At 33.6% G+C, this 115,343-nt stretch carries 101 protein-coding genes, 2 tRNA genes and 1 riboswitch (1 of these 104 running past the window's edge); of the genes, 42 read left to right on the forward strand and 61 right to left on the reverse strand.

Going from position 1 to position 115,343, the window contains the following annotated elements; all coding sequences use genetic code 11:
* Nucleotides 1-65 precede the first annotated feature (65 nt).
* Nucleotides 66-140, reverse strand: a tRNA-Pro gene (locus BM289_RS20805).
* Nucleotides 141-317: 177 nt separating this feature from the next.
* On the opposite strand from BM289_RS20805, the gene trxB reads away from it, so the two are divergent.
* A complete protein-coding gene (gene trxB, locus BM289_RS20810; protein WP_091497147.1) occupies nucleotides 318-1,265 on the forward strand; it encodes a thioredoxin-disulfide reductase in 948 nt (315 codons plus the stop codon).
* 147 nt (nucleotides 1,266-1,412) lie between these two features.
* On the opposite strand, the gene BM289_RS20815 is transcribed toward trxB, so the two are convergent.
* From BM289_RS20815 to BM289_RS20835, 5 genes are all read right to left on the reverse strand, one after another.
* On the reverse strand, nucleotides 1,413-2,246 hold the full coding sequence (locus tag BM289_RS20815; protein ID WP_244165430.1) for a GIN domain-containing protein: 834 nt from the start codon (nucleotides 2,244-2,246) through the stop codon (nucleotides 1,413-1,415).
* A gap of 85 nt (nucleotides 2,247-2,331) precedes the next feature.
* Nucleotides 2,332-3,066: a head GIN domain-containing protein gene (locus BM289_RS20820; protein WP_091497153.1), complete on the reverse strand. Its 735-nt coding sequence runs from the start codon at nucleotides 3,064-3,066 to the stop codon at nucleotides 2,332-2,334.
* A gap of 3 nt (nucleotides 3,067-3,069) precedes the next feature.
* Nucleotides 3,070-4,803: a PspC domain-containing protein gene (locus tag BM289_RS20825; protein ID WP_091497155.1), complete on the reverse strand. Its 1,734-nt coding sequence runs from the start codon at nucleotides 4,801-4,803 to the stop codon at nucleotides 3,070-3,072.
* 3 nt (nucleotides 4,804-4,806) lie between these two features.
* On the reverse strand, nucleotides 4,807-5,139 hold the full coding sequence (locus BM289_RS20830; RefSeq protein ID WP_008464689.1) for a PadR family transcriptional regulator: 333 nt from the start codon (nucleotides 5,137-5,139) through the stop codon (nucleotides 4,807-4,809).
* Nucleotides 5,140-5,230: 91 nt separating this feature from the next.
* Entirely contained in the window at nucleotides 5,231-5,686 is a 456-nt protein-coding gene (locus BM289_RS20835; RefSeq protein ID WP_091497158.1) for a DUF4870 domain-containing protein, read from the reverse strand.
* Nucleotides 5,687-5,941: 255 nt separating this feature from the next.
* On the opposite strand from BM289_RS20835, the gene BM289_RS20840 reads away from it, so the two are divergent.
* Nucleotides 5,942-6,394 carry a DUF4442 domain-containing protein gene (locus BM289_RS20840; RefSeq protein WP_091497161.1) on the forward strand — a complete coding sequence of 151 codons (453 nt, stop codon included), beginning with the start codon at nucleotides 5,942-5,944 and terminating at the stop codon, nucleotides 6,392-6,394.
* 138 nt (nucleotides 6,395-6,532) lie between these two features.
* Here BM289_RS20840 and BM289_RS25505 read toward each other — a convergent pair whose 3' ends face one another.
* The 9 genes from BM289_RS25505 to BM289_RS20880 form a co-directional block, all read right to left on the reverse strand.
* Nucleotides 6,533-6,691 (reverse strand): hypothetical protein, encoded by a 159-nt coding sequence (locus tag BM289_RS25505; protein ID WP_167365473.1) that lies wholly within the window; start codon nucleotides 6,689-6,691, stop codon nucleotides 6,533-6,535.
* Nucleotides 6,692-6,798: 107 nt separating this feature from the next.
* The gene (locus tag BM289_RS20845) at nucleotides 6,799-7,485 is read right to left on the reverse strand and encodes a hypothetical protein (RefSeq protein WP_091497163.1); all 687 of its coding nucleotides are present in this window, start codon (nucleotides 7,483-7,485) and stop codon (nucleotides 6,799-6,801) included.
* Entirely contained in the window at nucleotides 7,482-7,802 is a 321-nt protein-coding gene (locus tag BM289_RS20850; protein ID WP_091497166.1) for a hypothetical protein, read from the reverse strand. The genes BM289_RS20845 and BM289_RS20850 overlap by 4 nt, the downstream gene beginning before the upstream one ends.
* Nucleotides 7,803-7,864: 62 nt before the next feature.
* On the reverse strand, nucleotides 7,865-10,108 hold the full coding sequence (locus tag BM289_RS20855; protein ID WP_244165431.1) for a multicopper oxidase family protein: 2,244 nt from the start codon (nucleotides 10,106-10,108) through the stop codon (nucleotides 7,865-7,867).
* A 203-nt stretch (nucleotides 10,109-10,311) separates the two neighbouring features.
* Nucleotides 10,312-12,852 (reverse strand): heavy metal translocating P-type ATPase, encoded by a 2,541-nt coding sequence (locus BM289_RS20860; protein ID WP_091497168.1) that lies wholly within the window; start codon nucleotides 12,850-12,852, stop codon nucleotides 10,312-10,314.
* 434 nt (nucleotides 12,853-13,286) lie between these two features.
* Nucleotides 13,287-13,847 (reverse strand): helix-turn-helix domain-containing protein, encoded by a 561-nt coding sequence (locus BM289_RS20865; RefSeq protein ID WP_091497170.1) that lies wholly within the window; start codon nucleotides 13,845-13,847, stop codon nucleotides 13,287-13,289.
* Between the two features lie 2 nt (nucleotides 13,848-13,849).
* Complete coding sequence (locus BM289_RS20870) at nucleotides 13,850-14,377, reverse strand: DUF3347 domain-containing protein (protein ID WP_091497172.1); 528 nt, start codon at nucleotides 14,375-14,377, stop codon at nucleotides 13,850-13,852.
* 98 nt (nucleotides 14,378-14,475) lie between these two features.
* Complete coding sequence (locus BM289_RS20875) at nucleotides 14,476-14,832, reverse strand: hypothetical protein (protein WP_244165432.1); 357 nt, start codon at nucleotides 14,830-14,832, stop codon at nucleotides 14,476-14,478.
* 70 nt (nucleotides 14,833-14,902) lie between these two features.
* Nucleotides 14,903-15,736 (reverse strand): AraC family transcriptional regulator, encoded by an 834-nt coding sequence (locus tag BM289_RS20880; RefSeq protein WP_091497178.1) that lies wholly within the window; start codon nucleotides 15,734-15,736, stop codon nucleotides 14,903-14,905.
* A gap of 103 nt (nucleotides 15,737-15,839) precedes the next feature.
* Between BM289_RS20880 and BM289_RS20885 the strand changes: the two genes are divergently transcribed.
* The 4 genes from BM289_RS20885 (at nucleotide 15,840) to BM289_RS20900 (ending at nucleotide 24,307) form a co-directional block, all read left to right on the forward strand.
* Nucleotides 15,840-17,006, forward strand: a complete 1,167-nt coding sequence (locus BM289_RS20885) for an MFS transporter (protein WP_091497181.1) — start codon at nucleotides 15,840-15,842, stop codon at nucleotides 17,004-17,006.
* Nucleotides 17,007-17,620: 614 nt separating this feature from the next.
* A complete protein-coding gene (locus BM289_RS20890) occupies nucleotides 17,621-20,863 on the forward strand; it encodes a SusC/RagA family TonB-linked outer membrane protein (protein ID WP_091497184.1) in 3,243 nt (1,080 codons plus the stop codon).
* Between the two features lie 17 nt (nucleotides 20,864-20,880).
* Nucleotides 20,881-22,695 (forward strand): RagB/SusD family nutrient uptake outer membrane protein, encoded by a 1,815-nt coding sequence (locus tag BM289_RS20895; protein ID WP_091497186.1) that lies wholly within the window; start codon nucleotides 20,881-20,883, stop codon nucleotides 22,693-22,695.
* Between the two features lie 34 nt (nucleotides 22,696-22,729).
* A complete protein-coding gene (locus tag BM289_RS20900) occupies nucleotides 22,730-24,307 on the forward strand; it encodes a DUF4957 domain-containing protein (protein WP_091497189.1) in 1,578 nt (525 codons plus the stop codon).
* A gap of 226 nt (nucleotides 24,308-24,533) precedes the next feature.
* Here the strand turns inward: BM289_RS20900 and BM289_RS20905 are convergent, their stop codons facing one another.
* The 4 genes from BM289_RS20905 to BM289_RS20920 all read right to left on the reverse strand — a co-directional run bounded on the left by BM289_RS20905 (nucleotide 24,534) and on the right by BM289_RS20920 (nucleotide 26,893).
* Nucleotides 24,534-25,106 carry a pentapeptide repeat-containing protein gene (locus tag BM289_RS20905; protein ID WP_091497191.1) on the reverse strand — a complete coding sequence of 191 codons (573 nt, stop codon included), beginning with the start codon at nucleotides 25,104-25,106 and terminating at the stop codon, nucleotides 24,534-24,536.
* Nucleotides 25,107-25,134: 28 nt separating this feature from the next.
* Complete coding sequence (locus tag BM289_RS20910) at nucleotides 25,135-25,344, reverse strand: hypothetical protein (RefSeq protein WP_091497195.1); 210 nt, start codon at nucleotides 25,342-25,344, stop codon at nucleotides 25,135-25,137.
* 63 nt (nucleotides 25,345-25,407) lie between these two features.
* Nucleotides 25,408-26,328: an AraC family transcriptional regulator gene (locus BM289_RS20915; RefSeq protein WP_244165433.1), complete on the reverse strand. Its 921-nt coding sequence runs from the start codon at nucleotides 26,326-26,328 to the stop codon at nucleotides 25,408-25,410.
* A 1-nt stretch (nucleotide 26,329) separates the two neighbouring features.
* Nucleotides 26,330-26,893: a DUF6642 family protein gene (locus tag BM289_RS20920; protein ID WP_091497201.1), complete on the reverse strand. Its 564-nt coding sequence runs from the start codon at nucleotides 26,891-26,893 to the stop codon at nucleotides 26,330-26,332.
* A gap of 173 nt (nucleotides 26,894-27,066) precedes the next feature.
* Between BM289_RS20920 and BM289_RS20925 the strand changes: the two genes are divergently transcribed.
* The gene (locus tag BM289_RS20925; protein ID WP_091497202.1) at nucleotides 27,067-27,672 is read left to right on the forward strand and encodes a 5'-methylthioadenosine/S-adenosylhomocysteine nucleosidase family protein; all 606 of its coding nucleotides are present in this window, start codon (nucleotides 27,067-27,069) and stop codon (nucleotides 27,670-27,672) included.
* A gap of 25 nt (nucleotides 27,673-27,697) precedes the next feature.
* Here the strand turns inward: BM289_RS20925 and BM289_RS20930 are convergent, their stop codons facing one another.
* A complete protein-coding gene (locus tag BM289_RS20930; protein ID WP_091497205.1) occupies nucleotides 27,698-27,922 on the reverse strand; it encodes a hypothetical protein in 225 nt (74 codons plus the stop codon).
* A gap of 9 nt (nucleotides 27,923-27,931) precedes the next feature.
* Nucleotides 27,932-28,759, reverse strand: a complete 828-nt coding sequence (locus tag BM289_RS20935) for an SIR2 family NAD-dependent protein deacylase (protein WP_091497208.1) — start codon at nucleotides 28,757-28,759, stop codon at nucleotides 27,932-27,934.
* Between the two features lie 371 nt (nucleotides 28,760-29,130).
* Here BM289_RS20935 and BM289_RS20940 point away from each other — a divergent pair, with 371 nt between their 5' ends.
* From BM289_RS20940 to BM289_RS20995, 11 genes are all read left to right on the forward strand, one after another.
* Nucleotides 29,131-33,264 (forward strand): hybrid sensor histidine kinase/response regulator transcription factor, encoded by a 4,134-nt coding sequence (locus BM289_RS20940; protein WP_091497210.1) that lies wholly within the window; start codon nucleotides 29,131-29,133, stop codon nucleotides 33,262-33,264.
* A 623-nt stretch (nucleotides 33,265-33,887) separates the two neighbouring features.
* Nucleotides 33,888-36,914, forward strand: coding sequence for a SusC/RagA family TonB-linked outer membrane protein (locus BM289_RS20950; protein ID WP_091497216.1), 3,027 nt, complete (start codon nucleotides 33,888-33,890; stop codon nucleotides 36,912-36,914).
* A gap of 44 nt (nucleotides 36,915-36,958) precedes the next feature.
* Complete coding sequence (locus BM289_RS20955; protein ID WP_091497219.1) at nucleotides 36,959-38,551, forward strand: RagB/SusD family nutrient uptake outer membrane protein; 1,593 nt, start codon at nucleotides 36,959-36,961, stop codon at nucleotides 38,549-38,551.
* Nucleotides 38,552-38,763: 212 nt separating this feature from the next.
* Nucleotides 38,764-39,858, forward strand: coding sequence for an endo-1,4-beta-xylanase (locus tag BM289_RS20960; protein ID WP_091497222.1), 1,095 nt, complete (start codon nucleotides 38,764-38,766; stop codon nucleotides 39,856-39,858).
* 207 nt (nucleotides 39,859-40,065) lie between these two features.
* Complete coding sequence (locus tag BM289_RS20965; RefSeq protein ID WP_091497224.1) at nucleotides 40,066-40,965, forward strand: PKD domain-containing protein; 900 nt, start codon at nucleotides 40,066-40,068, stop codon at nucleotides 40,963-40,965.
* 265 nt (nucleotides 40,966-41,230) lie between these two features.
* Entirely contained in the window at nucleotides 41,231-42,649 is a 1,419-nt protein-coding gene (locus tag BM289_RS20970; protein WP_091497227.1) for a hypothetical protein, read from the forward strand.
* Nucleotides 42,650-43,218: 569 nt separating this feature from the next.
* Nucleotides 43,219-45,021 (forward strand): glycoside hydrolase family 2 protein, encoded by a 1,803-nt coding sequence (locus BM289_RS20975; RefSeq protein WP_091497229.1) that lies wholly within the window; start codon nucleotides 43,219-43,221, stop codon nucleotides 45,019-45,021.
* A gap of 227 nt (nucleotides 45,022-45,248) precedes the next feature.
* Entirely contained in the window at nucleotides 45,249-45,458 is a 210-nt protein-coding gene (locus tag BM289_RS20980) for a helix-turn-helix domain-containing protein (RefSeq protein ID WP_091497232.1), read from the forward strand.
* Nucleotides 45,459-45,461: 3 nt separating this feature from the next.
* The gene (locus BM289_RS20985) at nucleotides 45,462-45,776 is read left to right on the forward strand and encodes a HipA N-terminal domain-containing protein (RefSeq protein ID WP_091497234.1); all 315 of its coding nucleotides are present in this window, start codon (nucleotides 45,462-45,464) and stop codon (nucleotides 45,774-45,776) included.
* On the forward strand, nucleotides 45,769-46,692 hold the full coding sequence (locus BM289_RS20990) for a HipA domain-containing protein (protein WP_091497237.1): 924 nt from the start codon (nucleotides 45,769-45,771) through the stop codon (nucleotides 46,690-46,692). The genes BM289_RS20985 and BM289_RS20990 overlap by 8 nt, the downstream gene beginning before the upstream one ends.
* Nucleotides 46,693-46,709: 17 nt before the next feature.
* Nucleotides 46,710-47,306 (forward strand): DUF6624 domain-containing protein, encoded by a 597-nt coding sequence (locus BM289_RS20995; protein ID WP_091497240.1) that lies wholly within the window; start codon nucleotides 46,710-46,712, stop codon nucleotides 47,304-47,306.
* Nucleotides 47,307-47,514: 208 nt separating this feature from the next.
* Here BM289_RS20995 and BM289_RS21000 read toward each other — a convergent pair whose 3' ends face one another.
* The 5 genes from BM289_RS21000 to BM289_RS21020 all read right to left on the reverse strand — a co-directional run bounded on the left by BM289_RS21000 (nucleotide 47,515) and on the right by BM289_RS21020 (nucleotide 52,714).
* Nucleotides 47,515-48,354 carry a DUF4249 domain-containing protein gene (locus BM289_RS21000; RefSeq protein WP_167365475.1) on the reverse strand — a complete coding sequence of 280 codons (840 nt, stop codon included), beginning with the start codon at nucleotides 48,352-48,354 and terminating at the stop codon, nucleotides 47,515-47,517.
* Nucleotides 48,355-48,358: 4 nt separating this feature from the next.
* Nucleotides 48,359-50,977: a carboxypeptidase-like regulatory domain-containing protein gene (locus tag BM289_RS21005; RefSeq protein ID WP_091497245.1), complete on the reverse strand. Its 2,619-nt coding sequence runs from the start codon at nucleotides 50,975-50,977 to the stop codon at nucleotides 48,359-48,361.
* Nucleotides 50,978-51,078: 101 nt separating this feature from the next.
* Nucleotides 51,079-51,924: a FecR family protein gene (locus tag BM289_RS21010; protein WP_091497520.1), complete on the reverse strand. Its 846-nt coding sequence runs from the start codon at nucleotides 51,922-51,924 to the stop codon at nucleotides 51,079-51,081.
* 11 nt (nucleotides 51,925-51,935) lie between these two features.
* A complete protein-coding gene (locus BM289_RS21015; protein ID WP_091497248.1) occupies nucleotides 51,936-52,145 on the reverse strand; it encodes a hypothetical protein in 210 nt (69 codons plus the stop codon).
* 47 nt (nucleotides 52,146-52,192) lie between these two features.
* Nucleotides 52,193-52,714, reverse strand: a complete 522-nt coding sequence (locus BM289_RS21020) for an RNA polymerase sigma factor (RefSeq protein WP_091497250.1) — start codon at nucleotides 52,712-52,714, stop codon at nucleotides 52,193-52,195.
* Nucleotides 52,715-53,011: 297 nt separating this feature from the next.
* On the opposite strand from BM289_RS21020, the gene BM289_RS21025 reads away from it, so the two are divergent.
* Nucleotides 53,012-56,638, forward strand: a complete 3,627-nt coding sequence (locus tag BM289_RS21025; RefSeq protein WP_091497252.1) for a DUF2339 domain-containing protein — start codon at nucleotides 53,012-53,014, stop codon at nucleotides 56,636-56,638.
* A gap of 112 nt (nucleotides 56,639-56,750) precedes the next feature.
* Here BM289_RS21025 and BM289_RS21030 read toward each other — a convergent pair whose 3' ends face one another.
* The 6 genes from BM289_RS21030 to BM289_RS21055 all read right to left on the reverse strand — a co-directional run bounded on the left by BM289_RS21030 (nucleotide 56,751) and on the right by BM289_RS21055 (nucleotide 60,528).
* A complete protein-coding gene (locus BM289_RS21030) occupies nucleotides 56,751-57,467 on the reverse strand; it encodes a type 1 glutamine amidotransferase (RefSeq protein ID WP_091497255.1) in 717 nt (238 codons plus the stop codon).
* A gap of 93 nt (nucleotides 57,468-57,560) precedes the next feature.
* Nucleotides 57,561-58,043 (reverse strand): GNAT family N-acetyltransferase, encoded by a 483-nt coding sequence (locus tag BM289_RS21035; protein ID WP_091497258.1) that lies wholly within the window; start codon nucleotides 58,041-58,043, stop codon nucleotides 57,561-57,563.
* A gap of 7 nt (nucleotides 58,044-58,050) precedes the next feature.
* Nucleotides 58,051-59,469 carry an aminotransferase-like domain-containing protein gene (locus tag BM289_RS21040; protein ID WP_091497523.1) on the reverse strand — a complete coding sequence of 473 codons (1,419 nt, stop codon included), beginning with the start codon at nucleotides 59,467-59,469 and terminating at the stop codon, nucleotides 58,051-58,053.
* A 21-nt stretch (nucleotides 59,470-59,490) separates the two neighbouring features.
* A complete protein-coding gene (locus BM289_RS21045; protein WP_091497260.1) occupies nucleotides 59,491-59,859 on the reverse strand; it encodes a hypothetical protein in 369 nt (122 codons plus the stop codon).
* Nucleotides 59,860-60,054: 195 nt separating this feature from the next.
* Nucleotides 60,055-60,315, reverse strand: coding sequence for a hypothetical protein (locus BM289_RS21050; protein ID WP_091497263.1), 261 nt, complete (start codon nucleotides 60,313-60,315; stop codon nucleotides 60,055-60,057).
* Nucleotides 60,316-60,451: 136 nt separating this feature from the next.
* A tRNA-Met gene (locus BM289_RS21055) sits at nucleotides 60,452-60,528 on the reverse strand.
* A 151-nt stretch (nucleotides 60,529-60,679) separates the two neighbouring features.
* Between BM289_RS21055 and BM289_RS21060 the strand changes: the two genes are divergently transcribed.
* Complete coding sequence (locus BM289_RS21060) at nucleotides 60,680-61,072, forward strand: START-like domain-containing protein (RefSeq protein WP_091497265.1); 393 nt, start codon at nucleotides 60,680-60,682, stop codon at nucleotides 61,070-61,072.
* Nucleotides 61,073-61,127: 55 nt separating this feature from the next.
* Nucleotides 61,128-61,964: an aminotransferase class IV gene (locus BM289_RS21065; RefSeq protein WP_091497268.1), complete on the forward strand. Its 837-nt coding sequence runs from the start codon at nucleotides 61,128-61,130 to the stop codon at nucleotides 61,962-61,964.
* Here the strand turns inward: BM289_RS21065 and BM289_RS21070 are convergent.
* From BM289_RS21070 to BM289_RS21095, 6 genes are all read right to left on the reverse strand, one after another.
* A complete protein-coding gene (locus BM289_RS21070) occupies nucleotides 61,961-62,521 on the reverse strand; it encodes a YqgE/AlgH family protein (protein WP_091497270.1) in 561 nt (186 codons plus the stop codon). The two genes, BM289_RS21065 and BM289_RS21070, sit on opposite strands and share 4 nt — an antisense overlap.
* Before the next feature lie 128 nt (nucleotides 62,522-62,649).
* Entirely contained in the window at nucleotides 62,650-62,922 is a 273-nt protein-coding gene (locus BM289_RS21075) for an HU family DNA-binding protein (RefSeq protein WP_008464760.1), read from the reverse strand.
* Between the two features lie 180 nt (nucleotides 62,923-63,102).
* A complete protein-coding gene (fmt, locus tag BM289_RS21080; RefSeq protein WP_091497273.1) occupies nucleotides 63,103-64,050 on the reverse strand; it encodes a methionyl-tRNA formyltransferase in 948 nt (315 codons plus the stop codon).
* Nucleotides 64,050-65,945 carry a RecQ family ATP-dependent DNA helicase gene (locus BM289_RS21085; RefSeq protein WP_091497276.1) on the reverse strand — a complete coding sequence of 632 codons (1,896 nt, stop codon included), beginning with the start codon at nucleotides 65,943-65,945 and terminating at the stop codon, nucleotides 64,050-64,052. The genes fmt and BM289_RS21085 overlap by 1 nt, the downstream gene beginning before the upstream one ends.
* Nucleotides 65,946-66,009: 64 nt before the next feature.
* Nucleotides 66,010-66,543, reverse strand: coding sequence for an AAA family ATPase (locus BM289_RS21090; protein ID WP_091497279.1), 534 nt, complete (start codon nucleotides 66,541-66,543; stop codon nucleotides 66,010-66,012).
* 530 nt (nucleotides 66,544-67,073) lie between these two features.
* Complete coding sequence (locus BM289_RS21095) at nucleotides 67,074-67,985, reverse strand: alpha/beta hydrolase family protein (RefSeq protein ID WP_091497282.1); 912 nt, start codon at nucleotides 67,983-67,985, stop codon at nucleotides 67,074-67,076.
* 285 nt (nucleotides 67,986-68,270) lie between these two features.
* Between BM289_RS21095 and BM289_RS21100 the strand changes: the two genes are divergently transcribed.
* The 4 genes from BM289_RS21100 (at nucleotide 68,271) to BM289_RS21115 (ending at nucleotide 71,769) form a co-directional block, all read left to right on the forward strand.
* Nucleotides 68,271-68,567: a DUF493 family protein gene (locus BM289_RS21100; protein ID WP_066033683.1), complete on the forward strand. Its 297-nt coding sequence runs from the start codon at nucleotides 68,271-68,273 to the stop codon at nucleotides 68,565-68,567.
* A 4-nt stretch (nucleotides 68,568-68,571) separates the two neighbouring features.
* Nucleotides 68,572-69,294 carry a DUF4290 domain-containing protein gene (locus BM289_RS21105; protein WP_091497284.1) on the forward strand — a complete coding sequence of 241 codons (723 nt, stop codon included), beginning with the start codon at nucleotides 68,572-68,574 and terminating at the stop codon, nucleotides 69,292-69,294.
* A gap of 102 nt (nucleotides 69,295-69,396) precedes the next feature.
* Entirely contained in the window at nucleotides 69,397-70,710 is a 1,314-nt protein-coding gene (gene murA, locus BM289_RS21110; protein ID WP_091497287.1) for a UDP-N-acetylglucosamine 1-carboxyvinyltransferase, read from the forward strand.
* A 180-nt stretch (nucleotides 70,711-70,890) separates the two neighbouring features.
* Entirely contained in the window at nucleotides 70,891-71,769 is an 879-nt protein-coding gene (locus BM289_RS21115) for a cation diffusion facilitator family transporter (protein WP_091497289.1), read from the forward strand.
* A 223-nt stretch (nucleotides 71,770-71,992) separates the two neighbouring features.
* Here the strand turns inward: BM289_RS21115 and BM289_RS21120 are convergent, their stop codons facing one another.
* The 3 genes from BM289_RS21120 to BM289_RS21130 all read right to left on the reverse strand — a co-directional run bounded on the left by BM289_RS21120 (nucleotide 71,993) and on the right by BM289_RS21130 (nucleotide 75,798).
* Nucleotides 71,993-74,482, reverse strand: coding sequence for a DUF5686 and carboxypeptidase regulatory-like domain-containing protein (locus BM289_RS21120; RefSeq protein ID WP_091497292.1), 2,490 nt, complete (start codon nucleotides 74,480-74,482; stop codon nucleotides 71,993-71,995).
* A gap of 191 nt (nucleotides 74,483-74,673) precedes the next feature.
* A complete protein-coding gene (aroQ, locus tag BM289_RS21125) occupies nucleotides 74,674-75,087 on the reverse strand; it encodes a type II 3-dehydroquinate dehydratase (protein ID WP_091497294.1) in 414 nt (137 codons plus the stop codon).
* Between the two features lie 150 nt (nucleotides 75,088-75,237).
* On the reverse strand, nucleotides 75,238-75,798 hold the full coding sequence (locus tag BM289_RS21130; RefSeq protein WP_091497297.1) for a porin family protein: 561 nt from the start codon (nucleotides 75,796-75,798) through the stop codon (nucleotides 75,238-75,240).
* Nucleotides 75,799-76,083: 285 nt separating this feature from the next.
* Between BM289_RS21130 and BM289_RS21135 the strand changes: the two genes are divergently transcribed.
* The 4 genes from BM289_RS21135 (at nucleotide 76,084) to BM289_RS21150 (ending at nucleotide 80,121) form a co-directional block, all read left to right on the forward strand.
* Complete coding sequence (locus tag BM289_RS21135) at nucleotides 76,084-76,647, forward strand: outer membrane beta-barrel protein (protein ID WP_091497300.1); 564 nt, start codon at nucleotides 76,084-76,086, stop codon at nucleotides 76,645-76,647.
* A 218-nt stretch (nucleotides 76,648-76,865) separates the two neighbouring features.
* Entirely contained in the window at nucleotides 76,866-77,441 is a 576-nt protein-coding gene (locus tag BM289_RS21140) for a porin family protein (protein WP_091497302.1), read from the forward strand.
* Between the two features lie 111 nt (nucleotides 77,442-77,552).
* Nucleotides 77,553-78,449, forward strand: a complete 897-nt coding sequence (gene xerD / locus BM289_RS21145) for a site-specific tyrosine recombinase XerD (protein ID WP_091497304.1) — start codon at nucleotides 77,553-77,555, stop codon at nucleotides 78,447-78,449.
* Nucleotides 78,450-78,600: 151 nt separating this feature from the next.
* Nucleotides 78,601-80,121, forward strand: a complete 1,521-nt coding sequence (locus tag BM289_RS21150; protein WP_091497306.1) for a sensor histidine kinase — start codon at nucleotides 78,601-78,603, stop codon at nucleotides 80,119-80,121.
* A gap of 69 nt (nucleotides 80,122-80,190) precedes the next feature.
* On the opposite strand, the gene rny is transcribed toward BM289_RS21150, so the two are convergent.
* The 3 genes from rny to BM289_RS21165 form a co-directional block, all read right to left on the reverse strand.
* Entirely contained in the window at nucleotides 80,191-81,750 is a 1,560-nt protein-coding gene (rny, locus tag BM289_RS21155) for a ribonuclease Y (protein WP_091497308.1), read from the reverse strand.
* A gap of 209 nt (nucleotides 81,751-81,959) precedes the next feature.
* Nucleotides 81,960-82,253 carry a cell division protein ZapA gene (locus BM289_RS21160; protein WP_091497311.1) on the reverse strand — a complete coding sequence of 98 codons (294 nt, stop codon included), beginning with the start codon at nucleotides 82,251-82,253 and terminating at the stop codon, nucleotides 81,960-81,962.
* Between the two features lie 4 nt (nucleotides 82,254-82,257).
* Entirely contained in the window at nucleotides 82,258-82,548 is a 291-nt protein-coding gene (locus tag BM289_RS21165; protein ID WP_091497313.1) for a hypothetical protein, read from the reverse strand.
* 181 nt (nucleotides 82,549-82,729) lie between these two features.
* Here BM289_RS21165 and BM289_RS21170 point away from each other — a divergent pair, with 181 nt between their 5' ends.
* From BM289_RS21170 to BM289_RS21185, 4 genes are read left to right on the forward strand one after another with little or no spacing between them, the layout of a single operon-like run.
* Entirely contained in the window at nucleotides 82,730-84,412 is a 1,683-nt protein-coding gene (locus tag BM289_RS21170) for a M23 family metallopeptidase (protein ID WP_091497527.1), read from the forward strand.
* 11 nt (nucleotides 84,413-84,423) lie between these two features.
* Nucleotides 84,424-86,889 (forward strand): TonB-dependent receptor, encoded by a 2,466-nt coding sequence (locus tag BM289_RS21175; protein WP_091497316.1) that lies wholly within the window; start codon nucleotides 84,424-84,426, stop codon nucleotides 86,887-86,889.
* On the forward strand, nucleotides 86,886-87,530 hold the full coding sequence (locus BM289_RS21180; RefSeq protein ID WP_091497318.1) for a hypothetical protein: 645 nt from the start codon (nucleotides 86,886-86,888) through the stop codon (nucleotides 87,528-87,530). The genes BM289_RS21175 and BM289_RS21180 overlap by 4 nt, the downstream gene beginning before the upstream one ends.
* Nucleotides 87,531-87,561: 31 nt before the next feature.
* Nucleotides 87,562-88,281 (forward strand): CREC-EF hand family protein, encoded by a 720-nt coding sequence (locus BM289_RS21185; protein ID WP_091497321.1) that lies wholly within the window; start codon nucleotides 87,562-87,564, stop codon nucleotides 88,279-88,281.
* 189 nt (nucleotides 88,282-88,470) lie between these two features.
* On the opposite strand, the gene BM289_RS21190 is transcribed toward BM289_RS21185, so the two are convergent.
* From BM289_RS21190 to BM289_RS21210, 5 genes are all read right to left on the reverse strand, one after another.
* A complete protein-coding gene (locus tag BM289_RS21190) occupies nucleotides 88,471-89,172 on the reverse strand; it encodes a DUF2971 domain-containing protein (protein ID WP_091497323.1) in 702 nt (233 codons plus the stop codon).
* A gap of 128 nt (nucleotides 89,173-89,300) precedes the next feature.
* The gene (locus BM289_RS21195; protein ID WP_091497326.1) at nucleotides 89,301-91,130 is read right to left on the reverse strand and encodes an ABC transporter ATP-binding protein; all 1,830 of its coding nucleotides are present in this window, start codon (nucleotides 91,128-91,130) and stop codon (nucleotides 89,301-89,303) included.
* A gap of 276 nt (nucleotides 91,131-91,406) precedes the next feature.
* On the reverse strand, nucleotides 91,407-93,134 hold the full coding sequence (locus BM289_RS21200; RefSeq protein ID WP_091497328.1) for a phospho-sugar mutase: 1,728 nt from the start codon (nucleotides 93,132-93,134) through the stop codon (nucleotides 91,407-91,409).
* A gap of 85 nt (nucleotides 93,135-93,219) precedes the next feature.
* On the reverse strand, nucleotides 93,220-94,176 hold the full coding sequence (locus BM289_RS21205; protein WP_091497330.1) for a glycosyltransferase family 2 protein: 957 nt from the start codon (nucleotides 94,174-94,176) through the stop codon (nucleotides 93,220-93,222).
* An 8-nt stretch (nucleotides 94,177-94,184) separates the two neighbouring features.
* A complete protein-coding gene (locus BM289_RS21210) occupies nucleotides 94,185-94,715 on the reverse strand; it encodes a DUF4199 domain-containing protein (RefSeq protein ID WP_091497332.1) in 531 nt (176 codons plus the stop codon).
* Between the two features lie 248 nt (nucleotides 94,716-94,963).
* Between BM289_RS21210 and BM289_RS21215 the strand changes: the two genes are divergently transcribed.
* Nucleotides 94,964-95,218, forward strand: coding sequence for a type B 50S ribosomal protein L31 (locus BM289_RS21215; RefSeq protein WP_011921626.1), 255 nt, complete (start codon nucleotides 94,964-94,966; stop codon nucleotides 95,216-95,218).
* A gap of 160 nt (nucleotides 95,219-95,378) precedes the next feature.
* Complete coding sequence (locus BM289_RS21220; RefSeq protein WP_091497335.1) at nucleotides 95,379-96,551, forward strand: GlmU family protein; 1,173 nt, start codon at nucleotides 95,379-95,381, stop codon at nucleotides 96,549-96,551.
* Nucleotides 96,552-96,703: 152 nt separating this feature from the next.
* Here BM289_RS21220 and BM289_RS21225 read toward each other — a convergent pair whose 3' ends face one another.
* Nucleotides 96,704-97,147 carry a PepSY-like domain-containing protein gene (locus BM289_RS21225; protein ID WP_091497337.1) on the reverse strand — a complete coding sequence of 148 codons (444 nt, stop codon included), beginning with the start codon at nucleotides 97,145-97,147 and terminating at the stop codon, nucleotides 96,704-96,706.
* A gap of 200 nt (nucleotides 97,148-97,347) precedes the next feature.
* Here BM289_RS21225 and BM289_RS21230 point away from each other — a divergent pair, with 200 nt between their 5' ends.
* From BM289_RS21230 to BM289_RS21240, 3 genes are all read left to right on the forward strand, one after another.
* Nucleotides 97,348-98,982 carry an ABC-F family ATP-binding cassette domain-containing protein gene (locus BM289_RS21230; protein ID WP_091497340.1) on the forward strand — a complete coding sequence of 545 codons (1,635 nt, stop codon included), beginning with the start codon at nucleotides 97,348-97,350 and terminating at the stop codon, nucleotides 98,980-98,982.
* Between the two features lie 232 nt (nucleotides 98,983-99,214).
* Complete coding sequence (locus BM289_RS21235; protein WP_091497343.1) at nucleotides 99,215-100,366, forward strand: porin; 1,152 nt, start codon at nucleotides 99,215-99,217, stop codon at nucleotides 100,364-100,366.
* Nucleotides 100,367-100,387: 21 nt separating this feature from the next.
* Nucleotides 100,388-101,818 carry an anion permease gene (locus BM289_RS21240; RefSeq protein WP_091497345.1) on the forward strand — a complete coding sequence of 477 codons (1,431 nt, stop codon included), beginning with the start codon at nucleotides 100,388-100,390 and terminating at the stop codon, nucleotides 101,816-101,818.
* On the opposite strand, the gene BM289_RS21245 is transcribed toward BM289_RS21240, so the two are convergent.
* A complete protein-coding gene (locus BM289_RS21245) occupies nucleotides 101,815-102,117 on the reverse strand; it encodes a GNAT family N-acetyltransferase (protein WP_244165434.1) in 303 nt (100 codons plus the stop codon). The genes BM289_RS21240 and BM289_RS21245 overlap by 4 nt on opposite strands.
* 292 nt (nucleotides 102,118-102,409) lie before the next feature.
* Between BM289_RS21245 and BM289_RS21250 the strand changes: the two genes are divergently transcribed.
* Nucleotides 102,410-103,069: an alpha/beta hydrolase family protein gene (locus BM289_RS21250; protein ID WP_091497348.1), complete on the forward strand. Its 660-nt coding sequence runs from the start codon at nucleotides 102,410-102,412 to the stop codon at nucleotides 103,067-103,069.
* 269 nt (nucleotides 103,070-103,338) lie between these two features.
* On the opposite strand, the gene BM289_RS21255 is transcribed toward BM289_RS21250, so the two are convergent.
* Nucleotides 103,339-103,854, reverse strand: a complete 516-nt coding sequence (locus BM289_RS21255) for a hypothetical protein (protein ID WP_011921618.1) — start codon at nucleotides 103,852-103,854, stop codon at nucleotides 103,339-103,341.
* Nucleotides 103,855-104,022: 168 nt separating this feature from the next.
* Here BM289_RS21255 and rpmH point away from each other — a divergent pair, with 168 nt between their 5' ends.
* Together rpmH and carB are read left to right on the forward strand one after the other, a co-directional pair.
* On the forward strand, nucleotides 104,023-104,184 hold the full coding sequence (gene rpmH, locus BM289_RS21260) for a 50S ribosomal protein L34 (protein ID WP_008464848.1): 162 nt from the start codon (nucleotides 104,023-104,025) through the stop codon (nucleotides 104,182-104,184).
* Between the two features lie 148 nt (nucleotides 104,185-104,332).
* On the forward strand, nucleotides 104,333-107,188 hold the full coding sequence (carB, locus tag BM289_RS21265; protein ID WP_091497350.1) for a carbamoyl-phosphate synthase large subunit: 2,856 nt from the start codon (nucleotides 104,333-104,335) through the stop codon (nucleotides 107,186-107,188).
* Nucleotides 107,189-107,255: 67 nt separating this feature from the next.
* Here the strand turns inward: carB and yiaA are convergent, their stop codons facing one another.
* From yiaA to BM289_RS21290, 5 genes are all read right to left on the reverse strand, one after another.
* Complete coding sequence (gene yiaA, locus BM289_RS21270; protein ID WP_091497352.1) at nucleotides 107,256-107,654, reverse strand: inner membrane protein YiaA; 399 nt, start codon at nucleotides 107,652-107,654, stop codon at nucleotides 107,256-107,258.
* A gap of 191 nt (nucleotides 107,655-107,845) precedes the next feature.
* The gene (locus BM289_RS21275) at nucleotides 107,846-108,385 is read right to left on the reverse strand and encodes a DUF4252 domain-containing protein (RefSeq protein ID WP_091497355.1); all 540 of its coding nucleotides are present in this window, start codon (nucleotides 108,383-108,385) and stop codon (nucleotides 107,846-107,848) included.
* A gap of 1 nt (nucleotide 108,386) precedes the next feature.
* Nucleotides 108,387-108,914: a DUF4252 domain-containing protein gene (locus BM289_RS21280; protein WP_091497357.1), complete on the reverse strand. Its 528-nt coding sequence runs from the start codon at nucleotides 108,912-108,914 to the stop codon at nucleotides 108,387-108,389.
* A gap of 15 nt (nucleotides 108,915-108,929) precedes the next feature.
* Nucleotides 108,930-109,391: a hypothetical protein gene (locus BM289_RS21285; protein WP_091497360.1), complete on the reverse strand. Its 462-nt coding sequence runs from the start codon at nucleotides 109,389-109,391 to the stop codon at nucleotides 108,930-108,932.
* Nucleotides 109,378-109,887, reverse strand: a complete 510-nt coding sequence (locus BM289_RS21290) for an RNA polymerase sigma factor (protein ID WP_091497362.1) — start codon at nucleotides 109,885-109,887, stop codon at nucleotides 109,378-109,380. Before BM289_RS21290 ends, BM289_RS21285 begins: the two co-directional genes overlap by 14 nt.
* Before the next feature lie 166 nt (nucleotides 109,888-110,053).
* Between BM289_RS21290 and BM289_RS21295 the strand changes: the two genes are divergently transcribed.
* Complete coding sequence (locus tag BM289_RS21295; protein ID WP_091497365.1) at nucleotides 110,054-111,499, forward strand: S41 family peptidase; 1,446 nt, start codon at nucleotides 110,054-110,056, stop codon at nucleotides 111,497-111,499.
* An 89-nt stretch (nucleotides 111,500-111,588) separates the two neighbouring features.
* On the opposite strand, the gene BM289_RS21300 is transcribed toward BM289_RS21295, so the two are convergent.
* From BM289_RS21300 to BM289_RS21315, 4 genes are all read right to left on the reverse strand, one after another.
* On the reverse strand, nucleotides 111,589-112,623 hold the full coding sequence (locus BM289_RS21300) for a DUF5074 domain-containing protein (RefSeq protein WP_091497367.1): 1,035 nt from the start codon (nucleotides 112,621-112,623) through the stop codon (nucleotides 111,589-111,591).
* A 3-nt stretch (nucleotides 112,624-112,626) separates the two neighbouring features.
* Nucleotides 112,627-114,480: a TonB-dependent receptor plug domain-containing protein gene (locus tag BM289_RS21305; RefSeq protein WP_091497370.1), complete on the reverse strand. Its 1,854-nt coding sequence runs from the start codon at nucleotides 114,478-114,480 to the stop codon at nucleotides 112,627-112,629.
* A 29-nt stretch (nucleotides 114,481-114,509) separates the two neighbouring features.
* A riboswitch (cobalamin riboswitch) is annotated at nucleotides 114,510-114,711 on the reverse strand.
* A gap of 69 nt (nucleotides 114,712-114,780) precedes the next feature.
* A complete protein-coding gene (cobC, locus tag BM289_RS21310; RefSeq protein ID WP_091497371.1) occupies nucleotides 114,781-115,314 on the reverse strand; it encodes an alpha-ribazole phosphatase in 534 nt (177 codons plus the stop codon).
* On the reverse strand, nucleotides 115,299-115,343 hold the final stretch of the coding sequence (locus BM289_RS21315; protein WP_091497533.1) for an adenosylcobinamide-GDP ribazoletransferase. The gene runs 753 nt beyond the window's last position; only the last 45 of its 798 coding nucleotides appear in the window; its start codon lies beyond the right edge, outside the window; its stop codon occupies nucleotides 115,299-115,301. The genes cobC and BM289_RS21315 overlap by 16 nt, the downstream gene beginning before the upstream one ends.

The following is a 115,343-nucleotide window of genomic DNA, read 5'->3' on the forward strand; positions in this document are numbered from 1 at the left end:
ATATAAACGAAAAACATAAAATGGATTTTAAACAAAAAAAGCCGAACATTTCTGTTCGGCTTTAGTCGGGGTGGCAGGATTCGAACCTGCGGCCTCCTGCTCCCAAAGCAGGCGCGATAACCGGGCTACGCTACACCCCGAAGATGTATTTGTAATACTGCCCGAAAGCGGATGCAAAGATAGAAATAAATTTCATTTACAAAAGGAAAAAATGAAAATAAATAAAACTTATTTTGACATAGTTATTTAGGATTTATTTTAACCCTAATTTTTTATAATAAAGTTTACATTTGCAACTCAAAAAAACTATAGATACTATGTCAAATACAATTGAAAAAATTAAATGCCTTATTATAGGTTCTGGTCCTGCAGGTTATACAGCAGCGATTTATGCAGCCAGAGCAAATATGAATCCAGTATTATACCAAGGAATGCAACCAGGTGGTCAATTGACTACAACTAATGAAGTTGAAAACTTTCCAGGTTATGTTGATGGTGTTACAGGACCAGAAATGATGATTCAGTTACAAGAACAAGCAAAACGTTTTGGTGCTGATATTCGTGACGGATGGGCTACAAAAGTTGATTTTTCCGGAGATATTCATAAAGTTTGGATTAACGATTCTATCGAATTGCACTGTGAAACTGTAATTATTTCTACAGGTGCTTCGGCTAAATATTTAGGATTGCCATCAGAACAACACTATTTAAATATGGGCGGTGGAGTTTCTGCTTGCGCGGTTTGTGATGGTTTCTTCTACAGAAATCAAGATGTGGTAATTGTTGGAGCAGGAGATTCTGCTTGTGAAGAGGCTCATTACCTGTCTAAACTTTGTAAAAAAGTAACCATGTTGGTTAGAAGCGAAAAATTCAGAGCTTCTAAAATTATGGAAGAGCGTGTTCGTAAAACAGAAAACATCGAAATCTTAATGAACCACGATACAGTTGAAGTTTTAGGAGATAATAATGTAGTTCACGCTATTAAAGCTTTAAATAAAACAACTGGTGAAACAATCGAAATTCCGGCAACTGGTTTCTTCGTAGCAATTGGTCACAAACCAAATACAGATATCTTTAAAGAGTATATTACTCTTGATGAGACTGGATATATCGTAAATACTCCTGGTACTTCTAAAACGAATGTTGAAGGTGTATTCGTAGCAGGAGATGCTGCAGACCACGTATACCGTCAGGCAATTACTGCTGCTGGAACTGGATGTATGGCTGCATTGGACGCTGAAAGATATTTAGCTTCTAAAGAATAAATTAGTCTCAGTTTTCAGTTTCGGTTTTCAGACTGAAGATTGTCAATTTAAAAATAAAAAGTCCCAATCGTAAAATGATTGGGACTTTTGTTTTATATTTTTTTCAGACTGAAAACTTAGATCGAATACTGTGACTGAAAATGGAGACTATTTTATCTTCTTAAATAACTTAGCTTCTTCAGAAAAACGAGTTAGTGTAATGGCAGGACTTCCTAAAAGAGAAATTTCTGCTTTATCTCCAACGGCTAATGAAAGTGTTGTTTCTGCAAAAATACTTCCTACTGCATAATTTTCAGCAGTAACGTTGGCATCTTTCAAAGTAAATTTTGTTCCTGTAAAAACCGAATTGTTATCTAATCTGATAGTTGCTTTTTCTGCAATACCTTCAATGGCAGCAGTAGCTCTCTGATACAAATCACATTTAAATTTTATAGCAGAAACCAATGTTTTAACAGAAGCATTTTTACTCAATTGTAAGCTTCCGTCTTCGGCTTTTAAATTTAGTTCTGTTTTCGATTTATCATCTGCAATTAAGGTGAATTTTTTAGAATTTACATTCAAGTACAATTTAGAGAAATCAAGACAATTCATTGTAATATCATCCAATTGTAATTCCTGAATGGCATAAACGATTGCTTCATTTTTGGTGATTACTTTATTTAATGACTTCGTGTAAGTAACCTTAACAGATAGTTTCTTAAAAATTGAAGATTCTTTGTTTGTATATAAACGAAGTGTTTTTTCTCTTAAATCCATACCAATGATATCGTGTAAATTATCATCGGCTTCGATTTTGATTTCGTTTTTTTCTCCTTGTTCTAAATATACCTCAAGATTATCATCGACTTCAATGGCGTCAAAACTGCCAACTTCTTTTATCGAAGTCGTTACAACTTTAGAACCTTTAACTTTTTCTCTTTTTTGTGCAAAAGTGAATGTTGTAACAAATAATAATAGGAGCAGTGCTGTACTTTTTTTCATTAATTCTAGATTTGATTTTGACAAATATAAAAAAATCATCCACTTTTGATGAATGATTTCTTTTATATTTAACAGTTACTTCTTTTTAGCTTTTGCTGACATTTCCGCCTGAGCTTTCAGATTTCTCAACCGTTTTAGGAGAGCCACTGTAATTTATATTTCCACCGCTTGAAGCTTGTGCTTTTAAACTTACGATAGGACGTATCGAAATTGTTCCGCCACTTGAAGCTTCTGCATGAACATCATTAGACATCAATTTACCTGCATCAATACTTCCTCCGCTTGAAACCGAAGTACTAAGACTTAATGATTTTCCTTCAATAGCTACAGAACTACCGCTGCTAGAATCAACAGAGATTTTATCTGACTCAATATTAACGTTCATTGATGCCGCGCTTGAAGTTTCTAAAGTAATGTTTTCTCCTTCGATAACATTTTTAGTTTTAACAGTTGAAGCACTTGAAGCCTCAATCTTATCCACAATAGGCATTTTTACAGTTACTTTTTTTGCTGTGATGTTGCGGAAAGAATTGTATTTGCATTCAATAACCAATGTTCCGTTTTCGACCTTAGTAACAATTTCTTTTTGAAGATTGTCATCTGCCTCAACAGTGATTTCTTTAGAATCGGCTTGCTCGATTACTACATCAATAGCGTTGCTTACTTTGATATTAGTAAAATCACCTTGAACAGTTCTTTTTTCAGTTGTAACATTACCGCTTCCTTCGATTGCGTTCAAGTTAAAATTGCATGAAGCAAATAATAATGCTGTTAGAGTTGCGATAACAAATTTTGTAATATGAATGATTATTTTGATCATGGCTTAGTTAATTTTGATTATAACTCCGTTTTTATCTGTGGTTAGTTTTCCTTTCGTTTTTTTTCCGTTTATAACTTCTTTTCCATTGATTTTTACTGAAACTTCTTTTATTGTATCATTATCAATAGTATTTATTTCTTCTGTATCATAGTCATGATCATCGTCATCGTTATCTTTTGCTGGGCAGTTTAAACATGTAACTTTAGATCCGATTACTTTATAGTTGTAATTTCCATCATAATTTAGATTAAAGAAATCGTCCTCATAGCTAAAATAATCTCTAACAGAACTATCTGGTTTAAATAGTTGTCCTTCTGGTAGATATAGGTAGATGTCAACTTCTTGTCCTCTGAATTTGTTTTTCACATCTGTCAGAAAATAGTTATCCAAAATTAATTGATTTCCGTTAACTTGAAACTTATAATTGATTTTTTCTGCTCTTTTTTTAGCATTAGTAAAAGAATTTCCTCTTGCACTTTTTTCTACCTGAATAAATGGAGCCGTTTGATCTGTGTGTAAAACATGTAAACGAACATCATTGGAATAGATCAATTCATTGTTGGCAGAATCCTGAACAAATTCAAAATCTCTGTAATGATTCAGGCTTTTTGTATAATAATCGCTGTATTTGAACTTTACATACAAAGTGTCTGTTGTGTTAATTGTTATGGCTTTCTTCTCAATTACTTTGTTATCATGAGAGATTTCAGTCGCTTGTTTAATTCCGATGCTTGCTAAAATTGCAATAGAGATAATCCAAACTGCTAGAAGTGTATATTTTGTAATGTTCCCAATTGATTTTAAGTTTGGAGACAACAATTTAAATCCTAAAAGCGTTAAGAAAAAGAACGGTATTCCAACTGCAAACAACATTAGTAAACCAAATGACCAGATTGGATATTCTGTAAAGTTTCCGGCTTCAATAAAATTCTGCCAAGGGAAATCAACAAAAATATTAGTTCCTAAAGTAAAAACTCCGATTAACAACATGATCAAAGTTGAGATTCCGCTTATGATAAGAATTACACCTAAAAACTTAGCAAAAATCTTAAAAACCGTCATGATAAAGTCTCCAAATGAACTACTTATTCTCTCAGCTCCCGACTTTACCTGGTTTCCCATTTTGTCATAGTCCGCATTTTTGAATTTTTCAGAAAGGGTATCAATTTCTTCGCGAACTTTTTTTTCGATGTTTGAAATCGTTACCGGTTCACCTGTCATTTCTAATTTCTCTGAAGTAGTAACTGCCTCAGGGGTTACAATCCAAAGAACGAAATAAGCTAAGATTCCAGTTCCAAAACCTGCAAAAACGAAGATTAAGAATACAATTTTAATCCATACGGCATCAATTCCAAAGTAATGCCCTAAACCTGTTGCTACACCGCCAATTAAACCTTTTTCTTTATCGCGGTATAATTTTTTGTGTTTTCTTTGCTCATAATTATTATAAGACTGATTTGGATTTTCTTCGTCTTCCAGTCTGTAATCTTCCGGTTGTCCCATCACCGCAATCACTTCGTCAACGTCTTTCAGTCCTACAACATGCTTTTCGCTTTTTTGTTTTTCCGACAATAATTCAGAAACACGCATTTCGATATCTTTAATAATTTCATCCTGACCAGATGAGTTGTTAAGTGATCGTTTTATAGCGTCAAAGTAGCGTGTCAATTTTAAGTATGCATCTTCATCGATGTGAAAAAACATCCCGCCTAAGTTAATATTTACTGTTTTGTTCATGACTTATTGATTTTGATTGGTGATTAAGTTTACAGCGTCAGACAATTCTGTCCAGGTACCGCTAAGTTCATTTAAAAAGGTTTGTCCTATCTCGGTTAATCCATAATATTTTCGTGGTGGCCCTGAGGTCGATTCTTCCCAGCGATAATTAAGTAAACCGTCATTTTTTAATCTAGTTAACAACGGATAAACAGTTCCTTCTACAACTAGTAATTTTGCGTTTTTTAAAGTGTCTAATATTTCTGATGTATAGGCATCTTTTTCTTTTAGGACAGATAAGATGCAAAACTCAAGAACACCTTTGCGCATCTGTGCTTTTGTGTTTTCAATGTTCATAATTTCATTTTGTTTTTTTTTGATTGAACAATTCGTTTTTTGATTGATGATGATGATTGATTTCGAATATAACTTTTAATCTGTTTCAGGATTACTTTATAAAAGGAATTGTAATCGGATATTTGTATAATTCTCCGTTTGAAGCTTTTATCGAAGCATAAATCACTAAAAAGAATTCCACAAATTTTAATAATCCGAAAAGCACTACAGCTGTAATTCCCACGCTTAACATTCCGATATGTGCTTGAAAGTCAAAATTTCTAATCACAAAATCGTGGTCATTAAAAACAGCTTCCATTGGAATGTTCTGCAAAATGACAGTAATAAAAATTGGTATAGCGATAAGTGCTAAAATCAAAGTATAAAGCAATAAGCTTAACTGAAAGTTTAAGGCTTGTTTTCCGTGATGGTCTGCAAATTCAGATTTGTCTTTGTAGTTAGTCCAAATGATTAACGGAAAAATATAGTTCCCAAATGGAATTATATATTGACTTAATGTACTCAAATGAGTAAATGCTGCTGTATTCTTTTCTGATGTTTTTTCCATGATGAGTGGTGTTGATGATTGCATGATTAAAAGTATATAGTAATTTCTTATGCAAATATATGTCTAAAAAACAGTATCTTGTTTTGCATAGTACTAATTATTAACAAAAATTTAACAATTTAAAAAGTATGAATCTGGGTTTAAATTGTTGAAAATCATTCGGAAGTATTGAATTTATTGAGGTATTTCTGATAATGGAATAATTTATTGTGCGTGCATAGTTTTTTTGTATTTTTACATAAAAAAATAAATCACATGGCACTTTCTGTATCAAAACTTAATAAGTTCGTTCTGTTTAAACTTCCTTCTGCTTACTTTTGCGGGGTTCGTGTTAAGGATATAAATGATTCGAGTTGTACTGTAACAGTCAAACACAGATGGATTAATCAGAATCCTTTTAATTCTATGTATTTTGCAGTTCAGGCAATGGCGGCAGAATTGACAACAGGAGCTTTGGTTATTTCTCAAATTCAACAAAGTGGTAAAAAGATTTCGATGTTGGTTGCCAATAACAAAGGAAACTTCACTAAAAAAGCAACTGGGAGAATAACTTTCGTATGCAATGATGGACATTTAATTGCCGATGCTATCAAAAAAACAATCGAAACTGGAGAAGGGCAGACGTTTTGGATGAAATCTATCGGAACTAACGAAGAAGGCATTCAGGTTTCGGAAATGGATTTTGAGTGGAGTATTCGACTGAAATAAGTTTTTGTTTGCCACGAATTTCACGAATTAGCACAAATTTTAAATGCGAAGTTATTAGTGTAAATTAGTGAAATTCGTGGCAGAAAAAAATAAAAAAGGCTTCGAACAATTCGAAGCCTTTTACTTTATAATGTACCGTTACTTTTTAACGCAACAAGATTTTTTGTCTTTTTTGTCTGCTGTCTTTTTACAACAAGATTCTTTTTTGGCTTTATCTTTTGAAGCTGGTTTTGTGTCCTGAGCACTTACGCTAATTGTAAATAAAGCAACGGTAACGATTGTAATTACTTTTGTCATTTTGTTTTAATTGTTTTTTGTTAGAAGAATTATAATTGAGTGAATCAAATATAAAATGATTTAACGCTTGTAAGAATAGTTCTGTTGTTAATGTTTTGGTAAAAAAATCAAAAGCCATAAACAACTTTACGCTCTTTATAGTGTCCTTTTTCTATAATCCAAACAATTTCATAGCCTCCGGCTCCATCACCATTAGTCGATGTGATGTATAAAATATCGGATTTTTGATCATAGTTTATTCGGGTATTAAAAAGATTAGGTTCAAATAAATCTTCGAAAGAATTTTTAGGCAGATTTATAGTTGTGTTATCAATAACTACGGATATATTTTTATAAGCTTCTTTAGGAATTCCTCCATCAGTTCCCCAAAACAACTTTCCGTTAATTTTTTCAAGTATTGATTTATCATTTTTAAGAAAGCTTAATTTTACGCTATTAAGGTTAAAATTTTGACTTTCAAGAATAATAGTAATGTCGTTTTTTTTGAAAATAACTTTTTTTTGAGTTTCTTTAGTTAATGGGATTTCTGTGAATTCAGACAAATATTGAATCCTGTCTTTGTATAAATAACCGCTTATGTCTTTGTCATTTTTGGAATAATCAATATTGATCCAATTGTTTTTTGGTTCAAAACAATACACAACAAAACCGTTATTTAACTTGTCTGAAATATTATTTCCTTTTGAAGCTTCAGTCCGGATATTTACATAGCCATCGTTATCTTTTATGACCGCGAATTGACCAAAAGCATTATTTAAAAATAAAACGAAAAGGATAGAAGAAATTACTTTCATTTTTGTTTACGGTTATACGATCTTTTAATTAGGTATTGAACAAGTATTGTCACTAATAAAATTGCAATAATAAGCAGTTCTGTAAAAACTAATCCGACAAAAGGCATTCCGCATCTGATTCGTCCATTTGATTCTTGATTAAGCTTATGCTCAAGAAATGCATAGGCCCAATAAGAAAAAGCAATTTGCAAGAGAAAATTAATGATGCTGATTTTGGCAAAATTTAATTTTATGCTTCTCACATAGTCTTTAATTCCAAATATAAGCTGTAAAATCAAAGGTAGAAAAAGCAGTAAAAAAGGATTGAAGTCAAACATAAGGTTAATTTTAGATTGGTTTTTAGCTGTTTTTTCTCAACCAAAATTAATGCCAATTCCTTTTAATAATTCAAATTAACCCCAAATCCAATTCCCATATCGCTGTCGTAATGCGTTGTGATTCCAAAGTTGCGGGCCACGATGTATTTCAATCCTGCCATATATTCTTTATCTGTATTCCACATTAAATTCATTCGAAGTCTTTGCGAAAGCGGAATATCTTTTCGTTCAAATTGTACTCTAACATTTCCATCGGTGTAAACCTCAACTTGTGCTTTTACGAGCATTGGTAAAGTATATTCGGCTCCGATGCTGAAAACCGAACGATTGTCTTTGGTATTTTTTTGTCCCCAAAGATTTTGTTCCTGTTCGTCCATTCCCATTTTGCGGTAACGCCAGTCAAAACCAATAAAAGGCATTAACCATTGATTTTTTCCAATGTAGCGACCAATATGAGTTTCAGTTTCATAACCATGTTTGTCGTTGTAACCCAATCTCCATTCTGTTCCGATGCTCCAACGTGTGTTGCTGAACATTGCTTCACCGTCATTCCCATTCGTAGCAAAATCATTTTCTCCCATAAAATGAAACATTCGGTCATCCATTTTAAGCATTTTGAAAGCCATTTCCGGATGATGAATCAACGGATTTGGAGCGGAATTTTCATAACTAAAAATACGTCCCATTCCAGCCATCATGTGATATAAAATATGACAGTGAAAAAACCAGTCGCCATCAGCATTTGCCTGAAACTCGATTGTATCGGTTTCCATTGGCATAATATCAATCACATTTTTTAACGGAGAATAATCGCCGTGTTCGTTTAGAATTCTAAAATCATGTCCGTGTAAATGCATTGGATGGCGCATCATCGAACCGTTGTATAAAACGATACGAACATTTTCTCCTTTTTTGATTAAAATTTTATCCGTCTCAGAAACCACTTTATTATCCAAACTCCACACATAACGGTTCATATTTCCAGAAAGCGTAAAGCGCAATTCTTTTACAGGTGCATCTTTCGGAAGATTAGTTTTAAAAGGAGATTTCAGCATGCCATAATTTAAAGTCACAATTTCTGAAGTTTCGGTGCTGTCGCTTTCCATTTTCATGTCGCCCATATTATGCATCGAATGATCCATCGCAGGTTTTGTATTTTCATCTTCACCAGAAATTTCAGGATACATTACGGCATTCATGTCCATTTTGTTCAAAGACATGTTCATGCCCATATCGTTCATTTCGCCGTTCATTTTCATCATGTCGTTCATCATTTTCATGCCTTCAAAATATTTTAATTTCGAAAGATGATGAACAGGCTGTTTTTCTCCATTTCCTAAAAACAAAGAAGCAGATCCCGTTCTGTCTTCGGCTGTAGCCAAAAAAGCAAAAGATTTATTGTCTTCAGGAATTGTAACGACAATATCATAAGTTTCAGAAACTGCAATAATCAAACGATCGACTTCTACAGGTTCTACATCATTTCCGTCGCTGGCTACAACAGTGATTTTTCCTCCTCCGTAGGTCAGCCAGAAATAGCTGGAAGCACCACCGTTTGCAATTCGCAATCGAACTTTTGAACCTGGTTTAAGATTTGAAAACTGCTGTTCATTTTTTCCATTAATTAGAAACTTTTCATAATACACATCACTCACATCCATGGCATTCATTCGTTTCCATTCATTGGTTACTTTGGTTGAAAAATGTCCCTGTTTTAAAGCTTCAAAATAGCTTTGTGTTGTTCCTTTTTTTATGGCAAACCAATCGTTGGCATTATGGAGCATTCGCTGAATATTTTCTGGTTTCAAATCTGACCATTCGCTTAAAATAACCGGAATCGTTGGCAAATCGTCGATTCCTTTTCTGATAGTCGAATCGTCTTTTTTCTTATTGATGATAAAAAGTCCGTACAAACCAATTTGTTCCTGTAATCCCGAATGACTGTGATACCAATACGTTCCATTCTGAATAATCGGGAAAGTATATTTGTGAGTTGTTCCGGGTTCAATTGGCATTTGTGTTAAATACGGAACACCGTCTTCTTTATTGGGCAGAAACAATCCGTGCCAGTGCATCGAAGTGGTTTCTTTTTTTAATTCGTTATGCACATAAATTTCAGCAATATCGCCTTCAGTAAAAGTCAGAGTCGGCATCGGAATTTGCCCATTTACTGCAATCGCACGTTTTTCTTTACCCGAAAAATTGACAATCGTATCACGAACATACAAATCGTAACGCACGACTTTTTGTGCCTTTAGCTGAAAAGCAATTAAAAAAAGGATTAGTATATATTTAATTTTAATCATGGATTATAATTTTAAATAAATTGAACATAATTTAATTTTAACACATAGAAACATAGATTCTTATGTCTAAAAAAGGGAGTAGAAGAAACAAGTTTCTACACATAGCTAAACTATGTGCATTGAAGCAAGTGAAACGCCTTTAAGCGCAATCCCGATAGCTATCGGGAATGTTTCTATGTGTTTAAAAATAATTACGCCCCAACTTACAATTTTAAATTTCTCAATCGCAAAGCATTTACGATTACAGATACAGAACTCAAACTCATTGCTACCGCAGCCAACATCGGCGAAAGCAATATTCCTAAAAACGGATATAAAATTCCAGCAGCAATTGGCACTCCCAAAGTGTTATAGATAAAAGCGAAGAATAAATTCTGTTTGATATTTGACATTACAGCGTGGCTCAAGTTTTTTGCTTTTACAATTCCGTTTAGATCACCCTTTACCAAAGTAATTTTAGCACTTTCGATGGCAACATCAGTTCCTGTTCCCATTGCGATTCCAATGTTGGATTGAGCCAAAGCTGGCGCATCATTGATTCCATCTCCAGCCATGGCAACGATTTTTCCTTGTGCCTGAAGACGTTCGATTTCTTTTAATTTATCTTCTGGGAGACAATCGGCTTTGAAAGAACTCAAATGTAAATGTTCAGCAACCGCTTTTGCGGTATTGTGATTATCGCCCGTCATCATGATGACTTCAACGCCTTGAGCAATTAATTCTTTAATGGCTTTTGCACTGTTTTCCTTAATAGCATCGGTAATGGCTACGAAACCTAAAACGCTTTTTTCAATAGCGATGTACGAAATGGTTTTTCCTAAATTCTGTTCAGAAATCACTTTTTGTTCTAAATCATTAGAAACCGAAGCACCAATTTCATCCATTAATTTTTTGTTTCCTAAAGCAACATTTTTGTTTTCTATAGTTCCTAAAACGCCTTTCCCTGCAATAGTTTCAAAACCTTGGACTTCTTTTAATGAGCTATTTTTTGCTTTCGCGAAATTTACTACAGCTTGCGCTAAAGGATGTTCGCTATGCTGATTTAAAGAAGCAATGTTTTGAAGCAGAAAATCTTCGTCATTATTTATGGCATAGATTTTTTCTACGGATGGTTTTCCTTCAGTAATTGTTCCTGTTTTATCGGTAATCAAAACATCAATTTTATTCATGTTTTCCAATGCTTCAGCATTTTTAATCAGAATTCCGTTTTGAGCGCCTTTTCCAACTCCAACCATAACCGACATCGGAGTTGCCAGTCCAAGTGCGCAAGGACAAGCAATAATTAAAACGGCAATAGCATTAATTAATCCGTAAACATAAGCAGGTTCTGGACCAAATTTTGCCCAGACAAAAAAGGTTACAATAGAAATAATTACTACAGTAGGCACAAAATATTTAGAAACGCGGTCGGCTAATTTCTGAATTGGAGCTCGAGATCTGCTGGCATTATTAACCATTTCAATAATCTGCGAAAGCATGGTTTCTGAACCTACTTTTTCGGCAATCATCACAAATGATTTTGTTCCGTTTATAGTTCCAGAAATTACGGCATCTCCTGTTTTTTTATCAACTGGAATAGGTTCTCCCGTAATCATAGACTCATCGATACTGCTTTCGCCAGTAGTTATTTTTCCATCAACAGGAATTTTTTCTCCGGGTTTTACACGAAGCAAATCACCTTTTTTAATGTTGAGAATGGAGATTACTTTATCTATTCCGTTTTCGACTAAAGTCGCTTCAGTCGGGGCTAGTTTTAGCAATTCTTTTATAGCTCCGTTGGTTTGCCCGTGCGCTTTAGTTTCCAACAATTGACCTAATAAAACCAAAGTGATAATTACAGTTGCGGCTTCAAAATACAAATGAATCGTTCCGTGATGCGATTTGAATTCGGAAGGGAAAATGTCTGGGAAAAACATTCCGACAATACTAAATAGAAAAGCAACGCTGGTTCCGATTCCGATTAAAGTGAACATATTTAAATTCCAAGTCACAATTGATTTGTATGCGCGAACGAAAAACATCCATCCGGCATAAAATAAAACAGGAATTGAAAACAAAAGCTGAACCCAATTCCATTTTTCAATCGACATGATATTGTACAATGGATTATTCGGAATCATTTCTGACATGGAAATGATGAAAATAGGAAGCGTAAACAAAATCGCGATTTTCATTTTTTTCAATAAATCAGTATAAGTTTTGTTTTCTTCACTTTCAGAAGCTTGCATTGGAACCAAATCCATTCCGCAAATCGGACAATCGCCCGGTTCGTTTGAAACGATTTCAGGATGCATCGGACAAGTAAATTGTGTTGCGGTTACAGCAACTTGAGGCACTAAATCCATTCCGCAAACTGGACAATCTCCGGGTTTGTTGTATGTTTTATCGCCTTCACAATGCATTGGGCAATAATAAACGCCATTCGCACTGTGCTGTTGTACTTTTTTAGTTACTGTTTTATGATGATCGTGACCATGATCTTCTTTTTTATGGCTAGAACAACAAGATTTAACAGCAGTTTCTCCGTGGTTTTTAGGAGAATCCATTTCAATAGTATAATTTCCAGCGGCAGTTAAAACTTCTTGAAATTTTTCTGTCGGGACGTGTTTGTCCATTGTAATAGTAGCTGTTGGCGGATTTAGAGTTACTTCTGCATGAACGCCATCCACTTCATTTAAAGTTTTTTCTACTTTCTTGCGACAGCCGTCACACGACATTCCTGAAATTATATATTGATGAGTCATTGTATTGGTTTTTAAGTATTACAATGCAAATTTCTGAAGTATCTGCGAGTTAGGTTTGTAGAATTTTGGGAATGATTTGTAAGATTTACTAAATGCTGTTTTTTTAACGCAAAGGACGCAAAGAATTTACGCAGAGTTCGCTAAGTTTTTATTTAGTTGAGATTTTTAAAAGTTCACAAAGCTTTGTGTGAATAATTCTGCGAGCTGTATTTAAACATAGCCCAAGGTTTCAACCTTGGGAAACGTGTTGTGATAAATTCAATGTGTGTTAATTATTAGATGCCAATCGTTGCGTTCCAATGGTTGAAACCATTGGTTATGTTTTACTTTTGCAATAAAATTTTCTCGCAGATTCCGCAGATATTTTTTTAGATTATTAAATCAAATCTGCTCAATCTGCGGAATCTGCGAGAGAATAATTTTTTGTGTCGAGATTAAATATTCTCGATCTGAATACGCATTTTATCTTTTGACTGTTTAAAAGAAGTAGGAGTAAAGCCTGTGATTTTTTTGAATTGATTGCTCAAATGCGCCACATTGCTATAGTTTAAGATATCCGCAATTTCGCTTAATGAAAGCTCATTATAAACCAATAATTCCTTTACTTTTTCTATTTTCTGGCTGATGAAATACTTTTCAATTGTCGTATTTTCAATTTCAGAAAACAAATTGCTCAATGAATTATAATCTTGATTTAAGTTTTCAGCCAAATAATCAGACAAGTTGATTTTTAAATCATTGTTTTTATGATGAACTAAATCGACAATCAGGTTTTTAATTCTCTCAACGGTTTTTGTTTTTTTATCATCAATTAAATCAAAACCTAAAGCTTGAAGATTTTCTAATAAAACTTCTTTTTGCTGATCGCTGATTTCTTCGTTCAGTTCGACTTCTCCCAATTCTACAGCAGTAGGTTGAAGTCCGAGTTTTTCGAACTCAGACTTCACTACCATTTTGCATCGGCTGCACACCATATTTTTGATGTAAAGCTTCATATTTATTTGATCGTTTCTACCACATTTCCGCAAGTCAGCATAGAAGAACCGTAGTAAGGGTTTTTAACTGCTTTTTCTTTGCTTAACCAATCAGCATCTGCCATTGGGCAATATTGTTTGTAAATTGGTTCGGTCGGACTTGAAACTTTTATCAAATCGTAAGTGCTTTTAGATAAAGATTTAAAAGACTCACGCTGTTTTTTAAGATCTGTTGTTGACGAAATACTTTTAGCATCAGCAGTAAGTTTCTTTACCACTTTCATCCAAACAGCATGTTCGTTGCTTTTCAGTTTGTCCATTTTTACCGCTGTAATGGCAGTAAGTAAATCTTTGGCTTTCGCCGAAGTCAATTTGCTGTCACTTTTAATAAGCGCATCTTTTACTTTAAAGTAAGCATCATAAACAGATTGTAATTGAGCATCTGCCATTTCGATTGCTGTTGATTCGGCGTTATTTGTTTTTGCCTGAATTGTATTTGCACTAAATACTACTGTAAGTGCTGTTGCTAAAGCTATAATTGATTTTTTCATTGTATATTATATTTGGTAAAGGATTTAATTTCCTTTAAAATTAATTAAAAAAATTTGATTTCAAAAAGACCCAATATGGGCTGTTACAAATACAATAATTATATTTTCGGCTTCAGCCAAATAGATGTAAATCCAGAAGAAATAGTAGAGTTGCTATAAGATGAAATGGTGTTTTTTAAAGAAAAATTAAAAACATCGTTTTGCAAATCAAAATCATTTGAAGTTAGAAAGATGTTTAATGTTGAGGTATTACAGCCAGAATGACGACATTTTCCATCACAATTATGTTTTTCTTCTTTTGAAGTTTTCTTTTCGCAGCATTTTTTTGAACAGCTGTTTTCTTCCTTAGCAACAATTTCTTTAGAGTGTCCAGTATGACATGCGTAAGTATAACTCGGGTTCAAAAAGAAGCTAAGAGTAATAAAAAGCATTATTATGTGGATTTTCTTTTTCAAAGAAATTGTTTTTAGTAGCACAAATTTAGCTAAAAATGTTTGAGGAAATAACTTTTTAAGATTTCGCTAACTAGAGTTTTTTGAAATCTGTCGGTTTCATGTTTTTACGTTTCTTGAAATAATTGGTCAAATGGCTTTCATCAGTAAATCCGAATTCGTAAGCAATCTGTTTAATCGGCAATTGATTGTTGTGAAATCTTTTTTCGATTAAAGTCAATCTTAAATTGTGAATGTATTCGCGATAGCTGATGCTGAATGTCCTTTTAAAATAAGCACTAAAATAGGTTTGAGCAATATTAAAATGCTCGGCAATCACTTTGATCTGAACCAATTTAGGCTGATAAATATTCTGATGAATGTAATTTGCAATTTGTTCATTGTCTAAATGATTAGATTGCATTTGTAAATTCATGCCTCGAATGGTTTCCTTTATCAAGCCAAAAATCGAAAGAATCTGATAGAAAACAATTGGCGAAGAAGTTACATCAATATACTTGCCATAAGTTACAATGTTTTCTACTGTGTTTTTGAGAATCGTTTTGCAAGGTTCATCAAACTTTAAAACAGTTTCTTTTAAAATTTTATCGCGCATGAAATTTTCGGGAGTATTTACGAGAAATTCATCGCAGGTCAGATTTTGTTTTGAGTTGAAGTAATTATCTGTGAATTTAATGAAAATGAAACCCGTACATTTCTTAATGTCAAAATAATGTTCGTCATCTGGCGAAATCACAAATAAATCTCCGGCTTTATAAGGCAATAGATTATTATTTAAATGATGAACACCGCTTCCTTTCTTGATGTAAATGATTTCATAATATGTATGCGTATGCGGAGGAAGATGAAATTTTTCTTCTTCAAATTCGTCAAGAACTAATGTTTTAAACTGATTTAATTTAGGCATAACTTAAATTTACAATTTTATGTCACAAATTTACAATTTATTTCTGGGCTAACAGTGTTAATTTTGCCTCGTAGAAATCTATTCCTTTCTACATTAAATCAAAATGAAAAAAAGTCTTATTGCACTCTCTTTAGGAGGGTTAACTATTGGAATTACAGAATTTGTAATGATGGGATTACTCCCAGATATTGCTTCCGATATGAAAGTCTCCATTCCGGTTGCTGGATATTTAATTTCGTCTTACGCACTTGGAGTTGTTATTGGAGCGCCTTTATTAGTAATTGCGGGTAGAAATTATGCGCCGAAAAAAATGCTTTTAATTTTAGCCTTAATGCTGGCTGTTTTTAATGCACTATCTATTATTGCTCCAAGTTATGAAGTGTTATTTGCTTCACGATTTCTTTCTGGATTGCCACATGGAGCCTTTTTTGGTGTGGGAGCGGTAGTTGCAAGCCGTTTGGCAGATAAAGGAAAAGAAGCGCAGGCCATCTCGATTATGTTTGCTGGTTTAACTATTGCTAATTTAATAGGTGTGCCAATTGGGACCTATATTGGACATCATTTTATTTGGCGTTATACTTTTGTATTGATTGCTTTCGTGGGATTATTGACATTTTTGGCCATTTATTTATGGATGCCCAATCTAGAAAAAGGAGAAAGTGTAAACATGAAAACGCAACTTCAGTTTTTTAAGAAAACAGAGGCTTGGCTGATAATAGGAATTACGGCCATTGGTTTTGGAGGTTTGTTTGCTTGGATCAGCTACATCGCACCATTATTAATCAATGTATCGAAATTTTCGCCAGAAGATGTTTCATCCATCTTAATTCTAGCTGGACTAGGAATGGTGGTTGGTAACTTCGTAGGAGGTAAATTGGCAGATCGTTTTTCGCCAGCTCCCACTACTTTGGCTTTATTGCTTGTTATGTCTACCGATTTAGTTTTAGTTTTCTTTTTTTCGTTCAATCAATATATGTCCTTATTTCTGACTTTTTTGACTGGTGCTATTTCGTTCTCTGTAATTGCTCCAATCCAGATGCTGATGATTCGCACCGCAAAAGGAGCAGAGATGATTGCTTCGGCATCTCTTCAAGGAAGTTTTAATATCGGTAATGCTTTAGGAGCCTTTCTTGGCGGATTGCCTTTGGCAGCGGGTTTTAGCTACTCATCACCTAATTTAATTGGTGTTGCCATGTCAATTATCGGAATGATTATTACATTCATATTGATGAAGTTACATCGTAAACAAGTTGCGGTACAGCGCATTTAAAAATATTTCACTCTTTTTTTAAGCCCTTAACTTTTATTTAAGGGCTTTTTTGTGTCTAGAAATGATTTTCTGTTTCTAATTATTCTCTTTTTTTCTCTACTTTGTCGGAAAATACACTTTAAAAATCTGCATATTTTTCGTCTGGATTCATTTTTTTTTAGCATCTCTTTAACTTTTTAAGTGTAAAATTAACACCTAATAATTTCGTAATTAATATTCATGTAATCGATTGTTTTTTTTATAAAAATAGAATCAAATGAACGATTAGTAATAATATTTTTAATATTTTAAGTTGAGATAAATTATATATCTCACATAAAAAAGCAACAAAAATTTCAATATATAATTTTTTTACCAAATTTTTATGAGAATTTATTTTTCGTTAAAAAAAAAATATCTATGTTTGTGTAATCGATTACAACATTTTTTTGATGTTCAAAATCGATTAAATTATAACAGTTGAAAAGTAACAGGAATTAACACTGTTATTTATAGATATAGGAAAATTAAGCATAAAATAATACCTGTAATAATTTTTAAAAATGAATTGAAAGTAACCACAAAAAACCACTTAAACCAAAACAAAGAAAAATTAACAACTTAAACAATCAACCATGAACTTTAAAGAACTATTAAACAAAGGAGCAAATTTTTGCTTTAAACTTGTTTTCTTACTGTGCTTATTGATCGGCAGTCAAATGCATGCACAGGGCACCACTATAGAGGGAACCGTGACGGATGCCGCAGGACTTTCTCTGCCAGGCGTAAATGTCTTGGAGAAAGGGACCAAGAACGGAACTTCTACTGACTTTGACGGTCACTTTAAAATAAAACTAACCAATCCGAAAGCTGTTTTAAGCTTTTCTTTTATTGGTTTTAAAAGTATTGACATTTCTACAGAAGGAAAATCTAAGGTAAATGCAACAATGATTGAAGATTCTAATAACCTGAATGAGGTTGTTGTAATTGGATACGGTACTTCTAAGAAATCTGATTTGACAGGAGCTGTGTCTACTATTTCGGGTAATGATCTGAAAAAAGTACCAGTAGCAAATGTTGCCGAAGCTTTAACAGGTAGAATCGCTGGTGTGCAGGTTATGTCGGCTGAAGGTTCTCCAGATGCTGATATTAGAATTAGAGTACGTGGAGGAGGATCTCTTACTCAAGATGCTTCGCCTTTAATTATTGTGGATGGATTTCCAATCAATAATATGAATGATATTTCGTCATCTGATATTGAGACAATGACTGTTTTAAAAGATGCTGCTTCTACTGCAATCTATGGATCTCGTGGTGCAAATGGGGTAATTTTGATTACAACAAAAAGTGGAAAAGATGGGAAAATGGCAGTGAATTTCAATATGTTCTACGGTATGAAAACTATAGCAAATGAAATTGACGTTTTGTCTCCTGAAGATTATACGAAATGGCAGTACGAATATGCGTTGCTTTCTCAAACAGGAACAAAAGTGCCTTCGGATCCAAATTCATACACAAAGTATTTTGGAAATTGGCAAGATCACGATATGTACAATGGTTTAAAAGGGAATGACTGGCAAAAACAGATTTTTGGACGAAGAGGTGAGGTGCAAAGCCGTGATTTAGGAATTAGAGGAGGAACGGATAAGCTTAATTACAACTTTAATTATGCTCATTACGATGAAAAGGCAATTATGTTGGGCTCAAATTACAAAAGAAACAATCTTGCTTTGGCTTTAAAAAGTAAAATAAGCGATAAAATTGATGTTGGTTTTACAGTGCGTTATTCTGATACTGAGATTGATGGTGGTGGTGTAAATGAGCAAAATGAAAAATCTTCATCAGATTCTCGTATGCGTACTATTGTTGGTTATGCACCTATTCCTGTATCAGGTTTGACTTCTGATGATGTTTCTGGAGACGGAACAGATGTATTAATAAATCCTTTACGATCTATTTCAGATAATGAGCGTCAGCAGTTTCGTAAGAACTTTAATATGCTGGGGAGTTTTGGATGGGAATTGGTTGATAATTTAAAATTGAAAGTAGATTTGGGTCTTGATAATTACAATAGTTTAGATTATCGTTATTATGGACGTAGTACTTACTATGTAGCTAATGCTCCAGCTAGTACATTACAGGGTAAGCCAGCCATGGTTATTACAGACGGTAAAGAAAGACGTTTTAGAAATGCGAATACGTTGAATTACGATTTCAAAAAAATAATGGGCGAAGATCATCATTTGACAGCTTTGATAGGAGAAGAAAGTATTAATTACGAAGTGAACACTGTGACTTCTACTATTCACGGATATCCTTCTTTCTTTGATTTTAATCAAGCAAAAACATTAACATCACAAGGAACACCTCAAGCAGTTGATAATTATTATAATCCAGATGATAGATTATTGTCATTTTTTGGACGCGCTAATTATGACTATAAAAATCGTTACATCTTATCGGCTACGTTTAGAGCAGATGGATCAAGTAAATTTTTATCACAAAATCGTTGGGGCTATTTTCCGGCTTTTGCAGCAGGATGGAAAATCTCTGAAGAGCGTTTCTTAAAAGGTACATCATGGATTGATCTTTTAAAAATTAGAGCTAGTTATGGTGAAGCAGGAAATAATAATATCCCTGTAGGACAGCAGACTCAAATTTTTCAATCTATTCCAACAACTTGGATTAATGGAGTTACTAGTGTTTGGGCAATTCCAAAAACAATGCCTAATCCTGATTTGAAATGGGAAACTACAGTAACTCAGAATGTCGGTTTGGATTTTGGATTCTTCAAAAATCGTTTAAGTGGTAATTTTGATGTTTATAAAAACGTTACAAGTGACTTATTGATCAATTTCCCAGTTCCAGGATCAGGATATGAATACCAATACCGTAACATGGGAGAAACTCAAAACACAGGTTTTGAAGCGACTATAAATGTTGTGGCAATTGAAAAAGCAAAATACGGATTGAATTTTTCATTTAATATGGGAATGAATAAAAATCGTATTAACTCACTAGGGGTTATGAATAATTTTGGACAAGCAACAGGTTGGGCTTCTTCACAAATTGGAGATGATTATTTAATCGCAGTTGGTTCGTCTTTAGGAACTATGTACGGTTATAAAAATGATGGAAGATACGAGGTTTCAGACTTTGATTACGTTGGTGGAAAATATGTTTTAAAAACAGGCGTAATCCCTACAGCTACTACTTTAGTGGGAGACAACACGAGTCTTAAGCCTGGAGATATGAAATTGAAAGATGTTAATGGAGATGGTGTGGTAGATTTAAAAGACAAAACAATTATTGGAAACTATAACCCTAAAAGTACAGGTGGTTTTGTAATCAATGGTAATGCTTATGGTTTTGATTTAATGGCCGCTTTCAACTGGAGTATTGGAAATGATGTTTATAATGCTGATAAAATTGAATTTTCTACAGCTACAGCTTCAGGACAATATAAAAACTTGAGTTCGACTATGGCTGATGGAAAAAGATGGACAAATTTAGATCCAGTTTCTGGTCAGTTAGTAACAGATCCTGATGCGTTAGCCGCTCTTAACGCTAATACAACGATGTGGTCTCCATACATGAGAACAGCTATATTTACAGATTGGGCTGTGGAAGACGGATCATTTTTAAGATTAAATACTTTAACTTTAGGATATACAGCCCCTCAGATGTTTACATCTAAACTTGGAGTTTCTAAATTGAGATTCTACATGACAGCAAGCAATGTTTTTGTTTGGACTAACTATTCGGGTTCTGATCCGGAAGTTTCAACTAAGAGAAAAAACCCTCTTACACCTGGGGTTGATTCAAGTCCTTATCCAAGAAGCAGACAAATGGTTTTTGGGATGAATCTTAATTTCTAATTTTAAATTATCACAAAATGAAACATAAATTAATAATAGCAGGATTGATAATTTCAAGTCTATTTAGTTCTTGCCAGCAATTTGAAGACGACTATCTAGATACAGATGCACCATCAACATTAAAGCCCGAATTGATTTTTTCTGATGCTGAACTTGCAAAAGGAGCTATTGATGGAATAAAAGTACCTTTTGCCGAAACGAACTCTTATAGAGGAAGATTTTTACCATATTATGGATTAAATACCGATGTAGAATGGTATAATGCATCACAAACGGCAGGAGATAAAGCGGATTTATGTGTTTACGATGCAAAACCAAGTAACACAGAAATGAATAATATAACTAATGCCTATGCGATGATGTATATGGGTATTGAGAGAGCTAATATTTGTATTGATGGTATACGTAAATATGGTAATCCTTTACCTGGAACAGAAATGGGACAGTTGTTAGGAGAGGCGTTAACACTTAGAGCTATTTACTATGCAGATTTGATTAAAGCATGGGGAGATGTTCCTGCTCGTTTTGAACCTATTACTACAGCAACTTTGTATTTGCCTAAATCAAGCAGAGATGTTATCTATAAGCAAATAATTGCAGATTTAGGAGAAGCATCTACATTGGTGGCATGGCCTGGTACAACTTCTTATACCAGTACTGTGGAACATGTAAATAGAGCTTTTGTAAAAGGATTTAGAGCACGTTTGGCATTGGCCGCAAGTGGTTACCAGCAATATCCTGATGGAGTAAGAAGAAGCAGTGATCCAGAACTTTCAGTTGCTACTATGTATGCATTGGCTTTAAAAGAATCTCGCGAAGTTATAGAAAGTGGTTCTGCACATTTAGAATCTACTTTTGAAGGATTATGGAGAAAATACAACCAAGAAATTACCACAGCTGGTGGAGAATCTCTTTGGGAGCTTCCTTTTTCGAATGGTCGTGGCCGTATGTTGTTTACGTTTGCAGTAAAACATACTTCTGCAAGTGATCAATTTCAGCAAAATGGAGCTAACCGTGGAGGTGTAGCTGGACCTTTACCATTTGTTTTCTACGATTATGATCAAAGTGATTTGCGTAGAGATGTTACTTGTGTGCCTTACAAATGGGGTACTGCTGTGGCAGCATCTCCGTATCCTATTGCTAAACAAGAGTTAGGGACATTAGATACATGGTATTTCGGTAAATATCGTTACGAATGGATGACGCGTAGAGTTACCTCAGATAATGATGATGGAGTTAATAAAATGTACATGCGTTATGCTGAAGTGTTGCTTATTGCCGCTGAAACAGCAAACGAACTTGAAGGCCCTAGTGCAGCAATGTCTTACTTAAAAGAAGTTCGTAGAAGATCTTTTTCTGCAGCAGATCAGGCAGTGAAAGTTGAAAACTATGTAAACGCTCTAAACAGTAAAGAAGCAATGTTTAATGCACTTGTTCTTGAGAATAAATATGAGTTTACAGGAGAAATGGAGCGTAAGCAAAATTTAATTCGTTGGAATTTGTTAAAAGTAAAATTAGACGAAGCGAAACAAAAAATGGCTGACTTATCAGCTCGTACAGGTGATTATGCTAATGTACCAGCGACTTTGTATTACAAATACAAAACAGATAATGTAAGTTTAGATATTTACGGATTAAATAGAGGAGAAACAACAAACCCTGGAGCAACATATTCATCTATTGCTTGGACATGGACAGGTACAGCGGCGGATACTAAGATAAACTCATTGTATAAAACAGGAGTTAATCCAGACAACAGACAATTCTGGCCAATATGGCAAGTGTTTCTTGATGGAAGTAATGGTCAATTAAAAAATGACTACGGTTATTAAAACCTTTAGAAATTAATAATAAATTTAAGGTATTATGATGAAATCAAAATATATATATAGAGGATTAATAGCCGTATTATTTCTTGCAATTGGAATTTCAAGTTGCGATAGTTATAACGAAGGCTTATTGGACGGTGTTGGAAACTCTAGAGAGTTTTCGCCAATTGGACTTACAGCCAGAGTTAGAAATTCAACTACGGTTGAATTAAACTGGACTGTAAAAGCAGATGAAAATGCAGATCATTATGTAGTAGAATTTAGTCCAGATGATCCTGAATTTAAAACTATTTTCAAAACCATTAATGTTACTACAAAACAATTGCCAATACAAGTGCCTTTAGAAGGAGAGACAACTTACTACATTAGAGTAAAAGCTGTAAGTGCTAGTGGTTTAGAAGACTCTAAATGGTCGATTACTTCTGCAACTACTGCATCTGAACAGATTTTCGTTCCTATTAAGCCAGAAGAAATCCAAGCAAATTCTGTTATTTTGAGATGGGCGCCTAATAGTAATGTAACTCAAATTATATCGCAGCCAGGTGATGTGATTCACACTATAACAGCGGAAGAAAAAACGAAGGGAGAAGCAACTGTTACTGGTTTAACTCCAGAAACAAACTATACTGCTACTTTAAAGAATGGAACTAAAACTAGAGGAATACTAACATTTACTAGTGGTGTTGATCTAACAAAAGGTATAATAGTAAATCCAGGGGATGATTTAAATGCTAAAGTAGCTCAGGTAACTGGAGATACAAGATTATTACTGATGCCTGGTAATTATGTGACAACGGGTGAGATTATTGTAAATAAAAAACTAATTATTAGAGGAGTAAGACCAGAGAATAAACCTAAACTTAATGTGAAATTTACTCTTGCTAATAATCCTGCTAACCCTACTGAAGCTGTAAATCTATCTCTTGTTGATCTAGATTTAAATGGAGCAAATTTAACTGGTGGTGCAATCACAATTGGTGCAACACAAGCGCAGCCTTTAGGAGATGTCTTAATAAGCAGTTCTTATGTTCATGATTATCCTTCTCAACTTATGTACGGAAATGCATCTGCTAGACTGAAGTCATTCACTGTAGATAATAGTATCATTAAAAATGTAAATACTGCTGGAGGAGCTGATTTTATCGATTTTAGAACTACATATGTTGCAAATGTGACTTTAATAAGAAGTACATTTAATAATTGTGGATCACGTGATTTTATACGTTTGGATGCAGCTGCTGGTTTGTCAGGAACAGGTTTAACAAGTAATGTGGTAATTGATGCATGTACTATATATACTCCGACATTAGTAGCTAGTAGCAGAATTTTGTATGTACGTTTTGCCACAAATGTATTGGCAGTACGAAATACATTATTTGCAGTGGGACCAGCTGTTTATACAAATTCAAATTTAACAAGTGCTCCAGGATTTGGAAATAATAATAATTTTAATTCAGCAAATTTAAAGTCAACAGGAAGTAATAACACACCTGATACAGCGGCAACGACACTAGATCCGTTATTTGCCAATGTGGCAACGGGAGATTTTACCTTAGGAAACCAAACCTTAATGGATAATAAAATTGGAGACCCTCGTTGGATAAAACAACAATAAATTCATGGTTAATAAATAGGAAAAGCGGGATGCAATTAAGTTTGTATCCCGCTTTTTTTAGTCACAGTATTCAGTCACAGTATTCAGTCACAGTATTCAGTCACAGTATTCAGTCACAGTATTCAGTCACAGTATTCAGTCGCAGTATTCAGTCGCAGTATTCAGTCACAGTATTTATTCACTATTAACAAACTGAAAACTGCGACCGCGACTGAAAACTAATAAATCATTCAATAACCAAATCAAATTTTTCTAATAAACCGGCAAGGGCAATATGCGATACTTTAGTTCCTTTGATTTTGTTTTCGGAAGGATCAAAAGCGTAATTTCTGGAAGTTCTGAAATCGGTTTTTTCTAAATTACTTTCCACGAAAGTGGAACCAGAAAGATCGCAGTTTTTAAAGACAGCCAAAGATAAATCGGTGTTCGAGAAATCGGTTTCTTTTAGAGAACAATTTATAAAATTGGTTTTCTTTAGTTTTTTATAAATGAAAGTAGAATAATCCAAAAGGCAATCTTCAAAATTCATGGAGAATAAAAAACTATTACTGGCACTAAAATCCAATCCCATTAGTTTACAACCGATAAATTTGATGTTTTTTAAACCAGTATTTTTAAGAACTGCCAATGAAAGATTACAGTTTTTAAAAGTAGAATCTAAAAAGTCGTTATGACTCAAATCGCTTTTAGAAAAGTTGCAATTAATGAATTCGCAGTTTACAAATTCTACTTGTGATAAACTCTGGTCAGAGTAATCTACGGTATCAAAAGTACGGTTTTGATATAATTTGGTTTCCATATTATTTTGTGAAGAGATTGAGGATAATTTATTCTAATTCGATACAATCAAAAATGCCGTTGTTGCGAATTAGATTTGGAATATCAAGTTCGCTGTCGATTCTTAAAATATTATCGCAGTCTTCAAGATCAAAATTCCACTGGGATTCAGGCAATAATTGATCTAGTAATAAAGATGCCAATTCAAATTTAGCGTGGCTGTCAACGGAAGTTTTAAAAACATAAATCATAATTTGCATTTTTTTCAAGAGGCAAATTTCTGAAAAACATGCACCAATTTGTTAGGATGGACTATTCAATAATTAGGACTTATCAATCATTTTTCGATAACGAATTGGTGAAATTCCTTCTGCTTTTTTAAAGAAGCGACTAAAGTAAGATTGATCTTCAAAACCTACCCGAGTTGCGATTTCACCTACAGAAAGTGTCGTTTGAAATAGTAAATATTTGGCTTCTAACAATATGTTTTCATCAATCCATTTTACAGCCGATTTTCCAGTTACAGTTTTGACACATTTATTCAAATGATTAGGAGTAACATTTAGTAAAGACGAATAATAATTGACTTGATGCTGGCTTTTTACATGATCATGAATAAGCTCTTTGAATTTGGCCGTAATAACGGCAGCGGCAGAAATTCCTTTTTTCGTTTTTTCCGCATTTTTATTCATTTCATAAAAAAGAGTAATCAAATACGACTGCACAATATTCAAATCTGTAAAGGCAGTTTCTGAATATTCTTTTTTCAATCGTTCCAAAATGTTGACAATAGAGCCAATATCCTCTTTGGGAAGACTTATTTTTGGATTTCCCGAAATCTTTAAAAAATCAAATTCATTCAACAATTCTCGGCTTCCATATTTTCTAATTAAAATATCAGGATGAAACTGACAGATATATCCTTTGTGTATATTGTTGACATTTTCAAGAGAAAAAATCTGTCCGGCGGGCACCATAATCATTTCGTTATCAGTAGTGATGTATTCCTGATGCCCCAATTTCATACTATGCTGTCCCGAAGAAATAAAAATTAAAGTATGACAGGAATGTTTAGAAGGCGGAACAGGATGCTGCATCTGCATCATTTCTTCGATTTCAAGACAGAAAAAATGATCCGAATTGGATTTGAAAAGCAAATGTATGGGATTATCTTCTCCCAGAAACTTCTCCCGAAATCCTGATGGACTGTATGTCTTTATTTTCTCAGCCTGCTTTTTTTTCATCTTAATAATATAATCTAAAATCAAGCAGTTTGCATAAATTGTAATGTTTTGTATAAAGATCTTCAACAACCTCAAACAAATTGTCGTTTTCTTGATACAGACTAAAAAATGCTTTGTCAATAGTACTGCAACTGGCGATTTTATTATAAGTAGAACCATAGCCAGAAATAGCTCTAGCGCCAGTAATATCCAAAAAATATTGTGCTTCTTCTTCGTTTAAATCTAAAACTTTAAGATTGGCAAAATGGATGATTTTACCTTTCATTTTTCCTTCAAACAATTCAGCAATTTCTTCTATGCTATAATAATAATCGTGAAGGCAGATATTGTTTTCCTGTCCCGGCATGGCAAGATAAATGATTTCATAATCTTTAAAATTATGATCTTCATACAATAAAATATTCAAACTTTCTTCTAAACCTTCAATGGTATCGCAAGTTTTATGAATACTCGAAATGCCTTGGTCAATAGCCAATTCTTCGAGACATTTTACCACATGCGTTGGGGTATGATCGTCTATATCTTTAACGCCTTCAAGGCAGAAAATAAATTTTTCATTATCCATGCAGTTTCTCTTTCTGGTTTTTAGATATTTTTTACTGGTTCTAGCAAATGTATTTTTTATATCATAAAATCCAATAGATAAAACAGACTTTAACGTCTTTTTTGGATTTTAAATTTAAGTTAGAGGTAAGTACACTTTTAAGCGTATTTTTGTAAACCGAAAACCAGTTACCCATGATACGAATTAACCATACAGCATCATTTGCTATTGAAGATATATTGTTCTGTTTTGCGCTTGAATCTGAAGCAGCAGAAGTTTTTAAAGATCAAAATGTTTTAATTACCGGAATCGGAAAAGTAAATGCAGCTTACGAATTGACAAAAGCTATTCTAAAGGAAAAGCCGTCTGTAATTATTAATCTGGGTTCGGCAGGAAGTAGCTGTTTTCAAAAAGGCGAGGTAATCTGCTGTACCAAATTTGTTCAAAGAGATATGGATGTTCGTGGTTTAGGTTTTGCATTATACGAAACGCCGTTATCTGGTCTGCCTCCAGTTTTGGAATATGGTTTAAAAATGGATGGTTTGCCTGAAGGTATTTGCGGAACAGGCGATAATTTCGAAATGGAACATAAATCTGACCCTTACAATGTGGTCGATATGGAAGCCTATGCTTTAGCCATGATTGCCATGAAAGAAAATATTCCGTTTTTATCTTTAAAATACATTTCCGATGGTGCCGATGATAATGCTGCCGAAGACTGGACAGTTCAGATTCATAAAGCGGCGATTGCCTATGGGAAAATTTTAGGATTGATTGAAGATAAGGAAGCCATTTTGTAATTGAAATGGCTTTTTTTAAAGAGTTTTATTCTTTAGATATTGTTTTTATGAATGACCAATTAAAATCATAAATGGCAATTTCTAAACCCTCATTTTTACTGATTAAATTATTCGCTATATTTTCTGCGTCTTCAATATTTTCGAAATTTAAAGAAGGACGTTCATTCGTTTCAGTTTTTAAAAACCGTGTTTTACCATCAAGCTCTAGAAGAATTCCAGTCGCTTTTTCGCATAATATTAAATGATACATAGTTTTTTTTTAAGTTAGTTGTATATTTTCAATCATTTCCTTTATCATTTTCAAAGCTTCAGTCGATGTTTTACGAATGATAATTTTATTCTTTTTATCCTTTATCAAAGCGGTAAACTGATTGTCTTCTATATTGATATCAACGATCGTTCCTCCATATTTTAAAGTGGTTTCTGCAATTGCAATAGGGAGATTTGTTGCGCCAGAAGTTCCCAAAATAAATAGTACTCCTGAATTTTTAGCAATTTTTAAAGAACTGAATTTCTTATTGGTTCGTTCATCATAATATTCATCAAACCATAAAATATTAGGTCTCATCCAGCTTCCGCAACTTTGACATTTTAAAAGTTCTATTTCTTTTTCAGTCAGATCTTCGTCAATTTCTTTTCCTTTTATTTCTTCGGGCAGATTTACGATTTCTTTACAGCCATTAGAACATTTTATTTCTCTATTGTTGCCATGAATTTCGAAAATTCTTTTGGTTCCACTTTGTCGGTGTAAATTATCAATGTTTTGGGTAATAAGATGAAATCGGTCTTTTAGGATATTTTCAATTTCAACTAACTCATTATGACTTTCATTTGGTTTGGCATTTTGAAACATTTTCTTTCTAAACAACGAATATTGCCAGACCTCTTCGGGGTGCTCTTTAAAGTATTTAAAAGTTCCGAATTCTTCCGGTTTATGAAATTGTGTTCCTTTAACCCAAATACCATCAACACCTCTGTAAGTTGGGATTCCGCTTTCTGAAGAAAGTCCCGCTCCTGTCAAAAAGGTAAAGAGGTTTCTTTTGTTTTTAGTTGAAACGTATTGTATTATATCTTCTAATTGTTGCATGTTTAGTTTAGATAAACAGAATCATATTTTTTGATTAAATATAAATTAAAAATGAATACCTCAGCTTTCTAATTTTAATTCAATAAAAAACGGACTTTTGAAAATGATTCTCCTAGCCCAGATAGAAGCGGTATCCTTTTGTGGTCTCGTAAAGAAAACGAGACCACAAAAGATATAGCGGATAGCTGGAATTAGCTCCTAATTAAAAAACTACTCTTAAAAATTAGGGTAAAAAGTACATCTACACCCCTTAAAAAGAAAAAACTCCCTCCTTTATTTTTTGCAATAGGGCTATTTTGCAGTGCATTCGATTGATTTTTTTCATAGGTTTATTGCAATTAAATTACTCGGGCGTTTATTCTATTTTGTTTATGAAAAGCATCAAAAACTACATTTTAAGTTTTATTCTATTTTTTGCAACGACTGTCAGTTCATTTGCTCAAAGTTCCGATTTGTACTTTGATCATATTAACTATGATACCAGTTTTTCGCAGAGTATGATTTCGAGTATTCATCAAACCAAAAAAGGTTTTATTTGGATTGGAACGGCGAACGGCTTGATTAGTTATGACGGATACGATTTCCTGCGATATGTTTACAACAAAGACATACTGAACAGCATCAGCAATAATCACGTCAATGTTATTCTGGAAGACAATCAAAAAGAACTTTGGATTGGAACCAATAATGGACTCAATCTTTTTAATAAAAACGAAAGAACTTTTGTACGGGTTGATGTTCAGAAAATAAAAGGCGGAAGAAACTATATTTCATCCATAATTCAGGATGACGAAAACCGAATCTGGATTGGAACTTTTGGCGGAATCAAACGCCTCAACAGACAGCAATATTTGCTGGAAGAAATCTCAAACGATCATAATTCGCCATTCAGAAAAAGCAGGGTTTTGTCTTTGTTTTACGATCGTAATTATGGCGTTTTGGTTGGAACTTCTAAAGGCTTAGAATGTTTTGATCCTAAAAATGGTTCTAAAAAAACGCTTCCCAAAGTTTTGGCAGAAAATGAAGCTTTGCTTAAATCTAAAATATGGAAAGTCATCAAAGAAAAAAATGGCGATTTATGGTTTGCCACCGAAGCCAATGGTGTTTTTCATTTTGATGTCGATAAAAGTGTTGTCAAAAATTATCTTCTGAATACAAACAACAGAAATAGTTTATCCTCAAACTGGGTAAATGATATTGTCGCTGTGGACAATAACACGATTTGGTTTGCTACAAAAAACGGTTTGTGTGTTTACAAAAAAGACAGAAACGAATTTATCAAATACGGACATAATCCACTGGAGAGTTACAGTCTTTCTGACGATGATGTAAAATGTTTTTTAAAAGATCGTCATAACGATATCTGGATTGGAACGAATGGAGGAGGAGTCAATCTGTTTCAGAAAACAAATGCCAATTTTACCAACATAAGAGAAGTAGTTAAACCGAATTTCGGATTAAATACAGCTTTCGTAAATGCTGTTGCAAGAGAAAATGACGGCGCGCTGTGGGTTGGAACAAATGGCGGAGGTTTAAATTATCTTGATTTTAGAAATAACCGAAATGCAACGTATCAGATTGAAGGTTATGATTTTGACAAAAGCGTGAATATGATTACGGCTTTGGTCAATCAGAATGAACAGAATTTGTTTTGCGGGACTTTTAACGGATTATTCAAATTCAATAAAAGCAGTAAAACGTTTCAGTTTATTCCGCTTTCGCGAAAGGATTCCAAAGAAAGAGAACGTCCGATTACTTCTTTGTTGATGGATAACGGAGATCTTTGGGTGGGAACCAACGGAAACGGATTGAAAAAAGTAATGCCCGACGGAACGGTCGAAATTTATATGGCAGACGGCAGTTCGAATTCGCTTAGCGATAATTTTATTACCGATTTGGTAAACCGAAAAGACGGACTTTGGATTGCCACACAATATGGTTTGAATTATTTTGATAAAAAACTAAAACACATTACAAGAGTCTTTAAAGCCGGGCCCAAAAGCGGTTTGTCCAACAATAGTCTTACGGTCATGTTTACCGATTCTAAAAACCGATTTTGGATTGGTGCCGAAAGCGGAGGAGTAAATTTATTTGACGAAAAGAAAGGAAGATTCTTCGAAATCAACCGTTCGATGGGATTTACAGATGAAACCATAAAAAGCATTTCGGAAGATTCGGAAGGAAATATCTGGATCAGCGATAATAATTTACTTTATAAATTAAAAACCAAAAAGTTAAGTCCGACTTTTAGAATTTCCGATTTTGAAATTACTTCCTACTCGTCCAAAGACGGATTGAAAGTAAAACAGTTTTCAAACAATTGCAGTGTAAAGCTCAACGCTAAAGAACTTGCTTTTGGCTGTTCGAACGGATTAGTGCTTTTTAATCCTTTGAAATTGATTAAAACCGAAGACAAAGCACCAATTGTCCTGACGAAACTAATCGTAAATAACGAAGAAATCAGACCCGGAAATAAAGAGGTTTTGTTGGAAAAACGCATCAGTGAAACTTCTGAAATCACTTTAAAACACGATCAGGGTTATATCGGAATTGAATTCAGTGCCATGAATTTTATTTCGCCGGAAAAAAGTGAATATGCTTATAAACTGGAAAGTTCGTTTAATAAAGACGAATGGCATGTGATAGGTTCACAACATTATATCAATTTAACGAATCTCAATTCAGGAACTTATACTTTAAAAATCAAAACGTCAAGTGGAGGCGGAGAGTGGAATCCGTCTGTTAAAACTTTAAAAATTATTATGCTTCCGCCATGGTGGAAAACGTGGTGGGCTTATTTAATTTATCTTGCTTTATTGGCGGGAGCAGGTATTTTATTGTTCCGTTTTTTACGAAACCGAGAATTATTAAAACAAGCATATTATCTGGAACAGGTAGAAAAAGAAAGACAGGAAGAATTGTATAAAATGAAATTGGATTTCTTTACCAATGTTTCGCACGAAATTAGAACGCCATTGACCTTGATAAGCGGGCCGGTTGAAGAATTATTAAGCGGAGCCGAAAAGAATTCGAATCTGGAACATAAACTGAAAATCATTAAAAACAATTCGGATCGCCTTTTGAAATTGGTCAACGAATTAATGGATTTCAGAAAAGCCGAAAAAGGAAGCATGAAAATCTATTGCGAACAACAGGATATTGTTTCGTTTTGTTTTGATATTTATGAATCGTTCCGTGGCATTGCAGTCGAGAAAAAAATCGATTATAAGTTTGTGCTGAATATCAATACGGCTTTGATTTATTTCGATAAAAACCAGATGGAGAAAGTGATTTATAATCTGCTTTCAAATGCTTTTAAATTTACGAGTAAAAATGGCAGAATCACTTTGGCTGTAGAACAAAAAGAGGGAGAAGATTATATCGAAATAAAAGTAAAAGACAACGGAATTGGAATTCCGGACAACCGTAAAAAGAAAATTTTCAAGAACTTTTTTCAGTTGGACGAGCGTGGAAGCGCCAATTTAGGAAGTGGAATTGGGCTGGCTTTAAGCAAAAGTATTGTAGAACTACATCATGGCGAAATAAAAGTGCAAACAGAAGCGGATGCGAATTTCAATACGATTTTTACCATTCAGTTGAAGAAAGGAAAAGAACATTTTAAGAAATCGCAGATTGTCGAAAATTCGGTTAAAATAGAAGAAAATGCCAACCCGATTTCTGATATTAAAACCGAAATTGATCTTTATGAACCGGAGTATGTTGAGGATACTGAAAACAGTTCTAAAAAAACCGTTTTGGTAATTGAGGATAATGAGGAAGTGCTCTCTTTTGTCTACGATATTTTGTACACCGATTATAAAGTACTGAAATTTATAAACGGAATCCAGGCGCTGGAATACATGGAAAAGGAAATCCCGGATTTGATTGTAACCGATGTAATGATGTCCGAAATGGATGGTTTTGAGTTGTGTACTATTCTAAAAACTAGTCAAAACACCAATCATATTCCGGTTATTTTATTGACAGCAAAATCGTCTACTTTAAACAGAATCGAAGGACTTTCGACTGGTGCAGATGCTTATATTTCGAAGCCTTTCAGTATTGAAGAATTAAAACTGACGATTGCGAATTTATTATCAGCCAAAGAAATCATGCGTCAGAAATATGGCGACGGATTTATTGAAGATACGGAACAGGAAAATCTAAATACACCCGAAGGACAGTTCCTAAAAAAACTGATTCAGATTATTGAAGCCAATCTTGACAATACTGATTTTGATGTCAACGATTTGGTCAACGAAATTGGAATGAGCCGAACAGTTCTTTATAAAAAAGTCCAAACGTTGACGAATCAGTCTGTGGCTGGCCTTATTAAAAATATGCGTTTAAAGAAAGCGGCGAGTCTTTTAGCCAATACTAGTTATTCGGTTTCTGAAGTTACTTATATGGTTGGTTTTAATGATCGAAAACACTTTAGTAAAGAGTTTAAGAAGTTTTATAATTTATCTCCGAGTGAGTATAAAGGGGGGCAGAGTAAAGTTTAACTGCAATCCCGATAGTTACCGGGAGCAAAGTTTTTAGCCACAGATTATTATGATTAAAAGGATTTCAAAAATCTGTGTTAATCTTTTTAATCTGTGGCTAATTTTTTCAGGGTTCGCAAATTTTTTTTACAAAGCTTTGCGGACTTTGTATTTTCGATTAGTCAGAGATTTTATAAGTAAAGTATTTTTAGCTATAAAATCTGCTCTGAAAGAGCAAAAAGCAAAAAGCATGATGCATCGCATCGTGATTAAAAAGAGCAATTCATAATCTAGCCCTGTAAGGGCGACAGCAATTTAATAGTTTTCTGTATTCATGCTAAAAACCCTTTCAGGGTAATTTTGTAGGGTTGTATTTTTTAGTAGTGCTTTGCACTACTTTTTTTGCTTTTAGGCTTTCAGCCTATTTTAAAAGTTCTACATTTAGAATTTTATACTTAAAATTACCCACCTCACAATTTTTTAAGGTTTATATTACGAATAATGCTTTTTAAAGACTTTAAAATACAAATAAACACATTCACGCCCCCAAATGCGAATGTTTTCCTCCCCTAAAACCATCATTTATTAGTCACATTTGCAACATAAATCATGACTGATTTCTATCTAACTAACCAATAAAAATTATGAAACAAAACAAACATGTCAAGATGTTTTGCCGTGAAGGGAAATATCTCCAACTAGTTTTATTACTGTTTATGTGTATTCTCTCAACCACAGCGAGTGCACAAGAAAGTCCGATTACGGGAAAAGTAGTCGATAATGCAGGATTGCCTCTTCCGGGTGTAAACGTTCACGTTAAAGGAAGCACAAAAGGAACCCAAACCGATTTCGACGGTAACTTCACCATCAGTACTGCCCCAAAAAGTACGCTTGTATTCTCTTTCATCGGAATGGATGAGGTTTCGGTAGAAACCGAAAACAGGAAAAATCTAAAAGTAGTTTTAAAACCTAGTTCTCAAGCCTTAGACGAAATCATCGTTGTAGGTTATGGTACCAAAAAGAAAAGCGATGTAATCAGTTCTGTGGCTTCGGTAAAACCGGGCGACATGACCAAAGTAGCAACTTCAGATGTTGGGGAAATGCTTCGTGGTAAAGCGGCCGGAGTACAAGTAAGTTTAAATGATGGCGGGCCGGGAAGTTCTTCTTCCATTCAGATCAGAGGAAAAAAATCGATTAACGGAAGCAACGAACCAATCGTTATTGCAGACGGAATCGTAATTGGAAACATTAATGATATTAATGCCAACGATATTGCTTCTCTAGAAATCTTAAAAGATGCCGCTGCTCAATCTATTTATGGAGCAAGAGCTTCAAATGGTGTAATCTTAATTACAACTAAAAGAGGAAAAACAGGAAAAGCAAAAATCTCATACAATGGTTTTTCCGGAGTTCAAACGATCAACAGAAATTTTGATGTTTACAGCGGAGAAGAATTTGCACAGCTAAAAAGAGAAGCCTACAGAACAAGCAATGGTGGAGTTTACAGACCAGATAATCAGGTGTTTACTCCATTAGAACTAGAATCTGTTCAATCTGGAAAATATATTGACTGGGAAAAACTGGTTTTAAGAACAGGCGTAACCAATAACCATAGTGTGAGCATTTCATCTGGAACAGAGAAAACCAGTATTTTTTCTAGTATTAACTACATCAATACTTCTGGAGTAATTGCTAATTCGGATTACGATAAGGTAGCGATGCGAGTAAATGTGGATCAAAGAATTACAGATTGGCTGAAAGTAGGAATGAATGTTTCGCTTCAGTTTTCTGAATCAAACCGCCCGAATGTGGGGAACATTTTAAATAATGCAATTAATACATCTCCGTTAGGACAAGTTTATAATCCAGATGGTTCTTTCCGTTATCTGCCGGGAGGAATTCAGGAAACACCAAATCCGTTGATTGATGTTTACGAAACCAATACTAATGAATTGAACCGTAACGACATCATGAACGTGTTTTTGGATATTAATCTGGCAAAAGGTTTTACCTATAAATTGAATGCCAGCCGAAGATCGTGGAACTACAAAGCCATGTCTTTCAATACTTCAAAGTCACTTTCAGGAATTGCTAATTCTGGACAAGGAAGCGGTTATATTCGTTTTCAGGATAATGTAGAATATCAATTGAGTAATATTTTACATTATAATTTAAATGTAGCCGAAAAAAATCATTTCAACGTAACTGGAGTTTATGAGATTACTTCTTCAGAATATAATGATTTTAGAAACTCAGCAAGCAGAATTCCGAGTGATATTCTTGGGATTTATGGTTTAGAAAGTGCTTTCTTAAATACGCCTGAAATTGGAGGAAATGAAAGATCGCTAATTTCTTTCGCAGGAAAATTAGAGTATGATTTCGACAGCAAATATTATTTTACAGTTTCAGGAAGAGCTGACGGATCTTCTGTTTTTGGAGCGAATAATAAATGGGGATTCTTCCCAGCAGTCAACGCAGCATGGAATGTTTCGAATGAAGAATTCATGAAAGAACATGTTCCGGTTATCAGCAACCTGAAATTAAGAGCAAGTTATGGTAAAGTAGGAAACCAGCCGAAAGATCCTTATCAGAGTATGGCAACAGCGACACAGAGAGATTATATTATCAATGGTGTAAAAGTTTCGGGTTATGTGCCAGGATCGCAATTATCAAATCCAGATTTAAGATGGGAAACTTCTACACAATTAAACCTAGCTGCCGATTTCGGTTTGTTCAAAAACAGATTGAATGGAACAGTTGAGGTTTACAATACAGATACTTCAGATTTATTGATTTATGAAACGCTTAACGCGAATACAGGTTACACCACCAAACTTTCTAATATTGGAAAAGTAAACAATAAAGGTTTGGAAGTAACTTTGAATGGCGATGTAATTAAAAAGAAAGATTTTAGACTGAATCTTGGCGCCACTTTTACTAAAAACAAAAATAGCATTGTAAGTATCTACGGAAAAGATGCAGACGGAGACGGAAGAGAAGATGACGCTGTTGGAAACTTATGGTTTATTGGAAAACCAATCGATGTGTACTACCGCTATAAAGCAGTTGGAATTTATCAGGAAGGTGAGAATATTCCATTGGTTACAGGAACTACATTATATCCTGGAGATATAAAATTATGGGATGCAGATCCGTCAAACGGAGCCAATCCAAATCCGGATCAGGACAGAGTAATTACGTCTAAAATGCCAGATTGGTTTGGAACTTTCTCTGTGGCTTTAGAATACAAACAATTCGATTTCTCAGCAGATATTTATACGGTTCAGGGAATTACCAGAGACAATCCGTTTTTATACGATTACGTACGTGGAGGTTCTTTAAGAGGAGTTAAAAACGGTATCAAACAAGATTATTGGACACCAGAAAATCCGGGAGGAAACTGGCCGAGACCAAGAGACGGAAATGATCCGCCGTACATCAATACTTTAGGATTGCAAGATGCCTCATACATTCGTTTACAAAACGTTTCTGTTGGATTTAAATTTCCAGAAAGCACGCTAAAACCATTAGGATTAAGCAATATGAGACTTTATGTGACAGGAAGTAATCTGGTTACACTTACCGATTACCAATCGTATAGTCCAGAAAAAGAAATATACGATTATCCGGAACCTGTTACTTGTGTTATCGGATTGCAGGTAGGTTTCTAATCACAAGGTTTAAGACATTTCAATAAATAAAAAATAACAAGATCATGAAAAATATAAATTTTCTATTTGTTTTGATTTTCGGGCTTTCTTTAGGACTTACTTCGTGCGAAGATTTTCTGGAGGAAACAGTAAAAGATCAGGTTTCAGTAGATTATATCTACAATTCTCCAGCTGGTTTAGAAGTTGGGGTTAATGCACTTTACAACCAGATGCGTTTTTACAATCTGCCATCTGGGGACAACAGCGATTTATGGGCCAATGTATTCTTTATGGTGGCAACCGATTTAGGTTTGCACAGAACGTGGAATACACCTTATGGAACAGGTCATAATCCACAATCGTTTACAGGTTCAAAATGGATTCAGGGATATAAAATCATTGACAGATGTTCGGCTATTATTACCTCGGCAAGATCTATAAAAATGGATGAAGCGGCTAAGAAAAGATTAGTTGCGCAGGCTCGTGTAATTAGAGGCGAATTGTATTTGGATTTAAAACAAATGTATGGTGGCATTCTAATCGATACGATTCCAACAACACCTCAAAATATCAACGATCCAGTTGAATATAAAGTAGCCAGCGATGCAGATGTTTACAAATTAATTGATGGAGATTTGGATTATGCAATTGCCAATCTTCCTTTTAAAGTAGATCCAGGACGTTACGGACAAGGTGTTGCCAGACACATTCGCGGAAAAAGCGCTTTATGGCAGCAAGATTGGGCAGAAGCAGCAGCACAATTTGATGCCATTATTAATGATGGAACTCATGGTTTGGTAAACCTTATTGATGTTTGGGGACAAAACGGAAATCATAAAGAATCTCTTTTTACCTATCAAAAAGACTTTTTATTAGGGCCAAGTGATGAATTAGCAGGTGGTGGCGGTTCATGGTTAAGCAGTGTTTTCACTCACAGAACTTACGAATTGAATACAAGCGAATTGGTTCAAGACGTGGCTTATGGAGGTCAGGCTTTAGGTTGGTTTTATCCAAACAATTATTTGAAATCATTATACGATCAGGCAAACGACTTGAGATTTAAAACCTATTATTATTCCGATAACTATCAAGACTATAAAATCAATGTGCCGAGTAACCCAAAATTCGGACAGCCCATTACCAATCCGGCAATTGCAGCGCCAAACGGAAATTACAGAGCTTGGCATTGGAGTTTAAAGAAATACCATGATTCAGAAAAACTGCCAATGACTTCAAACAGTTATAAAGATTATATGTATTACAGACTGGCTGAAACTTATTTATTGGCTTCTGAGGCTCATCATAATTTAGGTAATGATACTAAAGCTTTGGCTTATTTAAACAAAGTGAGAAGAAGAGGATACACTGGAAATCCTGAAAGCACTGTAACCACTTTTGATTTAACAGCTTGGACATTAAACAACTATTTAGACGAATCGGCAAGAGAATTAGCATTCGAAAATAACAGATGGTTTCTGCTGAAAAGACTTGGACTTTTGGTAGAAAGACAAAATCTATATTTCCGTTCAAGTCCATCTGGAACTATTTCTGGAGAAGTACAATTGAAAATGACGCCGGCAATGGTAAACATGCCAATTCCGCAGAGTCAAATCGATTTAATGGGAAAACCAGCAGGATTTAATGTTGGATACAATTAATTGAAACACCCTGTTTCAATCCTGATCCTTCGAGACCATGTGTTAAAAAAATCTGTTTAATCTGCCAGATCTGCGAGCTGAAAATTTTCCCGCAGATTTAGCAGATCAGCAGATAAAAATTAGATCAAAAAAGTTAAGGTTAAAAGTTAGTAATAACCCATCCGGAAGTTGGAATAATCCTAATCTGACTTCCGGATTTAAAAAGACACAAAATGATAAATAAAAAATATATTCTTGGTATACTTACCGTTTTGTTGTTTGCATCCTGCAGCAATGACGAAAAAGTAGTTTTTATTAATGCAGATGAAGGCGATACAGGAAATCCAAATCCGATTACGCAGACTTTAAAAGAAAAAGCAAAATTTAAAATTGGAGCCGCAGTCAAAATGAGAGACTTGCAAGGAGAAGCCAATTACAAAAATGCCGTTTTAAAACATTACAGCCAGATTACAGCCGAATTTGAAATGAAAATGGCAAGCATCTGGTCTTCTTCAACAGCTTATAATTATACAGCAGCCGATTATTTAGTGGGTTTTGCCAAAGACAATAACTTAGAAGTTCACGGCCATACTCTGGTTTGGTACGATTCATTTCCGGAATGGTTTAAAAATGCCAAATACGATTCCATCGCATTCGAATCAAAAGTAAAAGTTTACATTACAGACGTTGTTGGACGTTACAAAGGAAGAGTAAAAAGCTGGGATGTTGTCAACGAAGTTTTTGCTGACGGCGGTGCTATGCGAAACGAAACAGTAATCAATTCATTATTTAAAGATCCAATTGGCTTTTATGGAAGATGTTTTAGATATGCCAAAGCAGCCGATCCAGATGCGAAACTGTTTTATAACGATTACAGCGTCGTGCTGGATGCTGGAAAAAGAGCATCCATCAAAAAAATGGTAACCAGATTCAAAGCCAACGGAGTTCCGATTGATGGTATCGGAGATCAGTTTCACTACGCAACAGATACCAACAGACAAACCATGAAAACGGGTTTTACGGATATGGCTTCAACAGGATTATTAATCCATATTTCAGAATTGGACATCAAAGTCAATACAAGTAAATCTGATTCCTATGTTTTTAATGATGCAGAAGCTCAAAAACAGTCAGAAACCTACAAGTACATCACGACTATGTACGAAGAACTGCCTCAAACCCAAAAATTTGCCATTACAACTTGGGGCGTAACCGATAAATATACTTGGCTGACAAGCTTTTGGCACTATAAAGAATATCCATTGCTTTTAGATGCTGACTATAATAAAAAACCGGCTTATCAGGGATTTTTAGAAGGATTGAAATAATGTAGAAAATAGAATATAGAGTATAGAAAATAGAACATAAAGGATAGAATAAAGAACATAGAAAATAGAGTATAGAAATAGATACAAGAGATAAGAAATAAAATTTGACGAAAGTCTTTTTTGTATATTCCATTCTCTGTATTCTCCAAAATAAACAAGTCTTTTCTCTATATTCTTTTTTCTATTCTCTCAAAAAAAATAGAAATCATGAAAATAAAACTAACCCATATACCGAAATTAAAATATTTCCTTTTAGTGCTTTTTGTAGGTTTGCTTTCCTGTGAAGACGATGTACGCGAAGTGTATCTTTATAAAAAAGGAGAATTAAATGCGACTTCAACAAATACCGCTATTAAAGGAGGAGAAACAGTAACTTATACCGATTCGTCAACAAAAGTGCGTGCCATAAAATGGACTTTTCAGGGTGGTTCTCCGGGAGCTTCAATTGAACCAAATGTTGAAGTAAAATATACCAAAGCAGGAACTTTTACAACTACTTTAGAAATCACTTTTGTAGATAACACCATTCAAAAGAAAACGTTCACAGTTGAGGTCGAAGCACCGCCAACTCCACCAATTGTTATTCCAGCTGATGCACTTAAAATCTACTCTGAAAATCCTGATTTTACTAAAACCGCTCCCGTTCTAAATTGGGTTTCAAGCAATCAGTTTGTAATTAAAGAAGTGGCAACTGATGGATATGAAGGCGCTTACAGAAACTTTTCTCTTCCAGCAACACCGCCAGCTGCAGAAGCAAAATGGGCAATGGCAATTTTACAGTTTGTGAATGTTACCGATATTTCATCTTACACTTATATCAATATGGCAGTAAGAACTACAAGTACTGGAAAAATCAGATTCAGAATGAAAGATGCTTCTAATACAGGCTATGTTGAATTTGATGCAACAAGTAACTTATACGGACTAAAAAGAGATGGAAGCTGGAACATGGTTAAAATCCCGATTGCCGATTACAAAAAACAAAACCCGGCATTAGATTTAACAAAAATCAAAGACATTTTGGTGTTAAGAAGTGTTGATCCCGAAGATGTAAGAGCTTTGAATAATTATACTTTCGATTTCGATCACATTTATTTATCTAAATAATTTTTTTTAACACATAGGGACATAGATTTTTTAGACTTTAAAAAGAGTATAGAAAGAAACTAGTTTCTAACACATAGCTAAACTTTGTGAATGTAGATAATTAAAAATCTGCACCATCTGCCAAATCTGCGAGAGAAATAGCAGAAAATAAAATCTAGCTATGTGCATTTATGCAGGTAAAACGCCTTTTATAGTCAAAATAAATCTATGTTTCTATGTGTTAAAAATTAGAGCTGCTATTTCCTCTCAAAAAAAATAATTAAAAATGAATTTAAAGAAACATTCCATTTGCGTATTATTCTGTTTTACAAGTTTAATGTCGTTAAATGCTCAGAATAAAATCACCTATCAAAAAGTCGAAGCCAGGCAAAATGCTTTAGATCCAAAATGGGTGGCTTATGATGCGAAAACTATTGATAAACTACCTGGATTTAAAATAAAAAAGCAATTGCCAGGTTCGATTTACGGCAGTTCTAAAATGTGGCAGAAAGAAGCAACAGGATTTTTCAGAACAGAAAAAGTAGACAACAGATGGTGGATTATCGATCCAGAGGGATATCCGTATATTTTTAAGGGTGTTGCAGTTTTTAACGCAGGACGTTCGGTAAATCAGCAGAAAGCTTTTGATAAAAAATACGGAAGCAAAGAAAACTGGGTAAAACAGGAATCAAAACTACTTCGCGATAACGGATTTAATGGCGTAGGAGCATGGTCAAATGTTGATTTGGTTCGAAATGCTGAAAATCCGCTGGTTTATACTGTGATAATTTCTCCTATGGGAATGTATCATGCTGATCATATTAAAAAATACGGAGGAAAATATAAAGAAGCGAGCTGGCAAAATTACCGCTTTGACTTGGTTATGGTTTTTGATAAAGAATTTGATGCCTACATCGAAAAATCGGTAAAAGAGGTTACTCAGTACAAAAATGATAAGTATTTGATGGGTTATTTTACTGATAATGAACTGCCTTGGTATAACGACGCATTAGATAAACATTTAACTTTATTGGCCAAAGATGAGCAGGGTTATATCGCTGCAAAAGAATGGTTGGATAAAAGAAAAGGTTTTAATGCTTCTGCATCTGATATCACTCAGGAAGACCGAATGGCATTTACGGCTTTTTATTTTGAAACATATATGAAAAAAGTAACTGATGCGCTTCGAAAAGCAGACCCAAACCACATGTATTTAGGATGCCGTTTCAATCAGGATAAAGAACAGGAATTGACCAATCCGGAGATTTTTAAAGTGGCAGGAAAGTACATGGATATTATTTCCATCAATCATTACAGAAAATGGGAACCAAGTCAGGATTTAATGAACAATTGGGGCGAATGGTCGGGAAAACCGTTTCTGATTACAGAATGGTACACTAAAGGAGAAGATTCAGGTTTGCCCAATAATACAGGCGCAGGATGGCTAGTTAGAACACAAAAAGAAAGAGGACTTTTTTACCAGAATTTCACTTTAGAATTACTGAAAAATAAAAATTCTGTAGGCTGGCATTGGTTCAAATATATGGATAATGATCCACAGGATTTAAGCACCGATTATTCCAACCGAGATTCCAACAAAGGAATTGTGAACAGTAATTTTGAACCCTATCAGCCCTTATTAAAAGAGATGAAAGTGATTAATGATAATGCTTACGAGCTGACGCGTTATTTTGATAAAATGTAATTTTTATAAACACATAGAAACATAGATTTTTTAGACTTAATAAAGGATACTAAAAGAAACTAGTTTCTAACACATAGCTAAACTTTGTTAGTAAAATCCGGCTATGTGTATTTATAAAAGTGAAACGCCTTTTATGCTCAAAGTAGACTATGTTTCTATGTGTTTAAAAAATAAAATCTGCTTAATCTGCCAAATCTGCGAGAGAAATATCAGCCAGCAGATTTAGCAGATCAGGAGATAAAATCTAGCGATGTGCATTTATGCAAGTGAAACGTCTTTTTCTACACAAAGAAAATCTATGTTTCTATGTGTTAAAAAAATAAAATCTGCATAATCTGCCAAATCTGCGAGAGAAATTTTCGCCACAGATTTAGCAGATCAGCAGATAAATTAGTTTGCGTAAATAGAACGCGGATAAAACAGATTTGCACTCGCAAAAGCGCAGAAAAAAACAGTTTTTATTTTATTAAAAAAATCCGTTTTTATCCGCGTCTTCGTGATAACGAATCCGTTTAATCAGTGTCCTCATACAGCTACTGAATTAAATCATATAATTAAAAATAAAAACTATGAAAAAAATTGTAATGCTGTGTTGTACTTTTCTATTGATGGGAAAAGCCATAGCACAGGAAGTTCCATTAGTTTCCAATATTGCCGCCCGAAACAATATTACCTTAAACGGAAAATGGAGTTATATCGTAGATCCGTTGGAAAATGGATATTACGATTACCGCTTAATGCCTTTTAAAAACAACGGATTTTTCGAAAACAAAAAATGGAATACCACAGATTTAACCGAATATAATTTCGCTACTTCTGCCACAATGGATATTCCGTCTGATTGGAACAGCAAAGACGAAAGGTTGTTTTTTTATGAAGGAACGGTTTGGTTTCAGAAAGACTTTAATTATAAAAAAGATTCTAAAACCAAAAGGATTCTTCATTTTGGAGCAGTCAATTATGACGCAAAAGTCTACGTAAACGGAAAATTAGCAGGAACGCATGTTGGCGGTTACACGCCTTTTAATTTTGATGTAACCGATTTATTAGTTGACGGAAATAATTTTGTAGTTGTAAAAGTAGATAACAAACGCCATAAAGATAATGTGCCAACAGTAAATATGGATTGGTGGAATTATGGCGGAATCACAAGAGATGTGACTTTGGCTCAGGTTCCGAATACTTATATCGAAGATTATTTGGTTCAATTGGATAAAAAAGAAAAAGGAAAAATCTCTGGCTGGATAAAATTGAATAGTGAAACAGCAAACCAATCTGTTTCGGTTTCTATTCCTGAATTGAAAATCAAAAAGAACATTATTACAGATGCAAAAGGATTGGCATATTTTGAAATAAAAGCCAATCCAGTTTTATGGACGCCAGAAAAACCAAAATTATATGAGGTAACCATTTCTAAAGCCGATGAAAATATCGCAGATCAAATTGGTTTTAGAACTATTGAAACCAAAGGGAAAGAGATTCTTTTAAACGGAAAAAAAGTCTTTTTACGAGGCATCAGTATTCACGAAGAAGCGCCTTTTAGATCAGGAAGAGCCTGGTCAGAAGACGATGCCATTACCTTATTGAACTGGGCAAAAGAATTAGGCTGTAATTATGTTCGTCTGGCGCATTATCCACACAACGAAAATATGGTTAGACAAGCTGAGAAAATGGGAATTATGATTTGGTCTGAAGTTCCGGTTTATTGGACAATTTCATGGACAAATCCGGATACATATGCCAATGCAGAACGCCAATTGCACGACATGATTTACAGAGATAAAAACCGTTGTGGTATCGTGATTTGGTCAATTGCAAACGAAACACCACATAGTGACGAAAGAGATATTTTTCTAAGCAAATTGGCTAAATATGCGCGCACGCAAGATAATACCCGTTTAATTAGTATGGCGATGGAAGTGACCAAAAGTCCAAATAACGTAAATACACTTCATGATAATATGAATGAGTTTGTGGACATTGTAAGTTTTAATCAATATTTAGGCTGGTATAGAGGAACAAACGAATCTTGCAAAGACATGCAATGGGTAATCCCATACAATAAACCGGTTATCATCAGCGAATTTGGAGGCGAAGCTTTACAAGGTTTGCACGGAGATAAAAAAGAACGTTGGAACGAAGAATATCAGGAAGAATTATACATTCAGAATACACAAATGTTTAATAGAATTGAAGGCTTGGCAGGAGTTTCTCCTTGGATTCTAGTTGACTTTAGATCTCCAAGAAGACAGTTGCCAAACATTCAGGATTTCTTCAACCGTAAAGGATTAATCTCGGATCAGGGAATAAAAAAGAAAGCTTTTTATGTGATGAAAGATTGGTATGCTCAAAAAGAGAAAGAATATAAATAAGTTAATAGTTTAAATAGAGTTGAAAAACCTTCAAAGTCAGAAATGATTTTGAAGGTTTTTCTTTTTTACTGTTGTAGCAGTAAATATTCATTAATCAGATTGAAAAGAATAAAAAAAGATTGTTTAACGTGTGTTTTTACTGTTATAGCGGTAAAAAATGGTAAAAATATCTCTATTTCATTTTTTGTGTTTAAAAAATCAATATATTTACTGTTAAAACGGTAATTATGAATGATTTTAATTTAGGACAATTAATTAAAGAGCATCGTAAAACTGCAGGATTAACACAGCTTGAATTAGCAAATTTAGCAGGTATAGGAAAAACGACTGTATTTGATGTTGAAAAAAATAAAGAATCTGTGAGATGGGATAGTCTAAAAGCGATTCTGAATGTTTTAAATATTGAAGTGCAATTTAGGAGTCCGCTAAAAAAATAAGAAATGAGAAAAGCAATTGTTTATGTACATAATGTAAAAGCAGGTGAGCTTTTGGAAGAAGGAAATGGCAGTTATGTATTTGAATACGATGAAGATTATTCGGCTGAGCCAGTTTCACTTACTATGCCCATTGCCCATAAAAAATATTCATTCTTGAATTTTCCTCCATTTTTCGAGGGATTACTGCCAGAAGGAATAATGTTGGAAGGTCTTTTAAAGATAAATAAAATAGACAGGAAAGATTATTTTTCGCAACTTATTGCAACTGGAAGCGATTTAGTGGGAGCGGTAACAGTAAAAGAAGTTGATTATGAATAGGTGCCCAATAACATATGAATTATGTGGAGATGGATTATACAGTAGTAAAGGTTTAAAACTGCTTTCTCCTAAATTAACTTCTTTTCATAATCTTCCTTTTTCTGCATCAGAGCAGAGACAAGAAGCGGTTAATAGAGCCAGTAAATTTTCTATACAAGGTGTTCAGCCTAAATCGAGTGCTGTTTTGTCCATTAAAAAAGAACAATTCGAAATCGTAGATCAGTTTGGAAATTTCATTATCAAACCTCAAAGTGATATTTTTCCTGAGCTACCAGAGAATGAAGATCTTACTATGCGTATGGCAAAACTTTATGGAATCGAAGTGCCATTTCATGGATTGGTTTATTCTAAAGACAATTCAAAATCATATTTCATAAAAAGATTTGATCGTTACAGTAAAGGCAGAAAATTTGCTACAGAGGATTTTGCTCAGTTAACAGGAAGTACAAGAGATACCAAGTATAATTTTACGATGGAGAAAATTGTAAAAGTTTTGGATGATTTCTGCACATTTCCTTCAATTGAAAAAGCTGAACTTTTTAAAAGAATATTATTCTGTTTTATAACAGGTAATGAAGACATGCATTTGAAAAACTTTTCATTGATTACAAAATCGGGTAAAACGACTCTAGCACCAGCTTATGATTTTCTAAATTCGTCCATTGCTATAAAAAATCCGCAGGAAGAAATGGCTTTAAAATTAAAAGGAAAGAAAAGTAATTTTAAAGCTGTTGATTTGATTGATTATTTTGCAAAAGAAAGATTAGGATTAAATGATAAGATTATTGAGCAGATTATTAAAAAAATGTTTGATAATGTTGAAAAATGGAACGAGTTAATTGAAATTTCATTTTTGTCTGAAGAGATGAAAGAGAAGTATTTTAAATTGCTAAAAGAACGAGTGGGAAGATTTTAAAATAAGGGAGAAACGTAATGTATCAAGACATAGCCCAAAAAATAATAGAACTAAAGAACGCCGATTTTGAATTGAGGGAAAAACTCATTCAAAACGGAAAACTTTCGGAAGGATATAATCCAGAAATGGAAAAACTGCATAATAAAAACGCAAAGGAATTAGAAGTTATAATAAGTCAAATTGGTTATCCGTCAATTGATAAAGTTGGGGAAGAAGCCAGCCAAAGTGCGTGGATTATAATACAGCATGCAATTGCACAACCCGATTTTATGCGAAAGTGTGCCAAAGAATTAGAAAAAGCGGTTAATGAAAATAAAGCAGATCCAATAAATCTAGCTTATCTGACAGATCGAATTGCCGTTTTCGAAGGGAAACCTCAGTTGTACGGAACTCAATTTGACTGGGATGAAAACGGTGAAATGAGCCCGAATTCCTTTGATGATTTAACCAAGGTAAACGAAAGAAGAAAACAAATTGGTTTCAATACCTTGGAAGAACAAATCAAAATTATGAGAAAAAGAGTGAAAGATGAAAATCAATTGCGACCAATAGACTTTGAAAAAAGAAAACTGGAAATGGAGGAATGGCGAAAAAAGACTGGCTGGATAAAATAGGATCAGATATTATTTGATCCGTAGGAACATCTCATCGCTAGAAAAATTATATGGTCATTATTATTTTACGTTCCGTAGGAACGTTTGGTTTGGGCATCATTTTTTACCATTCGATGTCTCAAACGTTCCTACGGAACGTAAATTTACCCGTTGCCATTTTTTTCTACCAATGAAACATTCCTGCGGAATGTAATATTGAATTTAAAGATTATTTTACCAAATAGTCAACCTGATCCGCTTCGCAAAGTCTGAAATAACCAAAAGCGGTGTTATTAGCATCGGTAGTATTGATGATATTTCCTCTAATATTTCCTGGTGGAACCTGAAAAGGATTGGAGTTTGAAGCTTCCAGAATTAATTTCCAGTAATTGAAGAAGTTTTTAGAAACCCCTCTATGCGTAATTCTTACCGTATTTCCAGCTTTCATATCTTCGTGAGAATATCTGGTGCTGATTTCATTTCCGTTATAAAACTCATCATTTGTAATTTCGTATTCCGGATAAATCAAAAATTCGCTTTGATAATCGGTTACATAAAAATTGATTTGATCTGCAGGATCGTTGTAATAAAAAGTCAATTCGATTACATCTTCTCCTCCAAAATCAGGAACAATTTTCTGTTCTACTTTATTAATTGGAGTAGCAGAAGTTAGTTTTTCTGTTGCGGTATAACTTTGACCTTCGGCAGTTACAAACAATTTATACTCCATGTCAATTACAGGAACAAAATTGGTGCATTTGTAAACTCCGGCTTCCGTTTCATTAAAAGTAAAAACATCCCCATTGCTGTTTTCTACTCTAACCTGCGCGCCGGAAACCTTTGGCGTTGAGCCACTATAATAAGGAGCCGTTTTACTGATTTTTATCGTTTGTTCATTTCCGCTTGTCCCTTTTTTCCATAAAATTTCAGCATCAACGACCAATTTGGTTTCGCCTGTTTCTAGATCAAGATTTACTACATCTTCGCACGAAGCAAAAGAAAAAACAAAAAGAAGACTTATTAATGCCAGTGCTCTATTCATTACCCAATTTTTTTTCAATTTATTCATAGCATTAAAATTTAAAATTATAAGAAACCCCAGGTACAATTCCGAAAATAGAAAGTCTTCTGGTTTCGTTTGCTCCTGTATCTTCATTGGTTGTAAAACTTACTGAAGCAGCATTTTTTCTGTTGTAAACATTGTAAAGACTGAAAACCCAATAGCTTTGCCATCCTTTCTTTTTGTCTGGTTTTGGAGTATAAGTCGCCGCAAGATCTAAGTGATGGAAAAGTGGTAATCTGTTATCGTTTCTCAAAGAATAATTTGGAACATGAATGCCTCCCATTTCATAATAGCCATTTGCATAAGTTACAGGCTGACCAGATTGCAAAGTGAAATTACCATTAAAAGACCATTTCGGATTCAATTCGTAACTTCCTACAATGCTTAAATTATGCAGTTTATCATAACCAGATAAATACCATTCGCCATTTGCAACACCTGGTTCTTCAGCTGTTCTTCCTGGTGTTTTTTGTTCGGCTCTAGATAAAGTATAAGAAATCCATCCTGTGAAAACACCAACATTTTTTCTGAATAACAATTCCATTCCATAAGATCTGGCTTTTCCGTTTAGAATTACCTGTTCAATATTATTGTTAGCCAAGACATCAGCTCCGTCAATATAATCAATACGATTTTGGACATTTTTATAAAATAATTCGGTTTCTAAAGAGTAATCGCCGTCTTTGAAATTTCTGAAATAACCCATCGCATATTGATCCAAAAGCTGTGGTTTTGTAAACGGCCCGCTTGGCGTCCAGATGCTCATTGGTAACGGAGATTGTGTGTTCGACAAAATGTGAATGTACTGTGCCATTCTGTTGTAACTCGCTTTTATAGAAGTTTCGTCATTAAAAGCATAAGACAAGGCGGCTCTCGGTTCAAAATTATTAAAAGTACTGATTGCCTGTCCTTTTTTGTAATTGATGGTTCCTGTTGGAGTACCTTCTTCGTAAATTTTATATAACGGATTGTAAACAACTGCCTGACCATTTTCGTAAGTACTGATTGGTTCTGGCCCTAAACGATAAAATGAACTGTAACGAAGTCCGTATCGGAAATTCAGTTTTTCTGTAATTTGGTTTTCAAAATCGATAAAAGCAGAAGCTTCCAGAGCATATTTTTTATCTAATTGTTTGTAATTGAACTGAGAGTCTGAAGTAGTTGGCTGTACAACTCCCGGATTAAAATTATAATACAAACCGTCAATACCATAGTTAATTTTGAACTTTTCAGACTGCTGGTAATTCCAATTGTATTTCAATCCGTAGCTCTGAATATTGCTGTCCCATTTAAAACTTTCGATCGGAATTTCAAGATTAAATCTGTAGTCGCTGTAAAAACCTGATAAATTACTGTTTAAACGATCAGAGAATTTATGTTTCCAGCTCAAAATACCCATTGTGCTTCCGTAAGTACTTGCAAAACGATCGTTGATATCAAACAAATCATTTCCAAAATAACCAGAAAAAGACAACGTATTATTGGCATTAAAACGGTGGTTTATTTTTGCATTTAAATCATAAAACATGGCGGAGTTGTTATTGTCCGCCAGTTTCATGAACAAATGCGCATACGAAGCACGTCCGGAAAGGATGAACGAACTTTTCTCTTTTTGTATTGGTCCTTGAACCAAAAGGCGACTCGAAATAATTCCGATTCCTCCATTTACTTTATATTCTTCAAAATCTCCTGTTTGTTGTGCTACATCCAAAACAGAAGAAACACGGCCTCCAAATTTAGACGGAATTCCTCCTTTATATAAATCTAAACCGTTTACGATATCAGCATTGAAAATAGAAAAGAAACCAAACATGTGCGAGTCAGCATAAACAGGAGCGCCATCCAAAAGAATCAAATTCTGATCGGCAGCACCGCCCCGGACATTAAATCCTGAAGAAGCTTCTCCAGCATTGGTAACTCCAGGCAAAGTCAGAATGGATTTTAAAGGATCTGGTTCTCCCATGGCAACTGGAATCTTTTTGATTTCCTGCATCGAAAGCTTGTTGACACTCATTTGAGTTGTTTTGATGTCAGCAGCTTTATTATTCATCACAATCACTTCTCCCAACTGCTGGCTGTCAGAATCTATGTTGAAATTGATTTTAGTATCATCAGAAACAGTAACACGTTTTTCCTCATTTTTAAATCCAACATAACTTACCTGAACAGTATAGCTGCCGTTTGGAACTTCCATGCTGTATTTTCCGTTAACATCAGTTACAACGCCAGTTTCCAGTTCTTTAATGTAAACATTGGCGCCAATAACAGGTTGCTTTTCATTGTCAAATATGTGTCCGCTTAACTTGCTTTTTTTTTTAGCCGGTTTAGTTGTTTGAGATTTCTGTTTTACAAAAATATTATTGCCCACTATCGAAAATTGCACAGATGCCGTTTTGTTTAGTTCCGAAATAAGCTTTTCAATATCAGTCTGCTTAAAAGTAGTCTTTTGATTAAAGTATTTTTTATTGGTGTCAATTTGATCTGTAAAGGCAAATTTATAATCGATTTGATTTTCAATTTGCTTAAAGAATTCTTTTAAAGTTACATTTTGATCTACAGTTACTGTAACGCTCTGAGCGGTCATACATAAACTGAATAAAAAAAAGCATGCTGAAATTATATGCTTCATGAAATTTTGTATTTTTGAATAATTATTAACTGGAATAACCTCGTGTTATCCTGAATATGAGGAGGATGTGGAGTTTCGCGGCTTACATCCTTTTTTCTTTTCTACTGAAAAGTAATCTGCTTTAAATCTTCATTTATTTCAAAGTTTAGGTTATACATTTCTGATATTAATTGTACAATTGTTTTTAAATCTTCTTTTTTATTGATTCGGATTGTGATTTTCTGATTCAGATATTGAGTTGGAATTATCACTTTATGACCATAGTTTTCCTCAATATAATGGTTGAGGTTCGTTAGTTTTTCGTTTTCAAAATCAACAAAACGGCTGAATTCGGTTACCGAAGCAGTTTGATTGCCGTATGTGAATTTCTCGCCTGGTTTTAAAATCCATTTTTGATCCTGCCCTTTTACATTCATTTGAACGCTTCCTTCAAAAAGTTCAACCGTTATTTGTTCATTTTCAGATTCTTTTACAATAAAGGATGTTCCTAAAACCGTAGTGGTAGTTTCATCGCAAAAAACCTGAAACGGATGCTGTTTGTCTTTTTTGACTTTAAAATAAGCTTCACCGTCAATTTGAATTTTTCTGTTTAAAGCAAAATTATTGCCATAAGAAATTCTGGAATTTGGACTCAATTCTACTTTCGAACTGTCTGGAAGGACCACATATTTAATTTTTGATGTAGTATTTTCAATTACATTTTCAGTTGATGCAATTGTGTTTTCTTCCAAAGGCTTATTATTGAAATAAATTCCAGTTCCAATAAGCACAAAAAGCAATACAGACGCAGCCGCGAGATAACGCCAAGGCTGTGATTTGCGTTTCTTTTCTCCAAATGCTTTCGAATGAAATTCATCCCAAGAAGCTTTTTTTATTTCATCTGAATGTGAAGCTGGAGTTTCCTTCCATAGTTTTTCGAACTCGTCATCAAAATTTTCCTTTTCCATTTTCTTCGGCATTAAATCTTTTTACAATAAAATCCTTGTTTATTAAAAACACCATAAACCATTTCCTTGATTTCTCGGTTGGTTTCGATTCTTAGAATTCTTTCTCTTTTTGTGAAATCAAAATTTATGATACAATCAGAAATAACAAACTGTAAAAGAGCAACAATTAAACTCGCGTCTTTTTTAGTTCTAACATTGGTTTTATAAGCTTCAATGTGCATTTTTTTGTTCTTGTTTTTATAGATAACAAACGAGAACAAAAAAGTTCCTAATGGTTTTCGATTTTTTTTCGAATAAATTTACTGGCAAGATAAATATGATTGGCGATGGTCTTTTCAGAAAGATCCGTCCTTTCTGCAATCTCCTTATAGCTAAGGTTTTCCAGTTTGTGTAGTGTAAATATTTTTTGTTGCTGTTCAGGAAGCTGATTGATGAAGTTTTGCAGTTTTTCTTGTCTTTCTTCAAAAATTCCTGAATCGGTTTCTTCGTCTAAAATGTCAACCTGAAAAGGATCAAGCTGTACGATTTTGTTTTCTCTATTAACGTGATTGATGATAATGTTTTTGCAAATGGTGTATAATTGCTTGTCAAACAAAACATCTTCGTTGAGTAATTCTCTTTTGTTGTATAATCGTAAAAGACTTTCCTGGACAAAATCATCTGGTGTAAGAACCGTAAGATTAAATCGTCTGGCAATATTTATCAGTTTATCATAGTAATTGAAGTAAACCTCTTTGAAGGCCGCTTCATTACCTTTTTTCAAACTTAAAATAAACTTTTTATTGTCCATAACGAAAATATCGCGACCAGTTTTTAACTAATCTAAACTCATTGGTTTCAATATTATTGCATTCAAAAATACGCAGTCTTATCTTATGAATGTAATAAGCTACAAAGAACCGTAATTTAATTCTATATTTTGACGCTGTTATTGGAAAATGTTACAGTTTCTTGAATGTTTTTTTAGCTGTGAAAAATTTTAAAAGCTTTTTTTTTAGAGAAAGTGATTTCAATTACGAAATCTTTTTTGTTTGAAAACTAAATTAAACCAATAATTCCTACATTAGCGCCAACCAAAACCTAAACTATGGAGAATTTTATTCTTTTTGCCTTAATTGTTTGTATTGTTGTCTTGTTTAATAAGTTTAATAACTTAAAAGAAGAAAACGATCATCTGGATTCTCTTTACAGAAAAAACAGAGACGATTTTAATACTTTGAAAAATGAGTTAGCCGAAATCAAAAAGCAACTCTCACAATCCAATTTTATTCCTGAAAATTTACCGCCTGTTGTAAATGAACCGGAATCCGTTTTAGAACCGCAGGAAGAAGTTCTTTCTCCTATACCATCATTTGTGGTTAGTGAAGATGCTGTCGTAAACGAAAAAGAGGTTATTGAAGAATCCATTGAACCAGTGGTAACTTTCGAATCTGCATCTATTCCTGTTTTAGATAAAAAAGAAACTCCGGAACTAGAAGAAGTTTTAGAAACTCCTTCGTTTAGTGTTTTGGAATCACAGTCTGAACCACAGGTTCGTGAAGAAGAAGTTTATGTAGAAAGCGCTTTTTCCATTTTCATGAAAAAGCTCGAACAGCAATTTGTTGAAAACTGGACAGGAATTCTCGGAACAGCAATTATGGTTTTAGGAATTGGCTATTTAAGTATCTACACTGCTTTGAAAGTGTCGCCAATGTTTAGAATTTTGATTCTTTGGCTGTATGCGGGAATTTTAGTAGGATCGTATTATTTTCTGGAGAAAAAGGAAAAATGGTTTAAAACGGGACTTTGGTTGCGCAGTGCAGGAGCGAGTTTATTTTTGTTTGGCTGTTTTGGAGCATCACAAATTCCGGCATTGACTTTTATTACTAACATTCCAATTGCTTATTCGCTTATTGGATTTGGAATTGCAATCAATTTATATGTTGGTTATATTATAAAACAGCAGACTTTTTTGTCGCTTCATGTGATTTTAAGTATTTTAATTTTATGTGTAATTCCGGAGAAACTCTTAATTACATTTTTATTGGCTTCGTTAACTGCAACAGCGGGAATTGTTTTGTCTTATAAAGAAAAATGGGAATATCATTTATTAATTGTTATTTCAGGTTTTATCATATTTGATATTTGGTTTACGCAGGGAGCAAATGCCTTGACAGCGACAGAAAATCTTTTTGCCATAATAGGTATAATTTTAGTTTCTGTAAGTTGTATGTACATGCAGTACAGAAGTATTTATGCCGATACTCGTTTTGACAGAATCGCTTTTATTACACATTTAACCAATTGGGTTTTGTTTGCCGCAGGTTTGATTTTGCATTCTACCGGAAGTAAAATCAAAATTTTTGTTTTGCTTGTAGCAGGAATACTTTGTCTTTTTGCGACACTTTTTGCAAGAAAGAAAAAGATTTTTTGGCTCTATCATTTAGACGGAATGGTTTCTTTTATCCTTTTTTCTTTAAGTATAATTATGCTTAACGATTGGAAAATTGGTTACGATATTATTATTTGTGGTCTGTACTTTTTACTTATTACCTGCTTGTTTGTGGTTTATAAAAACAACGAAGCTTTACTGCATAAAATATTTTTAGTGATCAATCATGTTTTGTGTGTGTTTATTTTCCTCTTTTTTATTTCACATATCAATCCGTTTTTTGTTCAAACCTATATAACAAACATTTTTGCCACGCTGATAGTATTGGTAATTACATCATTGATGGTTCCTGTTTTTTGTTCAGTAAAAAAAGAATTTCTTGGAGTTGATGCTTTTATTTCAAAACAAAACTTGAGTTTAAACGGAATTTTCTCTGTTGTGTGCTCGATATTGTTTTTTATAAGCTGGTATCATACTATTGAAATTTCATTTTATTATCCAATTGTATTTGTTGCTTTATTATGGTGCGCTTTACGATTCAAATTCAAAACAAACACTTTTGATCTGGGAAGATTTGTGTTTTTATTAATTGCTATTGGTGTGGGATTAACTTTGATTCTGGTAGGACAAAAATCAAATTTAGATATTCTTTTCGCTTTAGGAATTATCGCTGTAATAACGCTTAACTGGTTGGTGAAATCTTTTTACAAAGACGATTCAATTGTCAAAACAATCGGAATTATTGGTGTAAATGCTTTACTGGTTTCGACGGAGTACAAATATTTAACATCGGCTACTATTATCCAGATTTTCGGATTGTTTGCAATCGCTTTATTAAATCATGAATTTTTATGGATACAGTTTAAGCAAAAACGACTTTCTGTAGGCAACCAAATCTTACTATATGGTTTTTGTCTTGCTTTTTCGGTATTCGGAAGTTTGTTGTTTGTGTACAATACGAGATTCTTAAATAATACAGAAATCGGATTAACCGCCGTTGGTATTTCTTTAATCGAAGTTTATATTTTCTTCGCTGCAAAAATCAGAAATAAATCGAACGAAATAATATCAGGATGGAAAAACTTCCATATTCTAAATTCTGATTTTATTCTTTTTAATGCTTTGGTTTTTGGTTTTTCTTGTATTGAAATAAATTACATCCCAGTTTATTTAGGCGTTTTAGCATTAATCACTTTTTGGATTTTTCAAAAAACAGAAAATATCAAGCGTTATAATGTTTATTCTTTTGTATTGCTAATTGCTTCTATAGTTCTAAGTCTATACTTGGCAGTTTATGAAGTAAATGAAGATAATAGAATCTTAATTTATTTAGTAGAAACGGGAGCGATATTGCTTTCTGCAATTTATAGTTATCTGCAACTCAAGACTTCAAAAGAAGAAGGCAAAATGTTTATTTCAATTTTGCCAGTCATTCAGAATTTATGGATCATTGTATTACTGATTATTCAAGTTGAGGTTGGCTATTTGCCAACTTTGTTTATGCTTTTGGCAATTCTAAATTTTGTTTTGATTTTATATAAAAAAGTAGAATTGGTTCCAGAAACGGTTTTAGCTGTTGGAACATTATCTATTTTGACTTCCGTTTTTTATAGTATAAGAGAGCTAAACAGTTTTGTTTTCTTAGACTGGATTCTACAGCTTTCGGCAGTTGTGTTGTTGATTGTTTTGACTTTCCTGATCCACAAAAAAGAGTTTATCAAATCCTTACAAATCGACTATCAAATTGTGGTAAATGTTTGGCTTTCGATTATTATGTTCTCGCAATTGGAACACAAATGGCTTCCAGTATTTTGGGCGGTAACAGCGATTGTAAATGCCTGGCTTTATTATAAAAAGATTGGCAGTAAAAAAGAAATCAGTATCGTTTATTATTTATTGGCTAATTTTCATTTGGCTTTCGTCAGTTTCAACTATTTTGAATCTAAATTCGAATATGTTTACCTGATTATATTTGCGCTTTTGGCATTGTATGTATTTATTGTTTACAAATTCATCGAAGAGTTTCCATTCAAAAACAGTATCATTATTTATCCAGCAACTTTTAGTATTGGATTGTTTTTATATCTCACATTCGACAAAGGAATTTTAACGTTCTTCTGGATTTTAGAATCTTTAGGGTTGTTAATTCTTGGAATTATGCTGAAAGAGAAGTATTTCCGATACGTTTCGCTTTCGCTGGTTGGAATATGCGTTATAAGATTAATGTTCTTTGATCTTTCCAATACCGATTTCTTAATCAGGGCATTAGTTTTATTGGGAGTAGGAGTGGTGCTTTTGGTTATGAATACCTTATTCAAAAAATACAAACACCGATTTGATTAAATACAAATAGAAAAGCCACAAATCATAAGCAAATGAATTTGTGGCTTTTTTTATATCATTTTAGACACACGTTTTATTCTGTCTGATTTGCAATCTTTTCTTGAAGTGAATGCTACCTTTTATAAGCTTCTGTAAGTTTATCGAGAAATTGGAAAAGCTTCTCATTTATTTCACTGAAATCGTAAGATAAAATGGTTTCAGGATTTTGAACAAATTGATATTGCTTGCTTTTAGCTAATAAATCGGTTTCACTTTCAATTAAAAGCGAAACGACTTCTGTTGTTAATTCCATATGACACTGAAAACCATACACAAGATTAGAATACGAAACAATCTGAACAGGGCAGCCTTCGCTTACAGCCAGAATTTTGCTTTCTTTTGTTAAACCCGGCATATCATTATGCCAATGTCCCACGTTTAAAACGGAACCAAAATGATTCACTTTTTCATCTTTAATTCCGTCTTCAGTTAAAGAAATAGGGAAGAATCCAATTTCTTTTTCCGGACTATGATTGAATTTTGAGCCAAAAGCTTCGCCAATTAATTGTGAACCCAGACAAACTCCTACAACAGCTTTTTTAGCAGTAATACATTTTTGGATTAAAGTAATTTCAGCCAATGCATCAAAATGAGGACATTCTTCGAGAGTTGTATTTGGACTTTGTGGCCCGCCCATCACAATGAGCAAGTCTATAAAATCGATATTATCCGGTAGTTTGTCATTTTCATAGACTTTAGAAAAAGATACATTATAGTTTCGTTTTGTTGCCCAATTCAAATAAGCACCGGGAGCTTCGTATGTTTCGTGTTGTATAATATGTATATTCATTTGTTTCTCAAATTCATTACAAATATATTTTTATCCAAAACATTTCAAATAGTCCACTTTTGCTTTTAATGTAATAGTCCAGTAAAATTCAAATTAAGGGTTAAGAGTAAGTATCATCTGAATATCAACTCTATTGTAACTGGATGAAATACCTTTAATTTCTTTAAAACCTAGTTTTTCATAAAGCTTAATTGCGGGCTGAAGTTTAGTATTGCTTTCCAGATAAATTTTAGAAGCACCTATCTCAGAAGCCCATTGAATCGCTGATTGTGCCAATAACAATCCAACGCCTTTTCCTTGTGCTTTTGGACTTACAGCCATTTTAGCTAATTCGTAATCATAATTTTCATTATCACTTTTAATTAAAGCGCAAACACCTAAAACTTCTTCATTTAAAACAGCCGAAAAAATTTCGCCTCCTTTTGCTATAATATATTCTTCGGCATGATCCAGCGCTTTGATGTCATTAGGTTCAACTTCAAAATAATTTGAAATCCATTCTATATTTAAATCCTTAAAACTTTTTTTGTACTTAGGACTGTAAGTTATTATTTCGATTTGATTGTTGTTTTTCATGATAATATTAAATGCTGTTTTTTATTATTCTGCCTAATTTTTCTAAATCCGATTCTACGCGATCATTCCATTCCATAGCATAAGTAAGTCGCATGCAATTATTGTATTGATTGTATTGCGAAAAAATTCTTCCAGGCGCAAAATTGATTTTTTGTGATAAGGCAGTATTATGTAATTCTGTTGTTGATATTCTTTCGTCCAATTCAAGCCAAAGCATAAAACCACCTTTTGGCTGTGCAATTTTAGTGTTGTCAGGAAAATAGTTTTCCATGGCACGATTGATCTGAAGATAATTGGTGTAGAGCTTATTCCTGAAAGTTCTAAGATGATGATCGTAACGCCCATATTCCAGAAAGTCAGCAATAACATCCGAAAACAAAGAAGAATTGCAGACGGTTTGCACCAGTTTTTGGCGAATGATTTTATCTTTAAATTTTCCTGGTGCAATCCACCCAACCCTATATCCTGGCGCAAGAGTTTTAGAAACAGATCCAATCCACAAAACCAGGCCTGCTTCATCGTAAAATTTACAAGGTTTTGGACGCTCCGAACCAAAATATAAATTGCCATAAAGATCATCTTCAATCAACGGAACATTGTACTGTGTTATCAATTTAACCAATTCCCGTTTATTCTCGTCAGGCATTTGAAATCCCATCGGATTGTTGAAATTGGTAATAAAACAACAAGCTTTAATTTCTGGAAGTACCTTTTTTAAAGCATCAAGATCTAATCCGTATAAAGGATGCGTTGGAATTTCAACCGCTTTTAAACCTAAAGCTTTAATTGCCTGAAGTATTCCAAAATAAGCAGGACTTTCTACAGCAACACTATCTCCGGGAGAAGTTACGGCCATCAAGGCATTGTACACGGCGTGCATGGCACCGGAAGTAATGACAAGATCGTCTTCGGTGATTTTTCCCTCCATAACAAGTGCCCATTTTGCAATGGCACGACGGAGGTTCTCTGATCCCTGAACAGGTTCGTAGGCTGTTCCTGCATCGGCTCTATTGCGGACAGCATTGATGATTCCTTTGTTAAGTTTGGCAATAGGAAGGAAATTCTTTCCTGGCAATCCAAGCGCAAACTGTGTGATGTCAGATTTGTCTATGGTGCTGAAAACTTTATCAATAAGTTCTTCAGGTGTATTTTTGGTTTCGTGATTGTTTATGCTGGCGATGGTTGGAAGCGCCGTTGTGCGTTGCGCACTTTTACTCACATAATAGCCCATTTTTGGACGTGATTCTATAAGTGAACGACTTTCCAGTTCCAGATAGGATTGCTTAATAGTATTTAAACTAACATTATAAAGTTTCTGTGCACTTCGAACAGAAGGCAGTTTGTCGCCAAGTGCCAAAGTTTCATTGTGAATCTGGTCTTCGATGATTTTGGCGATTTTTAAATATAATGTTTGATTGTTCTTCATTTTTGGTTTTTCATAAAACATTTAAAAACTGAGATAATGAACAAAATGTTCTGTGCTTTTTTTTAATTGTACAGCGTTATTGAAATTGGCGCTTCTTTTTTTCTTCAGAAAATTTACAATGTATGCGTTGAATGTTGCCTCTTCTTTATCAGTAAGATTTTCGTCATCATAAATCTTAAATTGGATCTCATTGTTTTGATCCAAAATCAAACTCGCAAAGGCATTGATTCTATTCCCTTTTTTACTGAGAAGAAAAGGGATTCCAAAAAGCATTTTGTCTTCCGTTTTACCGCATTTGTTTTTACTGAAAATGCGCTGTAAAACCTCCATGTCAAATATATAAACTTCTCTAAATGTCGTTTTTTCCTGTGTTGATGCTGTAGAGTTCATATTTTTTTTAGCAAAATTATTGCTATTGCAGATTTGGGTACAGATACAGAAAACACTTTTTTTATGGATACAGATTAAAAGTAATGATTTATTAGGAGAAATTGCCCTAAAAAGAAAAACCTTCAAACAAAAGTCTGAAGGCTTCAACTATTTTCAAATCAAATTAATGATTACAGTGTTTTAAAAGATAAAAAGTTATTTATTTTCCTGGTCAAGTTTATCGATATCCGAAATCTGATCCAATATATTGGTTTGATTAGGCGAAATATAATTTTTTACTTCAGGAGGGGTTTCTTTTTTAAAAAGTAAATCTAAGGCGTGGTATAGTTTTAATAAAACATCTTTGTCTTCTTTTGCAATATCTAAAGCAGTATTGAAATTGAAAACATAATTATTCGAATTACGTACTTCTACTTTTATCGTTTTCGATGTGATTTTAAATTTGACTATATCCATTGGTAATAAAATACTTAGATTGAAAAAATGCTGTTTTTGATGGTTTGACTTAGAATATTAAGTCACAAATCTAATGCAAATTACAAATACTTATAGATAAAAAAAACACCACTTTAAAAAAAGTGGTGCTTTTACCTGGTAGCGAGGACGGGAGTTGAACCCGTGACCTCAGGGTTATGAATCCTGCGCTCTAACCAACTGAGCTACCTCGCCTGGACTGCTATCATGAATTCCTGATTGCGGGTGCAAAGATAGAAATAATATTAAAGCGTGCAAGCATAAAATGAAGAAAAAAAAATATTTTTAAAAACGCATTGTTTTTGGACATATATTCTTATATTTCCAAAAAAATTAAAAGTAGCACATGGAGTCAAAAATACGTTACGAAATAGAGTTTCCGATCAATTCTTCGCCACAATTATTGTATCAATATATATCAACTCCGTCAGGATTACAAGAATGGTTTGCTGACAATGTTAATTCAAGAGGAGAGTTTTTTACATTTATCTGGAATGATTCACAGGAAAAAGCACGTCTAGCATCTAAAAAATCTGGCGAAAAAGTAAAATTTAAATGGGTTGATGAAAGTAGTAAAGACACTGATTACTTTTTTGAACTTCATATTTTAGTCGATGAATTGACTAAAGATGTATCATTAATGGTAGTTGATTTTGCAGAAAAAGAAGAACTTGGAGAAGCTAAACAATTGTGGGAGAATCAAATCTCAGACTTAAAACATCTTATAGGTTCTGTTTAGTAAAAGTCTATTTTATACCTTATATTTGCCCTGAACAAAATTCAGGGTTTTTTTTATGATTAATTTTAACGGAAACATAACGAAAGAAGATAATATACTAACTCTAAACCGCGGTTTTTTGTATGGCGACGGAATATTCGAAACCGTAAAAATTGTCAACGGAAAAATCTTGTTTCTTGAAGATCACTATTTTAGATTGATGGCTTCGATGCGTGTCGTTAGAATGATGATTCCTATGGATTTTACAATGGAATATTTTGAAGAACAAATTCTTAATTTGGTTAATCAATTGAATATAGCTTCTTCGGCAAGAGCCAGAATTACTGTTTTTAGAAAAGATGGCGGTTTGTATCTTCCTAAAACAAATGATATTTCATTTTTAATAAACGCCATTTCTCTTGGAAATAAAGGTTATAGTGTAAATTCAAGCGAATACGAAGTAGATTTGTATAAAGACTTTTATGTGACAAAACAATTATTATCGTCTCTTAAAACGACTAATAAGATGATTAATATAACGGGAAGTATTTTTGCAGATGAAAACGGCCTTGCCAATTGTATTTTACTGAATGACAGCAAGAATGTAGTAGAAGCACTTCAAGGAAATATCTTTATGGTTTCGGGAAATAAATTGATTACGCCACCAGTTTCAGAAGGTGCCTTAAATGGTATAATGCGTAAACAAATTTTAGCTTTAGCTAAGAAAATAGAAGGCATAGAAGTTTCAGAAGAAATAATTTCGCCGTTTGATCTTCAAAAAGCTGACGAATTATTTCTCACCAATGTAATCACAGGGATACAGCCGATAACTAAATATCGAAAAAAGGAGTTTAAAGCGAATATGGCTCATTTATTAGTGCAGAAACTAAATGAATCCATTTCTGAAAATTAATTCAGATATGGATTTTCAGGTGCATTAGACCAAATAAGATAATCGCCTCCAAGCTCAATAATCTGCTCTTTCCAGAAATGAGTGGTGGATTTTCCAATAATTTTATTCTTATAATTATTATCAGCAATAATCCAAGAGTTTCCCTGCATTTCATTTTCGAGCTGATTTTCGTCCCAGCCAGTATACCCTAAGAAAAAGCGAATGTTGTTTTTGCTGATAGCACCGCTGTTTATAAGGTCTTTAGTAGACTCAAAATCGCCTCCCCAATAAATTCCGTTCGAAATCTCAACGCTGTTTGGGATTAATTCAGGAATATTGTGAATGAAATAAAGATTATCCTGTTCTACAGGCCCTCCGTTATATATCTTAAAGTTGGCATCAATTTCCGGGATTAAGTCACTAATAGTATATTTTAATGGCTTATTAATTATAAAACCTATTGATCCTTCTTTGTTATGGTCTGCTAATAAAATTACCGATCTGTTAAAAGATAAATCTCCAATTATTGAAGGCTCGGCAATAAGCAGGTGTCCTTTTTTTAATTTTTCTGAAATCATACGGTTACAATTTTTATTAAATTTAATCATAAAAAAATTAAAATCACAAAAAAAATCGTTAAACCGCATAAAAAAACCTTCCATAAGGAAGGTTTTAATTATATTGTAAGTTTAGAGAACTTTCTTACTTAGTTCACTGCACCTTCTAATTCAGCTCCAGCTTTGAATTTTACAACATTTTTAGCTGCGATTTTGATTGTTTTTCCTGTTTGAGGGTTTCTACCATCTCTAGCAGCTCTAGAAGAAACTGACCAAGATCCGAAACCTACTAATGAAACTCTTCCTCCTTTTTTCAAAGTTGTCCCTACGTTACCTAAAAAAGACTCTAAAGCTAATTTCGCCGCAGCTTTTGTAATTCCTGCATCAGCAGCGATAGCATCGATTAATTCTGATTTGTTCATAATAATTAGTTATTAATTGTTGGTTAAAAAAAATTGTTAATACACAAATTTAGTAGGAAATCCGTTGCGTGCAAGTCTTTTCTTTAATTTTAGCAAAAATTGTTGATAACTTGCTTTTTTTGTTCATAAAGAATGTTGTTCATCGATGAAAAGCAAGTACAAACCCCTGTTTTACTGAGCTTAATAGACTTTTGCAGCGTCAGAAAAGCTAACTCCATTTAATAATTCTGAAGCAAGCATTCTCTTTTTTCCTGGCAATTGTAGACTTAATAACTGAACAAAGCCCTCTTTTATTGCAATCTTGATTTCTTTTTTATTGCTTACAATTTTTCCAATTTCAAATGAATGAGCTTCTGAAATAAGTTTTGACTCGTAAATTTTAATGCTTAATTCCTCGTCTTTATCCTTTAGAAAACACCAAGAAGCTGGATACGGACTTAAGCCTCGAATCAAATTATGGATTTCGGCTCCAGATTTTGTCCAGTCGATTTTACAGTTTTCCTTGTTTAGTTTATAAGCTGTTTTGATGTCGTCATTGTCTTGCTGAATAGTTGTAGTTACATTTCCGTTTTCAATAACTTTTAAAGTATCAATAACGGTTGTGCTTCCTAAATTCATCAAACGATCGTGTAATTGTCCGGCTGTTTCTTCTGGTTCGATTGCGATTTCCGAATTTAAAATCATCGCACCAGTATCAATTTTATCATCAATAAAGAAAGTGGTAACTCCGGTTTTGGTTTCTCCATTAATAATGGCCCAGTTGATTGGCGCCGCACCGCGATAATTGGGCAATAAAGATGCGTGAAGGTTAAAAGTTCCTAAACTTGGCATTTCCCAAACTACTTTTGGCAGCATTCTAAAAGCCACTACAATTTGTAAATTGGCATTTAAAGCTTTTAATTCGGCTAAAAAATTCTCGTCTTTTAAATTGGTTGGTTGTAATAAGGTAAGATTGTTGGCAATTGCATATTCCTTTACAGCCGAATATTTTATTTTTTGCCCGCGTCCTGCTGGTTTATCTGCAGCAGTAATCACGCCGACTACGTCATAGTTGTTTTTTATAATGGTGTCCAAAATGCCAACAGCAAATTCTGGCGTTCCCATAAAAATAATTCTCAATTTCTCCATTATGATTTTAAAGTGTATTTATTATTCGCTTGTATGATAATATGATTGTTTTCGAGCAACTCTTGAAGAACCGAAATAATATCTTTTGTATCCATTTTGATTTGGTTTTCAATTTCTCTCGAAGTCAGCGAAGCTGTTTTAAGCAAAGATAAAATCTTGTCTGCAATAGAATCGGCTTCAGTTATTTTTCCTTTTTGGGTAATACAGTAAGAGCAGATGCCACAATTCTCGTTGGATTTTTCTCCAAAGTAATTCAACACCAATCTGTTTTTGCAGGTTTTAGTGTCTTTTATGTAGTGTAAAACAGATGAAAGCTGTTCTTTTTTAACCTGATTTTGTTTTTCTAAATATTTTGCAACTCTATTAATAGTAAGATCATCTTCGCGGATTTCATTAAACAGTATGGTCGCATCGTTATTTTTAGACTTGTATTCTATGATTTCTTTCTCTTTCAGTTTTTCTAAAAGAGCGATAACTTGTTCTTCGGAACGATTCGATTTTTTTGCAATCAATCCGAGATTTAAGTTCGATTTTACCTCATAAACGCCAGGATAAGTTCTCAAAATTGCCAGTATGATTTCTTCATCATTGGGATTCAGACTCATGTAGCGAATCACTTCTTTAGATTCAAGCAAAAACTGAATGCTGATTTTTTCTGAGAATTCTTGAGACATCGTAATAATTCCCTGCTGACTTAAAAACTGCAGAGCGTTGTAAGTTTTCAAAGTAGGAAACTCATATTTGTTGCAAAAGCTATTTAGTTTAAAAGAAAAAGATTCATCTAAACCTTCGCCATAGGCAATCTGAAAATAATTACAGAGTTTAATGTACATCGTTTTCAAGAACTTCTTATCAGGAAGAATATTGATAAACTGCTGCTCGGTCTGAATCATATCCGAATTATTGTAAAGCAAAACCGAAAAAGCTTTTGCGCCATTTCGTCCCGCTCTTCCAGATTCCTGATAATAATTCTCTAAATTCTCAGGAAGTTGCGTATGAATAACGGTTTTAACATTGTCTTTGTCAATTCCCATTCCAAAAGCATTCGTGGCAACAATCACCTGAGCTTGCTGCGACATCCACAATTGCATGTTTTTGTCCTTTTCTTTTGCCGAAAGTCCGCCGTGATAATAAGTTGAAGTAAATCCTAAAGATTGCAATTGCGAAGACATATTCAGACAAGCCTTACGATTTCGGACATATATAATAGAAGGCTGTGGATTCTTTTTTAGAATTTGTTCCGTTCTGTAAAGTTTATCTTCCACTTCAAAAACCATATAAGCAATATTTTTTCGCTCAAATGATTGTTGAAAATGTCTTGGATTTTTTAATTCTAATTGCGTTCTGATATCTTCAATAACTCTTGGAGTTGCTGTTGCAGTTAAAGCCAGAAAAGGAATTTTAGGAAAGAATTTTTTTAGTTCAGAAATTTTAAGATAAGCTGGTCTAAAATCATGGCCCCATTGCGAAACACAATGCGCTTCGTCAATAGCAATTAAATTAATGGGAAGATTTTTAATGCGCTCGAGAATCCAGTCCGATTGTAATCTTTCCGGTGACATGTATAGAAATTTATAATTTCCATATTGACAATTATCCAGTAAATCTATGATTTCTTCAGTGTGAATACCGCCCGTAAGAGCAATAGCTTTGATTTCTCTTTTCTGAAGATTCATTACTTGGTCTTTCATCAAAGCAATCAAAGGCGAAATAACCAGACAAATTCCTTCTTGCATCATAGCGGGAACCTGAAAACAAATTGATTTTCCACCTCCTGTTGGAAGCACCGCAAAAGTATCCTGTCCTTCCAGAACCGAATCGATGATTTCTTTTTGCAACGGTCTAAAACTGTCGTGTTTCCAGTATTTTAGAAGAATATCCTGCGCTCCGAGCATTGCATTAGTTTTAAAGTTAAAAATTTAGAAAACAGTTCTAGTTTTGCAACTTTAAAACCTTTCGCTAAATTTTGTCTAAGATATAAAGAATTCTGTTTTCAACCGTATCTTTTGGAACCCCAATTAGTTCGTAACCGTATTTTTTATAGGTCTCAATAAGATGTTCCTGAATTTTAACAGCCTGCTCAAAATTTTCATAGCGTTCTGTATCGCTTTGGTAAATTTCTTCCCAAGGTGGCAGAATGAAAGTTTTAGTGTATTTATAGTCTTCACAAGCCTTTGTAAAATATTCCGGATATTCGTCGCCAATATAATCCATATAAGCAACTACATCAGGAATTCCTCTGTCTATAAAAACGATATTATCAGGTTCGTTAAGAGCATTTTTATATTGTTGGATACGACCTTCCAAAAGCATTTCGCTAAACAAAAGAGGCTTTTCCAAGAACAGTTGTTCAATGCCTTCTTGTTGTGCTTTCATGGTAACCTGTCTGGAGATTTCAGGATAGCAGCAAAAGCCACGAGCTACCAATTCGTTAATAAGTGTTGATTTTCCAGTACCGGGACCGCCAAGTAAAACTATGATTTGTTTTTGCACAATTCTAAAAATAAAGCGCAAATTTACCTAAACTTATTCATAATTAAAAAGAATATTTACTAGAAGCGAAAGATTTGGCATTTTTAGCAGATATGGATTCCTGCTTTCGGCTATATCTTTTATGGCGAACCCCGCCACAAAAGGATATCGCCTCAATCAGGGCTAGGAGAGAGACATGGTTTTGTTTTTGGAATTATTTATACGATGATTCCTCCTGCAAGGTTTTCAAAACCTTGTAGGTGTATTTCGATTTTCAATTTTATATGTTTCGTTCCGATGGAACTCTTTTTATATGTCCATTCAAAACAACGGATTGAAATCCGTTGCTACAAAATAAATCGTTCCTTCGGAACTTTAGCAAAAGAGCCCTTAGGTTCGATAAATATTGTAGGGACGAATTTTAATTCGTCCATCAAATAAAAGTTTAGGGTCTTAAGAGCCGTAGGTTCGGCACATATTTAATGCTGTGTAAATTTTATACCTACAAGGTTTTGGAAACCTTGCAGGAAATCAAATGATAGTTGTAAGATTTACTCACAAAACGAATACTTCCCAGAGTTTTTCCCTTTTTTAGAAGGTTCAATCAAATGCGACTCAAATTTCTTTCCTTTCAAAACATCATTTACAAAATCTAAAACATATTGTTGACCTTCATGAAAAAGATAACCAGAGAATTCATGTCCGCCACCACAAAAAGTAATCAGTTCGATATCTTTATGTAAATCTCTCATTTGGTTATAAACGGCATAAGAACCAAAAAGAATCAACCAGCCCGAGGCATTTGTCGGACAAGAACGATGTGAACCTGCAGCATATGGAACCGTGTCATCATTGCTTCCATGTGCTAATAACATCGGAATTGCTTTTTCTTTTGTTATCAAATTAATATCCTGAATGGCTCCAGAACCTCCAATAAAACCTTTGTATTTGAAATTTTCGGGCAAATTAGTTTTGTATAAATTCATCAGTTTGTAATCCCAAAACGAAGCATGAAAACCAATTTCGGCACCGGCACTAATTCCCGAAATAAAGATTTTTGAAGTATCCAGATTGTATTTGTCTGCATTCTCAATTAAAAAAGCAGTGGCCTGCCACATATCGCTTACGCCAATTTGGATTGCTTTTATTTTTTCAGTCAAAGTTCCTTTACATCCAAAATCTTTTCCTTTCATGTATAAACTGTACGAAATACTCGCGACAGCATAGCCGTTTTGCGCCATGAATTTTCCAAAATCTTTTTCGTTTGTACGTTCTCCGCCAGAAAATCCTCCGCCAAAAGCAAACATAATCAAAGGGATTTTCTCGCCAGCTTTTTTCTTTGGCAGATATAAATCTAAATCCAGCTTTAAAGTGTCATTTTGGAAATAAGTTAATGTTTTGATTTCTTGTGCTTGGATATTGCTGGATATAAGAACGATAAAAAGTAAAAGTATTTTTTTCATTGTAATGTATTTTAATCTCGCAAAGTCGCAGAGACCCAAAGAAATTAATTAAACTTAAAAACTTTGCTTCTTAGCGACTTTGCGAGCAAATTTTATAGTAATGCTTTCTCAAATATAAGCGTAAATTTTACAAAGAAATAATCTTCGATTGCATTTTTCTCTGCACCTTTGCGTCTTTGTAACTTTGTCCCTTTAAAACAAAGTTTTAACCCCAAAAAAAATCTAAAATCTAAAATCAAAAGTCTGAAATCAAAAACGTATATTTGCGTTTATTTTTAATTACGAATGGAGAACGATAAAGAAAAAAATACCGCCGAATTTTACGAAAGATTAAAAGTAGAGCTTGATAACGCAAACACTTGGCCAGCAGAATATTTATACAAATTTATTGTGCCTTCTGTAGCAGACAATGTGGAGCGTGTCGAAAAAGCTTTTGATCGAATGGGAGCGGTTATTAAAACAACAAAATCTAAAACAGGCAAATTTACCAGTGTTTCTGTAGACGTTACGATGCACAGCTCAGACGATGTGATTAGTAAATACAAAGAAGTTTCTACAATTGAAGGTATAGTTTCATTATAAACTTATGATCGAAAAATATAAAAGAGAAGCCGCAAGCGACGTTGTGTATAATTTGGAATACAATTCTGAAAGACAGCGTTTAATTATTCCAGAGTATGGTCGTCATTTACAAAAATTAATCGATCAGGCTACTGCAATCGAAGATGATGAAACGCGCAATAAAGCGGCGAAATATATCATTCAGGTTATGGGAAGTTTGAATCCGCATTTGCGTGATGTGCCAGATTTTCAGCATAAACTTTGGGATCAGCTTTTTATAATGTCTGATTTTAAACTGAATGTTGAATCGCCATATCCGATTCCGTCAAGAGACGTTTTGCAGTTAAAGCCAGAGATTTTACAATATCCGCAGAACTTTCCAAAATATAGATTTTATGGAAATAATATCAAATATATGATTGATGTTGCCAATAAATGGGAAGAAGGAGAGATGAAAAATGCATTGGTAATGGTCATTGCCAACCACATGAAAAAGTCTTTCTTAAGCTGGAATAAGGACACGGTAAAAGACGATGTGATTTTCGAACATTTATATGAACTGTCTGGTGGAAAAATAAACTTACTGCACAGTACAGAAGAGTTGTTAAATACGACAGATTTAATGCGTACAAACAAACGCATGTCGAATAAGACAGCTTCTGGAGCACAGCCAAAGGCTCAGAATAACAAGAATAACAATAAAGGAGGACAAAAAAAGAATTTTCAAAAAAACAATAATCAAAAATAAAAAAGCTACTTAGACGCTAAGTTTCTAAGATGCTAAGTTTTTTACTTAGAGTCTTAGGATCTCAGAATCTTAGAAACTTTGAAAGAACCTTAACAAAGATCTATGGGAATTTTTAAAATCGAGGGAGGAACGCCTTTAAAAGGAGAAATCACTCCACAGGGAGCAAAAAATGAGGCGTTACAAATTTTATGTGCCGTGCTGCTGACAGGAGAGAAAGTAAAAATTAATAACATTCCTGATATTATAGACATCAATAAATTAATCACTTTGTTGGGGAATTTAGGGGTGAAAATCCAGCGTAACGAACCAGGTTCGATTACTTTTCAAGCAGATGAGGTTAATGTTGGATATTTAGAAACGGAAGCTTTCAAAAAAGAAGGTGGAGCGCTTCGTGGTTCTATTATGATTGTTGGACCTCTTTTAGCTCGTTTTGGAAAAGGATATATTCCGAAACCAGGAGGTGATAAAATTGGCCGTCGTAGATTAGATACGCACTTTGAAGGTTTTATTAACCTTGGAGCAAAATTTAGATACAACAGAGAAGATCACTTTTACGGAGTAGAATCTCCAGAAGAAGGACTTCAAGGAACAGACATGCTTTTAGACGAAGCATCTGTAACTGGAACAGCAAACATTGTAATGGCTGCTGTTTTAGCAAAAGGAAAAACGACAGTTTACAATGCAGCTTGCGAGCCTTACTTACAGCAGTTATGCAAAATGTTAAACTCTATGGGAGCTAAAATCACTGGAGTTGGTTCTAACTTATTGACTATCGAAGGAGTTGAAAGCCTTGGGGGATGCGAGCACAGAATCCTTCCAGATATGATTGAAATTGGTTCTTGGATTGGTCTTGCGGCTATGACAAAAAGCGAAATTACAATCAAAAATGTAAGCTGGGAAAATTTAGGTTTGATTCCAAATACTTTTAGAAAATTAGGTATTACAATCGAAAAACGTAATGACGATATTTACATTCCGGCTCATAAAGACGGATACGAAGTAAAAACAGACATCGACGGTTCTATCTTAACTATTGCCGATGCACCTTGGCCGGGATTTACGCCTGACTTGTTAAGTATCGTTTTAGTTGTAGCTACTCAAGCAAAAGGAGACGTTTTAATTCACCAAAAAATGTTCGAAAGCCGTTTGTTCTTCGTGGATAAACTAATCGATATGGGAGCAAAAATCATGTTATGTGATCCGCACAGAGCTGTGGTTATGGGACATAATTTCGAATCTCAGTTAAAAGCAACTACAATGTCTTCTCCTGATATTCGTGCGGGAATCTCATTGTTGATTGCGGCGCTTTCTGCAAAAGGAACAAGTACTATCCAGAATATCGAGCAAATCGACCGTGGATACGAACGTATCGATGAGCGTTTAAGAGCAATCGGCGCAAAAATCGTTAGAGCTTAAATAAAAGTTAGCCACGACCCGAGCGATAGCGAACTGGCGAAGCAATTCACAAATTGCACTAATTTTTAATTTTTGAAATTCAATTACACGAATTTAATTTTTAAAAATTAGTGAAATAAGACACAATGTTAGTCTTCTTGTAATTTGTGTAATTCGTGGCAAAAAAATAAATGTCTTTAAATGACAAACGAACAAAAAGCTATAAAAGCTACTATTTTTAGTATAATAGGAAACACCTGTCTGGCCTTGATAAAAGGACTGGCAGGTTTTTTTGGCAATTCTTATGCCTTGATTGCAGATGCAATCGAATCGACAACGGATATATTTGCATCTTTTTTGGTACTGTTTGGAATCAAATATTCGAATAAGCCAGCTGATGAAAATCATCCTTACGGTCATGGTCGCGCAGAACCTTTAATTACATTTTTGGTTGTTGGGTTTTTAATTACATCTGCAACAATTATTGGGTACGAAAGTATTGCCAATATCGGGACTTCTCATGAATTGCCTAAATCTTGGACATTGTATGTTTTGGGAGCTATTATAATATGGAAAGAATATTCTTTTCGTTTGGTAATGAAACGAAGTAAACAAACCAATAGTTCTTCTTTGGCCGCAGACGCATGGCATCATAGAAGCGACGCGATAACTTCTGTAGCGGCTTTTATCGGAATTTCGATAGCTCTGATAATGGGAAAAGGCTACGAATCGGCAGATGATTGGGCTGCTCTTTTTGCTGCATTTTTTATTTTATATAATAGTTATAAAATTTTCAGACCCGCCCTTGGCGAAATTATGGATGAAAATTTAAATGAGGATTTGGTAGAAGAGATTCGTGTTGTAGCCCTTACTGTTCCTGGGATTTTGGGAACTGAAAAATGTTTTATCCGCAAAGCTGGAATGAAGTATCATGTCGATCTCCATGCTATTGTTTCGGCAAAGATATCTGTTAAAGAAGGACATGATTTGGCACATAAACTGAAAGATACATTGAGGGAAAATAATCCTGAATTAGGACATGTATTAATTCATGTTGAACCAGATGATTATAATTGTTAAAGTTGCTGAGGTTTTGATATTCTAAGTTCTATGATAATATTAATTTTTGTCAGGCTGAAGTCGAAGCCCGCACAAAGATTTTCATAATTCAAAAAGAAAACTGTTTAAATTACACTCTGTTCAAGTAGATTGCAATTTAAGCGGTTTTTTGAATTTGATATAAAAGTTCTGTAATATAAAAGGAAGAAAATTTAGAATAACAGAACTTTAGCAACTTAGCATCTTAGTCTAACGCATTCAAAATCTTCAGCCCAAACACAACACCATTTTGCTGAACTCCTCCTTGATAGGAATGCACATAATCTACGCGGAATAATTTGAATTTACCAAAACCTAAATTGTCTAAACCAATTGTATATTCGGTATAAGGTTTTCGGTCTGGAATGGCCAGCGAATGAAACCCGATATTCATTGTTGATTTTAAAAGATTCAATAACGGAATTTTATTCATAATATAGCCGTTATCGTTGTGTTCCAAATGCATTTCCAAATAACTATCGTTTGTGCTGTTGGCATAATAAGGCATTAAATTGAAAACATTTAAGTAACGACCCGTCGTTCCAATGTGAGTTTGATTTCCATTGAAATGTCTGTAATCTATAAAAGAAATATTCTCAGCATTAAAGAATTTTCCAGCTCTTAAATTCATGCCTAAAGTACCTTTGTTGTTTAAGTTTAAATCATATTGTACTGCAGCGCCGATTCTCTCAAATTCATATTTTTTTTCGCTTGCTGCAAAAGCTTTTTCGAAACCTAAAGTTACAGTTGGATATCGATCATCTTTAAAATTATATCTTCCATCAGGTCTTGAGATGTATTTGTTTCCGAAATTAATTCGCGCATTTATACCAGTTTTAAATAAGTGATGTTGCTCAAATGGTGCTGAAGTAAAATCATTTGGATCAAGCGGATTATTTGAAGTATACAAGTCATCTCTTTTAAAGAAAGAATAATCAGTAGTATTAAAAAGAGGTTTTCTTTGTTCATAAGCCACTTTTGCAAAGAGATTCACTCCGTTTAAAACATCTTGAGAATAATTAACTTGAGCATATTCCAAGTTGTACAATTTCATATAGTTATCTTTAAAAAATAAAGAACTTATAGAATTGACCAGTTTTGTAATGGGTTCAGCACTATTAAATTGAGCGACTTTTGTTCCGCCCGAAGCTCCAATTGTAGCATAATTGATGTTATTGAATTTATGCGAAAAATATCCAGTTGCTCTAAAACGCTCGTCTGAAAAACCATAATTAAAGGTGGTTCCAATAGAAGTTGATTTTCCTTTTTCTTCATTTTCTTTCTTGAATGAAAAGCCAGAATCTAAATTAAATCCCTGAACAGTATTGAAGCTTAAGGAAGCAATATTCAATAAACCTTGATAATTAAAAGAATATTGTTTGAATGTGTTTTTATAATCATAACCCATCAAAATATCCCAAACTTTAAATTTATTGTTTTTGGCATCTATGGAGTCAGTATATTTTTTTGATTTTCGGATGACTAAAAGACTGTCCTTCTTAGTATAATCATTGCTTTCTTCGATTGTTAGCGGAATCGGACGAATTTCATTCCAAAAGGCATTGTCTTTTTTATTGGCGTTGGCTTCAAAAGAAACAATTTCATTTCCAAATGTTTTCTTTTCAAAAGAAGCAGGAAACTCATAATTAGAATAAACGTAATTAAAGTTTCCAGAGAATTTTATTCCAAAAAGTCCAGCAGTAAAAGAAAGAGTCTGTGCATTTTTAGACCAGATTTTGTTTTTTGCGTTATAACTGAAGCTTTGAGTCAGAGACATGGTTTCGGTAAACTCGTTTTTCATCCTGTAGCCTTTTATATCCAAATCAATAGCATAAATAGCAAAACTATCATCTACTATATAAATGTAGCCTTCAAAAACGGGTTCTTTGTCTCGTTTGGGAAAGATTTTTATTTTATAAATCTGCTTATTATTATCGTCATAAAAACTTCCTTCTAATTTGTATTTGTAATAATTGAAAGCATTATCTGCAATAGGAGAAATCATTTTGACATCAAAATCTAAAGCATTATCATAAAAATCATAAGTAGACAAAGCGGCGGTGTTGTAGCTGTAACCACGGTTGTTTCCCGAGATTTTAGAAGCAATGATTTTCTCTTTTAATTTGGCAGGTTTTTCAAAAGCAATTTTCGAAACGGTTTCAGATAAATATAAAATTCCCGTTCCGGTCGAATCCAGATTGGAAGCCATATCAGCACCGAGATCTACTTTTTGACCCAGGATTTTTTTAGGAAGATCTTTTACTTTAAACATTCCTTTAGAATAAAAATCGGCAGTATAACGAGCTGTTTTTTCTGAGTTTTCTTTTTTGTTTACAATGGCATTTTTTATAATAGCATTAGCTGGATTGTTTTTAGGATCAATCACAACCTCATTTAAGGCAAAGCTCTCTTCAAGCAGTTTTACATCCAAAGTAACAGTTTTGGAATCGGGAGAAACGGTAATTTTTTGAGTTTTAAAGCCTAAATACTGAAATACAATTCGGTTTTTACCAATTTCTTTTACCTGCAATTGATATTGTCCCTGCTCGTTTGAAGTCGTTCCTCTATAAGTTCCTTCTTCAAAAATAGAGACAAACGGCAATGGATTTCCTTTTTCATCGGTTACTGTTCCTTTGATTTGGGCGAAATTAGAAATAGAAAAAATTAAAAAGGCAAGTAGCGTAAAGTTTCTCATGTAATTAGTTTCTCTTACAAAAATAGAATAACTTAAAAACGAGCCTATTAATAATTTGTTAAATTAAGACAAGTGAATTGATGAACTCAAGACTTGTATTTTTAGTTAAGTAAATTGCGTTTGTCAGGCTGAGCGAAGTCGAAGCCCTTTAAAGGGAATAAGTTCTCCAACTTCGCTCAGGTTGACAGTATTTATAGAAAAGATTGAATTGCTAATTCGTAGCTTTTTAATCCGAAGCCTAAAATAACCCCTTTTGCATTTCCAGATAAATACGATTGATGTCTGAAACTTTCTCTTGCATAAGTATTAGAAATATGCACTTCAATCACTGCAGTTGTAACCGCTTTCATCGCATCTCCCAAACCAATAGAAGTATGAGTATAAGCACCGGCGTTCAAAATAATACCATCGAATGAAAAACCAACTTCCTGAATTTTTCCAATCAATTCGCCTTCAATATTACTTTGGTAATAAGAAAGTTCGATGTTTGGAAATTTCTCTTTCAACGTTTCAAAATATTCTTCAAAAGTTTGGCTTCCGTAAACTTCCGGTTCACGTTTTCCTAAAAGATTCAAATTGGGACCGTTGATAATGCAGATTTTCATGTTTAATTATTTATGTTGAGGTATTGTAATTGTAATTGACTTTTGACATTGCTATTGAAATTGATTTTTGTCATTGCCATTGAATTGTGTAAAAATAAAAAAACCGCTCTAATTAATAGAACGGTTTTTATAAAAGTATGTGATATTCTTTTAGAACATGTATCCAGCTGAAAGTTGGAATACAGAGTTTTTAAAGTCAGCTTCTTTTGAAATTTCTGTCAGACCAATTCCGTAACGAGCCTGAACAAAAAGACCTCCAACTACTTTTAATCCTAAACCTGCGTTAAGAGAAAAGTCAAATGTTTTTGGATCTGCAACGTCAAACTCTTTTTTATTGCTTACAAGAAAAGAAGCTTGTGGACCAAGTTCTAAGCTAAGCGATTTGGTCATGTAGATTTTCGCCATTACTGGAATAGCGATGTAACCCATTTCGTTTTTAAATTCATCAATAGCATTTTTATATGTAGCTCCTTGTGTAGTATACAAAAGCTCTGGCTGAATGGAGAATTTTTCTAATAATTTAAGTTCTGCTACAAGACCTCCGTGGAAATTTGTAATACCTTCTTTGTCAACTGAAATTCCATTAAAGTCAGAACCTCCAGTTTGGTTAGCAAAGTTAACCCCAGCTTTTACCCCGATTTGTACAAATTGGGCGTTCATCGTTGCTGATGTTGCAAGGAACAATACAGCGGCTACAATTATTTTTTTCATAAAAATGTTTTTTAAATTTTTGGTATTTAAATGTTATTCTAAAGTTCAAAACTACATATTTAGCATTTTATTGCCTTATAATTTAGATTAAATAATTACTAAAATTCCCACTATATTTTGTTTTTTGAGGAGTTAAACGATGATTTTTACAGTTATATTGTTGATTTTCAGTTTTGTTTTGAGGTGTTTTTTTCTGTCTTATTTTGTTGTTTTTTTAACTTCTGATGGACTATTTTTTTGTAGGTCTAATCTTAGTTTTGGCCTAAGTAATTAAAAAATTAAAACATGAAAAAATTATTTTTAGCTGCTATTGCAGTTATGGCTTTTGGATTTGCTAATGCACAAACAGGAGGGTTTTCTAAAGGAGATACATTTATCTCTGGAGCCTTATCTGTAGGGTCAACAAAACAAGGAGATGCTAAAACTAGTAACTTTACAGTTGTTCCTAGTGTAGGTTATTTTGTATCTGAAAACATTGCTATTGGAGGTAAATTAGGATTTGGCTCTAGTAAGAATGAATTGGACTTGAAAAAAAATGAATTTACAGTTGGCGCATTTGGAAGATATTATTTTACTCCTGCTTCTCAGTTTTCAGTTTTTGCTCAAGCTGGTTTAGATTATACTAATACAAAAACTAAACCTGGTGATTACAAAGAAAACGAAATTGGAGCTAATGTTGGTTTAGGTTTAAGCTATTTCTTATCTAACCATTTTGCGATTGAAGCTAATTGGCTTGGTTTAGGGTACAGTGTAAACAATAATGGAGGACATGGTGCTGAAAAAGCTAATAGCTTTGGTTTTGGTACTGATTTACGTGATGTAAGTTTCGGAGTAATTTACAAATTCTAATACAACGATAAAAAAACATTTGATTTAGTTTTTTTAAAGGCCTTCCTCATTTGAGGAGGGCTTTTTTATATTTTGTATCTAAAGTTTTGGAAGTAATTATTTCTCATTTAACAATTTGTATTCTTATTACTATTTTATTTGTTAAAATCCAAATTAGTTTTTATGAAGAATATTTTTATATTTGATATGAAAATTAATTTAACCCAAAACAAATAAGAATGAAAAAAATAATTTTATCTGCCATTGCAGTAATGGCATTTGCATTTACCAATGCTCAGGAAACTAGATTTGGAGTAAAAGGAGGTTTAAATCTTTCAACCTTAACGGGAGAATATGAAGATGATACTAAATCATTAGTGGGTTTTCATGTTGGAGGTTTTGCTGAAATAAAAGTTATTGAAAGATTGGCAATTCAGCCAGAGCTTTTGTTTTCTGCTCAGGGAGCTCGATTTGAAGATGTATTTGGAAAATATGATGCAAAATTAAATTATATAAATATACCAGTTTTGGCTAAATTCTACATTACTAAACAGTTTACTGTGGAAGCGGGACCTCAATTAGGTTTCTTAGTCTCTGCTAAAATTGAAGGCGAAGACGCTAAAGATATCTACAAATCTGCTGATTTCGGATTTAACTTTGGAGCTGGTTATAATTTTACTGATAATTTCTCTGCAGGAGTTCGTTATACTTTAGGTCTATCAGGAGTTTATGATAATGATAATGAGGATTTGGAAGATTATTTAGATAGTTCAAAGAACAGTAACTTTGCTGTTTATGCTGCTTATAAATTCTAAACTTTCTAAACACGTATAACTAAAAGAGGCTGTCTCACTTTTGAGACAGCCTCTTTTTTTATCTCATTGTATGAGACATTTTTATCCCAAAAAATCACTTACTTTGTAAGTATGAATTGGAGCAGATATATTAAAGATTATCAATCGTATTTGAGGATAGAAAGAGGTTTGTCTAAAAACACGATTGAAAACTACAGCTTTGATATCGAACGTCTGTGTCTTTTCTTAGAAACCAATCAAATAGATGTTTCCCCAATTAAAATTTCCGATGAAATATTGCAGCAGTTTATTTACAGTGTTGCAAAAGAGGTAAATCCAAGATCTCAGGCACGTATTATTTCGGGACTGAAAAGTTTCTTTAATTATTTGGTTTTTGAAGATTACAGAAATGATAACCCTTTAGAATTAATCGAAGCACCTAAAACGGGGCGTAAACTTCCAGATACTTTATCGCTTGAAGAAATTGACAATTTAATTGATGCGATTGATTTAAGTACCAATGAAGGTGAGCGAAATAGAGCGATTCTGGAAACATTATATGGCTGTGGGCTTCGTGTTTCGGAGTTGACAACTCTTAAAATTTCTGATTTGTATTTTGATGAAGGTTTTATTAAAATTACAGGTAAAGGAAACAAAGAGCGATTTGTGCCAATCGGCTCATTAACCCAAAAGTATATTGATATTTATAGAAATGCCGTTCGATCACACCAAACGATTAAAAAAGGTGCTGAAGATACCTTATTTCTAAATAGGAGAGGAAATCAACTAACAAGAGCCATGATTTTTACTATTATTAAAGATCTGGCTCAAAAAATAGGTTTGAAAAAAAGTATAAGTCCCCATACACTACGACATTCTTTTGCGACACATTTACTCGAAAATGGCGCAGATTTAAGGTCAATCCAACTAATGCTCGGTCACGAATCAATTACAACAACAGAAATTTATGTGCATTTAGATCGCAGTTTCTTAAAAGAAGTGATGCATAGTTTTCATCCAAGAAAATAATTTTTTGAAAGTAGCGTTTGTTTTGTTGTAAAAATTTATATATTGTGTTAAAATGTTGTTGTAATAAAAACAATAATGAAAGAAGTTGTGATTTTTCTCTCTTTTTTAAAGAAAAAAATCTGAATATTTTATTTACATAAAGAAGTAGTATATGGTTTTTGATTTATATGGAAATGACGATTGCTTGGAGGTAAATAATTTTTATAAAAAATTGTTGGCCGAAATGCCTGACTTACTTTTTCAATTTATTATTGATACTGACAATAATTATTCATTCCCGCTCGTAAGCAAGTCGGCTGATGAAATATTTGAACTCTCTGCCACTGATTTTACTGATGATATAAGGCTTGTAATTTACAATAGGATTGTACCGCAGGATCGTGAGTATTTTTTTCAATCTTTGGTTAAAGCCAGAAAAGAAATTACCCCTTGGGAAATAGAGTTCAGAGCTATGCTTCCTAAAAAAGGAATCCGCTGGTTTAAAATTGTGGCGAAAACAGAATTGGCTATGGATGGCAATGTTGTTTTTTATGGACATGTTTCGGATATAACAGATTTAAAAGACAAAGAAGAAAAGCTTAGGATATCCGAAGAACGTTTTCAATTTGCTCTTGATGCTTCTACTGCTGGAATTTGGGATTGGGATATGGTAACCAATAGAGTCTTTTATTCTTCGCTTTCGCTTAAAATTTTAGAACTGGAATCTACTGATATTTTTGACGATCCGGAACGCTGGGATAAAATTGTTCATCCAGACGATTTGCCAAAATATTACTCGGACATTCAGGAACATTTTGATAATAAAATTCCGTACTATGAAAATTATCATCGTGTAATGACTTCTAGCGGTAATTACAAATGGATTTTGGATCGCGGTAAAGTGATTAAGCGTGATGAAAATGGAAAACCTTTACGTGTAATCGGTACGCATACCGATGTTTCTGCTCAGAAAGAAAAAGAGCTTGATCTTATCAAAACAATGAAATTGTATAGCGATCAAAATAGTCGTTTGCTCAATTTTTCGCATATCGTTTCACATAATTTAAATACTCAGGCCGGTAATATAAAGTCGATTTTAGATTTTATTGATGCCGATGTGAGCAGGCAAACTGTAGAAGAAATGCTGGAGCATTTGAGAACGGTTTCGAATGATTTAAATGAAACCATTTCTAATCTAACACAGATTGTAAAAACACAGAGCAATATCAATATTGCGGTTGTGCCGTTAAAGTTGTGTGAGTATATCGAAAAAACGATTTCAACCATCAAAGGATATGATAAACAACGAAACGTAACCATAATAAATAATGTTCCGAAGTATTTGACCATTAATTTTAATCCAGCGTATATGGAGAGTGTTTTATTGAATTTTACAACCAATGCCATCAAATATGCGCATCCAGATAGAGATCCAGTGATAGTGTTTGATTTTGCATTGGAACCGGAAGGTTTTAAATCTCTCAAAATTACCGATAACGGATTAGGAATTGATTTGAAAGTGTACGGAGATTTATTATTTGGAATGTATAAAACATTTCATAAACACGAAGAAGCTCGTGGGATTGGATTATATATTACCAGAAATCAAATAGAGGCGATGAAAGGGACAGTTTTGGTAGAAAGTGAAGTGGGAGTGGGGACAAGCTTTAAAATCGTTTTTAATGATATGTGAAGTCTAAATTAGAGATAAAAAAAAAGGCTGTCAAATGACAGCCTTTCTTTTTATGTAATATATCCTCGATTATTTAGCAATATTAACAGCTCTTGTTTCTCTGATAACTGTTACTTTAACCTGTCCAGGATAAGTCATTTCTGTTTGGATTTTTTGTGAAATTTCGAAAGATAAGTTTGCAGCATTATCATCAGAAACTTTTTCGCTTTCTACAATTACACGAAGTTCTCTACCTGCTTGGATGGCGTAAGCATTTTTAACGCCACTGAATCCGTAAGCTACATCTTCAAGGTCTTTCAAACGCTGGATGTAAGAGTCAAGAACCTGACGTCTTGCACCTGGTCTAGCTCCAGAAATAGCATCACAAACTTGGATAATTGGAGAAAGTAATGATTTCATTTCAATCTCGTCGTGGTGAGCTCCAATAGCGTTGCATACTTCTTCTTTTTCACCATATTTCTCAGCCCACTGCATACCTAATAATGCGTGTGGTAAATCACTTTCTGTATCAGGCACTTTTCCAATATCGTGTAATAAACCAGCTCTTTTTGCCAATTTCACATTTAATCCTAATTCTGCAGCCATGATACCGCAAAGTTTAGAAACCTCTCTTGAGTGCTGCAATAAGTTTTGTCCGTAAGAAGAACGGTATTTCATTCTACCTACAACTTTAATTAATTCCGGGTGTAAACCGTGAATTCCTAAGTCGATTACAGTACGTTTACCAACTTCGATAATTTCGTCATCGATTTGTTTTGCTGTTTTAGCAACAACTTCTTCGATTCTTGCTGGGTGAATACGTCCGTCAGTTACTAATTTGTGTAAAGACAAACGAGCAATCTCTCTACGAACAGGATCAAAACAAGAAAGAATGATTGCTTCTGGCGTGTCGTCAACAATAATTTCAACTCCAGTTGCTGCTTCAAGTGCTCTAATGTTACGTCCTTCACGTCCGATAATTCTACCTTTTACATCGTCAGATTCAATGTTGAAAACAGAAACGCAGTTTTCTACCGCTTCTTCCGTTCCAACTCTTTGGATCGTATTAATGATAATTTTTTTAGCTTCTTGCTGTGCAGTCAATTTTGCCTCTTCAATAGTTTCTTGAATATGAGACATAGCTTTAGTTTTAGCTTCAGCTTTTAAACCTTCCACCAATTGCTCTTTTGCTTCTTCGGCAGAAAGACCAGAGATTACTTCTAATTGCTGTAACTGGCTTTTGTGAAGTTTGTCAACTTCAGCTTGTTTTTTGTCTAAAACTTCAATTTTATTGTTGTATTCAGCAGTTTTAGCCTCAAAATCGTCATTGACTTTTTTAGCTTTAGAAAGTTCATTTGAAACTTGAGATTCTTTATCGCGAACGCGTTTTTCTACTTCAGCCACTTTTTTATCGCGTGCTAAAATAACTTGTTCGTGTTCCGATTTCAATTCGATAAAACGCTCTTTTGCTTGAAGGATTTTATCTTTTTTAATATTTTCAGCTTCTAAATTAGCGTCTTTTAGGATTGAAGCAGCTTCTTTTTTAGCGTTTTTGATGAGGTTTGAAATATTACTTTTCTCGATAATTTTAGCTATTGCAAAACCTGCCGCAATACCTACAATACCAATAATGATCGTTATGATGTCCATGTTTATTAGGGTTTATATATAAAAAAAGCCTACATTAATTGCTTGTATAAACTCGTAAAGACAAGTTTTGAGCTAACTCACTGTTCAAGTTTCCCAGCCAAAAGGAGGGCATACTATAGTAGCGACGATTTGCTCATTCTAAATTGTTAGTGTTGAGTTTACCAAATGTGAACTAATGTAGGCAGTATCTTAGTTTCTGTAAAGAACGTTTAATTTTCGAGATATTGATCTAAAAGCGTGTTTAATCTTTTAATTCTTTCGATAGTTTCTTCTCCATCGATTGCGTTATCAATTTGTTTTTGTTCTACCTGCGATGCAAATTGTAGTGCACACATGGCAAGAACGTCTTGTTTATCACGAACCGCATAATTTTCTTCGAACTGCTTTATCATCGCATCAATTTTTTTTGAAGCACTTCTAAGTCCTTCTTCCTGAGCGGGTTCAACCGTCAAAGGGTAAACTCGGTCTGCAATTGATATTTTAATTTTAAGCTTTCCGTCCATATTACTAATCTGATAATTGTGCTATACAGTAATCAATTTCGCGAATTAATGAATTTATTTTAAGCTTTGTCTCTCTCTTGTTATTGTCGCTGCCAAGCAATGAATTGGCTATCTTAAGTGTCTCATTTTGCTTTTTCAAAGCTTCAATTTCTTCAGATTGTTTCTGGATAATTTGCACAGCTTTGGCTAGTTCTAATCGTAATGCTTGATTATTTTTCTCTAAACCTTTTGATTTTTCAAAAAGCTTTTCAACTTTATATTCAAGAGTATCAATTATTTCTGCAATTACACTCATTATACATCCTATTCATTACTTAATCCTACAAAGTTAATATTCCTTTTTATTAATGCAATTTTTTATCGATTTTTTTGCATTAAAATAGATAAATCAATGTTTTTCAGTTAATTGTATTTTTTGTAGTTTTTTACTTGCTTTTTTTACTTGATTTTTGCTTATATTAGCAAAAATGTTGCTTATGAGATTTTCTGTACTTACCCTTTTGATTTGTAATTTTCTATTTGCTCAAACGCAATATCCTAAAGATTATTTCCGCCCTCCGCTTGATATCCCGATGCAGCTTTCCGGTAATTTTGGAGAGTTACGACCAAACCATTTTCATGCTGGTTTTGATTTAAAAACCAATCAGAGGGAAGGCTTGAGTGTTCATGCAATTGCTGATGGTTATGTGTCGAGAATTAAGATTTCAACTTTTGGAAATGGTAAATGTATTTACATTACACATGCTAACGGATATACTTCTGTTTATGGACATTTGCAGACTCCAGTTGGAGCCATTTTAGATTATGTAAAGGCAACTCATTACAAAGAGAAAGCGTATGAAATTGAGATGTTCCCAAAACCAAATGAACTTCCGGTAACAAAAGGTCAGATCATAGGTTTGTCTGGTAACACAGGTTCGTCAGAAGGGCCACATCTTCACTTCGAAATTCGTGATACTAAAACAGAATTTGTAATCAATCCAATTTTCTTTGGCTTTGACCAAAATATAAAAGATACCAAAAAGCCAACTTTGTCGAGTTTGTATGTTTATCCTTTGGATAACGCGACGGTGAATCAGTCTAAGCAGCCTTTGTTATTAGCAATGACACTTCAAAAAGATGGGAATTATTTAGCTTCAAAAGTAAAAGCAAACGGAAAAATTGGTTTCGGTATCAATGCCATAGATACAGATGACGTTTCTTTTAATAAAAATGGTGTTTTTAATGTGACTAGTTTTTTAAACGGAAATCAAAATTACAATTATCAGTTTAATACGTATTCTTTTGATGAAATGCGTTACATCAATGCTTTTATTGATTATTCGAGATACAAAAAAACAAGTCAGCGTGTACAGAAGCTTTTTATGAAAACGCCTTTTGCTTTAAGTATCATTAAAACAGATTCGCTTCGAGGTATTATAAAAGCAGAGCCGAATCTGGCCTCGACTTACAGAATAGAAGTTTCTGATTATTTTGGAAATTTAAGAACGGTTACTGTGCCAATTGAGTTTGATAGCGCAACGCCAATTGTAAATCCTGAACCGGTTACTTCTCCCTATTTTGTTCGATATAATAAAGATTCTAATTTCGAAAAAGATAATATGTCGGTATTTTTTCCAGCGGGAACTTTTTATGAAGATTTTAAGATGAACTTTGATGTTCGAAATAAAAAACTCTACATTCATGATGATACCGTTCCAGTTCATTCCAATTTCACCATAACGATAAAAGACGATTCTTATCCGGAAAATTTAAGAGATAAATTGTATATCGGAAGAGGAACAAGTCATAACGGAACAATTAGAAAAGGTGATGTTTTTACAGCCAATGCTAAGATTTTAGGGACATACGGATTGGTTTTGGATACCATTGCGCCTACTGTGAAAATTGCAAAGCCGATTCAGGACAAATGGATTAGTGATCAAAAGAAAATTGATTTTACTATTAGCGATTCTTTGTCAGGAATAAAATCATATAACGGTTATATCAACGGAAATTGGGTTTTGTTTGAATATGAAAACAAAGCCAGAAGGATTACGCATGTTTTTGATGATGCTTTATTGAATGAAGGTGCCAATGATTTAAAAGTTGAAGTTGTCGATAATGTAGGAAATACTACTATCTTTGAGACTCATTTTTTTAGAAGTCAAAAAAAATAAAATCCTAATCTTTGAGTCATAACAGGTTTATATTCGCTTTTCTTTTCGTACTCGTCGGCTGTATTTCACTAGCACAGACTGCCAGTGTTAAAGGAGTAATTTTAGATTCAGAAAAACATCCAGTATCAAGTGTCAATGTTTCTTCGCAGGGAAATTCAGTACAATCTGATTCAAATGGTTTTTTTGAAATTACAGTTCCTTCCAATAGAAAGGTCTCTTTGATATTTACCCACGTTTCTTTAAAAATGATCAGTTTAACGGTTAGTTTAAAGACAAATGAAGTTTTCGTTTTTAATCCGATTATGAACAATTCGCAGGAGCAAATGGGAGAGGTTTTTGTTTCTTCTGGAAATAGAAAACGAGTTCAGGGAATTGCAACGATTGATGCCGAAACTATAAAAAAGATTCCGGGCGCGAATGCGGGGATAGAGAATGTATTGAAAACCCTTCCAGGTGTCAATTCCAATAATGAATTAAGTACACAGTACATGGTTCGTGGAGGAAATTATGACGAAAATCTGGTTTATGTAAACGAGGTTGAAGTATACCGTCCGTTTTTAATTCGTTCAGGACAACAGGAAGGTTTAAGCTTTACTAATACGGATTTAGTGCAGAATGTCGATTTTTCTGCTGGTGGATTTCAGGCAAAATTTGGCGATAAATTGTCTTCGGTTTTAGATATTACGTACAGAAAACCAACTCAGTTTGGTGCTTCTTTTGAAGCCAGTTTTTTGGGTGGAAGCGCTTCTGTAGATTTGGTTTCTAAAAATAAAAAATGGTCAGCTGTAACGGGAGTTCGTTACCGAAATAATAGTCTGTTGGTGAATAGCCAGGATACGCAAACCAATTATACGCCAACTTTTGCAGATATTCAGACCAATATTAATTATGACATTTCTGAAAAATGGCAGATGAGTTTTCTCGGAAATATTTCGGAAAATAAATATTTGTATCAGCCTTTAACTCGCGAAACTAAATTCGGCACAATTGATCAGCCTATGGCGCTTGCGGTTTATTATCAGGGGCAGGAAAAAGATCAATATGATACGTATTTCGGGGCTTTAAAAACTACTTATAAAGCTTCGCCTTCGCTTACGCTAAAATTAATTGGATCTTTATTTCATACAACCGAAAAAGAACATTTTGATATTTTAGCACAATATCGTTTGGGAAATGTTGATCCTGAAAATCCAACTGATCCATCCACAATTGATTTCACTCGCGGAATTGGTTCACAACTGAATCATGCCCGAAATGATTTGGATGCATTAATTGCTAATATCGAATTAAAAGGGACAAAAGAGTGGAAAGAAAGTCAGTTGGAATTTGGCTTAAAATATACGAGAGAATCCATTCGTGATAGAGTAGTAGAGTGGGAAATGATTGATTCTGCCGGATTTTCTATAAATCCGCCAATTGCAATTTTGCCAGAAAATAATCAGCCGTACACTCCTTACACGGGACCTTTGTTGCCATATCAGGATATTCGTGCCACGAATTTCAATACCATCAATAGATTTTCAGGTTATGCACAATGGAACAAACAATCTGAAATAGGTTCAAGCAGAGTTTGGTATCATCTTGGAGCTCGTTTTCAAAGTTGGAATGTTTCAGGAGCTTCAGAAGAAGGGAAAAATCAGACTGTTTTAAGTCCACGTGCACAGTTTGCCATGAAACCAGATTGGGATCGTGATATGGTTTTTAGGATTTCTGGAGGATTATATCACCAACCGCCGTTTTACAGAGAACTTCGTGATTTGGATGGAGTGGTAAATCCGAATGTAAAAGCGCAGGAAGCGGTTCATGTCGTTTTGAGTAACGATTATAATTTTAGAATGTGGAACCGTCCTTTTAAATGGGTGACTGAGCTGTATTATAAATCACTTTCTGATGTCAATGTATATTCGATTGATAATGTCCGAATTCGTTATGTAGCCAATAATAATGCGAAAGCCTATGCTCAAGGTTTAGATTTTAGACTGAATGGAGAATTTGTTCCCGGAACAGAATCCTGGGTGAGTTTTGGTTATATGAAAACGGAAGAAAATTACGAAAACAAAGGATATATTGCCCGTCCGACAGATCAGCGATTGAAATTTGCAATGTTGTTTCAGGATTATATGCCGAATATTCCAAGTGTAAAAGTATATCTGAATTTAGTTTACAATACAGGTCTTCCGGGTGGAGCACCAGCTTATTCAGATCCGTATTTGTATCAAAGCAGATTAAATGATTACAGAAGAGCTGATATTGGTTTTGCTAAAGTTTTTGTGGACAGCAGTACGCAGAATACGAAAAAAGGCTGGCTAAAAAACTTCAAAGAATTGGCTGTAGGATTAGAAATTTTTAATCTTTTTAATAATCAAAATGCGATTACCAATACTTGGGTTCGTGATGTGTATTCAAAAAATCAATATGCAATTCCAAATTATATGACTTCGAGAGTTTTTAACGTTAAGATTAATGCGAGGTTATGATAGAAAAACGTAAAAAAAGGAAAAAGATTTTTTACGTTCCAGGAATGATTTCTTTGGTTTTGATTCCGCTGTTTTGTTTTTATCATTTTTTTAAAGTTGATGCTTTTATGGTTTATGGATCCTTAGATTTAATGGTTTCTAATAAAGAAGAATTTGAAAAATATAAAATTGCAGATTTAAGAAAGTATAAAAGATTTGATTTTAATGATGTAAAATTAAAAGAACTCGACAAAGTAAAAGAATTAAGATTTTTTGTTCGAGATATAGTGAAAAAGTATGACACTATAAATGGTGCTAAAATTCATTTTGGATCAAAAACAGATTATGATACTTTTGTTAATGTTATTAATTTGGTAGCAGAAGAAAAAGTGCCGACTTGGGCTTTATTTGAGAATGATATTTATGTGCTAGCAAGCCCAAAACCAAAACCAAATAAAAATAATTATCATGTAATAACTTGTGGTTATTATGAAGCCAATAAAGATTTCTGGCTAAAAGAAGAGAAAGAAAGGGAACAAGCTTATCAGCTTTCTTTGTACAAAAAGAATTGGCTTATTTTTCTAGGTTATCTAGGAATTGTTCTACTCAACATCTTTGCGCTAGTAAAATTCAATAAAAACAGAAATTACAATCAAAAATAGTATATTTGATAATCGTATATAATCGTTGTAGATGAAAAAGTATTTTAAATATATCGCCCTAATCCTTGTGGGAACCGTAATTAGTTGTCGAGAGGAAGTAAAAAAGCCAAAAGTAAGTTATGATGTTTCAAACAAAGTAAGTATTGCAAAAACAGATACGACTCAAATTGAAATTGCAGATCTTCCAATTCAGATGGAAGGAACTAATTACTTGATTCATCCTGTTGGAGATTTAAGAGTTTTTGAAAGAGGTTCAAAAGCGCGTTACGGATCTTCAAGTGTAAATGATGTGAGTTTTACGATTTCTAATTTAGGCGAATATGAAATTACAGGTTATTTGCAAAATTTGAAATTCCAACAAGTAGATTCAGATTCAATTCGTCCTTTGTCCGATAAACCGGTTTTGATTTTAACTGCAACTTATTTAAAAACAGTTGCAGACAGAACTCATAATAATGTAATGGTTTACACGCTTACAGATTCTGATACCAACAAAGACGGGAAAATTGATACAAGTGATATTAAAACTTTATACTTAAGTGATATCAGCGGAGAAAATTTCACCAAAGTTTCAGCAGATCTGGAAGAATTAGTAGACTGGAATTTAATTGAATCTAAAAACCGTCTGTATTTTAGAACAATCGAAGATACCAACCAAAATGGTCAGTTTGATAAAAATGACGTTTTACATTATAATTACATAGATTTAGCTTCAAAAAAATGGGAAGTGAAAAGTTATAAACCTATTTAAGTTGCTAAGGTTCTGAGATACTAAGATACTAAGATTTTCCAATCTTTGAGATAAATAAAGCCTGTTGAAAATATAATTTTTAACAGGCTTTATTTATGTTTTGAAAAAAAGAATCCTTCTAATCCTTTTAATCTGTGGCTAAGAAAACTTAGAATCTTAGTATCTCAGTATCTCAGAACCTTAGCGTCTCTAGATCAATATGTCACTTTCCAAATCTGATTTTTCGATTTCAAAATCAAATCCAAGGCGTTCTACCAATTCAATTACCAGTTTTTTATACCAGTTCTCTGATTTTGGATGAATATAAATCTTTTCGATTAATTGATTAATATCGACATTGATTTTTAGACCATCGTTGAGTTTTATGGTACTTTTTGAAGTGTCGGTTAAAATGCGGACTTCTCTTTCGTATTGAAAGCTTTTTCTTTTAAATAAAAAGGGAAAGAATAAATCTTCAAAAGGAATATATTCTTTTTTATAATCGATGTAATTGACTTCGCCAATATACTGATCAAAATTGTTTTCAGGTTTAACTGCTTTCTGCAATCGACCGATGGTAGACTGAATTGCCAATCCTTCACTGTTTTGAGTAAAAATCTGCCACATGGCAAATGATTCGTATTCGTTAATATGCCAACTGCTAACCGCTACTTGTTCTCTGTGTGTTTTGTAATAATTAAGAAACTCAGGATTATCGATCGCTAATTTCTTGATCTCTTCGTAAGTAGGTTCGCTAAAAGTACCTTCATATTGATCTTCAAATTTGTCAGATCGTGACATGAATAACTTTTTAGAAAGCAGTAAATCGAGGAATTTTGATAAATCAAGATATTTCCAAACTATAGTGTCGGAATCTTTAGGAAGAGTAAGATTAGGGTTGTTAAGATACATTTTATTGTGGTTAAATGATTTATTCTTTAACTAACCTAAAGTTATAAAAATAAACACAGATTAAAGAAATTAAACTCAGTTTTAATATTTCCTTAATCTGTGTAAGATATTTTGATGTTGATTTAAATCTACGACTCGAAAGACTGCATCGTTACCAGTTTATTGTAAGTGCCATTGTGGGCAATTAATTCTTCGTGAGTTCCCTTCTCAACAATTTTTCCTTTTTGCATTACTATAATTACGTCCGCTTTTTGAATTGTTGAAAGACGGTGTGCAATTACAATCGAAGTTCTGTTCTGCATCATGTTTTCGAGCGCAACCTGAACAAATTTTTCACTTTCAGTATCCAAAGCTGATGTAGCTTCGTCCAGAATCATAATCGGTGGATTTTTCAATACTGCACGGGCAATAGACAAACGTTGTCTTTGTCCGCCGGAAAGTTTGTTTCCGCTGTCTCCGATATTGGTATAAATTCCTTTTGGCAGATCTTTTACAAATTCATAAGCATTAGCAATTTTTAATGCTTCGATAATTTCATCGTCTGTAGCGTCTAATTTTCCTAAAGAAATATTGGCTTTAATCGTATCATTGAATAAAATACTGTCTTGAGTAACCAATCCCATTAAACCGCGAAGCGATTGCAGATTAATATCTTTGATGTTGATTCCGTCAATAGAAATTGAACCGTCTGTAACATCATAAAAGCGAGTCAATAAATTAGCAATTGTACTTTTCCCACTTCCAGACTGGCCAACAAGTGCAACAGTTTGGCCTTTTTTGATTTGAAGAGAAAAATCTTTTAAAACCGTTTCTTCTTCGTATTTAAAGTTTATATTCTGAACGTTGATATTGTCATCAAAAGTTGTTTTTTCAACAGCATTTTCCTTTGATACGATAGTGTTTTCTTGTTCCAGAACTTCAAGAACACGTTCTGCTGCTGCATTTCCTCTTTTCACACCATAAGAAGCTTTAGAAATTGCTTTTGCCGGAGTTAAGATGTTGTACGCTAAACTCATGTAGCCAATGAAAGAAGCTGCGTCTAGCGTTTTGTCAATTAATACCATTTGTCCTCCAAACCACAATAAGATTGTAATAACCAAAATTCCCATGAATTCACTGGCAGGAGAAGCAAGATTTTGTCGGTTTCCAATGCTGTTGGATAATTTAAAGAAACGGTCTGTAGAATTTTGAAATACAGAATTAAAGTAATTTTCTGCATTGTATCCTTTTACAACTTTCAGTCCTCCAATAGTTTCTTCGATTGTAGATAAAAAAGTACCTTGCTCTTGTTGTGCTTTAGTAGATTGTTTTTTTAGTTGTTTCCCAATTAAAGAAATTAAATAACCTGAAATCGGAATAAAAACAAAAACGAATACAGTTAGTTTAACACTAATGTAAAGCATGGCAAAAATCGTAAAGATTATGGTTAAAGGTTCTTTTACGATAAGTTCCAAAATTGCTAGAAATGAAGTCTGTACTTCATTTACGTCTCCCGATATTCTTGAAATAACGTCACCCTTTCTCTTTTCAGAATAAAAGGCTAAAGGTAGTTCCAATGTCTTTTTGTACATCGCATTTCGCATATCTCTCAATATTCCGTTTCGTAGGAAATTGATAAAAAACATTGCAAGATAATCGCATAAATTTTTTAATAAGAAGATGCTAATAATACCCGCAACCATTATGCCCAAAGTATGCCCTGCTCCATAAGTATCGGTTGTGGTTGTGATGAAATAACTCAAAGAATCTTCTCCGTATTTCTTGATTTCACTAATTCCCGTATATACTGGTTTAATGGTGTTTCTCTTAGTTTGGTCAAATAAGACCTGTACCATTGGAATTAATGATACAAAAGAAAGTGTACTGAAAAGTGCATATAGAACATTAAAGAAAATGTTTAGGAATGCGTATTTTTTATATGGATATATAAAAGGAACTATTTTTTTGAAATTACTCATTTAAATTTGAATATTTTTTTTCTGTTATGCTGGGTTTCTTTCGAATTGCAGCATTTTTTTTGGTTATAATTAGATTGTTTTTTTTTGAGTTTTTACCTCGCAAAATTAATCCAATTGGTTTGGTTTCAATTTTTTTTGGCTTTTTTTTATCAAAAAAACTCTGATTTGCATTTGTTTTAAATGTAAATCAGAGTTCTAAAAATTGAATTTAATCTATTGTGCACACACTGTGTGCACAATTATGATAGATATATAAAGAGTTTGTCACTCATTTTATTATTTCAATTGCATATCAGCAATGATGTTCTGTATTTTTTGATCTAAGAAACTTTCTGCTTCATCAAAATCCGCAACCGATTCTAATTCTGCGTTTACACTGATGTAGAATTTGATTTTCGGTTCAGTTCCACTTGGTCTTGCACAAATTTTAGAACCGTCTTCAGTGTAATAAATCAATACATTTGATTTTGGAATATCCATAGAAGATTCTTCATTTGTCAATAAATTCAAAGCAGTAGATGATTGATAATCTTCAACCATAATCACACGCTGACCATTGATTTCTTTTAAAGGATTTTGGCGTAAATTAATCATCATCTGATTAATTTCTTCTAAACCTTCCATTCCTTTTTTAGTTAATGAAACTAAATATTCTTTGTAGAAACCATTTTCAACATAAAGCTGTAAAAGTTCTTTATAAACAGAACTTCCTGCAGCTTTTGCCTGAGCAGCAACTTCACATATTAATAGTGTAGCAGCAACTGCATCTTTATCTCTAACAGCATCGCCAACCATAAAACCAAAGCTTTCTTCACCGCCTCCAATAAATTCAAGTTCTGGGAAATCTTTGATCATTTTAGCGATCCATTTGAATCCTGTTAATCCAACTTTGCATTCAACACCGTAGCTTGTTGCCAATTCCATCATCATTGGAGTCGACACGATAGTAGATCCAACAAATTGTTTTCCGTTGATTTTACCCGCTTTTTTCCATTGTTTCAAAAGGAAAGAAGTCATTAGAACCATGGTTTGGTTTCCGTTTAATAAAATCATTTTGCCATCATTGTTTCTAACGGCAACACCTAAACGGTCACAGTCAGGATCTGTTCCCACAACGATATCAGAATTTGTTTTATCGGCCAATGCCAAAGCCATTGTTAAAGCTTCAGGTTCTTCTGGGTTTGGAGATTTTACTGTTGGGAAATCTCCATCTGGAACAGCCTGCTCAGGAACAATGTGAACGTTTTTGTAACCAGCCTGAGATAAAACATCTGGAATAGATTTTATAGAAGTTCCGTGCAGAGAAGTAAAAACAATATGAAGATTGTCTTTTGCTTCAGCCGGAGTATTGAAACTTGCGTTTTCAATTGATGATTTTACGAATGCTTTGTCAATTTCGGTATCGATATATTGAATTAAGCTTTCGTTTGCATTGAATTTGATTTTATCGTAATCTAAACTTTCGATTACTTGAATGATTTCACCGTCTTGTGGAGGGACAATTTGTCCGCCATCCTGCCAATACACTTTATATCCATTATATTCAGGTGGATTGTGTGAAGCGGTAAGAACAATTCCGCATTGGCATTTTAAATATTTAAGAGCGAAAGACAATTCCGGAGTTGGTCTTAAATCAGAAAATAAATAAACCTGAATTCCGTTTGCAGAAAAAACATCTGCTACAACTTTTGCAAGCGTATTACTGTTATGACGGCAATCGTAAGCAATAACTACTTTTAAAGGTTCGTTTGGAAAAACTTTATGTAGATAATCAGATAATCCCTGAGTGTTTTTTCCCAATGTATATTTATTGATTCTGTTGTTTCCAACACCCATAACACCTCTCATACCTCCAGTACCAAATTCTAAGTTTTTATAAAAACTCTCTTCAAGGTCTTTTGGAGAAGTTGTCATTAATTCTTTTACTGCTGCCTGCGTTTCTTGATCAAACGTTGGTGTCAGCCATTCATTTACAGCGTTTAAAATGTTAGGTGCTATGTTCATGTAAGTTTTTGTTTATGTTTTAATAAAGGTAGTTTTTCCATAAAACTTAATTTGACTCAAAAAGATTATTTTTTCCTGATTGGTGTCAAAAATTCACTTCGCGTGCTACTTTATATCTTTCTTCATTGTTTTTGGTTCTTAAAATGATTTCGCCTAAAAAACCTGCGAGGAAAAGCTGTGTTCCTAAAATCATTGTGGTCAATGCAATATAAAACCAAGGATTGTTAGTGACCAAAGAATACTTCATTCCATTATACATATGGTATAGTTTTGAAACACCGATGTATCCTGCAGATAAAAATCCGATGATAAACATGATAGAACCAATGGCTCCAAATAAGTGCATTGGTCTTTTTCCAAAGCGAGATAAAAACCAAATCGTAATTAAATCCAGAAAACCGTTTATAAAACGTTCCATTCCGAATTTGGTTTCACCATATTTTCGAGCCTGGTGAATAACCACTTTTTCACCAATTTTTCCAAATCCGGCATTTTTAGCCAAAACAGGAATATAGCGGTGCATTTCGCCCGAAACTTCAATGTTTTTAACTACGACATTTTTATAGGCCTTTAACCCGCAGTTAAAATCGTTTAACTCAACACCAGAAGTTTTTCTAGCGGCCCAGTTAAATAATTTTGAAGGAAGATTTTTGGCTACAACAGAATCGTAACGTTTCTTTTTCCATCCGGAAACTAAATCGTATTTCTGAGCCGTAATCATTTCGTACAATTCCGGAATCTCATCAGGGCTGTCCTGTAAGTCGGCATCCATTGTAATGATAACATCACCTTTTGCTTTTGCAAAACCAGCATGTAAAGCCTGAGATTTCCCAAAGTTTTTCATAAAACGAATGCCTTTTACATTCGGATTTTCATTAGAAAAACCTTCAATAATCTGCCAAGAATTATCTGTACTACCATCATCTACAAAAATGATTTCATAAGAGTAATTGTTAGATTGCATCACTTTAATGATCCATGAGTAGAGCTCTTGAAGTGATTCCTCCTCGTTTAGAAGCGGTATAAGTATAGATAAATTCATTTATATTTTTATTCTTGTGTAGATTTGCTTTTGAAAAATGCAGCTAAAATTAATCCTAAAATAGAATAGCCGATAACGCTGAAAACAAGTCCTTTTAATTGTTCTGTAACTGAGAAAGGATTGTTTTCTCTCATTTTAGTTAAAGCTTCGTTTATAGCAGAAGCAGGAGTTCCAAACTTCTGTAAAGTTTCAGCCATATATTTAACTAATAACTCACTTAGCGTGTTTTTTGCCTCTGGGTCAATTACGTTAAATAATAAAATACTAAATAATGAAGAAATCGCTACAGCAATAATTGTAGCTATAAAAAAAGTGGTAAACGCATCTTTAAAAGAGAAAAAGCCATTGACTTCTTTTTTTGTTTTAGTAAGTAACAGGATTCCAACCACTACATAAATAACAAAAGTAAGACCGCCAATCCAGCCCGAAACAAATAATTTAAGATCTATAGCGTAGAGAGTCGCCGTAATTAATGCCAGAATAACTCCTAAAGCGATTCCATAAGTAATTCCATTCTTTTTGATAACTTCATTAATCATATTTCTATAGGTTTTAAAATTAATCCACAAATATAGTAATTCCCACTATAATCGGAGATAAAAAAAGCTTTTCGAAATAAACTAAAAAAAAGTGAGCTAAGTATTTGTTTATTAAAAAAGAATTGTAAATTTGCACACTCAAAAATAATTAAATTTTTAAACAAAAAAGAGTAGTGTTGTTTATACCTTTTCAGTTAAAAGAAAAGCTTCAAAATAAAAATGCTCTAAAACAATAAATAAAAGAAAAGATGAAAAAAGGAATTCACCCAGAAAATTACAGATTAGTTGCATTTAAAGACATGTCTAATGATGATGTTTTTATCACTAAATCTACTGCAGATACAAAAGAAACAATTGAAGTTGACGGAGTTGAGTATCCAGTTGTAAAAATGGAGATTTCTAGAACATCTCACCCTTTTTATACTGGTAAATCTAAACTTATCGATACTGCAGGACGTATTGATAAATTCAAAACTAAATATGCTAAACACGCTAAAAAATAATAGCTGTTTTAAATTATACAAAAGCCTTCCAATTCTGGGAGGCTTTTTTTATGCGTTAAATATTACTTTTCGTTAAAGTGGTTTTTTATTAAACCAGTAAAATATTTGTAACTTTGGCCTTAGGTAACCAAATCAAATTTTAACAAACACTCAATTATTTATGAACTACATTCTTTTCGACGGACCCGTTCGGAATGCTTTATTACCCTTTACTTTTACGCGGCCGGTGGCTGATATTTTGGTTGGAATTATGACTATTCGTCAAAAATGGGAAAGACGTTTAGGTTCTACAATTACCACTATAACCGAAGATTATTTATCAGAGAAATTTCCGATGGTTGAAATGGAAGAAAATGTAATGATCAACGCTGCGTATTTGCCAAATGATACTCTTGCGGAGATGGTTTCCAATTTGACTACAAATCAAGCTATATTTAAAGGAGAAGATGTAATAGCATTTTTTGCAGGTGAAAATCAGGAAGTCGATTTTGATACTTATGAAATTATTCAATACAACGACGATTGTCTTACTATCGAGCATACTTGGGATATTTTCTCTAAAAACGATGCTGCAATCCGTCAGGATTTTGATTTTTTAACCGAAGACCGAAAATCACAGCCAATTCCTAAAAGCGTAAACGTAATTGCTCCTGAAAATATATTTATTGAAGAAGGTGCAAAATTAGAGTTCGTGACTTTAAATGCTTCGAACGGACCTATATATATAGGTAAGAATACGGAGATCATGGAAGGAACTGCTATTCGTGGTCCTTTTGCTTTATGTGAAAATGCCATGGTAAAAATGTCGGCTAAGGTTTATGGTGCGACAACTGTTGGACCAGGATCTAGAATAGGCGGGGAGGTTAAAAACTCAGTTCTTTTTGCAAATTCGAATAAAGGACACGAAGGATTTTTAGGTGATTCTGTTTTAGGCGAATGGTGTAATATTGGTGCTGATTCCAACAATTCGAACCTAAAAAATAATTACGAAGAAGTAAAATTATGGAGCTACGAAACAGAAGGTTTTGCAAAAACAGGACTTCAGTTCTGCGGTTTAATGATGGGAGATCACAGTAAATGTGGTATCAATACGATGTTTAATACCGGAACTGTTGTTGGTGTAAGCGCTAATATTTTCGGTTCTGGATTTCCAAGAAATTTTGTTCCAAGTTTCTCTTGGGGAGGCGCTGCTGGATTTACAACTTACGTAACCAAAAAAGCTTTTGAAACGGCAAGATTGGTTATGAGCAGAAGAAATATAGAATTTGACGCAACCGAAGCGGCGATTATGGAGCACATTTTCGAAGAAACTAAAAAATGGAGAAAGGACTAATTAGATAATTAGGCAATTTGAAAATTAGATAATTTTTACAACCCGACAGGTTTTTAAAACCTGTCGGGTTTGTTTTTTTGCCACAGATTAATGGATTAAAAAGATTTTAGATAAAGAAGATTGTGTGAGTGGAAAATAATCTGTGGCTGAAATTATTTGTCAATTTTAATAAAATCCTCTTTCAGATTAAATTTCAATTCTAATCCATTAGTCAGTTTTGTTTCATAACCAGAAGTTCCAATTTCTATTTTGGTTACTTTTTCCTTTGGGAAATTTGTTTTGATATAAGAAGCAATCTTTTTCGGAATAACAGATTTTGGAATTTTATCATTTTTACCATCCACTTCTTTCCAGTTTCCTTTTTTGTCAAATTCAATTTCAAGCTGTTTGTCATATTGAACTTTGTATTCTGTAGAAAAGATTTCTTTTTCTTCTAAAATATAACTCGGTTTTTTTGAGCCAAAATGAGTTTTTAAGAAAGCTTGTGCGTTTGCAGGTAAAGCTTCTTTTTTAATTATCGTTTTTTGCGCATTCGCAGAAATCCCAAATAGAAATCCCATAATTAAGTAAACGGTCAGTTTTAATTTCGTTTTCATATTTTGCTGATTTATAAAATTTTATACAAGATAAGGTTAATATTTAAAATAGTATTAAATAGAAATTATCTAATTACCACATTTTCAAAATTATCTAATTATCAAATTGCCTAATTATCTAATTAATCTATCTTTGCAGCACGAAAAAACAGGGTAGTTCAATAAAAAGCTAACCGATTAAATAAAATTCACAAAAACAAATGATTACAGTTAACGATATTTCGGTTCAGTTTGGTGGAACTACACTTTTTAGCGATGTTTCTTTTGCTATTAATGAAAATGATAAAATTGCCCTTATGGGTAAAAATGGTGCAGGAAAATCTACACTTTTGAAAATAATTGCAGGAGTAAACAAGCCTTCAACTGGAAGTATCTCTGCTCCAAAAGAAGCTGTAGTAGCATACCTGCCTCAACATTTGTTGACTGAAGATGGTGCAACGGTTATGGAAGAAGCATCAAAAGCTTTCAGCGAAATTTTTAAAATGAAAGCTGAAATCGACGAAATTAATGAGCAATTAACCGTTCGTACTGATTATGAAAGTGATGAATACATGAAATTAATCGAAAGAGTTTCAGACTTAAGCGAGAAATTTTATGCAATCGAAGAAGTGAATTATGAAGCTGAAGTTGAGAAGATTTTAGTTGGTTTAGGTTTTGAACGTGAAGATTTTACACGTCAGACTTCTGAGTTTTCTGGAGGATGGAGAATGCGTATAGAATTGGCTAAAATCCTTTTAAGAAAACCAGATTTAATTTTGCTGGATGAGCCTACGAACCACATGGACATCGAAAGTATTCAGTGGTTAGAAGATTTCTTATTGAATCAGGCAAAAGCAGTTGTGGTAATCTCGCACGATAGAGCGTTTGTAGATAATATTACGAATCGTACTATCGAGGTTACAATGGGAAGAATTTACGATTACAAAGCAAAATACACGCACTACTTAGAATTAAGAAAAGACCGTCGTATCCATCAGCAGAAAGCGTATGATGAACAGCAGAAAATGATTGCTGAAAATCGTGCTTTTATTGAGCGTTTTAAAGGAACTTTCTCTAAAACTGATGCGGTTCAGTCGCGTGTAAAAATGTTGGAAAAACTGGAAATCGTTCAGGTTGATGAGGTGGATACTTCTGCATTGCGTTTAAAATTTCCACCAGCAGCGCGTTCTGGACAATATCCGGTTATTGTGAAAGAAATGTCTAAATCATATGGAGATCATGTAGTATTTAAAGATGCTAATATCGTAATCGAGCGCGGACAAAAAGTAGCATTTGTTGGGAAAAATGGTGAAGGTAAATCGACAATGATTAAAGCAATCATGAAAGAAATTGGTGTTGATTCCGGAAGCGTAGAAATTGGACATAATGCACAAATTGGATATTTTGCTCAAAATCAAGCGGCTTTGTTGGATGAAAACGCAACCATTTTTGAAACGATTGATAGTATTGCAGTTGGAGATATTAGAACTCAGATTAAAAATATTTTAGGGGCTTTTATGTTCCAGGGAGATGATATCACTAAGAAAGTAAAAGTACTTTCGGGTGGAGAAAAAACACGTTTGGCAATGATTAAATTGTTGTTGGAACCAGTTAACTTGTTAATTCTGGATGAGCCTTCGAACCACTTGGATATGAAAACTAAAGATATTATCAAAGATGCTTTACGTGATTTTGATGGTACGTTGATCTTAGTTTCTCACGATCGTGATTTCCTTGATGGGTTGGCAACTAAAGTTTTTGAATTCGGAAACAAACGAGTAAAAGAGCATTTCGAAGATGTTGCAGGTTTCCTTGCACATAAGAAAATGGATTCTATGAGAGAGATAGAAAAGTAATTTTTTCGACCTAAATAATTGAAAAGGCACAAGTTAATTCTTGTGCCTTTTTTTGTTTGGATTTTTTGATAACAGAATTTTAATGCAATTTTTTTTACAGCTCACACTTTTTTTTGTTATTTTAGTAATCCCATTTCGTGTTGACGGTAGGTAATTAGCTTTTAAGAATAAAAGGCAGAATGCTGATTTTGAATTCATTATATAAAAATAACATTTTATCTATTTGAAGTCTATGAGTAAAATTCTACTAATTCCGATTATTTTTTTCTTTCTTCTTACTCCAATATTTCTATATGCTCAAGGCGATGTTAATGCAGGAGAAAAAAAAGAAGAAAGCGAAGTAAAATACCCGCAATATCAGCTCAAAGGTCTTTTACAGGCAAGATATCTGGAAAGTTTTGGCGATAATGTCGATGTTTTAGGAGTTCATCATTCTGCAGGAGATGTTACGCAGCAATCTTTTGATATTAAAAGAATGCGTGTTGGTTTAAATACCAAATTGAGCGAAGCTACAGAAGTTGTAATCTTAGTCAACTTAGCCGATTTCAAATCGGATACCAAAGGTAAAGTTCTCGAAAATGCCTATGGGAAATATACTTTTAGTAAATACATTGCTTTAACTGGAGGGCAATTTCGTCCAGCATTCGGTATAGAAGAGCTTGTTCCGGTTGATATCATTAAATCTTTCGATTTTTCAAATCAATATTACGAATTTGGAAAAAACGGATGGACCAGTTTCCAAATTGGTGCTTCTGCAACTGGAGCTTTTGATATTGGTAAAATCCCTGTCAATTATGCGGTTTCTGTTTTAAATGGAAACGGAAAAAATGTTGAAATGGATAAGGATAATGGAAAGCAATATTCTACAAGATGGGTTTTTGAATTATCCAAAGAGCATAAAATAAATCTTGGTTTAAACGGTGGTTTCGGAAAAGTATTTAAAGAAGATGTTTTTGCCGTGGGAGCAGATATTACCAGTGATTTTAAACTGACTGATCGAATGAGTTTCGATCTTCAAATTGAATACAAACAGGGAACAAATCATAATCTTTATTTTTCTCTTCCAGCAGAAAATAGAGTGGGAGATGTTTCCAATTATCAAATGCGAGGTATTTATTTTCTGCCTAATTTAAGGTATGTGGTCAATTATAAAAAATTAACTGCATTCGAATTATCATGCCGTTACGAAACTTTTGACCCAAGTTATAAAGTAAATTCCAATGTAAGACAGACTTATACGCCCATGATCAGTTTGGAATTTGGGAAAGCTTACACAGGTCGAATCGAGATGGGATTTGAAATTGACCGATTTGACAGAAATGTACCCGATACGTCAACCTATAACGACGAATTATTTTTAATCCAATTACAGCTCCGACTTTAATTTAATATAAAATCCTTTATTATGAAAGAAGTACAGATTCCTCAAACCTTGATTACGCTTGCTGTTGGAATTGCAATTTGGCTTATTCCTGCTCCAAATGGTGTTGTTATTGAAGCTTGGCACCTGTTTGCTATTTTTGTGGCAACCATTTTAGGAATTATTCTAAAAGCGGCTCCGATGGGGACGATGTGTATGATTGCAATTGCATTAACGGCTTTTACCCAAGTTTTGGCGCCGGGAGATCCAGGCAAATCCATTACATTGGCATTAAAAGGTTTTGGGGATAAAGTAATCTGGCTTATCGGAATTTCGTTCTTTATTGCGAGAGGTTTTATAAAAACAGGTTTAGGAAACAGAATTGCTTTTTTATTTATTAGAATATTTGGAAAAAGTTCTTTAGGATTAGCTTATGGTTTAGGTCTGGCTGATTTGGTTTTGGCACCAGCTGTTCCAAGTAATACGGCAAGAGGAGGAGGGATTATTTATCCGATTATGAAATCTATGTCTATGAGTTTTGGTTCTATGCCGGATCAGCCTGAAACACATAGAAAATTAGGTTCATATCTTACTTTGAATAGTTATAATATGAATTTGATTGCATCTTCAATGTTTTTGACAGGAACAGCAAGTAATCCGATGTGTCAAAAGTTTGCTTTGAATTTAGGGATAAAAATTACGTGGATGTCGTGGGCTGTTGCGGCGATTGTTCCGGGATTGTGCGCTTTTTTTGTAATTCCGTTTGTATTATATAAAATTTACCCGCCAGAACTAAAAAAGACAGGTGATGCACCGCAGATTGCCAGAGAAAAATTAAAAGAAATGGGAGCCATAACCAGAAACGAATGGATGATGCTTTTAACATTCTTTATTCTTTTATTTCTTTGGATGACTGGCGATCTATTCTCAATAGACGCGACAACAACCGCTTTTATCGGATTGGTGATTCTGCTTTTAACTTCCGTTTTAACTTGGGATGATGTCAAAGCCGAAAAAGGTGCCTGGGATACAATAGTTTGGTTTTCTGTTTTAGTAATGATGGCAAGTTCGCTTAATGAATTGGGCTTTATTGCTTGGTTTAGTGATTTGGTAAAAGCACAAATTGGCGGATTAAGCTGGCAGATGGCTTTTCCGATCATTGTTTTGGTTTATTTCTTTAGCCATTATCTTTTTGCCAGTGCAACGGCGCACGTGGCGGCAATGTATGCGGCGTTGCTTGGGGTTGGAGTTTCGCTTGGAATTCCGGGTTTGTTGCTGGCTTTTATGCTTGGTTTTATAGGTTCATTGTACGGAACTTTAACGCATTATGGTCACGGTCCGGCACCCGTATTCTTTGGGAGCGGCTACGTAGATTTAAAGAGCTGGTGGATTAAAGGATTAGTAACTGGTTTGGTAATGCTCTTTATTTATATGGTAATTGGAGGGTTGTGGCTCCGTTTAATTGGTGATTTTTAAATCCTGATTCCTGGAGGAAGTAATTCCTTGTATCTTGGGTTTTTTTTGAAGAATGAAACAATCTTTGGGTGAATTGGAACTACTCTGTAGTTTTTCTCAGAACTTAACTCTAGAACATTTTTAAGCAAAGCATTAATTGCTTCTTCGTTTTCATAAGAGTCAGGTGTGTTGATTTTGGTTAAGAAGATTTTTTTTTCTTGAAACGAATATTCAACTGCCAGCATTCCTTCGGGTACGACAGTTTCAAATTGGCGTGCAAAAGTGTTGTCTTTGATTTCCATAGTTACAAAAGTTTCCATAGTAATTTCATTTTAGGTTATGTGTAAATAGTGAATTTGGGATCCAAAATAGTCTTGAAAGAAAATTCTTTATAAGATTTTAAAGTCAAAAATATTTCAAATACAAAGGTAATCATTTGATTTTCAATATCGAATTATTTTTTAAAGATGTAAACCATAAGATGGTGTTTCAAACTTTACTTTTTTTAGATTTCAGGAGTGAATTAGGCTTAAAATTTGATTGTCATGCTATTAAAAAAAGTAACTTTATTCTTTAGAATAAATATCTTAATGGTAATTTCATTTTAATGTTATGAGTAAAATTCCAGTTTATTTTATGCCAGGTCTGGCGGCAAGTTCATCTATTTTTGAAAGAATTAAATTGGATGAAAATATTTTTGAAATGTGTCTTCTCGAATGGGAACTTCCAAATCCTAAAGAATCCTTGTCGGATTATGCACTTCGAATCAGTAAGAATATCAAGCATGAAAATCCTGTTTTAATCGGAGTTTCTTTTGGAGGAATTTTGGTTCAGGAGATCGCCAAACATATAAAAGTCCGAAAGGTAATTATTATATCAAGTGTTAGAAGCAATCTTGAATTTCCTAGAAGAATGAAAATAGGAAAGAAAACAAAGGCATACAAATTAATTCCGATGCAGTTGATTTTAAATATAGAGAAACTGGCAAAATTTTCATTTGGCGAAAAAGTCAATAAGAGAATTAAGTTGTATGAGAAATTTCTAGCTGTTCGTGATTTGGGTTATCTGCAATGGGCGGTAGAAACTGTAATATTATGGGATCGGGATAAAATTGATGAAAATGTCATTCATATTCATGGAGATCAGGATGAGGTTTTCCCAATTAAGTATATTGATAAATGCATTTTAGTAAAAGGAGGAACTCATATTATGATTTTGAATAAATATAAATGGTTGAATGAAAATCTGCCTTCTATTATATTGGAAGATTAAATTCCAATTTTAAAATTCCAAATCCCAATTTTTTGAGCGTGTAGTTTGTCATCCTGAGGAACGAAGGATCACACTGGTAACTCGATAAAGATTGGCGAAATACTGTGCGGAATTTCTAGTGTGATCCTTCGTTCCTCAGGATGACAAGACTATTCGAAAATCTGCAGACAGAAAAAATCTAAAATTTAAGCTCTGCAATCTAAAATAAAAAATCCCAAACTCACATTGGAATTTGGGATTTATAATATTTTGAAATTAATTCTAAGAATTTAGATTTTCTTCATTTGTTCTTTCATCATGGATATTTGCTCTTTTAGCATTCCTTGTTTGTCTAACTTTTTAGCTTCGTTTAATAAGTTAGTCGCTTCAAGCTTTCTTCTGCGTGACATGGCAACTCCGGCAAGGTTTAATTTAGCAACTGCTAAATCCATATCCATTGATAGTCCAAGTTCGATAGCTTTTTTGAAATGTTTCTCTGCCTGGTTGATATTAGTCTGAGATAACATGATACCTTGTAAATAATTCAAGTATCCTTGTTGTTTTCTTACTAATGCCCCTTCTGGATTTTTGATATATGATAACCATTTATTAGCGCCTTCAAAGTCTTGTTTTCTTAATTTAAGGAAAGCTAAAAGGATAAATTCGTTTTTAAAGTAAAGAAAAATTGGAATCGCAGTCAATAAAATAAGGAATATACCATTCCCAATATTACTCTCTGTAAATTGCCAAATGCCTGCCACTACAAGAAGTCCGGCCAAAATAAGTTTAATATTTTTGTGAAACATAATTAATGTAAATTTGTGATTGCAAAGATAGTAAAAGGAATTAAAAATATTTTTATAAAAGTACTTGCCAGAAAAAAAAGTCTTTGTATATTTGCACTCGGTTTTTGAATAACGATATCAAAAACAAATTAATAAGTTAATAGATACCATTTTTAAAGATACAAAGCAATGAGCAAAAGAACATTTCAACCATCGAAAAGAAAAAGAAGAAATAAGCACGGATTTATGGACAGAATGGCTTCTGCGAATGGAAGAAAAGTTCTAGCGCGTAGAAGAGCAAAAGGAAGACATAAATTAACTGTTTCTAGCGAGCCTAGACACAAAAAATAATGTTTGTATAAACATACATAAGGCGATTACTTTTTTAGTATCGCCTTTTTTTATACCTTGTCGGTAAAAATTTTCGCAACATTCTAGTTTAGAATAGACTACGAATGTTTTTCTAAAGTACTTTATATAACTACACAATACAAAAAAAATGCCTAAAGACACATCAATTAAATCCGTTTTAATAATAGGTTCGGGACCTATTGTTATTGGTCAAGCTTGCGAATTCGATTATGCAGGATCTCAATCTGCACGTTCGATTCGTGAAGAAGGAATTGAGGTTATCCTGATAAACTCAAATCCAGCGACAATTATGACCGACCCATCTATGGCCGATCATATTTATTTGAAACCTTTAACTACAAAATCGATTATTGAAATTCTTAAGGAACATCCACAAATTGATGCTGTTTTGCCAACAATGGGAGGGCAAACTGCTTTGAACTTGTGTTTGGAAGCTGAAGAAAAAGGAATCTGGCAGGATTTCGGAGTAAGATTAATCGGTGTTGATGTAAACGCAATTAATATTACTGAGGACAGAGAGCAGTTTAAACAGCTTTTAGAAAAAATTAAGGTACCAACAGCACCTGCAAAAACGGCTACTTCTTACTTAGAAGGAAAAGAAATTGCTCAGGAGTTTGGTTTCCCACTTGTTATTCGTCCTTCGTTTACACTTGGAGGGACTGGAGCAGCTGTGGTTTACAAAAAAGAAGACTTTGATGAGCTTTTAACTCGCGGACTTGAAGCTTCTCCAATTCACGAAGTTTTGATCGACAAAGCTTTAATGGGATGGAAAGAATACGAGTTGGAGCTTTTAAGAGATAAAAATGATAACGTTGTAATTATCTGTTCGATCGAAAACATGGATCCAATGGGAATCCATACAGGAGATTCTATCACTGTTGCACCAGCGATGACATTATCGGATACCACTTTCCAAAAATTACGTGACTACGCGATCTTGATGATGAGAAGTATCGGAAATTTTGCTGGAGGATGTAACGTACAATTCGCAGTTTCACCAGACGAAAAAGAAGATATCGTGGCAATCGAAATCAACCCTCGTGTGTCTCGTTCTTCTGCTTTGGCATCAAAAGCAACTGGATATCCAATTGCAAAAATTGCTTCTAAACTAGCTTTAGGATACAACTTAGATGAATTACAAAACCAAATTACAAAATCTACTTCGGCTCTTTTTGAACCAACTTTAGATTATGTAATCGTAAAAATACCACGTTGGAACTTCGATAAATTTGAAGGTTCAGATAGAACTTTAGGTCTTCAGATGAAATCTGTAGGTGAGGTTATGGGAATCGGACGTTCTTTCCAAGAAGCGCTTCACAAAGCAACTCAATCTTTAGAGATCAAGAGAAATGGTTTAGGTGCTGACGGAAAAGGATACAAAAATTACGAACAAATTATTGAGAAACTAACTTATGCAAGCTGGGATCGTGTTTTCGTAATTTACGATGCAATCGCAATGGGAATTCCATTGAGTACTATTCACGAAATTACAAGAATCGATATGTGGTTCTTGAAACAATACGAAGAGCTTTATACTTTAGAGAAAGAAATTTCAAACTATAAAGTTTCTGATCTTCCAAAAGAATTATTGCTGGAGGCGAAACAAAAAGGTTTTGCAGACAGACAAATCGCCCACATGATGAGCTGTCTGGAAAGTGAAGTGCACACTTTGCGTATGAAGATGAACATCAACCGCGTTTTCAAACTGGTTGATACTTGTGCGGCTGAGTTTAAAGCAAAAACACCTTATTACTACTCAACATTTGAAGCTGAAATTGAAAAAGCAAACGGAGAACGTTTTGTGGACAATGAAAGTATCGTAACAGACAGAAAAAAAGTAATCGTTTTAGGTTCCGGACCAAACAGAATTGGACAAGGTATCGAGTTTGATTACTCTTGTGTACACGGAGTTTTAGCAGCAAAAGAATGTGGTTATGAAACGATTATGATTAACTGTAATCCTGAAACGGTTTCTACAGACTTTGATACTGCTGATAAATTATACTTCGAGCCAGTATTCTGGGAGCACATTTATGACATTATCCAACACGAAAAACCAGAAGGTGTAATCGTTCAGTTAGGAGGTCAGACAGCTCTTAAATTAGCGGATAAATTATCTAAATACGGTGTAAAAATCATCGGAACTAGTTTTGATGCACTTGATTTAGCTGAAGACAGAGGACGTTTCTCAGACTTATTGACTGAATTACATATTCCTTTCCCAAGATTCGGAATCGCTGAAACGGCTGATGAAGCTTCAAAATTAGCAGATACTTTAGATTTCCCACTTTTAATTCGTCCTTCTTATGTATTAGGAGGTCAGGGAATGAAAATTGTAATCAACAAAAAAGAGCTTGAAGAGCACGTTATTGATTTGTTGAAAGCAATTCCAGGAAACAAATTATTACTAGATCACTACTTAGCGGGAGCAATCGAAGCTGAAGCTGATGCAATCTGTGATGCAGATGGAAATGTTTATATCATCGGAATTATGGAACACATCGAACCTTGTGGAGTTCACTCTGGAGATAGTAATGCGACATTGCCTCCTTTCAACTTAGGGGAGTTTGTAATGCAGCAAATTAAAGATCATACGCATAAAATTGCTAGAGCTTTAAAAACGGTTGGATTAATCAACATTCAGTTTGCGATTAAAGATGATACGGTTTACATCATCGAGGCAAACCCAAGAGCTTCAAGAACGGTTCCGTTTATTGCAAAAGCTTACGGAGAACCTTATGTAAACTACGCTACAAAGGTAATGTTGGGTCATAATAAAGTAACTGACTTTGATTTCAACCCGCAATTAAACGGATATGCAATTAAACAACCTGTTTTCTCTTTCAGCAAGTTCCCGAACGTAAACAAAGCATTAGGGCCAGAAATGAAATCTACAGGAGAAAGCATCTTGTTTATTGATGACTTAAAAGACGATCAATTCTACGAATTGTACTCTAGAAGAAAAATGTATTTGAGTAAATAAACTCAAATTCTAGTATAAAAAAAAGCTCCAATGAAAATTGGAGCTTTTCTTTTTATAAGTTTTAAATTTATTCGTTTTGATTAAAGTTCATATTGTCTCTAGTGTTTTTCTGAACAGAAATGGCACCAAACAAGGCTAATAAGAATGCAAAAGCATAAAATCCTTTTTCACTTGGAAGAATCGTGGCATTCCAAAGTCCAACCACTAAAAGTACAATTGAAAGCAATGTTCCGAACCAGCAGATTCCATAATAAATATCAGTTACAGGAAGTTTTTCAAGTCTGTCTCTGACGCTTTTTTGTAATGAAACTACGGCGAAAAGACCAAACATTAAAACGGTAAAATAATATCCTTTTTCATTTAAAAGCATTTCTGCTCTGGCAAGTCCTACAATAAATCCGATTGTTCCTGCTCCAAGAGCAACCCAAGATGCCGCAATAAAGGCATTTGATGTTTTTTGTATCATATTAATTCTGGTTTAATTAGGTTTTGAGATTTGATTTTTTGGCGAATAGAGAATCTCATTTCGTAAATGTAATTATTTTAGATTAACAGCAAAATAAAAACAAGTTAAAATTAGTAGGTATAATCTTCTTTAAAATAAAAAAGAAAAGCCTCAATTATGAGGCTTTCTTGAATGTAAAAAGTAAGATGTTTTTATTTTTTAAGCAATTGCTCTAGAGGTTTTAGCTGTTCCATGTCAATTTTTGATTTTTGCAAAACCGACATCAGAGTCATAATGTTATTAGGATTCATATTTTCGCCTAAAACTCTCACTACAGCAAAACCGTTTTCTTTTCTATTGGCAAAAATGACAAATTCTTTAATATTGTCATCACTTCCAACATAGCTTACAGAAGCACCGTCTTTACCAGATCCAAATTTCATTAATTCCTGATATTTCGGATCTTTTAATATGGCTTTTACTTTGTTTCTCTCTGCTTCAAATTGAACCTGATTATTTGAGTCAGCTTTAAAAGCTAAAACATTCATTTTATCAAACGAATTTAAGGCTTCGTTTTGTTCGGCTGATAATTTTGTTTTATCAACATTTAGTATGTTTGGTGAAACATCTAAGGCAATAAAGTCCTTTTTCTCCGAATTCTCGACAAAATATTTTTGAAGTGAAGGTTCAGAATTACAACTTACTAATAGTAGTAAGAAGAGCAGGGTCGAAGTAAAAACAGTCACTTTCATTTTATTTTTTGCCTTTAGAAGCTTTTTTAAGATCAGTACCTCCAGGAAGCTGCATTTTATCTGTCAATACTGAGATTTCGTTTAAGTCAAAATTACCTGTAAGAGATAATAGTACAGTTTCGTCATTTTTTGCACCATCAACAAACATCAATAATTCTTTAATTTGAGTATCGGTTGCACCAGATTTTACCATTATTTTGACATTTTTACCACTGTCATTTACTCTCATTAATTCTTCAAGACCTGCAGTTTTGATATATTTATCTGCTGAAGCTTTCATATCGGCTTCGATCTTTGGGTTTTTAGTGGTAAACACTTTTAGGTAATCCAGTTTTTTGATAAGTGAAATGTATTGTTGTGTTTCTTTATCAGAAGCATCCACTTTTACTTTACTCATTAAATCGAACATTTTTTTGTTTACAATTACAGAGGTAACATCGTCTTGACCGTCAAATTTGTCAAAAGCACCTTGGGCGTAGAAAGTAGTTGTTGCGAATGCTAAAACTAATGTTATGATGAAATTTTTCATTTTGTTTGATTTTAATTACTGTTTAAAAATTCTGTTTTTTGATTCTTCATATTCTTTAATGTATTGTACACTTTCAATACCTACATTAACATTGTTTGATAATAAAGCCAAAGCTTTTTGAGTCGCTTTTAAAGCTTCTTGGGGATCATCGTAAGTTCCTAATTCTGTCTGTGAAGCTACTGCAGTAGTATCGTTTTTTTCGCTGACAAAAAAGTAAGTTCCAATTCCCAGCAAAACAACAGCTGAAGCTGCAATCGATAACCACGCTACGTTACGTTTTTTAGATTGTAGTGGAATCTCATACGTCGATTTCTGTTCTTTTGCTAAAGAGAAATAACCAAACATAGGTTTGTATTGCTCCAAATGCTGCGCAACATTTGATGAAGAAAAGTATTCTTTTAATTGATTTTCTTCAGCAATAGAAGTTTCTCCCTGAAAGTATTTTTCTAATATATCTTCTATTTTATTTAGTTCCATAAAGGTGTGTATTAATCATTGATTCTCTAATTTTTTTTCTTGCTCTCGAAAGGGCAACCCGTATCGCGGTTTCGTTCATATTGACGATTTTGGCTATTTCTTCAAATTCATATTGTTCAACATCCCGAAGCTGAATTAACAGCTGTAATTGTTCCGGCATTTGATTTATAATTTTTTCGACCCATTCTAAGCTGTCTTCATCTTCAATTTTTTTATCTAATCTCGGTTCGCGATCTGTGAAATTATTATGCACAATTTGCAAATTACTAGCTCTTTTAGATTTTAACTGATCCAGACAATAATTTTTAGTCATGGTCATAGCCAAAGCCTCAACACTATTGTAACTTTCCAGATTCTCTTTTTTGTTCCATAATTTAACCATTACCTCTTGAGTCGCATCTTCGGCTTCTTCAGTGCTGGTAAGCAGCCTTTTTGCCAGACGAAAAACTTTGTCTTTAAAAGGATTTACTAATTCTATAAATACTGTCTGGTTCATTAAACTGATGGTTAATCGTTAGCTTATATAGTCAAGACGAGGCACAATTCTATTTGTTACAGCAAAAACTAAATATTTTTTTACGTAAAAAAAATACTGCTTTTTTATAAAGCTAAAACTAAAGATACTACTTTTACGTTTATTCTATTATAGAAACCAATACGATATGAAAACACCTTTAAAAAGTATCCTTTTTCTTTTTTTGCTAGCTTTTTCTTTACACTCCTGTGAAGATAATGATGATGTTGCAGCTCCGGCAGATGTCCAGATTAATAGTTTTATCTGGAGAGGTCTGAATGAAGTTTATTTATGGCAGGCAGATGTTCCTAATCTGGCTGATGGCCGTAATCTAAAATCTGATTTTAATTCTTTTTTGAGAGGATATTCTAAACCAGAAAATTTGTTTGAGGATCTATTGTATAAACCAGTAAGTAAATATCCTAGTGGAACCGCTGTTGATCGTTTCAGCTGGATTGTGGATGATTATACAGTTTTAGAACAGGAACTAAGTGGTATCACAAAAAACAATGGCGTTGATTTTAGACTAAGCCTCGTTGAGTCTGGATCAAATGAAGTGTTTGGTTATGTTCGTTATATTATTCCAAATTCTGATGCTTCTACAAAAGCGATTAAACGCGGTGATATATTTACAAGTGTAAACGGAACTAAATTAACCACTTCTAATTATCAGGCATTGTTATTAAATCAGGATAGTTATACTTTGAATTTGGCAGATTATAATGGAACTACTTTTGTTTTAAACGGAAAATCGGTGGCTTTAACTAAAACTATTTTAGAAGAAAATCCAATTTTTATCAATAAAGTAATAACTTCTGGAAGCCATAAAATTGGTTATTTGATGTACAATGGCTTTTATGATGAATATGATGATAAGTTAAATCAAGCTTTTGGGGAATTAAAAGCACAAGGAGCAACAGATTTAGTTCTAGATCTTCGTTATAACGGAGGAGGAGCAGTAAGTTCTGCAGCTAAACTTGCCAGTATGATTACGGGACAGTTTGATACACAGATTTTTTCAAAAATGACGTTTAATGCCAAACAAATGCAAGGTTTGTCTGATGCAGATTTAGAAGGTCTGAATGTAAGATTTGTCAAAAACTTAAACAGTTTAAATCTGACTACGGTTTATATTCTTACAACAGCAAGTACAGCATCTGCAAGTGAATTAATCATTAACGGATTAACGCCTTATATTAAAGTAGTTCAGATTGGAGAAACTACTACAGGTAAAAACGTAGGTTCGTTTACGGTTTATGATTCTGAAACTTTGACGAAGAGAAATGTTAATCCAAATCATAAGTATGCGATGCAGCCTCTGGTTTTAAAAATTACAAATTCGGTTAATTTTGGAGATTATACGCAAGGTTTAAAACCAACGTATGAACAACTTGAAAGGATATCAACTTTTGGGGTTTTAGGAGATGCATCTGAGCCGTTGTTGAACTTGGCGATTTCGAAAATTACTGGTGCAACAGCTAAAACAATTCAAGATAATAGTTCAGAACCAAATCATCCTTATCTGACAGATTCTAAAATTATTAATGGTTTGAAACACGGTATGTACATTAAAAATGCACCAAAAGGTTTTTAAATTAAATTCTAAATAACTAAAAAGGCTTTCAGAAATGAAAGCCTTTTTAGTCCCAAAACAAATAGAATCTAATTTTCTAAAAGGAAATATTAATCGTTGAAGTAGAAACCGTTTGATCCAGCTCCAGTAACTAATTCTTTTTGTAAAACTCCAGACAAGTTGTAGATAAAAGCTTTACTGTCTGCACCAAATTTAGCATCTGCAATATAAATACGGTTATCCTTTACAGTAAAACCATATACATAACTTGCATCTGAAGCGAATAAAGCAGCAGTGGCAGCTGTTGTTGCAGTTGTGCTAATTGAATAAACTGAATTTGAAGCGGTATAATACACTTTGTCGTCTTCAATATCCATGAAACCAGCATCTCCTATACTAGAAGGAAGTGCAATACGAGAAATAGATTTATCAGATATTTTAACTTTTACAATTTCGCCGGCACCTCCATAAGGTTTTCTTAAAATAAAGATTACTCCGTCTTCTTCTTCAATAGAATCTCCATCATACCCAATTGTTACAGGAGTTTCAAGAGCTTTTGAAGCAATATTGTAAATTAAAAGTTTATCATTGTATGCATCTGTAATATAAAGTTTTCCATTTTCCTCAATAACTCTGTTTGCAGTTGAGTTTAAAGCTACTTTAGATTCTACAGTGTTGTTAGATAGGTTGATTACTGCAATGTAATCATCTGTATCTCCAGTTGCTGGATTTTCATATGAATATTCGCCAGCATTTATTACATACGCTTTTCCATCTTTTACAACACCATATCTAGGAGCAACAAGGCCAGAATCGATTTTTGCAATTAACTTAAATGTGTAGCGATTTACAACATTAATTACATTAGATCCACCAGCAATGATGTAAGCTCTGTCTCCGCTAAAAAAGATATTTTGTAAGTATCCTCCAACTGCATCAGTACCGTTTTCTTTTTCGTAAACATTTTTAGTGAAAGAAGTTAAGTCATTGCTTGAGAAAGAAATAGTTCCTAAGCTTTTGCTTCCTTCATTCAAAATAAAAAAACCATTGTCATAAGCACCTTTTGGAGTATCGTCGTCATCGCTGGAACAAGAAGCAAACAACGAAATGCTTAAAGCTATTAAAAGTAATTTACTGAATTTCATATATTAAAATTTTAAGGTTATATACATATTAAAATTGCGCCCAGGCATTGGTCTGTTTTCTAAGCTTTCATAATTTTTATTAAAGACATTTAAAACCTGAAAACCTAGTTTGGAAGAATCTAAAAATTTAAAATCATAATCGATTCCAATGTTTGAAATTGTGTAGTCGTTTACAATATCATCAGCATTATTATCTGCAGTTGTATACACAAAACCATTGTATAGAACCTGATAATAAGCGTTTATTTTATTTCGTGAATAAGAAACAGCTCCCGTAGCTTTATGAAATGGAACAAAGAAAATCTGTTTTTTAGTCTTATCGTCCTCAGAGATAGTATAAGCATATGTGGCAGTTAGGGCAAAATTATTCTTGCCGTAACTTTTTTTCCAGTTGAGTAAAGTTTCTGTTCCGTAACTATTTACTTTATCCTGATTTTGAGGAGACCAAAGACCGCCTGGTCCTGGAACCCACTGTAACATGTCTTTTATTTTGATATAATAAAAATGCTGCGTCCAAGTAATATTTTTGAATGTGAATACATTTCCAATTTCTGCCTGATAAGAACTTTCTGGTTTTAAGTCAGGATTTCCACCTGTTTCCCAGTACAAATCATTATAAGTAGGAATTCTGAAGTTCCTAGAAATATTTAATTTTAAGTTGTATAAATCACTGAATTTATATGAAGATCCAAAATTGAACAAAAGTGGCGATTTGTAATTGTCTGTAAATTCTTTTCTAATTCCAAGTTCATTTTTCCAATTTGAACCAAGGTCTTGTTTAACTAATAAAGAGGCAGAACTTATTTCGCGTACATGGCTTCCAAAGCCACTTCCATAACCATTTGTTCTGCTGTAATCTACAATTCCGTTAATTTGAGTAGATTTAAATAAAGTATAATCTAAATCTAATTTTGTAATCAGGTTCTCGGTTTTTCCGTAGGTATAATTTTTAGAGTTAATGTTTGAGAAATACTGATAGTTCTCAAAAATATAAGCCGTTTTAAAATTGGTTTTTAGTTTCCCGAAATTACCATCATATTCTAATAAATTTCGATTAAAACCATTAATGTATTTGCTTTTTGTATCTGTCTCTGTAATTAGAGAAGTATTTCTATCGGTATTGGAGGTTTGGCTATAAAGCTTTACAATATGGTTGTCGTTTATTTTATATCCCACATTCGCATTTAAAGTAATAATGTCGTACTTTCCATTTTGATTCCAGCGCTGTTCGCCTCTCCAAGTGTATCGATCTAAATATTTATAATCGTTTGTGGAGCTGTTTTTAGAAAAACCAATTTGTGTACTCCATTTTTTATTTGAAATAGAAGTTTTGTAATTAATTCCAATAGTATTAAAACTCCCGTAATCCAGCTTTAAATTATTTTCAAAACTATTAATAAATAACAGATCGTTATTTAGGTGAACGGTTCCGCCAATTGCCCCGCTTCCATAAATAACACTTCCTCCACCTGCTTTTATACTAACAGAATTATAATCAGAGCCTGAAATAGTATTGAAGTCAGTGCTTCCGTTCATTTGTGAATTAATATTAATTCCGTTCCAGATTACAGCAGTTTGTGAAGAAGTTGTTCCTCTAAATGATACAGTAGAAAGCATGCCACGACCGTATTCTTTAAAATATAAAGTAGAATTAAAGTTTAATAAATCAGTTAGTAAAGCTTCATTTTTATTAATAATAGAATCAGTAAGCTTTAAAACAGATTGTGTAGAAGAATATTTTTTTAAGTTTTTGTCCGAAACGTAGACTTCTTTGAGACTGGTAATAGAATCTTTTTGCGCCGAAATAAGCTGGCACAACAATAGAAAACAAAAAGCAACCTTTAATTTTATAGTCATAATTTCTTCACTCTTTTTCCCGAGAGTTCGATAATTTGGTTATAAAGGCAGGTCTCCTGGCTTGCGTCTTGTTGTTTTCCTTCCCATCACGCAGGGCGTGACAGTGGTTTTGCAGTTTACAACAAGCGTTCGTTTAAGAACTTAGCTTACAGTTGCGGGTACAGCTCAAGATTTTACTTGATTCCCTTTTAATGTGTTTATCAAAACACAACCTTAATTTGCTGCAAAGATAAAGTTAAAAATACAGATTATTCAAATTTGTTTCACTATTTAGCCCTAAAAGTGAAACAAATGAGGGATTTATAATTCAATTCTTATAACTTGTCCAAAATCTACTTTATTCTGAAATGCTTCCTTTAAAGGTAATGAAGTTTGATGACATAATATGCTTCTGATGATTCCGGCATGAGCCACAAGGATAATTGGATGTTCCGTTTTTGAGATTTTATCAGATAAAAAATCACCAACTCTTTTGTGTAATTCCGTGAAAGATTCGCCATTTGTAGCTTTAATATTGACAAAATCTTCCATCCACGGATTGAGTTCTTCTGGCGGAATTTCATTCCAGTTTTTTAGCTCCCAGTCGCCAAAATTCATTTCCATCAAACGTTTGTCTTCCTGATAAGAAATTACCTTTATATTTTCTTGAATATGTTTAGCTAAAATCACGCAGCGTTTTAATGGACTAGAAAAAATCAAGGCTTCTGAAGGCAATTCGGAAACAATTTTGCTGAAAATTTCATCAAAAGGTTCCAAAATATTAACATCCGATTGTCCGTAGCAGATTCCCTTTTCGCAAATCGTTTCAGTATGACGGACTAGATAAATTTCCATAAAAATAAAATACTTAGGTAAAATATAAC

It is taken from the genome of Flavobacterium phragmitis (assembly GCF_900112575.1).
Lineage (GTDB): Bacteria > Bacteroidota > Bacteroidia > Flavobacteriales > Flavobacteriaceae > Flavobacterium > Flavobacterium phragmitis.

Coding starts and splice junctions, on each gene's coding strand:
- BM289_RS25505 (WP_167365473.1), bottom strand. CDS start 6,691: ATGACAAAAGTAATTACAATCGTTACCGTTGCTTTATTTACAATTAGC.
- BM289_RS21215 (WP_011921626.1), top strand. CDS start 94,964: ATGAAAAAAGGAATTCACCCAGAAAATTACAGATTAGTTGCATTTAAA.
- BM289_RS20955 (WP_091497219.1), top strand. CDS start 36,959: ATGAAAAATATAAATTTTCTATTTGTTTTGATTTTCGGGCTTTCTTTA.
- BM289_RS20825 (WP_091497155.1), bottom strand. CDS start 4,803: ATGAACAAAACAGTAAATATTAACTTAGGCGGGATGTTTTTTCACATC.
- xerD (WP_091497304.1), top strand. CDS start 77,553: ATGAATTGGAGCAGATATATTAAAGATTATCAATCGTATTTGAGGATA.
- BM289_RS20880 (WP_091497178.1), bottom strand. CDS start 15,736: ATGCCTAAATTAAATCAGTTTAAAACATTAGTTCTTGACGAATTTGAA.
- BM289_RS20820 (WP_091497153.1), bottom strand. CDS start 3,066: ATGATCAAAATAATCATTCATATTACAAAATTTGTTATCGCAACTCTA.
- BM289_RS20830 (WP_008464689.1), bottom strand. CDS start 5,139: ATGAACATTGAAAACACAAAAGCACAGATGCGCAAAGGTGTTCTTGAG.
- BM289_RS21135 (WP_091497300.1), top strand. CDS start 76,084: ATGAAAAAATTATTTTTAGCTGCTATTGCAGTTATGGCTTTTGGATTT.
- BM289_RS21210 (WP_091497332.1), bottom strand. CDS start 94,715: ATGATTAATGAAGTTATCAAAAAGAATGGAATTACTTATGGAATCGCT.
- BM289_RS21010 (WP_091497520.1), bottom strand. CDS start 51,924: ATGGAAAAGGAAAATTTTGATGACGAGTTCGAAAAACTATGGAAGGAA.
- BM289_RS21295 (WP_091497365.1), top strand. CDS start 110,054: ATGAAAACACCTTTAAAAAGTATCCTTTTTCTTTTTTTGCTAGCTTTT.
- BM289_RS21045 (WP_091497260.1), bottom strand. CDS start 59,859: ATGAACTCTACAGCATCAACACAGGAAAAAACGACATTTAGAGAAGTT.
- BM289_RS20965 (WP_091497224.1), top strand. CDS start 40,066: ATGAAAATAAAACTAACCCATATACCGAAATTAAAATATTTCCTTTTA.
- BM289_RS21235 (WP_091497343.1), top strand. CDS start 99,215: ATGAGTAAAATTCTACTAATTCCGATTATTTTTTTCTTTCTTCTTACT.
- BM289_RS20900 (WP_091497189.1), top strand. CDS start 22,730: ATGATGAAATCAAAATATATATATAGAGGATTAATAGCCGTATTATTT.
- BM289_RS20950 (WP_091497216.1), top strand. CDS start 33,888: ATGAAACAAAACAAACATGTCAAGATGTTTTGCCGTGAAGGGAAATAT.
- BM289_RS21095 (WP_091497282.1), bottom strand. CDS start 67,985: ATGAAAAAAATACTTTTACTTTTTATCGTTCTTATATCCAGCAATATC.
- BM289_RS21005 (WP_091497245.1), bottom strand. CDS start 50,977: ATGAAGCATATAATTTCAGCATGCTTTTTTTTATTCAGTTTATGTATG.
- BM289_RS20985 (WP_091497234.1), top strand. CDS start 45,462: ATGAGAAAAGCAATTGTTTATGTACATAATGTAAAAGCAGGTGAGCTT.
- BM289_RS20920 (WP_091497201.1), bottom strand. CDS start 26,893: ATGGATAATGAAAAATTTATTTTCTGCCTTGAAGGCGTTAAAGATATA.
- BM289_RS20975 (WP_091497229.1), top strand. CDS start 43,219: ATGAAAAAAATTGTAATGCTGTGTTGTACTTTTCTATTGATGGGAAAA.
- BM289_RS21245 (WP_244165434.1), bottom strand. CDS start 102,117: ATGGAAACTTTTGTAACTATGGAAATCAAAGACAACACTTTTGCACGC.
- BM289_RS21075 (WP_008464760.1), bottom strand. CDS start 62,922: ATGAACAAATCAGAATTAATCGATGCTATCGCTGCTGATGCAGGAATT.
- yiaA (WP_091497352.1), bottom strand. CDS start 107,654: ATGATACAAAAAACATCAAATGCCTTTATTGCGGCATCTTGGGTTGCT.
- BM289_RS21290 (WP_091497362.1), bottom strand. CDS start 109,887: ATGAACCAGACAGTATTTATAGAATTAGTAAATCCTTTTAAAGACAAA.
- BM289_RS21200 (WP_091497328.1), bottom strand. CDS start 93,134: ATGAACATAGCACCTAACATTTTAAACGCTGTAAATGAATGGCTGACA.
- BM289_RS21250 (WP_091497348.1), top strand. CDS start 102,410: ATGAGTAAAATTCCAGTTTATTTTATGCCAGGTCTGGCGGCAAGTTCA.
- BM289_RS21105 (WP_091497284.1), top strand. CDS start 68,572: ATGATCGAAAAATATAAAAGAGAAGCCGCAAGCGACGTTGTGTATAAT.
- BM289_RS20910 (WP_091497195.1), bottom strand. CDS start 25,344: ATGCAAATTATGATTTATGTTTTTAAAACTTCCGTTGACAGCCACGCT.
- BM289_RS20990 (WP_091497237.1), top strand. CDS start 45,769: ATGAATAGGTGCCCAATAACATATGAATTATGTGGAGATGGATTATAC.
- cobC (WP_091497371.1), bottom strand. CDS start 115,314: ATGGAAATTTATCTAGTCCGTCATACTGAAACGATTTGCGAAAAGGGA.
- BM289_RS21060 (WP_091497265.1), top strand. CDS start 60,680: ATGGAGTCAAAAATACGTTACGAAATAGAGTTTCCGATCAATTCTTCG.
- carB (WP_091497350.1), top strand. CDS start 104,333: ATGCCTAAAGACACATCAATTAAATCCGTTTTAATAATAGGTTCGGGA.
- BM289_RS21280 (WP_091497357.1), bottom strand. CDS start 108,914: ATGAAAAATTTCATCATAACATTAGTTTTAGCATTCGCAACAACTACT.
- murA (WP_091497287.1), top strand. CDS start 69,397: ATGGGAATTTTTAAAATCGAGGGAGGAACGCCTTTAAAAGGAGAAATC.
- rpmH (WP_008464848.1), top strand. CDS start 104,023: ATGAGCAAAAGAACATTTCAACCATCGAAAAGAAAAAGAAGAAATAAG.
- BM289_RS21100 (WP_066033683.1), top strand. CDS start 68,271: ATGGAGAACGATAAAGAAAAAAATACCGCCGAATTTTACGAAAGATTA.
- BM289_RS21205 (WP_091497330.1), bottom strand. CDS start 94,176: ATGAATTTATCTATACTTATACCGCTTCTAAACGAGGAGGAATCACTT.
- BM289_RS21040 (WP_091497523.1), bottom strand. CDS start 59,469: ATGAAGAACAATCAAACATTATATTTAAAAATCGCCAAAATCATCGAA.
- BM289_RS21300 (WP_091497367.1), bottom strand. CDS start 112,623: ATGAAATTCAGTAAATTACTTTTAATAGCTTTAAGCATTTCGTTGTTT.
- BM289_RS20930 (WP_091497205.1), bottom strand. CDS start 27,922: ATGTATCATTTAATATTATGCGAAAAAGCGACTGGAATTCTTCTAGAG.
- BM289_RS20925 (WP_091497202.1), top strand. CDS start 27,067: ATGATACGAATTAACCATACAGCATCATTTGCTATTGAAGATATATTG.
- BM289_RS20865 (WP_091497170.1), bottom strand. CDS start 13,847: ATGAAGCTTTACATCAAAAATATGGTGTGCAGCCGATGCAAAATGGTA.
- BM289_RS20815 (WP_244165430.1), bottom strand. CDS start 2,246: ATGAAAAAAAGTACAGCACTGCTCCTATTATTATTTGTTACAACATTC.
- BM289_RS20840 (WP_091497161.1), top strand. CDS start 5,942: ATGGCACTTTCTGTATCAAAACTTAATAAGTTCGTTCTGTTTAAACTT.
- BM289_RS21015 (WP_091497248.1), bottom strand. CDS start 52,145: ATGCACATTGAAGCTTATAAAACCAATGTTAGAACTAAAAAAGACGCG.
- BM289_RS21220 (WP_091497335.1), top strand. CDS start 95,379: ATGAACTACATTCTTTTCGACGGACCCGTTCGGAATGCTTTATTACCC.
- fmt (WP_091497273.1), bottom strand. CDS start 64,050: ATGGAGAAATTGAGAATTATTTTTATGGGAACGCCAGAATTTGCTGTT.
- BM289_RS21190 (WP_091497323.1), bottom strand. CDS start 89,172: ATGTATCTTAACAACCCTAATCTTACTCTTCCTAAAGATTCCGACACT.
- BM289_RS21160 (WP_091497311.1), bottom strand. CDS start 82,253: ATGGACGGAAAGCTTAAAATTAAAATATCAATTGCAGACCGAGTTTAC.
- BM289_RS21150 (WP_091497306.1), top strand. CDS start 78,601: ATGGTTTTTGATTTATATGGAAATGACGATTGCTTGGAGGTAAATAAT.
- BM289_RS21000 (WP_167365475.1), bottom strand. CDS start 48,354: ATGAATAAATTGAAAAAAAATTGGGTAATGAATAGAGCACTGGCATTA.
- BM289_RS21070 (WP_091497270.1), bottom strand. CDS start 62,521: ATGATTTCAGAAAAATTAAAAAAAGGACACCTGCTTATTGCCGAGCCT.
- BM289_RS21180 (WP_091497318.1), top strand. CDS start 86,886: ATGATAGAAAAACGTAAAAAAAGGAAAAAGATTTTTTACGTTCCAGGA.
- BM289_RS21165 (WP_091497313.1), bottom strand. CDS start 82,548: ATGAGTGTAATTGCAGAAATAATTGATACTCTTGAATATAAAGTTGAA.
- trxB (WP_091497147.1), top strand. CDS start 318: ATGTCAAATACAATTGAAAAAATTAAATGCCTTATTATAGGTTCTGGT.
- aroQ (WP_091497294.1), bottom strand. CDS start 75,087: ATGAAAATCTGCATTATCAACGGTCCCAATTTGAATCTTTTAGGAAAA.
- BM289_RS21195 (WP_091497326.1), bottom strand. CDS start 91,130: ATGAGTAATTTCAAAAAAATAGTTCCTTTTATATATCCATATAAAAAA.
- BM289_RS21050 (WP_091497263.1), bottom strand. CDS start 60,315: ATGGATATAGTCAAATTTAAAATCACATCGAAAACGATAAAAGTAGAA.
- BM289_RS21230 (WP_091497340.1), top strand. CDS start 97,348: ATGATTACAGTTAACGATATTTCGGTTCAGTTTGGTGGAACTACACTT.
- BM289_RS21085 (WP_091497276.1), bottom strand. CDS start 65,945: ATGCTCGGAGCGCAGGATATTCTTCTAAAATACTGGAAACACGACAGT.
- BM289_RS20905 (WP_091497191.1), bottom strand. CDS start 25,106: ATGGAAACCAAATTATATCAAAACCGTACTTTTGATACCGTAGATTAC.
- BM289_RS20855 (WP_244165431.1), bottom strand. CDS start 10,108: ATGATTAAAATTAAATATATACTAATCCTTTTTTTAATTGCTTTTCAG.
- BM289_RS21225 (WP_091497337.1), bottom strand. CDS start 97,147: ATGAAAACGAAATTAAAACTGACCGTTTACTTAATTATGGGATTTCTA.
- BM289_RS20915 (WP_244165433.1), bottom strand. CDS start 26,328: ATGAAAAAAAAGCAGGCTGAGAAAATAAAGACATACAGTCCATCAGGA.
- BM289_RS20850 (WP_091497166.1), bottom strand. CDS start 7,802: ATGTTTGACTTCAATCCTTTTTTACTGCTTTTTCTACCTTTGATTTTA.
- BM289_RS21240 (WP_091497345.1), top strand. CDS start 100,388: ATGAAAGAAGTACAGATTCCTCAAACCTTGATTACGCTTGCTGTTGGA.
- BM289_RS21035 (WP_091497258.1), bottom strand. CDS start 58,043: ATGAAAAACAACAATCAAATCGAAATAATAACTTACAGTCCTAAGTAC.
- BM289_RS21275 (WP_091497355.1), bottom strand. CDS start 108,385: ATGAAAGTGACTGTTTTTACTTCGACCCTGCTCTTCTTACTACTATTA.
- BM289_RS20890 (WP_091497184.1), top strand. CDS start 17,621: ATGAACTTTAAAGAACTATTAAACAAAGGAGCAAATTTTTGCTTTAAA.
- BM289_RS20995 (WP_091497240.1), top strand. CDS start 46,710: ATGTATCAAGACATAGCCCAAAAAATAATAGAACTAAAGAACGCCGAT.
- BM289_RS20835 (WP_091497158.1), bottom strand. CDS start 5,686: ATGGAAAAAACATCAGAAAAGAATACAGCAGCATTTACTCATTTGAGT.
- BM289_RS21140 (WP_091497302.1), top strand. CDS start 76,866: ATGAAAAAAATAATTTTATCTGCCATTGCAGTAATGGCATTTGCATTT.
- BM289_RS20860 (WP_091497168.1), bottom strand. CDS start 12,852: ATGACTCATCAATATATAATTTCAGGAATGTCGTGTGACGGCTGTCGC.
- BM289_RS20940 (WP_091497210.1), top strand. CDS start 29,131: ATGAAAAGCATCAAAAACTACATTTTAAGTTTTATTCTATTTTTTGCA.
- BM289_RS21120 (WP_091497292.1), bottom strand. CDS start 74,482: ATGAGAAACTTTACGCTACTTGCCTTTTTAATTTTTTCTATTTCTAAT.
- BM289_RS20895 (WP_091497186.1), top strand. CDS start 20,881: ATGAAACATAAATTAATAATAGCAGGATTGATAATTTCAAGTCTATTT.
- BM289_RS21285 (WP_091497360.1), bottom strand. CDS start 109,391: ATGGAACTAAATAAAATAGAAGATATATTAGAAAAATACTTTCAGGGA.
- BM289_RS20960 (WP_091497222.1), top strand. CDS start 38,764: ATGATAAATAAAAAATATATTCTTGGTATACTTACCGTTTTGTTGTTT.
- BM289_RS20970 (WP_091497227.1), top strand. CDS start 41,231: ATGAATTTAAAGAAACATTCCATTTGCGTATTATTCTGTTTTACAAGT.
- BM289_RS21185 (WP_091497321.1), top strand. CDS start 87,562: ATGAAAAAGTATTTTAAATATATCGCCCTAATCCTTGTGGGAACCGTA.
- BM289_RS21020 (WP_091497250.1), bottom strand. CDS start 52,714: ATGGACAATAAAAAGTTTATTTTAAGTTTGAAAAAAGGTAATGAAGCG.
- BM289_RS21025 (WP_091497252.1), top strand. CDS start 53,012: ATGGAGAATTTTATTCTTTTTGCCTTAATTGTTTGTATTGTTGTCTTG.
- BM289_RS21130 (WP_091497297.1), bottom strand. CDS start 75,798: ATGAAAAAAATAATTGTAGCCGCTGTATTGTTCCTTGCAACATCAGCA.
- BM289_RS20870 (WP_091497172.1), bottom strand. CDS start 14,377: ATGAAAAAATCAATTATAGCTTTAGCAACAGCACTTACAGTAGTATTT.
- BM289_RS20845 (WP_091497163.1), bottom strand. CDS start 7,485: ATGAAAGTAATTTCTTCTATCCTTTTCGTTTTATTTTTAAATAATGCT.
- BM289_RS20885 (WP_091497181.1), top strand. CDS start 15,840: ATGAAAAAAAGTCTTATTGCACTCTCTTTAGGAGGGTTAACTATTGGA.
- BM289_RS21115 (WP_091497289.1), top strand. CDS start 70,891: ATGACAAACGAACAAAAAGCTATAAAAGCTACTATTTTTAGTATAATA.
- rny (WP_091497308.1), bottom strand. CDS start 81,750: ATGGACATCATAACGATCATTATTGGTATTGTAGGTATTGCGGCAGGT.
- BM289_RS21030 (WP_091497255.1), bottom strand. CDS start 57,467: ATGAATATACATATTATACAACACGAAACATACGAAGCTCCCGGTGCT.
- BM289_RS21170 (WP_091497527.1), top strand. CDS start 82,730: ATGAGATTTTCTGTACTTACCCTTTTGATTTGTAATTTTCTATTTGCT.
- BM289_RS21065 (WP_091497268.1), top strand. CDS start 61,128: ATGATTAATTTTAACGGAAACATAACGAAAGAAGATAATATACTAACT.
- BM289_RS21255 (WP_011921618.1), bottom strand. CDS start 103,854: ATGTTTCACAAAAATATTAAACTTATTTTGGCCGGACTTCTTGTAGTG.
- BM289_RS20935 (WP_091497208.1), bottom strand. CDS start 28,759: ATGCAACAATTAGAAGATATAATACAATACGTTTCAACTAAAAACAAA.
- BM289_RS21305 (WP_091497370.1), bottom strand. CDS start 114,480: ATGACTATAAAATTAAAGGTTGCTTTTTGTTTTCTATTGTTGTGCCAG.
- BM289_RS20980 (WP_091497232.1), top strand. CDS start 45,249: ATGAATGATTTTAATTTAGGACAATTAATTAAAGAGCATCGTAAAACT.